The sequence below is a fragment of the Ruegeria sp. CDSB022 genome (genome assembly GCF_059611145.1).
Window position 1 is genome coordinate 727,812 of record NZ_JBXWOZ010000001.1, and the last position, 113,022, is coordinate 840,833.

Below are 113,022 nucleotides of genomic sequence, written 5' to 3' on the forward strand. Positions count from 1 at the left end.
CTTCGTTCACATCGAAGATGTCAGGAGTTCAAATCTCTTATCACCCACCATTTCTCTACTCTGCGATCCGATATGCAAAGCCAGTAATTGGCTGACTATTTGGTCTGACCAAAGAAAAAGGGCGAGGTGCTAACCCCGCCCCTAATTGCCATATTCTGACCTTTAGTGCGCCCTGGCGGACGGGGACGTGTTCTCAGCCGTTTTGGCTGCAGCCGCGGCGGCCTCTTCTGCGGCTTCGTCCCATTCGACAGGTTCAGGATCCCGAACCAGAGCGTGTTTCAGAACTTCCGAAACATGCGTGACCGGGATGATTTTCAGCCCTTCCTTCACGTTGTCAGGAATTTCGGCCAGGTCTTTCTCATTCTCTTCCGGAATCAGAACAGTCTTGATCCCGCCGCGCAGAGCCGCCAGCAGCTTTTCCTTCAAACCACCGATGGGCATCGCATTGCCGCGCAGGGAAACCTCTCCTGTCATGGCAATATCCTTGTGCACCGGGATACCCGTCAGAACCGATACGATTGAGGTCACCATTGCCAAACCGGCCGAAGGACCATCCTTGGGCGTTGCCCCGTCCGGTACGTGGACGTGGATGTCCAGGTTGTCGAATTTGGGCGGCTTCACCCCGATCTTAGGTGAGATTGACCGCACATAAGATGAGGCTGCATCGATGGATTCCTTCATCACATCGCCCAGCTTACCCGTGGTCTTCATCCGCCCCTTACCGGGCAGTTTCAGCGCCTCGATATGCAGCAGATCGCCGCCAACGGAGGTCCAGGCCAGACCGGTTACAACCCCAACCTGATCGTGCTGTTCAGCCAAACCATAGCGGAACTTGGGCACGCCCAAGAATTCATCCAGATTGTCCGGCGTCACCGTGACCGACTCCGCCTCTTTCTTGATGATCTTGGTCAGCGACTTCCGCGCCACCTTGGCGATTTCGCGTTCAAGGTTCCGCACGCCAGCTTCTCGGGTGTAGGTGCGGATAATCGATTGCAGCGCCTCATCGGATAGTTCGAACTCTTTGGCTTTCAGACCGTGGTTCTTGATCTGCTTACCGATCAGGTGCTGCTTGGCGATCTCGCTCTTTTCATCTTCGGTATAGCCCGCCAGAGGTATGATCTCCATCCGGTCGAGCAAAGGCCCGGGCATGTTATAGCTGTTGGAGGTGGTCAGGAACATCACGTTGGATAGGTCATATTCAACCTCAAGGTAGTGATCCATGAACGTGCTGTTCTGTTCCGGGTCCAACACTTCCAGCATGGCCGAGGCCGGATCGCCACGGAAATCCTGACCCATCTTGTCGATCTCGTCGAGCAGGATGAGCGGGTTTGTGGTCTTCGCCTTTTTCAGCGCCTGGATGATCTTACCAGGCATCGAACCGATATAGGTCCGACGGTGGCCACGGATCTCGGACTCGTCACGCACACCGCCCAGCGAGATGCGAATGAATTCGCGCCCCGTCGCACGTGCAACCGACTTACCAAGCGAGGTTTTACCCACACCCGGAGGGCCAACAAGGCACATAATCGGGCCCTTCAGCTTCTTCGACCGCTGCTGAACAGCCAGATATTCGACGATCCGTTCCTTGACCTTCTCAAGCCCATAGTGATCGTCATCCAGAATTTCCTGCGCGCGACCAAGATCTTTTTTAACGCGGGACTTGGTGCCCCAAGGCAGAGCCAAAATCCAGTCGAGGTAATTGCGCACGACTGTGGCCTCAGCCGACATCGGGCTCATATTGCGCAGCTTCTTCAGCTCACCTTCGGCCTTTTCACGCGCCTCTTTCGACAGCTTTGTTTCGGCGATTTTCTCTTCCAGCTCGGCCACTTCGTTCGAGCCGTCATCGCCATCGCCAAGTTCCTTCTGAATGGCTTTCATCTGCTCATTCAGGTAGTACTCGCGCTGTGTCTTCTCCATCTGGGTTTTGACGCGGGTCTTGATCTTTTTCTCGACCTGCAGAACCGACATCTCGCCCTGCATCAGGCCGTAGACCTTTTCAAGCCGTTCGCTGACCGACAGTGTTTCCAGCAGTTCCTGCTTTTGCTCGACCTCGATACCAAGATGCCCCGACACGAGGTCGGCCAGTTTGGCGGGCTCGGCGGTTTCACCAACAGCGGTCAAAGCCTCTTCGGGGATGTTCTTGCGGACTTTGGCATAGCGTTCGAACTCATCCGCGACGGTGCGAAGCAACGCTTGTGTAGTGGTCACATCACCCGGAATCTCGGTCAGATATTCTGCACGAGCCTCAAAAAACTCTTCGTTATCAAGGTATTCTGTAATCTGTACGCGCGCTTGCCCCTCGACCAGAACTTTCACGGTTCCATCTGGAAGCTTCAGCAGCTGCAGCACATTCGCCAGCACGCCCGAGCGATAGATACCGTCGATTTCCGGATCGTCATCACCTGGATCAATCTGGCTAGACAGCAGAATTTGCTTATCGTCCTGCATCACTTCCTCAAGTGCGCGGACAGACCTTTCCCGACCCACGAACAAAGGCACGATCATATGAGGAAAAACCACAATGTCGCGTAGCGGAAGTACTGGGTATGAGGAATTCAGGGGCTCTTGCATGCTCAATCCTTATCTTTGGCAAGACGGCACTGGTCCCTCATCTAGGCAACCCCCGGCCGTCTCCTGTCTGGAAGGTAAAGGTGGTGCGCCAAGCGTCCTATTTCAACCTTACCTGTAGTGGACCTAACAATGACCGGAAGGTTGCGCCTCCGCAAGACGATAACATGATCGGTCTTGTCAAATTCTCAATTTGACCCCGCTTGGTTTCTTCGGCGATTGCCTGCCTGGAAATTCAGAAACCAACAGCAAAAGTACAACACTATCTAACAGGCAGCTGCCCAAAGCCTGCCATCATCGCAAACAATATGATTGCATACCCCAACTTCTGATCGATTACTGTGAGTCGTAGAGATGACAAATCCAAAAAATATCAATGCTGCGGAATCCGACCATCAACGGTACCTATCTGCCCGCGACTCCGATCATGCGACGCTTTTAGCGCATGCCGCCAAAAGCTCTGGGCGCTCTGTTTTACAAGTCCAACGGAGCTTCAATCAAATGGCAAAGCCTCCCAGCCGTTTGAATATGGTTGAGTATGTGCGCAATGGCCTTCATCACGAAGACCGCTTTACCGACGCCGAACGCGCGGCATACATCTCCAATGATCTCCATTGGCCCATCGCCCACAAGTGTAACCATCATGGTTGGAACAGTGCCGCAGAAGACAAGATACTGGCTTCTACTTTGCTTGAAACAGCAGGTGTACCTGTCCCGGAAACCGTTGGCGTCATCGACCGTTCGAACCGACACTACCCCGGGGTTACGAAAATCAACACTCCTGAGGCGTTGCGCGATCTCGTTTGCAACCATCTGGAAGGTGGGCTTTTTGGAAAGATCGTCGAGGGGATGGTAAGCTTTGGGGCCTTTTTGATCGAGGACGCGGATCAATCCACTATCACTTGTGCAGGCCAACCGCCGATCACCTATGAGGCATTCCTAGACGAGTTCGTTGGGCAGAATTCATATGTCGTGCAACCTTTGCTCAAAAATCACTCTGCAATCCAAGACTACGCTTCAGCCCTTGCAACGGTGCGAATGGTTACGCTGGTAAGAGAAAACGACGTCTTTTGCCCAGTTGCCGTTATTAAACTTCCGCAGGGCCCCAATATTGCGGACGCCTTCTGGAGACCGGGGAACCTTGCTTGTTCGATCAATATCAAAACCGGCGTTATCGAAACCGTCGCGCGCCGCGCCAAGATGGAAACAGAATTCCTGGATGACCATCCTGACAACCCCGGTTTAATGGGCTTGAAACTGCCTTTTTGGGACGAATTGATCGAAATAAATGACCGTGCTGCAAGAACCTTTCAGCCAATTCGATATCAGTCGACCGACATTGCTATAACCGAGTCTGGTCCGGTCGTTGTCGAGCTGAACTATGGCGGTGGCTTCGACCTGCCTCAATATGCAAGTGGTCGTGGGATGTTGACCCCAGAAGTTCGTAGCTTTTTCGAAGGGTTTGGCTACGACCTCGATGCAAAACCACAAAAGAAGCGCTGGCTGTTCGGTAAACGCAGATAAAGCGCCCTCAATCTGGTGTCTTGTTAGGTCGACTGAAAAGGCGCTGAACCTAAATCTGTTCAATATCCCCTTGCGCGCGCTGCGCATGGAAGGTCGCCTGCCAGACATCGAATGTGCCAGCAGCAATGGCATCGCGCATACCCTGCATGATTTCCTGAAAATAGTGCAGATTATGCCAGGTCAGCAGCATGCCCGAGATCATCTCGTTCGAGCGGAACACATGGTGTAGATAGGCGCGAGAATAGTTCGAACACGCCGGGCATGAGCAGGCCTCATCCAGCGGGCGCGGGTCATCGGCGTGGCGGGCATTCTTTATGTTGACCACGCCGTAACGAGTGAACACCTGTCCTGTGCGACCGGACCGTGAGGGTAAGACACAATCCATCATGTCGATCCCGCGGGCGACAGCTCCGACAATGTCGTCAGGCTTTCCAACGCCCATCAAATAGCGCGGTCTGTCGGCTGGCAGAAAGTCAGGAGCGTAGTCGAGGCAACCAAACATGGCCTCCTGACCTTCGCCCACGGCCAGACCGCCAACCGCGTAACCTTCGAATCCGATCGCTTTCAGCGCCTCGGCACTTTCTTCGCGTAGATCCTGTTCCAGCCCGCCTTGCATGATCCCAAACAACGCATGTCCAGGACGGTCGCCGAAAGCCTGTCGCGATCGATCGGCCCATCGCATCGACAAGCGCATTGATTCAGCAATTCGATCTCGATCTGCGGGTAGGGCTGGACATTCGTCAAAACACATCACGATGTCTGAACCCAGCAAGCGCTGTATCTCCATCGAGCGTTCCGGGGTCAGCTCGTGCTTGGACCCATCAACATGAGATTTGAAGGTCACGCCCTTTTCGGTCAGCTTGCGCAGACCAGCCAGGGACATGACCTGAAATCCACCAGAATCGGTCAGGATCGGGCGATCCCAGTTCATGAACTTGTGCAACCCACCCAAACGGTCAATGCGCTCGGCCGTAGGGCGCAGCATCAGGTGATAGGTGTTTCCCAACAGTATATCGGCACCGGTTGCACGAACACTTTCCGGCATCATCGCTTTGACCGTCGCAGCAGTCCCCACTGGCATGAACGCCGGGGTACGCACCTCGCCACGCGGCGTGTGGATCACTCCGGCGCGGGCCTTGCCGTCGGTGGCCTTCAGGTCAAATGAGAAACGGTCTGTCATTGGGCATCCTTGGGTCGCTGAACCGGGCAGGATTTGCCCGATCTGCTCAGCCATTGCAAGTTGTCAGGGTAAAGAGGCAACCTGCCGGGTAAACAGATCAACAACCCCTGCCCCGTCAACATCCCGACATACCAGCACAGCCGGTCGCGTTGAGACCGGACGCGTAGCGCCGGATTCCGTACCACCCACAATTACCTCAACCCCGGTTTCGACCATCTCGAACATCGTGCCATGGGTGCAGGCGATCACAGCAGTCGAGTCATGTAGGCCGCAGCCCTCCAACCCGCCGATATCCTTGTAGAATTTCAGGTAAAATACCGAGATGTCACGCAGGAAAGCCCCCATATCGGGCGAGCGTTGGGCCAGACCGTCAAAATCCGCACTTTTGTACAGCGTTTTCAAGGTGACATCCAAACCAACCACAACGGTCGCCGGGGGTGCTGCAAATACTTCATTTGCGGCAAGGGCATCGTGATAGATGTTTGCTTCGGCATGTTCCGTGATGTTTCCTGGGCAGAAAACCGCCCCACCCATGATCACCAACTGTTTGATGTTCTGCGAAAACTCAGGGTCCAAACGCATCGCCGCAGCAATATTAGTCAAGGGGCCGATTGCACAAACCGTCAGCTCTCCCTTGTGGCGGCGCGCCATTTCCACCAGGAATTCCGTGGCATTCAAATCATGGTTCGCCCCGATTTCCGGGATATCGGTAATATCCCCAAAACCTTCGGGACCGTGAACGTGTTCGGACGGTGCGTGGTGTCCTGTTCCCTGTGGGTAGGCCGCGCCTTGGGCGACGGGAATGTCCAACCCAAGTTTATCCACCAAAAACCGTGCATTGCGGCTGGATTGATGAACGTGGGTGTTGCCAAAAACGGTCGTCAGGCCGATCAAGTCAATCTCGGGGGCTGCAGCGGCATATGCAATGGCCATCGCATCGTCGATGCCGGGGTCTGTATCAATAATCAGTTTCATCCCAGCCCGATAGCGCAAACGCGAGGGGATGCAAAGCGGTCACAATAGCAAAAACTAACCAAAATCCATGGATCAGCGTTTTGAATCCAAGCACAATCCCTCCATACCAGAGTTGAAAAAGGGCGATTCAAACCCCAAATGTATACTATCGTACACAATAAAAGAGGACAGATATGACCGAAGACCAAATCATCGGATTGCTTTCTTCGAACATAATTTACCTGCTCGCGGCGGCATTGATCGTCATCATCACGCTAAAAGGCATTAAAATCGTACCGCAATCAGAAAAGTATGTGGTCGAACGGTTCGGGCGCTTGCATTCGGTGCTTGGCCCTGGGATCAACTTTATCGTTCCTTTACTGGATGTTGCGCGGCACAAGATATCCATTCTGGAACGCCAGCTTCCCAATGCAACGCAGGACGCAATCACAAAAGATAACGTTCTGGTCCAAATCGACACTTCGGTCTTTTACCGCATCCTAGAGCCGGAAAAGACAGTCTACCGCATCCGCGATGTAGATGGTGCTATCGCGACGACCGTTGCCGGTATCGTCCGGGCGGAAATCGGCAAGATGGACTTGGACGAAGTTCAGTCGAACCGTGCTCAACTGATCACTCAGATTCAAGGAAGCGTCGAAACCGCCGTGGATGACTGGGGGATCGAAGTGACGCGCGCCGAGATTTTGGACGTTAACCTCGATCAGGCGACCCGTGACGCGATGCTGCAACAGTTGAATGCTGAACGCGCGCGCCGCGCGCAGGTAACCGAGGCCGAGGGCAAGAAACGCTCTGTTGAGCTTCAGGCCGACGCCGAACTCTATGCGGCAGAACAAACGGCCAAAGCGCGCCGCATTCAAGCCGAAGCCGAAGCCTATGCAACCAGTGTTGTTGCCCAGGCGATTAAGGAAAACGGTATCGAAGCGGCTCAGTACCAGGTTGCATTGAAACAGGTTGAGGCATTGAACACGCTGGGCACCGGCAATGGCTCGCAGACTATCGTTGTACCTGCCAATGCGCTTGAAGCTTTCGGAAACGCCTTCAACATGTTGAAAGGACGTACATAATGGCTGATCCCTTTTGGTTAACATGGTGGCTATGGCTGGCTGGCGCGTTGGCTTTGGGCATCCTCGAAATAGTCCTACCTGGGTTCATCTTTCTGGGTTTCGCCATCGGGGCCGGGCTGACGGGTATTCTGCTGGCAATCCCTGGAATAGCACCGTCGCTGCCGATCCTGCTTATGATCTTTGCGACTTTGTCGCTGATTGCCTGGCTGATCCTGCGCCGCGTCTTTGCTCTGCCCCATGGCCAGGTGAAGAAGTTCAGGCATGACATAAACGACTAAACTCTTATGGCACCCCTTAAGGGGGTGTCATTGTGCCTCTGGACGCTGCCCGAGGCTTTCCCTATATAATTCGTCAGGTAACAAACCCGAGGCACGAATGACTCATCCGAGCGAACAGTTTGAAGGCACACCTCTTATTGCCCCTTCAACGATTGAACACCCTCTTTATGAGCCGGTGGTCGACGCCTGCCGAACGGTTTATGACCCCGAAATCCCTGTAAATATCTATGATCTGGGTCTGATCTATACGATCGACATCACCCAGGAAAACGCGGTCAAGGTCATCATGACACTGACCGCGCCTGGCTGCCCGGTTGCCGGCGAAATGCCTGGGTGGATCGTCGAGGCAATCGAACCCGTGGCCGGCGTTAAAGAAGTTGACGTGGAACTGACCTGGGAGCCCCCCTGGGGCATGGAAATGATGTCAGACGAAGCGCGCCTGGAACTTGGATTTATGTAAGTCCAAGTGCGAAGGTCTGCTGTTATTGAATTCCGCAGGTCGATTTGATTTCGTCTGACCTCTGGTTAAGCTTCTCTATGTAATCTCCTGATAACATAGTTAGTCTTTTCTTTTCGGTTCCAGTCACAAGGCCTAGAAGCGCCCCAGCAGGTGTAATGGCAATTACACTTTTGGCCTGCTCTTCCTCTGCATGTTTTCGTTCGGTTGCAATCGCGCGCAAATCACCTTCTGCCGTTGCACAGTTTACCGGATGTTGCTTTTCTTCTGCGATCGCCGTCTGAGCCAAAAACACAGACAGCATCAGAGAAGGAATTGTAAGAGTATCTTTTTTTCTAAACCAAAGTCTTTTCATGCTATTCAGCCTCAATTACTTTCCAAAAGTGGATCATGGGTCAGGCTATGACGAGTGTAATTTGCAAAGCAAGCCTTGCTTACCGACTCAGGCGGGAAATCTAATCCGACAGTAAAAGTTAGGTAAGAAAACCTGCTATGTCTTGAGCCTGATGCCTCGCGGCACTACATTAGCAACAACGAACAACGACGGAGATCATGATGTTCGGCATCCCCGGCAAACAGGCCGTAACAATGACACCAAAGGCTGCAGAGCAGATTGCCCGCCTGATGACTTCGGGCGGCCATGCTGGTTTGCGTATTGGCGTCAAGAAAGGCGGCTGTGCCGGGATGGAATACACCATGGACTATGTCGACCAGCCTGACACCAATGATGAAGTGGTCGAGCAGCACGGCGCGCGGATCATGATCGCCCCGATGGCACAGATGTTCCTGTTTGGAACAGAGATCGACTATGAGGTCTCGCTGCTTGAATCCGGTTTCAAGTTCCGCAACCCGAATGTTGTAGATGCCTGCGGTTGCGGAGAATCCATCAAGTTCGACGAAAGCATTGCAACTCAGCCTTAAGACGCTGCCTGCAAGTGCACATAGGTCTCGTTGAAACGACGCGTCAAGTGCTCTCCTGCCTGGATGACATTCTCTGAATGTGGCGGGGCAACATTGGTGTCATAAGACGGGTTGAAGAACAAAGGAACCGACAGCCTTTCAGCAGATCCACCGATCACACGGTGCAGAGTTGCCTTGACCGCCCCTGCCGTCCAGAACTCCAGCATCTCCCCAAAATTGATAATGAATGTTCCGGGCTGCGCTTGGACCTGAGCCCAACTCTGGTCCGGCATCTGTACCTCTAACCCGGCTCGACCATCGGTGGCCAGCAGGGTCAGACAGCCATAATCAGTGTGCGCTCCGATACCGAAATCCTTTTCGCCTGCCCAGACTGGACGTTGCGGGTAATAATTGCCGCGCAAAAGGGCCATGGGCGTGTCGAAGGCAGTGACAAAGCTGTTGGCATCCTTGCCCAATGCCACCGAAATGGCGCGCAACACCCGCATGGCAACCGAACAGGCGTCACCATAATAGGCCTCGATGATTGATCGAAACTCGGGCACAGCTTCCGGCCATTGGTTCGGGGCATAAACCGAGAGGTTCTTGCCAAAGTACCTATTGGTCTCAGCTAGCTCGTATCCGCAATCGAACACCTCTTTGAAGTCAGGATTTGCAGCGGGATCTACCTGTTCCGAGCGCGAGGCGCCCCACCCGCGGTTGGACCCGGTCACAGCCATATCAACGCGCCGTTTCTCGGCCTCTGGCAGCCGGAAGAATGCGTGATATGCCGAGATGACCCGTTCCACCCGACAGGCGGAGATACCAGTATTGGACACGGTCAGAAACCCAACTTCACCGACGGCGCGGGTCAATTTGGCCAATTCCGCCGTGTCGCACCGATCCAGTTTTTCAAGATCAAGATGTTCGATCATATTGCTCATTCCTCATCGCGGCGGAAACTGCCGTTTTGCAACGGGCTCTGCAACCGGAATTGTCAGACCTGACTGGCAATGATATCCGGTCACCAGAAAACCGATTTATTTCAAGGGGACGCGATATGCGGCGCAAACTGGCGGCTGGAAACTGGAAGATGAATGGTAATGCTGCCGACTTGAGAGAGCTTCAGGCCCTTTCTCACATGCTTGCTGCCCCGGCAGTTGATATTCTGATCTGCCCACCTGCCACCTTGATCCATCGGGCCAAAGAGAAGGTCCCGGGCGGAAACATCCAGATAGGCGGTCAGGATTGCCACGCGGCAAACTCGGGCGCGCATACAGGTGACATTAGCGCCCAGATGCTGGCCGACGCCGGAGCGTCAGCCGTCATTCTTGGCCATTCTGAACGCCGCGAAGATCATGGTGAACAGAATGAAGATGTTCGTGCTAAGTCTATTGCCGCTATGAATGGTGGGCTAAAGGCGATCATCTGCGTCGGTGAAAGCCTGGAACAACGCGAGGCCGCCAATACCCTGGATATAATCGGCGGCCAGATGTCTGGCTCGATCCCGGATCAGGCAACGGGCGAAAACCTAATAGTCGCCTACGAACCGATCTGGGCCATTGGCACGGGCAAAGTGCCCACTCTGGATGAAATCGGTCAGGTGCATGACTTTATCCGCGCGCGGCTGGAACGGCGCTTTGGCGAAGGCGTTGGGCGTTCGGTCCGGCTGCTTTATGGCGGCTCGGTAAAGCCATCAAACGCCGCCGAGATTTTCGCCGTATCGAACGTGGATGGCGCATTGGTGGGCGGGGCGAGCCTGAAGGCTGACGATTTCTCGGGCATCATTCAGGCTCTGGAACAGGCCTGATCAGGCCATTTTCATCGTCACCATCCCGGCTATGATCAAGACTGCCGCGCAGATGCGCGTGGCGGTCAGGGCTTCGCCCAGAAAAAGAATACCAAAGGTAAACGCGCCAACCGCTCCTATTCCCGTCCAGATGACATAGGCTGTTCCCAAAGGCAGCGTCCGCATGGCCAGTGCCAGCAATGTGAACGAACCAAGCATCGAAACCGCCATCAGGGCGGTCGGCCAGAACCGGGTGAACCCGGCAGATTGTTTCATCGCCACGGCCCAGACAATTTCAAGCAGGCCGGCAAACAACAGGATAATCCAGGGCATAGAAGAGACCTCTGATCAGTCCGGGTCGTCCCGGATGCTGTCCCGTGATGGAGAGGTCGTCCTCTGCCCTTTTAGATAATCCCCTTGGCGCCCCGTTCAAGACGCAAAAACCGGGCAGAGATCCCCTGCCCGGTCTTATTCTCAGCGGCTGGACCCGCTAGTTTGTTATGATCTCCGGCCCCATGAAAGTGTTGGGCAGAAAGGTGGATATCCACGGGATATAGGTCACCATGATCAGGAAGACGAACAGGACCGCCAGGAATGGCAGGGCCGCCCGGACAACGCCCATCATCGGCATGCCCGCCACGCCCGAGGTCACGAACAGGTTCAAGCCGACCGGCGGGGTAATCATCCCGATCTCCATGTTCACAACCATGATGATGCCCAGGTGAATCGGGTCGATGCCCAGCTCGATTGCAATCGGGAACACCAGTGGTGCTACGATCACCAGCAGGCCCGAAGGCTCCATGAACTGGCCGCCGATCAGCAAGATCACATTAACCACGATCAGGAAAGCCACCGGCCCCAGACCTGCCGACAGCATGGCAGTTGCTATGTGCTGCGGTACCTGCTCATCGGTCAGAACATGTTTAAGGATCAAGGCGTTGGCGATAACGAACAGCAGGGTTACGGTCAGTTTTCCGGCCTCGAACAACGTCTGCTTGGTGTCCGGGTGAAAAATCGCCGTGATCAGCGCATAGGGTTTTTTGAACAAAGAGATGTTCTTTTCTTCGCCCTCGGTGCTCAGCGGCCCCATGTCCTTGTAGACAAAGCTGGCAATCAGAAACGCATAGACGGCGGCCACGGCAGCGGCCTCGGTCGGGGTAAAGATACCGCCGTAGATGCCGCCCAGAATGATCACGATCAGGAACAGACCCCACCCGGCCTCGCGTGCCGAGACAAGGATTTCGCCCCAGCCTTTCCATTCCCCCTTGGGAAGGTTCTTGACCTTGGCCATCACATAGATGGTGATCATCAGCATCAGCCCAGCCATCAGGCCGGGGATCACACCGGCGAGGAACATGCGGCCAACCGAAACTTCGACAGCAGCCGCATAGACCACCATCACGATCGACGGCGGGATCAAAATGCCCAGCGTCCCGGCGTTACAGATCACACCGGCGGCAAACTCCTTGGAATAACCAACCTGCCGCATCCCGGCGATCACAATCGACCCGATGGCCACCACCGTAGCCGGAGACGACCCCGACAGGGCCGCAAACAGCATACAGGCGAACACCCCCGCAATCGCCAGACCTCCGGGCAAGTGCCCCACGCAGGCAATCGAGAAACGGATGATGCGCCGGGCCACGCCGCCCGTGGTCATGAAGGATGAGGCCAGAATGAAGAACGGGATCGCCAGCAGGGTAAAATGCCCCTCGAACGCCTCAAACAGAGTGCCTGCGACCGAGGCCAGCGAACTGTCTGAATAGATCAGCAGAAACAGCGTCGAGCTGAGCCCCAACGCCACCGCAATCGGTACACCGATCAGCAGCAGGCCGATCACCATCGAGAACAGAAGAATGACATCCATCAGTTGTGCTCTCCTTGCTGAGCGCGGACTTCTTCAATCTCGTCCTCGACTTCGTGGCTAGCGACCATCCGGTCGGCTTCGCCGCGCCAAATCTGTACCGCAACCTGCGCAAAGCGGATCACCAAAAGCAGCATCGACACGGGCAGAACCAGATACGGCACCACCTTGGGCAGTTTTTCATAGCCCTCGCCATAGTTGATCAGATCCTCAAGAAACCGCAGCGGGGCGACCATCGGAATGTCGTCGACCTCATAAAAGCTCTGACTGCGCGCATCGAAGTTGAACCCGGTAGGGAACCATCGCCCCGATGTGGGCGGCAGATCCGCGAACACGGCCCAATAGTCATATGCGCCTTTTAGCATCAGCAGAGAAAACACCAGACAGCAGGCTACTGCGATCAGAGCCAAAATCCGTCGAGGCGCCGGGCTGAGCATGTTCAGGATGGCGTCCACTCCCAGATGGGCGTGTTTCTTGACGGCATAAGACGCCCCAAGCAGCACCAACCAGCCGAAGGCGAATACCGTCAGCTCCAGTGCCCATAGGATATTGGAATTAAAGAAATACCTTGCGATCACATTGGCAAATGTCACAGCCGTCATCAGGCCCAGCAACGATGCGATCAAGGTTTCTTCGATATGGTCGACCAGCCCGCCTTGGCCGGATTGCGCACCAGACATCTATCTGTCCCCACATTTTTTTGAGATAAGTGCTGTTTGGGCGGGCCAAATCGGCCCACCCTGCCTGCGCGTCGAATACTCCCCAGTCCCCGGACGCGCGGCGTATACCAGGATCAGAACCCGGCGTTGATAGCCTGTGCGGCGTCGATCTTTTCTTGACCCACGTCACCGGCGAACTGTTCCCAGACAGGTTTCATGGCGTCGATCCAGGCCTGACGCTGTTCAGGGTTAAGTTCACGGATGATACCGCCCGCATTTGTGATCGAGACCTTGGCTTCCTCGTTCACCGAGAAGGATTCTTTGTTCCGCTGTTCTGTCACTTCGCCCAAAATGGTCAGGAACTGTTCGCGCACCGCAGGATCCAGGCTGTCCAGCCAGTCAACCGATGTCACGACCAAATAGTCGATGACACCGTGGTTGGTTTCAGTGATACCGTCCTGAACCTCAAAGAACTTCTTGCCGTAGATGTTGGACCAAGTGTTTTCCTGTCCGTCGACGACACCTTGCTGCAACGCGCCATAAACCTCTGAGAAAGCCATTTTCTGCGGGCTTCCGCCAATCGCCTCCATCTGCGCGACCAGCACGTCAGAGGATTGGACGCGGAATTTCAGGCCATTGGCATCCGACGGATCGACCAGCGGTTTGTTGGCCGACATCTGTTTCATGCCATTGTGCCAGAATGCCAGCCCCTGCAGGCCACGGCGCTGCATGCTGTCTTTCATCGCCTGACCGTCAGCCGAAGCCTGAAATGCGTCTACCGCGTCAATGTTCTTGAACATGAACGGCAGGTCGAACAGGCGGAATTGCTTGGTGAACTTCTCGAACTTGGACAATGACGGGGCCGCCAGTTGCACATCGCCCTGCAACATCGCCTCAAGGACTTTATCGTCGTTATAGAGCGTGGAGTTCGGGTAGACCTCCATGCACATCACGCCATTCATCTCATCATTAACGCGCTGTTCCAGCAACGAGGCTGCAATACCCTTGGGATGTTTATCGGTATTGGTCACATGCGCGAATTTCACGACGATTTCGCCGTCTTCACAAGCGGCCATGCCTGCGGTTGCTGTTACGGTTAGAGCGACGGCGGTCGCTGCCGTTGTCAGAAATTTCATCAGTCGAGTTCTCCCAGATACTTCACTACGTCTCCGGACGCGCAGAAGCCGTCCCATGGCGGCGAGTGAACCGAATCGGGGTCAAGCCCTCAACTTATTGTGGGCTTGACTATCGGGTAGTATTTTTTCATTTATTTACTGAGTGTTACGCACTTCCTGTCTGGTATCCATTTGAGCCATTCGGGAACCCGTGCGAGAATCCGCACATATAAATGCCCCATTGTGTGGATTTCCGCACAAATAGCGATTCGCCGAACGCGAATCGTTTACCGGGATTTGGCTCTTCCCACGGTCCGCGTCAGCGGACTGCTACACCCAACAGCTTAACCGCATGACAATGCGGGAAAAGCTGGCAGGAGCTTTCACCTACGGTAGTCTTCCGGACGAATGTGATATCGCGCCAGTTTGTCGTAAAAGGTCTTGCGAGGCAGCTTTAGCGCCTTTGCGGCTTCTGATGCTTTGCCGTTATGCCGGCCAAGGGCAGCAATCAGCAGAGATCTTTCGACCCGTGCCATCTGCTCGCTCAACCCCAGTTCTGCGGCCTGCGAGACATCTTCGGGCATTCCCAGCACAAACCTCATTGCGGCTGACATCAGCGACCGTGCATTGCCCGGCCAGTCTCTGGTCATCAGCGATGCCAGATGGTCCGACGTGATTTCCGGTTCCTTTATCCCGGCCTGTTCGGCTGCCTGTGCTACATAGTGGCGGAAGATTACAGGTATATCCTCGGGGCGCTCGGCAAGCGACGGTATGCGAACGCGCATCACATCCAAACGATAGAACAAATCCGCAAGGAACCGTCCATCCGAAGACAATTCGGCCAGGTCAGTGGTCGTGCCCGCCAGAATTCGGGCGCCTACACCCTGTTCAACCATCTCCAGTGCTGCATATTGCGTGGCCTCGGGCATGGCCGAGATTTCGTCCAGAAAAAGGGAACCACCGGCTGCATCTTCGCAGACATGAACCAGATCGCTGGTCGACAAACCGGCGGATGGACGTTTGACAAATGGGCCCTGACTTTGCGGCGACATTAGGTGAACGACCTCGGCAACTTTGGACACTCCGCTGCCAGCCGGTCCGGTGACCAAAACTTCGGCCCCTGTCTGGGCTACTGTACGAACCCTTTCCCTCAGTTCTTCGGCCTTTGATGAGAGACCGAACAGCAGGCGTGCCGCTGGATCGCCGCGCTCAAGCTCGCTTTTCATCGCCCGTTGTTGCAGGACATGCTCTCGCGCCTCAGAGGCCTTGCCCAATACCTTTAGCAGATCTGCCGCGGCGCAGGGCTTTTCCAAAAAGTCGAATGCACCCTGCCCCATGGCCTGCACTGCCATTGGTATGTCGCCTTCTCCAGTCAACAGGATGACAGGCAGATCAGCATCCATATCGCGGGTGTAGGTCAACAGGTGAAACCCGTCCCGACCAGGCATCCGGATATCCGACACGATCACTCCTGCGAAATCCGCCCGGATATGATCCTTCGCCGCCACAAAGGACCCGGCTGTTACGGGTTCATAATCGGCAAGCTCCAGCGTTTGGGCCAGCGCTTCGCGCACTGCCGAGTCGTCATCGACCAAAAGCACTTTGCGGGTCATGCTGCCCCTACTTCCCTGAAATGTTCCAGTTCCACAGTGAATACCGCACCTGTCGGAGCGTTGGTGCCCCGAATATTACCACCAAAGCTTTGAACCAGACCATAAGAGATCGACAGCCCCAGCCCCATACCCTCGGACGAACCGACGGCTTTGGTGGTGTAAAACGGCTCGAACAGCTTTTCCGAGTTTTCGATCCCCGGACCGGTGTCACTGACCGTGACCGTCAGGGTTTGGCCGCTGTTTATCGCGATCTTGATCATGCGTTGGTTTTGCTCACTCATGGCATCGGCGGCATTGTTAATCAGATTTACGAACACCTGTACCAATCTCACTTCGCCACCCCAAGCATAGATAGGGACATCTGGAGCCTGCCATTCCATACGAACGTTTTCCGAATTCAGCCGGGCCTCGGTCAGTTCCAACGCCGTTTCTATTACCTGAACCAGATCAACTCTGCCCATGGGCTCGTTTTCATTGCGGGCAAAAGCCCTGAGGTTCTTGATAATTCGCGCCATTCGCGCGGCCAAATCGGAAATTCTGGTGAGGTTCTCGGCGGCTTTTGACTCGTCACCTCTGGTCAGAAAAGCCGTTCCGTTCTCGGCGAATTGGCGAATGGCCATCAGCGGCTGGTTCAACTCATGGCTGATGCCCGCCGACATCTGCCCGAGCGCACTCAACTTCCCGGCCTGTATAAGCTCTTCCTGCGCATGTTTCAGCGCGACCTCGGCCTCTTCCCGTTCATGAACCTCGCGCCGCAGGGCCGTGTTCGCGGCGGTAAGCGCATGGGTTCTGCGCGTCACGCGGCTTTCCAGCACCGCATTGGCCTCAGCAAGCGCGCGCCGGCGTTCGGTTGCCATGTACAAAAGCGCCCCGAAGGCCAGACAGATCGCAGCGACCGCCGCTGCTTGCAAATTCGCCAGACGGCGCGCCGGGGCCACATCCACCAGCACCTCTGCTGTCATGTCTATCACCGGTAGATCGAGCGTAAGGTGTAACGCATGCCGTGGCAGATACCGGCCCCAATTCAAGGTCCAAAGCTCGTGTCGTCCGATCAGATTCGACGAGAAATCAACCGCCTGCCCCTCGGGCGGCACCAACCCCGGTTGACCTTCGGTCCGACGCCAGAACAACAGGTCGGATCGGTTCGAGATGAACACCACACCTTCCCCATCAATAAAGAAAATGGCCTCGGTACTGCCCCGCCAAGTCTGTTCGACATCCTGCACATCGGCTATAACCATCAATGCGCCTTCGACTATACCGGTGGGACCAAAGGCAGGAGCTGCATAGGAATAGGTTCGATCGCCGCTTGTGGACTCGACCCCGTGGGCACTGCCCATAGCTCCCTGCATGGCGCGCCTGAATGCGGGATGGTCTGCCATCGTCAATTCAGGCACCGGGTGGGCGGCTGCAAGTACCCTGCCCAGACGGTCCAGATAGACAATGTTAACGGCGGCAGTTTTGTCTGCCACGTCCAGCAACACAGCCTGCGCGATGGCGCGATCGCTCGGCGTGACAAGCGTTCGAACAGCCGGGTGGCTGGCCATCAAGACAGCCAGTTCCTGATAGACCTGCATTTGTGTGCTAAGGCGGTCGGCGGCCAATTCCAGATCGGCCTCAGCCTTATCGCTCAGCGGCGACAATGCCTGACGAAAGCCGTATGACCACACCCCAACAGAGAGCAGCCCAACAGCAATCAGAAATGTCGAAATCAACCATACCCTTTGCATGACATTGGGTCTTGCATTCAACGCGCCTCATGGCAAGTGTGCCCGCCATGAAGACTTTGCATCAATCCCCTGTTGACCCGAATTTTGTCCAGAACCCTTATCCGTTTTATGATGCGGCCCGCGCGCATGGCGACCTTGTGTATTGGGCCGACTACCGGATGCACGCTGCTGTATCCCACCGGGCGGTTCAGGCCTTGCTGAAGGACCGTCGTTTCGGTCGCGAAGTGCCGCCGGAAATGCAGCGTCCAGGTCCTGCGCATCTAGCCCCCTGGCTGATGGTCGAATCTCATTCGTTGTTAGAAGCAGAGCCGCCGCGCCACACCCGGCTTCGACGCCTGGTCATGCGCGCCTTTACGTCACGTGCCATTGCGGCACTGGAACCAACGATCCATGACCTCAGCCACAAGCTGATCGACGCCTTTACGGATGCGCCGTTCGATCTGCTGGACACCTATTGCACGCAAGTTCCGGTCGTTACGATCTGCCGCCTTCTAGGCGTTCCCGAAGAGATGTCGCCCGAGCTTTTGCGCTGGTCCCATGACATGGTGGCGATGTATCAGGCCAGCCGCACACGCCAGACCGAGGATGCGGCGGCGGCCTCGGCAAAAGAGTTCACCGAATTCCTCTCATCTTACGTCGAAAAGCGCCGGTCTGACCCTCGGGATGACCTGATTACCCGGTTGATTGCCGCTGAAGAAGATGGTGAAAAACTGTCGCGTGACGAGTTGGTTGCAACTTGTATTCTGCTCTTAAACGCCGGTCATGAAGCCACGGTTCATTCGCTAGGAAATGGGCTCAGGACCGTATTGCAACAAGGTGTAAAAGCCGATGCCTTTCAGCCTGAAACCATTGACGCCACCGTCGAAGAAATCCTGCGCTTTGACCCGCCGCTGCATATGTTCACGCGCTATGCCTATGAAAAGATCGACCTGTTCGGGCACAGTTTTAAACGCGGTGACGAAGTCGCTTTGTTGCTTGGAGCCGCGAACCGTGATCCCCAAGTCTGGGCCGAACCTCATAAGTTCGATCCAACCCGCCCCATCCTGACCAACAGCAGCTTTGGCGCGGGTCTGCATTTCTGCGTCGGAGCACCGTTGGCCCGACTCGAAATGCGAATAGCGCTGGCGGCACTGTTCGAACGCTGTCCCAACCTAGCGCTCAGCGAGGAACCGGAATATTCCAACAGCTACCATTTCCACGGGCTAAAGCGGTTGATGGTTCAGGTCTGATCGCTATTTCTCGATCAGGGCATTCAGCGGCAGCATGGTCGTCGACTTGATCTCTTCCATCGACAGCAACGCAGTCACATTGTGGACGCGCACCTCGGAAATCAGTGTCTGGTAGAACACGTCATAGGCGCGCGCGTTCTTGACCCGCACCTTGAGGATATAGTCGATATCGCCTGCCAGCCGGTGCGCCTCTTGCACTTCGGGGCGGTCCCGCAGGGCTTTGAGGAACGTTCGCTGCCAATCCGCCTCGTGTTCAGAGGTGCGGATCAGCACGAAGAACGTCGCCTCAAAACCAAGCGCCTCGGCATCCAATAATACCGTCTGCTGACCGATCACCCCGGCCCCTTTCAGCTTGCGGATACGATTCCAGACAGGCGTCTTGGAACTGCCGACGCGGGCTGCTATTTCGTCCAGCGATTGGCTGGCGTCGCGCTGCAGCTCAACCAGAATTTTCCGATCCGTGTCATCAATCCGCACTGACATTCCAATTTCTTCCTCGTTTCGAAACTTTCGTATCGCTTAACCAATACAGCGAAACGTTTGTTCTTATTTATGCGCACATATGGCGTAATACCGGGAATATTTCCTATATTGAGGGTCAAGTCAAACCAACCCGGACCGAAACATGCAAGTGACGCAAACATATCAGGACGCAGGCCATGTCGACTTTGTCGGCGCAGGCCCCGGTGATCCCGAATTGCTGACGCTCAAGGCCCTGCGCGCATTCGAGCGCGCGGAAGTTGTCCTGCATGACCGGTTGATCAGCGCCGAGGTGCTGGCCCTAGCCGGGCAAACGGCCGTTCTGGTCGATGTTGGCAAAGCCGGGTTCGGCCCCTCGTGGAAACAGGAAGACATCGACGCGCTGCTGGTAGAGTACGCCCTGAAGGGTCTACGCGTTGTACGCCTGAAATCCGGTGACCCCACCGTATTTGGTCGTTTGGACGAAGAAATCGACGCCGTCGAAGCAGCTGGCATCTCGTGGCAGATTATCCCCGGCATCACCGCAGCCTCGGCCGCAGTTGCGGGCATCGGGCAAAGCCAGACGCGCCGCGGGCGCAATTCTTCGATCCGTTTCCTGACTGGGCACGACATGAAGGGGTTCGCCGATCACGATTGGAGCGCCCTGGCGCAGCCCGGTTCGGTGGCGGCGATCTATATGGGCAAAAAGTCTGCCCGGTTTATTCAGGGCCGCCTGATCATGCACGGCGCCGACCGGGCCACACCTGTGACGCTGATCGAAAACGCGTCGCGTCCCGATCAGCGCATATTGACCACGACGCTGGATCACATGTCCGCCGATCTGAACGCCTCGGACATGGACGGCCCCACCCTTACTTTTTACGGCCTTGCCCCCCGCCAGGCAGCCAAGGCCCTGACTGAATTCAAAAAGGAGCACGCCTGATGGCCCGCGCTTTTACCCCCAAAGTGGTAACCGCCAACGATCTGTTGGAAGGTGACGTCATCTATCTGACCGAGGACGACCGCTGGTCGCGTGAATTATCCGAGGCAGAGCTGATCACAGACGAAGCCCACGCACAGATCCGCCTTCTGGATGCTGAACGTCAGGCAGGCAAGATTGTCGGTGCCTATCTGGCGGATGCCATAGCTGGCGACGAAGGCCCAGAACCAACTCATTTTCGGGAAGACTTCCGCCGGACTGGTCCGTCCAACTATGCCCACGGCAAACAGGAAACTTCCCCGCAGCCCCGGGCCTGATCCCTGGCCCTCTCTCTCCCCTACATTGGCCCCAGGATCGGGGCTGCACTTAAGGACAGCTAATCATGTATCGCTACTCCGAGTTCGACACAGCATTTTTGGCAGAACGCAACAGACAGTTCCGCGCCCAGGTCGAGCGCCGCATTCACGGTTCGCTGACCGAGGATGAGTTCAAGCCGCTCCGCCTCATGAACGGCCTGTATCTGCAGCTGCACGCCTATATGCTGCGGGTCGCCATTCCTTACGGCACGCTGAACAGCGCGCAGATGCGCCAACTGGCCCTGCTGGCTGAAAAGTGGGACAAGGGCTATGGCCATTTTACCACCCGTCAGAACATCCAGTACAACTGGCCCAAGTTGCAGGACGTCCCGGATATGCTGGACGCGCTGGCCGAGGTTGGCATGCACGCCATCCAGACCAGCGGCAACACCATCCGCAACGTAACCGCCGACCATTTCGCCGGTGCCGCCGCGGATGAGGTCGCCGATCCGCGCCCCTATGCGGAACTCCTGCGCCAGTGGTCGACCGACCACCCGGAATTTCAGTTCATGCCGCGTAAGTTCAAGATCGCCATCACCGGGTCCGAAAATGACCGCGCCGTTATCAAGGCGCATGATATCGGCCTGCAACTGGTCGAACGTAACGGCGTTCTGGGTGCCCGTGTTATCGTAGGCGGCGGTCTGGGCCGTACGCCCATGATCGGCAAAGAACTGTCTGACTTCGTCGCGTTTGACGACCTGCTGGCCTACCTAGAAGCCACTGTTTCGGTCTGGAATCAAATCGGCCGCCGCGACAACAAGTACAAGGCGCGCATCAAGATCACCGTGCATGAACACGGCATCGACGCCATCCGCGCCAAGGTGAACGAGCGTTTCCTGCAGGTCCGCCCGCAGTTCAAAGGCGCGGATATGAACCTGCTGGAACAGATCAAGAGCCACTTCGCTGCACCCACCTTCCGCGAAGCGTCGGTTGCGTCGTTTGAAGGTGCATACACCAACGACCCGGTCTTCCGCTCGTGGGTCGATACTAACATCGCGCCGCACAAGAATGCGGACCACGCGATTGTCACCATCTCAATCAAGAAGCACGGCGCGACGCCGGGTGATGCAACTGCCGAGCAGATGCGCGTGATGGCCGATCTGGCCGAAGAATTCGCCTATGACGAGCTGCGCATCAGTCATGAGCAGAACGTGATCCTGCCGCATGTCCATAAATCGGACCTGCCCGCGATCCATGCCAAACTGAAAGAATCCGAGCTGGCGACCGCCAATATCGGCCTGATCAGCGACATCATCGCCTGCCCTGGCATGGACTATTGCGCGCTCGCAACGGCGCGTTCGATCCCGGTTGCACAGGAAATCGCCACCCGGTTCGAAGACCTCAAACTGGAGCATGATATCGGCCACCTGAAGATCAAGATCTCGGGCTGCATCAACGCCTGTGGTCACCACCATGTCGGCCATATCGGCATTCTTGGTCTGGATCGTGCAGGCGTCGAAAACTACCAGATCACTCTGGGTGGTGACGGCACGGAAAACGCCGCAATCGGTGATCGTACGGGTCCGGGCTTTGCCTATGATGAGATCGTTCCGGCCGTTGAGCGCATCGTCGAAACCTATCTGGAGCAGCGTGAGGGTGCCGAAGAAACCTTCCTCGAGACCTATCGCCGTGTCGGAATGACTCCGTTCAAGGCGGCCCTCTACCCCGAGGCGCGAGCGAATGCCGCTTGATCTGATCCAGACTGAACTGGGCCGGGATAGACGTGAACTGACCGAACGGGTCAGTGAGTTGAACGCCCGGTTCCGCCACCACAGTGCGCATGACGTGATGCACGGAGCAATGGAAGAGATCGATGATCTCGCTCTGGTCTCAAGTTTCGGTGCGGAATCGGTGGTGTTGCTGCATATGGCGGCCGTGGTCGACAAGATGACCCCGGTGCTGTTCATCGACACGCAGATGCTGTTCACCGAAACGCTGGAGTATCAGCAGGAGGTGAGCGAGCGGTTGGGGTTGCGAAACGTCAAGATCATCCGCGCGGATGACGAGGATGTTCAACGCGACGACCCCTATGGCGCGCTGCGTCTGCGGGACATGGATGCGTGCTGTAACCTGCGCAAGACCTTCCCGCTGCAACAGGCATTGTTGGGATATGATGGCTGGATCACCGGGCGCAAACGGTTTCAGGCAGGGTCCCGCGCCACGCTTGATTTCTTTGAGGTCGAGGACGGCACAGGCCGGATCAAGGTCAACCCGCTGGCCCATTGGGCGCCCGAAGATGTGCGCGCCTATATGGAAGAGAACAACTTGCCCAGGCACCCGCTGGTGGCCAAAGGATACCCTTCGATCGGCTGTGCGCCCTGTACTTCGCCGGTCAAACAGGGCGAAGACCCCCGCGCCGGACGCTGGCGCGATCAGAACAAGGAAGAATGCGGCATTCATTTTGTAGATGGCAAGATGATGCGCGCCGGAGAGAACACATGAACGTTATCGTAACCGATGAGGGGTTCGCCCCCGATGATTGGACTGATGGCTATGTCACGCTGGAAGACGCGGCCAATGATGTGGTCGCGCTGGATGTCAGCTCGGACACGGATCCCGATGAGCTTGCCGAACGGCTGGGCTGCGCCAAGATGGTGCGCATCGATTTCCCGTCCTTTGCGGATGGGCGCGGCTTTACCATCGCGCGGACCCTGCGCCTGAAAGGCTATACCGGTCGCTTGCGCGCCAAAGGCCATGTCTTGGCCGACCAGTATGCCATGGCGCGGCGCAGCGGCTTTGATGAGGTCGAGATTGAAGACATTCTGGCCGATCGCCAGCCCGAAGATCAGTGGGTGGCTCGCGCCAACTGGCAGGACAACAACTATCAGGCCCGCCTGCGCGGCTAAAACCGCCTTTCGCAGCCTCAAATAGGAACGTAGGGGCAAGAGCCCCCTTTTCCTGACTTGGATCAAAGATTAAACGGAGATGTCGGTTTACTCCACCGGCAGTGAAACGATGACAGAGATGAAACCCGTGACCGAAGCAACCGCCGTGAAGGCCCCCGTTCTGCCGGACGCCCAGACTGTGACAGACGTCAAGCATTGGACTGACAGCCTGTTCTCATTCAAAGTGTCGCGCCCCGCGTCCTTGCGGTTCCGCTCGGGCGAGTTTGTGATGATCGGCCTGCTGGGCGACAACGGCAAACCCTTGCTGCGCGCCTATTCCATCGCCTCGCCGTCCTGGGATGAAGAGCTTGAGTTCTATTCGATCAAGGTACAGGACGGCCCGCTGACTTCGAAACTTCAGCACATCAAACCAGGCGATCAGATCATCCTGCGGCCCAAGCCGGTTGGCACGCTGGTCCATGACGCCCTGCTGCCTGGTAAGCGCCTGTGGTTCTTTGCCACCGGCACCGGCTTTGCACCCTTCGCCTCTCTGCTGCGCGAACCACAGACCTATGAGGATTATGATGAGGTCATAATCACCCATACCTGCCGCGAAATGGCCGAGCTGGAATATGGTCGCCAACTGATTGAAGACATCCGTAAGGACGAAATGCTGGCTGAGCTGATGGGCGAAGGTTTTGCGGACAAGATTCGTTACTACCCGACCACCACACGCGAACAGAGCCCCAAAATGGGCCGCATTACCGAGCTGTTGAAAGACGGCACAGTATTTGCCGATCTGGGGATTGAGGGCGGCATCCAGCCGGATACGGACCGCGCGATGGTTTGCGGATCATTGGCTTTCAACCTGGATATCAAAAAAATCCTCGAGGATTTCGGACTGCGCGAAGGCGCAAATTCCGACCCCAAGGAATTCGTCATTGAAAAGGCCTTTGTTGGCTAATCCGGTTTGCCGGTCTGATATGCGACATCAGATCGGCAAAAACGCGGGAATATCATGGGAAATTCACGCTGGTGGTCACTTATGCCGCTTGAAACGTCCCGCAGCCCAGTCTAAATTCCGGGCTTGAAATTCTGCAATCATCAAAGGAATGAACCCATAGCTCGCAGACCTCACAACGCGCCGCCTCAGAGAGACACCGGCCCGCGCGTCAATGATAAGATCCGTGCCCCCGAAATTCGCCTTATCGGCGCCGAAGGTGAAAATGTCGGGGTGGTTCATCCCGCCAAAGCCATGCAACTCGCGGACGAAGCCGGCCTGGATCTGGTCGAGATTTCGCCGAATGCAAACCCTCCGGTTTGCAAAATCATGGACTTTGGTAAATTCAAGTACGAAACGCAGAAACGCGAGGCCGAAGCGCGCAAAAAGCAAAAAGTCATTGAGGTGAAAGAGGTCAAGTTCCGGCCCAACACCGATACTCATGACTATGAAGTCAAAATGCGCAACGTGTTCAAATTCCTTGAAAACGGCGACAAGGTAAAGGTGACTCTACGCTTCCGTGGTCGTGAGATGGCACACCAGAATCTGGGCCGTGAGCTGCTGGAACGTGTTGCCGTGGACACCAAGGAAATCGGCAAGGTTGAGAACATGCCCAAGATGGAAGGCCGTCAGATGATCATGATGATCGGCCCGCTGCCGCAGAAGTAAGCCTTGCGACAACTGAGTTATTCGAAACCCCCTCGGATTGAGGGGGTTTTATTTTGCGCTTCGGCTTTTGAGCCAGACCCTTGCGTCATTCACATCAAATGCCAACGAAATCAGGTCAATAACCAGTAGAAACACCAGAAATTTCGCATATCCAATCGCCAGTTCGGCTTCGCTTGCAAATACTGCAATCACGACGAAAACCATTGGCACCCAACATATTAGATGCGGAAATGCCATCGCTTTGCTCATCCCTCGGGTAGCCAGCATGATCGGAAGATTCAATGCCATCCCACCGATTGAGAGTGCTGCGATTAGAATACCATTTGGCTGATCCAGATACGCCAGAGGTGCCAGATTGGTCGGGATGAGCAGCACCACCAACCAGATCTGTACCCAAGCGGGCAAGTCCCGAAAACTCTTCCAGATGTCGACAATCATCATCGCTCCTTCAGGAATTGACCTTTTGTCGATACCCTATTGAGTAAAAAGAGAAAGTCAGATCAAAAGAGCGTCAGATCGCGGCTTTGAGTGCGGCCTCCAGCTTTTCAACCAATTCCTCAATCTGTGCGTCTTCGATAATGAAAGGCGGCGCCAACAGAATATGGTCGCCACTTCGACCATCGCGCGTGCCAGACATGGGGTAACAGATCAGACCAGCGTTTAACGCCGCCTTCTTGATCTTGCCCGCGAGACCAAGTGAGGGATCAAACGGTGTTTTTCCGGCCCGATCCGAGACCAGCTCGATACCGCGGAACAGCCCGCGGCCCCGAATATCGCCGACATTAGGGTGCTCGCTGAACGCAGTTTCCAGCGCAGATTGCAGTCTCTGTCCCATAAACTCGGCGCGCTGGGGCAGTTGTTGGCTCGTCAATTCCTTCAGCACCGCCAATGCCGCTGCAGTTGCCACCGGATGGCCGACATAGGTATGCCCGTGCTGGAAAAACCCTGACCCATTTTGGATCGCCTTATATATCCGGCTCGTACACAACATTGCGCCGATGGGTTGATAACCCGCCCCCAAACCCTTGGCGATGCACAGAATATCCGGGGCAATTCCATCGTGATCGCAGGCAAACAAATGCCCGGTGCGCCCCATTCCGCACATGACCTCATCCAGGATCAGCAAAACGCCATATTGATCACAGATTTCACGTATGCGCCTAAAATACCCTTCGACCGCCGGGACCGCCCCCAGCGTTGCCCCCACGACTGGCTCGGCCATAAACGCCATGACGGTTTCAGGGCCAAGACGCAAAATTTCGGCCTCCAACTCATCGGCCACCCGTTGACCATAGGCGTGGCTGCTCTCACCATCTTTCTTTTCGGCATATTCGTAGCAGGGCGCGATATGGGTCATTTCGATCAGCATCGGTGCGAATTGCGCACGGCGCCAGGCATTTCCCCCCGCTGACAAGGCCCCCAGAGTATTTCCATGATAGCTTTGGCGGCGCGCGATGACATGGCGGCGCTCGGGCTGACCGATCTCAAGAAAATACTGCCGTGCCAGTTTGATGGCGGCCTCTGTTGCTTCGGACCCTCCGGATACGAAATAAACGCGATCCAAATCCCCGGGCGCATGATCAATCAGAAGGTCCGCAAGGGCTTCGGCAGGTTCGGACGTCATAAACCCGGTATGCGCAAAGGCGATCTTTTCAACCTGGCTTTGAACCGCCTCGATCACCGCCCGGTTTGAGTGGCCAAGACAGGACACAGCAGCATCACCGCAATCCAGATACCGCTTACCGTCAGCATCGATCAGATAGCAGCCTTCGCCGCCAACCGCGACCGGCAGCTGAGATTTCGTATGGCGTGGGAAAACGTGGCTCATGATCTATCCTCTTTCAATCTGGCGACAAGGGCCGCGACTGAGGCGGCGTTATTGCCCCAAGTGTCTCCGTTCCGGTCTGCGATGCTGTTTTCAAATCCGACCCGGACATCACCGCCCAAGGACGCCGCATGTATTAAACAGTCATGCTCTCGTTTTCCAAAGGCACAGATCATCCAAGGCGAATCCCCGTCCGGAAACGCATCCAGATCCGAGGGCTTTGATTCCTGATCAGTCCGATAGCGCCCCAGAACAAGCAAACGGTCGGATTGTTGTTTGCGGACAACCCCACGATATTGCCACCGTGTTAATAGGGCCGCATCTTCAGCGTCGTAAAGAATATGCTGAACCCGCGTCCCCTGATCCGCGCAAAGACCATAGATCCGGTCAGCCAGATCGTTATCGCGCGCGATTTCGCGAACCGAGATCGACGCCCAAGCCGGTCTAACCTTCTTCAGACATTCGAACTGGCTGCTTACATCAAAAATCCCTGCCGCCTCGGTTGTGATCTGGATGTCCAGAGCCGGAACCCGCCGCCGAAGTTCGGCAAGTGTTTCCAGATACTGTCCCGCGTCCAAAGAGTGACGGCCTTCTGTGTCCCGAATGTGCAGATGAAGACCGGCCGCACCGGCCTCATGGCATGCTCTGGCCGCTTCAAGAATTTGCGAGGTTGTGACAGGCAGGGCTGGGTGATCTGCCGCACCTCGGCGCGCACCATTGGGCGCCGCCAGAATGTAGGGTTCAGATTTCGACCGATGCTGTGACATTCCCTGCCCCCGATTACCTGTTGCCGCATCTATGCAAGCGGCCTATGTTTTACACCTTCTTCTTTCATAACATATGTTTTTTCATGACAGAGACCCAACGCCAGCTGACAGATAACTTGAGGAAAAACATCGACCAGATGCCGCCCAGACTTCAGGCGGCAGCCAAATACATCGTAGATCACCCCGCGGATTTCGGCCTCGACCCGATACGGGTAACTGCCGAGAAGATCGGTGTCAGTGCAAATGTCCTTGTCAGGCTTGCCCAGTATATGGGCTATGGTGGGTTTCAGGCCTTTCGCTCTCCGTTCCGTCAAAATCTGGCGACGGATAACGAAGAATTCCTTGGCCCTGCCTGGCAAACCCACATGCACGCTGAAGGAGCCCATGGTAAACTTCAAGCCAAGCTTGCCCGCAACGAACAGAATGTCGTTGTCAGGTCGCTGCGATTGATGAGGCCCGACACAGCGCATCTGGCCATTGAACATATACTCGGGTCCCGCCGATGCTTCGTAACAGCCACTCGTGCTAGTTACGCGCTGGCCTATTATTTCTCCTATAACGGGCGCATGGCGCACCCGGGCATTCAGTTGATCCCCCGCCACATTGGCTCGGCCACTGATGATCTGCTGGACGCGGATGACAAGGATTGCCTGCTGGCAATCACCGTAAGCCCCTATTCGGCCGAAACGATAAAATCCGTGAGGTACGCCCGGGAAAAAGGACTTCGGGTCATCCTGATCTCGGATAGCGAAGTAATTGCGCCGGGCGTTGAACCGGATGTCGCCTTTACCGTCAGCACAAGGTCACAACATCACACCTCGAGCTTTACCGGTGTCATGGCTGTGTTGGAATGTCTCATCGGCCATTTATTTGACGCCGGTGGCAAAACAGCAGCGCACCGCGTTGAGGCCTATCAAAAGGCGCGCGAAGATACTGGGGCCTATTGGCAGCCAAACAAGCTTCCGAAAATTCGCCAAAAATAGAAAAAGCCCCGGGGGGGCACACCCCGGGGCTTTGCGACTAAAAGCCGATTTAATTACATGCAGGCCAGCACAGCCCGCTTGGTCATCACACTGACCAGATGCGCGCGATACGCTTTGCTGCCATGAAGATCGCCGATCATGTTGGCCGGGTTGATGTTCAGCCCCATCAACGCGTCCGGTCGGAATTCAGTATTCAGCGCCTGTTCTGCTTCGGACCAGCGGAACACACCATCCTCGCTGGCGCCCGTGACCGCCACACGCACACCGTCGGCGAACCGGGCCAGATAGACACCCACCAACGCAAAGCGCGAGGCTGGCTGCAAGAACTTCTGATAGCTCGCGGCCTGTGGCACCGGAAAGCGGATGGATGTGATGATCTCACCCTCATCCAGTGCGGTCGAGAACATGCCATCAAAAAACGCATCCGCCGCAATCTGACGGGCGTTGGTCACGATTGTGGCCCCCGATCCCAGAACGCCCGCAGGGTAACACGCCGCCGGATCGTTATTCGCGACCGAACCGCCAATCGTGCCGCGGTTGCGCACCGCCGGATCACCGATCTGACCGGCCAAAGCGGCCAGCGCCGGGTATGATCCCGCTGCCTCTTGCGCAACAACTGCATGCGGCGTTGCGCCACCGATAGAAACCGACCCGTCATCCCCAACACAGACGCCCTGCATTTCGGGAATTCCGCTGAGCGAGACGAGTGCCGATGGCGCCGCCAATCGTTGTTTCAGCGTCGGGATCAGGGTTTGCCCACCACCCAACGCCTGCGCATCCTCAGCCCCTAAAGCGGCAACCGCGTCGGCTATGGTCGAGGGTTTCTCAAATTCGAAATTGTACATTTCGTCTTCCTTTCCGAAAGGCGCTGATCCGCCCTTCATCTGGCTATGAATATCTCGGGGAGCGCGAGGGGTTGACCCCTCGCACCCCAACCTCTCACCCGTGCATCGCGGTCCAGACACGCGATGGACTCACCGGCATATCGATATGATCGATGGCTTTGCCGCCTGAATTCAACGCATCCAGCACCGCGTTGACCACCGCAGGTGGTGAACCGATTGCCCCGGCCTCACCACAGCCCTTCACACCCAACGGGTTATGCGTACAGGGCGTCTGGCTGGAATGGTCCACCGCATAGAACGGCACATCATCGGCACGCGGCATGGCATAGTCCATGAAGGATGCGCTCAGCAGCTGACCGTTTTCGTCATAGGCACAGTTTTCAAGCAATGCCTGACCGATGCCCTGACCGATGCCGCCATGCACCTGACCATCCACGATCATCGGGTTGACGATATTGCCAAAGTCATCAGCGGCAGTGAAGGCTTCGATGGTGACCCGGCCGGTTTCGGGGTCAACCTCGACCTCACAGGCATAGGCGCCAGCCGGGAAGGTAAAGTTGGCCGGGTCATAAAAGGCGGTCTCCTCCAGCCCGGGCTCGACCTCCAGCGGAAAGTTATGCGGCACATAGGCCGTCAGGGTGACATCACCCCAGGCCACCGACTTGTCGGTCCCTGCCACGCTGAACTGACCGTCCTTCAGCTCGATATCAGCCTCGGACGCCTCCAACAGATGCGCCGCGATCTTCTTGGCCTTGTCGATCACTTTCTCGGTTGCCTTGACCATCGCCGATCCACAGACCGCCAAAGACCGCGAGCCATAGGTGCCCATGCCAAACGGAATCTTCGACGTGTCGCCATGCACGATCTCGATCATCGACTCGTCGATACCGATCATGTCCGCCACAACCTGCGGGAAGGCCGTTTCATGCCCCTGCCCGTGGCTATGGGCACCTACCATGACGCTGATCGAGCCGGTGGCATTCACCCGCACAGTCGCCGCATCATACAGACCCGCACGGGCCCCCAGCATGCCAACGATGTTCGACGGCGCGATACCGCAAGCCTCGATATAACAGTTGACGCCCAGACCCCGCAGCTTGCCCTTGGCCTCGCTTTCAGCGCGACGCGCGGCAAAGCCTGCCAGATCAGCAGCGGACTCAAGCTTGTCCATCGTCCCATTATAATCGCCTGTGTCATAGGTCAGCGCCACCGGTGTGTCATAGGGGAACTGGGTGATGAAGTTCTGCCGGCGCAGGGCGATCGGATCGACACCCAGTTCACGCGCTGCCTTGTCCACGACCCGCTCCAACTGGAACGTCGCCTCAGGACGGCCCGCGCCGCGATAGGCATCCACCGGGACCGTATTGGTGAACATCGCCTTGACGTTGACCTGAATGACTGGCGTCTTGTAGTTGCCCGCCATCAGCGTCCCGTGCAGCCATGTCGGTACCGAGCTGGAGAAGGTCGACAGATACGCACCCATATTTGCATAGGTGTTGGTGCGCAGACCGATAAAGTTATTGTCCGCATCCAGCGCCAGTTCGATCTGTCCGACATGGTCGCGCCCATGCGCGTCTGACATGAACGCCTCGGACCGGCTCGAGGTCCATTTGACCGGGCGGTTACAAGCCTTGGCGGCGAAGGTGCAGAACGCCTCTTCGGCATAGTGGAAGATCTTGGTGCCAAAGCCGCCACCCACATCCGGCGCGACCACGCGCACCTTGTGTTCGGGCAGACCCAGAACAAAGGCACACATCAACAGGCGGATCACATGCGGGTTCTGCGACGTGGTATAAAGCGTGTATTCTTCGGTGCCGCGGCTGTACTCGCCCACCGCCACACGCGGCTCCATCGGATTGGCAACCAGACGGTTGTTCACCAGATCCAGCGTGGTGACATGGGCCGCATTGGCAAAGACCTCATTGACCTTGGCATCATCGGTTTCGCCCAACTGCCAATCATAGCAGATGTTGTTCTTCAGATCGTCATGGACCAGCGTTGCGCCTTCTTGCGCGGCGGCCTTCATGTCGATCACGGCGGGCAGCTCCTCGATATCAAGCTCGATCGCCTCAGCCGCGTCGCGGGCCTGTTCCAGGCTATCGGCGACCACAGCAGCAATCGGATCGCCCACATGGCGCACTTTACCCTGTGCCAAAATGGGATGCGGAGGTTCCTGCATCGGTGCGCCGTGCTTGTCGGTCACTTCCCAGCCACAGGGCATGCCGCCCACGCCTTCGAAATCCTTGCCGGTAAACACTTTGACCACGCCCGGCATGGCCTCGGCAGACGAGGTGTCGATACTGTTGATCCGGCCATGCGCGATGTCGGACCGCAGAAAATGCACATAGGCCTGGCCATGCACGTTGATATCGTCGGTGTAATTGCCTGCTCCGGTTAAAAAGCGCACGTCCTCGCGCCGTTTGGAACTGGCTCCGATGCCACTGTCTTTGGGCATTGCTTGTTCTCCTCCCTGAAAAAGAATTTTCGTCGAAAATTCTTTACGTCGGTATTACTCGGCAGCGATGCCGCTTACGTCCTGGCCCGATGCGGCCATGATCGCTTTGACAATGTTGTGATAGCCTGTGCAGCGGCACAGGTTGCCTTCCAGATACTTTCGAATCTCGGCTTCGCTCGGGCGCGGGTTCTCTTTCAGCAAGGCGGCGGCGCTCATCACCATGCCCGGCGTACAAAACCCGCATTGCAACCCGTGATGATCTTGAAACGCCTGCTGAATCACGTTCAAAGACCCATCCTCAGCGGCCTGGCCCTCAATCGTGGCGACCTCAGACCCGTCTGCTTCCAGCGCAAGCATGTTGCACGACTTCACCGCCGCGCCATTCACATGAACAACACACGCCCCACATTGCGCCGTGTCACATCCAACATGCGTTCCGGTCAGCGACAGATGATCACGTAAAAATCCAGACAACAACGTCCGACCCTCAACCTCACCGCTAACAGACCTCCCGTTCACGGTCATGGTGACCTGTGTCATAAGTTCCTCCCATGTCATATTTTTCTTTGTCGAGTTAAACACGGGACTTATTGTTTGAGAACAAAAATTTCGCAGGGCGCCGTTTATGACAGATCACAATGCCGAACAAAGCGGTCTGATCTGGGCCTTAAATTGATGTCAAACGCCTTACCGCTTGATAGATGCGCGTGGCTGTGGCCGGGTCGGGATTTCCTTGAGCAATCCACCGACCCCCATGCCTGCAATATGCGCCGCTGTCGTTTCAATCCCGCAAGCCACGCGCGACAAAACCCAATCCGCGCCGTTCAGTGCAGGAGAGCGCGCACACCCCGGCAAACCGATTACGGGTCTGGCGTCCAGCAGACCGGTGAACAACAGGTTGCCCGGATCTACTGGCATTCCAAACCGATCCACCTGACCGCCTGCAACACGAACAGCCTGCGGCGCAACATCATGCGCATCCGAAGTTGCTGAGCCCGTCAAGATCAGGACAATATCCCCTTTAACACCCGTCAATGCAGCAGACAGCGCCTGAATCTCATGTGGCACCACCCGAATGTCATCCAAACCCATACCCAGGGCTTCGACACGCCCTCGGATTGCAGCTATTCCCTTGTCGTTCGAAACACCTCCGGGGATGTCTGTGACGATCAGGCCGGCACTGCGAAACACCGGGCCAGACAGGCGCACCGCCCCTTGTGCCAGCGCCGAGGCACGCACCACATCTTCGCCGGGGACGGCATAAGAAATGACTTTGATCGTCGCCACCATCCCGCCTGATCCCATCTGTTGATATTGGGGTACTGTGGCCACGGTAATCATCGGGTTAACCAAGTTGAACGCATCCAGCGCCTGTACGTCCAGAACAGCGACTCCGGGGCCTCTCGCCAAGAGGTTAACGCGCCCTGTGAACGGCTCGGTGACGCGCAATCCCACGGTTGCCGGGTCCGGGGCCAAAGCCTCTGCCAAACTCCGGGCAGCGTCGTTTTCGTGACAATCACCGGGTTCCAGCTGCGCAACAGTGACCGAGGTCAACCCGGCGGCGGCCATTTCATCCAGATGAGTTTGCGTGAGCAAAAGGCCCTTACGCAGCTTTGTGTCTTGGGCTTTCACTGAATGCGCCAGAATTGCACCAGCGGCCTCGCGCAAAGGAACCGAGCCAAACTTCATGCTTTGCCCCGCAACACCGCAGTCATTTCGGCCAATATGGAAACCGCAATTTCCGCAGGATCGGCGGCACCGATATCCAAGCCTACGGGACCGTGAATCTGTGAAATCTGCCCTTCAGAAAATCCGGCTTCTTTCATCCGGGTGACGCGTTTCGCATGCGTTCGATTAGACCCCAGCGCCCCAATATAGAACACCCCGGCTCTCAGGGCGGCCTCTAACGCGGGATCATCCAGTTTTGGATCATGGGTCAGCAAGACAACAGCCGTTCGCGCATCCATTCCAAGCTTTGCAACGGCCTCATCTGGCCAATCCGTCAGCACGGTTTCCTCAGGGAATCTTGCGGCGGTTGCAAACGCATCTCGCGGATCCACAATCGCAGGGTCGTACCCCGCAATTCGCGCCATCGGGACCAGGGCCTGAGCAATATGAACGGCCCCGACCACTATCAACCGCAAGGGCGGATTGTGGACCGAAACAAATGTCTTCGCATCCTCTTCGAAACCGGACCGGTCCATGCGCATGCGTTCGGGATAACGATCGCGCTGCAACGCACGATGGCCGGATTCGATATTCACTTCATAAGCCACAGGCTCGCGCTGCGCGCGTGCAGCGACCAGATCGCTCAATATGCTTTCAGGAAGGACCGATCCAATAGGTTCGACCAGTACCCGAATTGTTCCGCCACAGGCCAGCCCGACCGCAAAAGCATCTTCGTCACTGACCCCGAATTCAAGTAGGCGCGCTTCACCCTCTTCGATCGCTTCCAACGCCTCGACGACAACCGCACCTTCGACACAGCCACCCGATACCGACCCCTCAAAGCGGCCATCACCTGCTATCACAAGCTGAGCGCCAACACGTCTGGGGGCACTGCCCCAGGTCTGAACAACCGTAGCCAGCGCAACTGGCTTTCCCGTTTCATACCAATCCAGAGCAGTCTCGGGGCTGTTGTCGAATCTGTCCATATCGCCCTCCTGGCGTTTCCCGCACCAACATAGGCAGGTTTGGCAGGATGAAAAGTAAACCATCATGCTAACTCATGGGCCTTGAAAGAAATTCCAAATGCTATGCAAAGCCCCGCGGGTTTCAGCCGAACATCCCAAGCATTGATTGCCAGCCCTCCCGATTCTGACCTAAACGCGGATCATGCGCAGCTGTGACGCAGATAATTTTCAAAAGGAGACAGAGACTTGAAACACATTATTACACTCGGATCGGTATTGGGAATGCTAGCGGCGACAGTGGCCAGCGCAGATACCTTCCTGCGCTATGGCGAAGTGGACGGATGGAAAATCTTCATCGACGAAGACAAGAAATCCTGCCTGATCGAAGCTGTTGATGACGCGGAAAACGTGGTTCAAATGGGTCTGACCGAAGACCGCGGCGTGGGATATGTTGGCGTATTCACCAAAGCTGAAACCAACATCAAGCGTGGCGAAACCGAGGCTGTGGCGATCCTGCTGGGCGAAAACCTGTATCTTGGAGAAGCCACCGGCATGAAGGGCAACATCACCAAAGGCTATTCGGGTGGCTATGTGCTGTCGGATGACCCCAAGTTTGCCGAAGACCTTGCCAAACAGAAAGTTATGGTTGTGTTCCCCGAAAAGGAATTCGCCTTCACCGTTGATCTGACCGGTACGTACAAAGCGATGGAAATGGCGCGTAAGTGCAACGAAGAACAGCTTGGTTGAGACCTACTTCGAAAGCGCGGCCATCAACCGCGCTTTCTCACCCATGTCATCCGGTTTTGAGATGACTTTGGCCAGATCTTCCAGCGACGCAATGGAATGACCGGCCCGAAAGCTGTCAACATGGGGAAGCATCGCCGCCACCCCCTGCGCTTTTGGCGCAAAGCCATCCCATCGCAACAAAGGGTTCAGCCAGATCAAACGGCGGGCTGACAGATGCAGGCGCTGGATTTCTTTTCCAAGCACCTCGGGTTCGCCCCGATCCAGACCATCCGTAATCAACAACACCACCGCACCCTGCCCCAGAACCCGACGCGACCAGTCACGGTTAAAAGCGTGCAGGCATTCCCCGATCCGCGTGCCACCCTCCCAATCTTGCGCCTCGGCCCCCGCCGCCGACAAGGCAGCATCCACATCGCGTTGGCGCAGGTGCCGAGTGATATTCGTCAACCTCGTGCCGAAGGTAAACGCATGAACCTTGGCCCACCCCGCGCCCTTGACGTTTGAAACCGCATGCAGGAAATGCAGGATGATACGAGAGTACTGGCTCATGGATCCTGAGATATCGCAGAGAACGACAAGGTTCGGCCACCGTTGTTTCGGCTTCAAATACGCGATGTCCCGCAGTTCACCACCCTGCCGCATGGATGCGCGCAGCGTGCGGGCGCGGTCGATCCGATGCCCAAGGTGGCTGGCTTGGCCTCGGCGCGACTCGATTGGTTTTACCGGCAATTTCAGCTGTGCCAGAATGCGCTTGGCCAAGGCAATTTCTTCGGTGCTCATTTGCTCAAAGTCTAGATTGCGCAACCGTTCTTCCGAGGACGCGGTCCGCGACGCATCTATCTCCAGCTCAGTTTCTTCCTCGATGTCAGAGCTGTCAGGCAAGTCCCGTTCGACGCCGTCCAGCAGAGCCTCGGCCGCGCGTTTCTCTGCAGCTTCGGCCTTGCGCTCTTCCTGAACGCCGCGGATCGCGGGCAGCATCATGGACATCATGTGTTCCATGTAACGAGGGTCGCGCCAATACATGCGGAAAATCTGCGCAAATACTGCCCGATGCTCGGGTCGGGTCACGAAACAAGCGTGCAACGTCCAGTAAAAGTCGCGCTTCTCCGAGAAGCCCGCAACCTGAACCGCCCGGATCGCATCCACGACCCGACCGGTGCCGATGGGCAACCCGGCCTTGCGCAAAGCCCGCGCGAAATGAGTGATATTCTGCGCCAGTTTTGGGTTGTCGGGGATGTCGAGAGGGAGCTGTTCAGCCATCAGGCAGGTTCCAGCGACGCCTTGGCTTCATCCAGAATGCGTTTCGCCTCGGACCCTTGCAGTTGCTGGATATCGTCCTGATATTTCAGGATTGCTCCCAGCGTGTCGCCGATCACTTCGGGGCTAAGGTTGATGACGTCCAGCGCCAGCAGGCATTTGGCCCAGTCGATCGTCTCGGCCACGCCTGGTTTCTTGAACAGATCCTCTGTGCGCAGGTGTTGGACAAAGGCGACGACCTCTCGGCTTAGCGCCTCGGCGACCTCGGGGGCGCGGGCGTTCAGAATTTCAATTTCACGGTCAAAATCCGGGTAATCGACCCAATGGTACAGGCACCGGCGTTTCAGAGCGTCATGCACCTCTCGCGTTCGGTTCGATGTAACGATGACAATCGGTGGCTCCGGCGCTTTGACAGTTCCCAATTCGGGGATAGTGACCTGAAAATCGCTGAGCGCTTCCAGCAGGAAGGCCTCGAACGGTTCATCCGTGCGGTCAAGTTCATCAATCAACAGGACAGGAGCCCCGTTTTCATCCGGGCGCATGGCCTGCAGCAACGGACGCTCGATCAGGTAGTCGTCAGAAAACAATTCGGTCTGCAGCGCCCCACGGTCAGCCCCGCCCGAGGCTTCGGCGGTTCGGATTGCCACCATTTGCGCCGGGAAATTCCATTCGTAAACCGCCGAGGACGCGTCCAGCCCCTCATAACATTGCAGGCGGATCAGGCGGCGGTTCAGGCCAGCGGCCAACGCTTTGGCAATTTCGGTTTTTCCAACGCCCGCCTCACCTTCGAGGAACAGTGGACGGCCCAGTTTCAATGACAGAAACACCACCGTCGCCAAGGCCCGGCCGCAAACGTACCCTTGCGAGCCCAGCATCTGCTGCACGGCATCAATGGAATCTTGCTGCGTCATGGAACCCTCATACTTTCGTCGCTTAACAGGTCATGCAAGCGCGGGGGCGTCAAGGCCCCGGCCCCGTCAGCCTGACGCCATCGCAGCAAAGGGGCGAAGTTTTTGCACCAGATCCTCACGGTTTGGTTGGTCTTTGGCCGAGGCTGTGCTAGCGGGTGCGCATGACTGATACGCTGACCATTCGCCGCCCCGATGACTGGCATCTGCATTTGCGCGATGGCGCCATGTTGCAGGCCGTTCTGCCCGAAACCGCACGCCATTTTGCCCGTGCGATCATAATGCCGAACCTCGTTCCGCCAGTTGTGCGCGGCGATCAGGCCGCCGCATATCGCGACCGCATTCTGGCCGCCCTGCCCGAAGGCATGCCGTTCGAGCCGCTGATGACCTTGTACCTGACCGAAGACACCGACGCCGAGGATGTCGCCGCAGCCCATGCAAGTGGGCTGATCAAGGCCGTAAAGCTGTATCCCGCAGGCGCAACCACCAATTCCGCCTCGGGCGTGCGTGATTTCGACAAGGTCCGCCCGGTGCTTGAGAGAATGGCTGAGATCGGTCTGCCGATGTGTGTCCATGGTGAAGTCACCGATGCCGAGGTCGACATTTTCGACCGCGAAGAGGTTTTCATCGATACGATACTTGATCCACTGCGCCAGGCGACTCCTGGTTTGCGGGTCGTGATGGAACACATCACGACGGCTCAGGGTGCGATTTATGCGCAATCCGGTGGAGATGATCTTGCTGCAACAATCACGGCCCATCACCTGATCATCAACCGCAATCACATCCTGGTGGGCGGGATCAAACCGCATTACTACTGCCTGCCCGTGGCCAAGCGCGAGACCCATCGCCAGGCTTTGATGAGCGCCGCAACTTCTGGGATGTCTTGCTACTTCCTTGGCACCGACAGCGCGCCGCACACAGACGCGAACAAGGAAATGGCCTGTGGTTGCGCGGGATGTTTCACCGCTACAAACACAATGTCCCTTGTGGCCGAGATGTTTGACAAAGCCAGTGCGCTGGACAAGCTGGAAGGGTTCACATCATTGAACGGACCTGCGTTTTATGGCCTGCCGGTGAATAAAGAAACCATCACCCTTACCAAGGGCGACCCCGTTGAATACCCCGACAAGATCGAAACTGACGACGGCCCGGTAACAGTATTCGAACCCGGGTTCCCCTTGCACTGGCGCGTCGTCTAACGCGCCAGCATTTTCGCCAGATCACGGGTGCGGCCACCGGTACGCAGCATCGACCAGATCGCGTCTGCGTCCTCGGCACCGATCAGCTTGGCCGCCTTGCTTCTGACCCGGTCTTCCCGGTCGGCCAATGTCATTGGGCCAAGCAAATCGTGGCTGGCCTGTTTTCGTGCCCCATCGCGGCGCAGCAAAGACAGATCCGCCTGAGTTTCAGACAGCGTCTCATCGGCTTCGACTGAAATCCGGTCCCGCAGCGATTGCAGGCGCCTATCCGCACATACCTTATCCGAAAAACTGTCTGGCAAGGCTGTGTCATATCCCAGCGCTTGCATAGCAATAACCGTCCGGTAGGAAAACTTGGCCCCCAACCCGGTGGTCGGAGAGGTTTGATTACACACTGTCATCCAGCGCGGGTGGGTCCTGATCCTGATCTCGGCTACTTCGGGTTCAGCAATATCCAGGTCACGTGCGGCCTCTAATGCGGCGTGCAACCCATGACAGCAGGCATGAAACTTATGGCTTACATCTTTGAACAGCCACGTTTCTCCTATTCCATCCAGAGCAGTGGCCTGTTCGGACTGCCCCATATGGGTTGCGCCAAAACCATAGGGCCCCTCAAGCGCATCCGAGTTGGGATCAAACCCTTTGGACACCAAAAGCGCGGCCTCAACCCCTGCAGCGGCAGCTAGCCCGGCATTATAGGGCTTTCCCATCGTGCCGAAATGAGCTTTCAACCCTGCGGCGCGGGTGGCAGCCAGACCAAGAACCCGGCGCATCTTTTCCGTATCGAACCGCAGCACCCGGCCAGCGGCGACCGCCGCACCAAAGGCACCTGACGTCGCGGTCTGATGGAACCCGCCCTGGTAATGCGCACGCCCCAGCCAAAGCCCTACGCGGATCGAAACCTCCATCCCGACAAGAGCGGCCTCAAGGACATCGACAAGAATTCGGTCGTCCCAATCACAAAGGGCAAAGGCCGCAGGCATAACCGCGACCGAAGGGTGCCCGATATGCGCAAAATGCGTGTCATCATAATCCAAAGCGTGGGAAATGGTTCCGTTAACCAAACCTGCTGCCCTGACGGGAGCCAGCCCCCCGCCAAACAGATGGGCCTGCGGGTTGCCTCCTTCATCCAGAGCCAGTGCGCGCACGGTCTGAGATACGGGTTCGCTAACACCGACGCGGCCAACAACCACCCAATCCAGCGCAGACAGAGAGGTTACGAGACGGGCCTCTGACGAGGTCGCAACAGGCCCCGAGGCAAAATCGGCCAATGCTGTGGTAAAATCAGTCATGTGGCGCAGTCTAGCAAGCGCCGCTTTCGGGTAAAGACTTAGCTGTACAATTCCTCTGCCCGGCCCTCGAACGCCCTCACGATCCTGTGCATCGCCTCATTGAAGACCACTCCGATGATACCCTGAAGAATGGCATTCTTGAATTCGAAATCAACATGGAACGAAACGTTGCACCCGCCTTCTGCTGCGTCCTCGAAATGCCAGTCCGACTTCATGTATTTGAAGGGCCCATCCAGATATTCCGTGTCGATCCGGCGTTGTTCGGCAAACAGGGTAACCCGGCTGCCAAAGCGTTCGCGGAACACTTTGAACGAAATGATCAGGTCCGCTTCCATCACCTGTGCCTCTCCTGCTGCATATGAGCGTCGGATACGTGCAGCCGCACACCAGGGCAAAAACTCGGGATACTTTGCTACATCGGCAACCAGATCGTACATCTGTTGCGCAGTGTAAGGCAGGTGTCGCGTTTCCGAATGTATAGGCATGGCGTCCGGTTTTTGCAGGTGACAATGGCGCGTCATGTCGTATGTTGCGCGCCAAAGATCAAGGGGGCAGCGATGAGCCAGCGCGGATATGTGATTGATGAGATGATCTCGGCAAAGGCCATTGCCGCCAGGATCGAAGAACTTTGCCGCGAAATCACTGCCGAATTCGACGGGACCGACAAGCTGGTCGTTGTCGGCCTGCTGCGTGGCAGCTTTGTCTTTATCGCCGATCTGGTGCGCGAATTGGACTTGCCCATCGAAGTGGATTTCCTTGAGGCGTCATCCTACGGGGATGCGATGGAAAGCAGCCGGGAAGTCCGCATTCTAAAAGACCTGCGCGGCGCTATTGAGGGTCGCGACGTTCTTGTGGTCGAGGATATCGTCGACACCGGGCACACGCTGAACCACGTTACTCATCTGCTGCAAAGCCGCGATCCTGGAAAACTTCGCTCGATCGCACTACTGGACAAGCCCAGCCGGCGCGAAGTCGATTTCCGTTCGGACTGGATCGGGTTTGAAATTCCTGATGAGTTTGTTGTGGGTTACGGGATCGACTACGCACAGCGCAATCGCAACTTGCCGTTTATTGGTAAGGTTCGTTTTATCGAAGACTGAGAAGGATAAAAAAAACCAGATTCCAATAGTCAAAGTTGCTGCGCACATTTGCATTCACTTAATTGAATACCATTGGACAACGCCCTCAACAACAGATTACCCTCCGATCATCTTGGGAGGATTCTGCTTATGAAAGTAATGTCTATTGGGCTTCTGGCGACTTGCGCAGTCGCCGCAACGGTTGGTCTTGCGGACGCAAAAGACAACAAGGGCAAAGGGAAAGGCCCAGACAAGTCGAAAATCGAAAAGTCGATAAAGACCAATAATGGCGTTGGTGTACCGCCCGGACAGATCAAGCGTTATACGCGAGGTCAGAAACTCCCTAACGATCTGAATTTTGATTATCTTGATGAACTGGACGGCTGGAAGTTGAAGCCCCTACCCGCCGGTCAGCGATATATCCGCGTGGATGACGAAATCCTGTCGATATCAGATGACACTAAGACAGTCATTGATGCCGTTGGAATAGTCAGCGATCTCGTAAACTGAAGTTTCAGCCATTAAGTGATCGAATTGCGGCAACAAATACGTCTACTCCTACCGGGATAAGTGCGTCTGGAAAATCATAGTCAGGGTTATGCAATTGCGGATGATCCTGCCCCGACCCCAGCCAGAACATGGCCGTTTTCGCGCCTTTCCCAAATTGCCCGAAATCTTCTGAGAATTTTTGCGGCGTCTCTGTTGAATGGAACGGTACCCCACGCTCGGCGCAGGCCATTGCGATGATGCTCACCGCGTCGCTGTGATTGACGCAGGCCTCGAAGACATCGTCATAGGTGATCTCAACCTCCAGACTGTCGGCGGATGCGGCGCGGCGCGCCAGTGCCTCGGCCTCGGTCATCAGCGTCCGCATCCGGGCATCTGAAACGGTGCGCAAGGTCACCCAGATCTCGGCCTTACCCGGAGCCACGCCGAAAGTCGGCTCTCCCAAACGGGCATGCGTCACAGTTGTCAGCGCAAAATCGGCATCCAACGCGCCGCCTGCGCCCAAACCCGCCAGTTGCAACATCAATTCAGACATTGCCCGAGCCGGAGAAACCCCATCCTGAGGCGCAGCCGCATGGGACGTCTTGCCGGTCAGGATGATTTTCATCCCGCGCGAGGCGCAGTTAGCCGAACTCTGACACAACTCAACAGCGCCAAGTTCCAACCCCGGCAGGTTGTGCAGAGAGAACACGTAGTCCGGCGCGATCTTCGCGAATTGAGGGTCCGCGCGAAAGGCGATGGCGCCCTGCCCGGTTTCTTCAGCCGGTTGAAAGATCAAAACCACCCGACCCTTTTGGGGTCGGTGACGCGCCAGGTCTTCCGCAACGCCAAGCACCATCGCCATGTGCCCATCATGGCCACACAGATGCCCTTTGCCCGGAACCTTCGACACATATAGGTGCGTACCAAGTTCTTGAATCGGCAGCCCATCCAATTCGCACCGGATACCAACGGTTGGCCCAGCCTGCCCACTGTCAAAAACCGCGGCAACGCCATGCCCTCCCAGTCCGGTAAGCACATGGTCCGCACCGAACCCCCGCAAAAGATCTGTTATGCGGGCAGCGGTCTCACGCTCGTGCCCGGATAGTTCGGGATATTGATGCAGGTCGTGGCGCAGGCGTGTCAGCCGCGCATGCGCTTCGGGTGTCACCCCTGTTCTAGCTTTTTCCGGCGTGCCTCACGCAGCCGGGCAAAATCGTCTCCGGCGTGATAAGACGACCGGGTCAAAGGTGTGGCCGATACCATCAGGAACCCTTTGCCATAAGCTGCCTTTTCATAGGATGCGAATTCTTCCGGCGTTACGAACCGATCGACTCCGTGGTGTTTGGGCGTGGGCTGCAGATACTGACCGATGGTCAGGAAATCAATTTCAGCGGCGCGCATATCATCCATGACCTGCCGGACCTGCTGACCATCCTCACCCAAACCGACCATGATCCCGGATTTGGTAAAGACCGACGGGTCCAGCTCTTTCACGCGCTGCAATAGACGCAAAGAGTGGAAATACCGCGCGCCCGGTCGCACTTCGGGATAGAGGCCAGGCACCGTTTCAAGATTATGGTTAAAGACGTCTGGCTTTGCCTCAACGACAACTTCTAGAACGGACGGATCGCATTTCAGAAAGTCGGGCGTCAGAATTTCGATCGTCGTACCCGGAGACCGGTGACGCACGGCGCGAATGGTCTGCGCAAAATGCTCTGCCCCGCCATCTGCAAGGTCATCGCGGTCGACAGATGTGATGACCACATGGTTCAACCCCAGCTTTTCAACCGCATGGGCAACGCGACCCGGCTCAAACGCATCCAGCGAATCCGGGCGACCGGTGGCGATGTTGCAAAAGGTACAGCCGCGGGTACAAATCTCGCCCATGATCATCATGGTCGCGTGGCCCTGGCTCCAACATTCACCGACATTGGGGCATCCGGCTTCTTCACAGACCGTAACCAGATTGTTGTCACGCATGATCTTGCGCGTGTCGGCATAACCCTGACCACCGGGCGCTTTGACGCGTATCCAACTGGGCTTTTTCGGCTGCGAATTGTCGGGCCGATGAGCCTTTTCTGGGTGTCTTTGTTCGGGAATGTTCAGATCGCGCACGGCCTGTCTTTCTGACTTTGGGTCAATTCGGTTTACCCATAACATAAACTGACCTCTGCTATTACACCACCCATGCATAGCCGCTATGCATCAGGGTGAAAAACTTTGACGTCTCAGGGCCAAAATTCTAAATAATTTCCTATCATTAACTGCAACTTACGCGTTGTCAGGTAAATTCTGACGCACCTGGAACATCCGCCATTGAAGCGGATTTGGAATCCTTTTAAGTCCACGAAAACCGTACGTGATTCACAGGAGTTCGATCATGAAGTCTGGCACCAAACTGCCCGAAGTGACCTTTCACACCCGCGTCCGAGACGCTTCTGTCGAAGGACCAAACCCCTTCCGTTGGGAAGACAAGACCACGGCGGACTATTTCGCAGGAAAGCGCGTGATTCTGTTCTCACTGCCTGGCGCATTCACCCCGACATGTTCGACCTATCAGTTGCCCGGTTTTGAAAACGGCCACGCAGATTTCAAAGCCGCAGGTGTGGACGAGATCTATTGCATGTCCGTGAATGACAGCTTTGTCATGAACAAATGGGCACAGGATCAAGGCCTGAAAAACGTCAAGGTCATCCCTGATGGCTCAGGCGAATTCACACGTAAAATGGGCATGTTGGTCGACAAAGATAATCTAGGCTTTGGCATGCGGTCCTGGCGCTATGCGGCCATCATCAATGACGGCATCGTAGAAGCCTGGTTTGAAGAGCCCGGACTGATGGATAACTGCCCCGAGGACCCCTATGGCGTTTCTTCACCGGAAAACCTGATGAAACATCTAAACGAAGTCAAAGAGCCGGAACTGGCCTGAGTTCGTCCTCAACAGAAAAGCCCGCTTCAGGCGGGCTTTTTTGTGACTAGCGCGTTTGCGTGACAATGCTCTCGCCGACGGTGCGAATGGTATCCGCCAGGCTTTCGAACCAATCTTCCTGCGAGGTAGAAGATCGACGAACTAGCCCCACTGTCCTTGCCGGCTGCGGCGAGGCAAATCGCATCAGCTCAAGACCCGGTACCGCGTCGGATTCGGAACGGGCGGCAAGCTCTGGCATGAGCGTCAATCCAAACCCTTCGGCAACCAAACGGGATAATGTCGCCAAAGACGAGGCACCCATGTTAATCAGACCGCTGCTGCGGTCCTGACCACAAACCTCCAGGGCCTGATCCGTCAGGCAGTGCCCATCATCCAGTAGCATAAGCTGTGCATTTTGAAGGTCCAAAGGGCGCAAACGCTCTGTATCGCAGGAAAAATTGCGCAACCGTGCCGAACTTCCGGCCAATAAGAACCGATCCTCGAACAAGGGAAGTTCGAACAATTCGCTTCCCTCGGAGGGCAGCGCGATCACACCTGCGTCGATCTCACCAGCGCGCAGCATCGTCAACAGGCGCTCTGTCCGCGCTTCGCGTATCTGCACTCTCAAAGAAACATCGGCCGCCCTTAACCCCGCCAGAACACCTGGCAGAACATAGGGCGCAATCGTCGGGATTATTCCGATCGACAAAGACCGATGCCCGCTTGAGTGATCCTTGGCAAATTGGTCGAGCCTGTCCGAGGCACCAAGTATCTGACGCGCATATTCGAGCACATCCCGCCCCAAAGGGGTAAGCAATATGTCACGGGCCTTACGCTCGAACAGGGCACCACCGAGGGTTTCTTCTAACGCCTTGATCTGAACCGATAATGCCGGTTGCGAAACGTTACACATCTGTGCCGCCCGCCCAAAGTTGCGCTGTTGCGCAACAGCGTTAAAGTATAGGAGCTGTCGAAGGGTAAAGTTCATAACCCCTAGCTATCACTCCACCCTGAAACCGCAACCAAAACCGATCAAAGCGTTATCCGATCATACGGCTGCGCTCTTCCTGATCCTGGTAATGACGTTTCAGGCGCTGTAATGCGATACGCAAAACGATTTTGCCGGACCGCGCTGACCACCCCATTCGCTTTTCCGCCAATTCCAACCCTTCCAGATAGCAACAGCAGCGCAAAGCCACGTCGCTCAGCCCCGGTCCAAGGTCAGACAATGCACGCTCTACGCGGTCGCGCGCTTCTGAAGAACCCCGGTTGCCAGTGTCGCCGCTTCCAAAACTTCCGCGCCCACCGGCAGTCAGGAAATGGTCCCAGTTCTGTGCAACCTGAGGTCCGATCTGAGCCAGTTCAAAATCCTCGCGCAGGCGCTCTCCTGCCCCGACAAGTGCTTCATCTAAAAACGGCTTTCCATCCCGATCCCGACGCCTTGCCAGGGCGATCAGCGGGCTTTCTGCGGCACTATAGCGCATTCTTCTGGGACGTTCTGGATGGGCGCGGTTTGTCGTCGCGTGAGAGGGCGCCCCATGAAACGAAGAAGGTGCTTCTGCCATTCCATGTTCGTTGCGAGACCTTGCCTGGTTCTCGAAATCGGCCATTAACTGGCTCAGTGCCGTGCGGCCCGCGCTGGTAATCCGGTAGCGCGATATCCGGCCTGGGTTGTCGCAGGAAATCCAATCCTTCAACGCCAATGCCTGTGCGATCCTGCAATCAACCACTGCAGTTCTGGTCGCAGCGGCTTCGCCGGTATCGCGCACCACCACTGCTTTGTTCATTTCTTCAGCGACAGCCAGGACCGAACCGGTCTCACACAGTCTGCGCAGTACCCTTAGGGCCTCGTGGTTGAATTCTTCTTTTTCGACGTGTGAATTATGACTGAACGCTGAAACCGCGCGATCAGAAGCATCATTGACCGAAAAATGTTCTTCGGCCAACGACTGCAAAGCCGCATCCACCAATGGATCGTCACGACGCATCTCAATTCGGCGGATTTGTCTAAGAATGGTCGAAGCATGGCACCCCGCAGATCGCGCAATATCGCGGATCGACTGGCCGGTTTCTGTGTGGGCCAGGTATCGCTGTGCCCCCTCAGGTACCCAAGCCGGAATGGTGAAAGCCATGTTGTTTTCCATAGTTCTGTGCCCTCATCGACGAAACAATCTGTTCTCTATCGCCCCCGGTGACTTTGTTAACCAATTCTAACTAGAGTCGCTTTCGTTACTCGTTCGTTAACTGCCGGAGGTGATGACCAGATTTCATTCAAATTCATAAACACTCATGAAGCGAGAGTTCGGGGAGAACCCGATTAAGGCAACACCCGCTTAGGTTGTGTAACAAATTGGGCAACATTAATCCGACAAGTGGAGCCCAATGATGCAGGACCTGATGACCATGATTTCCGCCCTCCGCCGCCCCCGCCTATTGGCGCGGGCAGCCAAACACGGCGCACAGGACTATGATCGGGACCGCCACCTGCAACGCATACTTGGGTACGGATCGCTACCTGGGTCGGGTGCGGCGCTGATGCGTTTGATGGATATTGAACGAGAGGTTAACGCGCAGAGACTGGCAGAAGATGCAGGCTATTCGCTGGTCCGTCATTTGGACCTTCTGATCGCGCTATTGGGTGAGGCGCAGCTGTACAAAGCCAGCCGCGCCTCACAGTTTTCAGTTATCAGCTGAAAGCGTCGGGCATGGAGGTCTTTTTCTTTTCAACATATTCGGTCAAAGCGCTGTGAATTCCCGGGTCGAGTTCCGGTTGCTTGTAGTTGGCAATCAAATGCTCGACCCGAGACGAGGCCAACTGTCGCGTATCGCGCGCGCCCTCGTCTTCCCAGGTTTCGTAAGGTTTGTAGTCCAGCAGGTCGGACTTCCAGAACGCCTCTTTGAAGTTTGCCTGCGTATGAGCACAACCCAGATAGTGGCCACCCGGGCCGACCTCGCGGATTGCGTCCATGGCCTGGGCGTTTTCGTCATAGGCCACACCCTTGGCCAGACCGTGCAGAACGCCAAGTTGATCTGCGTCCATGACGAACTTTTCAAAGTCCGCAACCAGGCCGCCTTCAAGCCAGCCGCAGGAATGCAGCATGAAGTTCACACCCGCCATCAGCCCCATGTTCAGCGAGTTCGCGGTCTCATAAGCGGCCTGCGCATCGGGCAGTTTCGAGCCACAGAACGACCCGGCTGAGCGGAACGGCAGACCCAGACGCCGCGCCAGCTGTCCCGCGCCATAGGTAACCATTGACGCCTCGGGTGTGCCAAAGGTTGGCGCGCCTGAGTTCATGTCGATCGACGAAACGAATGCACCAAAGATAGCAGGCGCTCCCGGGCGGATGATCTGACTGTACGCGACACCGGCCAAAACTTCGGCCAGAACCTGTGTCAATGTCCCCGCTATCGAAACCGGCGCCATCGCACCACCGACGATGAACGGCGAGATGATGCAGGCCTGATTATTCCTGGCGTAGACTTCCAGCGACCCCATCATCACATCGTCGAAGGTCATCGGCGAGTTGATGTTGGTCAGCGAAGTCATGACCGTGTTTTCCTGAACAAACTCTTTGCCGAACAGGATCTCACACATTTCCACCGAATCCTGAGCGCGGCTGGGATCGGTGACCGAGCCCATGAATGGCTTGTCCGATAAGGTCATATGCGCCATCAGCATGTCCAGGTGACGCTTGTTCACCGGAACGTCTGTGGGTTCGCACACAGTACCGCCCGAGTGGTGTAGCCACTTTGACATGTAAGCCAGTTTCACGAACTTGTTGAAATCGTCCATGGTCGCATAGCGACGGCCACCTTGCGCATCACGCACGAACGGAGGGCCATAGACCGGCGCCAGAACCAGATTGCGACCGCCGATGACCACGGACTTTTCCGGGTTTCTTGCGTGCTGCGTGAACTCGCTTGGCGCAGTTTTGATCAACTCGCGCGCAAGGCCGCGTGGGATGCGCACCCGTTCGCCATCCACATCGGCGCCCGCGTCTTTCCAACGTTCCAGCGCCGCAGGATTGTCGACAAAATTGACGCCGACTTCGGCCAGAAGCGTTTCCGCATTTGTTTCGATGATCTGCAACGCTTCTTCGTTGAGAACCTCGAAATTCGGAATATTGCGTTCGATGTACTTTGCGGTCTCGATACGAACCGCTGTACGTTCGGCCCGGCGGGCAGCGCCACCGCCACCTCTCGCCCTGCGCCGGGTGTTTGCCTCTGTCATGAGAAAATCCCGTATCAGTTGTTGAATTTACATGTGTGTCAGTTGTTGAATTTACATGTGTGTTACAGGAACCCGCCGCAATGGCAGTCGTGGATAACGGCGCTATAGGGGAAAAAGCGACAAAATGTCGGGGACAACCGCCACAAAATGACCCAGCACATGTTTTTAAACTCGCGCGGGTCTTCGTCATTCGCTTCGGGGCCGTCCACCAGACAAGCAGGCCCCTACCGCGACCAACTGGCGTGTCTATACCACTTGAAATCCCTTGCGCTTATCATCTTCGCAACCTAGTAGCAGACCCATGACCCAAGACACCCATGACCGCCTTCTGATCATCGACTTCGGCAGCCAGGTAACGCAACTGATTGCGCGCCGCCTGCGTGAGCTGAATGTTTATTGTGAAATCCATCCTTATCAGAATGTTACGACGGACTTTGTTCGGAAAATGGCCCCAAAGGCCGTTATTTTCTCGGGCGGTCCCGATAGCGTGACACGAGAAGGGTCTCCGCGGGTCCCGCAGGAAATCTTTGACATTGGCGTTCCCATCCTTGGTATCTGCTATGGGCAGCAAGTGATGATGCACCAGTTGGGCGGCAAGGTCGAAAGCGGCCATGGCACCGCAGAGTTCGGCCGCGCCTTTGTGACCCCCAAAGGCCAACTGGATATTCTCGATGGTTGGTTCACCGACGGCGATGAACAGGTCTGGATGAGTCACGGCGACCATGTCAGTGAAATCGCGCCGGGGTTTCAGGTTTATGGCACCTCGCCCAACGCACCGTTTGCGATCACCGCAGACACGTCCCGCCATTTTTATGCTGTTCAATTCCATCCCGAGGTGCACCACACACCAAAAGGCGCCAAGCTTTATGAGAATTTTGTAAAGCTCGCCGGGTTCAGCGGCGATTGGACCATGGGTGCCTATCGCGAGCAGATGATCGCGACAATCCGCGAACAAGTGGGCGATAAACAAGTGATCTGCGGTCTGTCCGGAGGTGTCGATAGTTCGGTCGCGGCGATCCTGATCCACGAGGCGATTGGCGACCAGCTGACCTGTGTGTTCGTTGATCACGGCCTGTTGCGCAAGAACGAGGCTGACGAAGTCGTCGGCATGTTCCGCGACAACTATAATATTCGGCTTATCCACGCGGATGAAAGCGATCTGTTCCTAGGTGAGCTTGAGGGGCAAAGCGACCCGGAAACCAAGCGCAAGATAATTGGCAAGCTGTTCATCGACGTGTTCCAGAAACATGCCGACACGATCGACGGGGCGGAATTCCTGGCCCAAGGTACCCTCTACCCTGATGTGATCGAATCCGTTTCGTTCTCGGGCGGGCCTTCGGTCACGATCAAAAGCCACCACAATGTTGGTGGTCTGCCAGAGAAAATGGGCCTGAAACTGGTTGAACCGCTGCGCGAACTGTTCAAGGACGAGGTCCGCGCATTGGGACGCGAGCTGGGCCTGCCCCAAAGCTTTATCGGCCGCCACCCCTTCCCCGGCCCTGGTCTGGCAATCCGTTGCCCCGGTGAAATCACCCGCGAAAAACTAGATATCCTGCGAGAAGCCGATGCGATCTATATCGACCAGATTCGCAAACATGGGCTTTATGATGATATCTGGCAGGCCTTCGTGGCGATCCTGCCGGTTCGAACCGTCGGCGTCATGGGCGATGGCCGCACGTACGACTATGCCTGCGCCCTGCGGGCAGTTACCTCAGTCGACGGAATGACCGCCGACTATTACCCGTTCAGTCATGAATTCTTGGGCGAAACCGCCACCCGGATCATCAATGAGGTCAAAGGCATCAACCGATGCACCTATGACATCACGTCGAAGCCTCCGGGCACAATCGAGTGGGAATAAAAACAAGCCGGGCCAGCGCCCGGCTTTTTTGTTTCTGCGACACAAATATTTAGTTACCAATCAACATCGTAGAACTCCTAGTGCGCGGGCAACTCAATGGAAAGCAGCAAACCCCAAATCGGCAAAGCCGCGCTGTGGATGATCGGGGCGATCGCATCCTTTACGTCTATGGCCGTGGCCGGACGTGAGCTGAGCGTCACCCATGACACCTTTGAGATCATGTTTTATCGCAGCCTAGTCGGCATGTGCGTGGTCAGCCTTGTCCTGACGGTTACGGGAAAGTGGCATCAGGTATCGACCGAACGGATTGACCTCCACGGGGTAAGAAATACCCTGCATTTCACCGGTCAGAATCTCTGGTTCTACGCTGTTTCCGTGGCACCACTGGCACAGGTCTTTGCACTTGAGTTTACGCAACCGATCTGGGTGATCCTGCTGTCCCCGATGCTGCTGGCCGAGCGGTTGACAGTCGTGCGGGTCCTTTCAGCACTTATCGGTTTTGCTGGTATCCTTATAGTCGCACGACCGGGGGCTGTTCCGTTAAGCGCAGGAATTGTCGCCGCCGCGACGTCGGCGGTGTTCTTCGCTTTGACTACAATTTCCACCAAAAAACTCACGCGTTCTGCAAGCATCGGGTGCATCATGTTCTGGCTGACCGTTATACAGGCTGGTCTTGGGCTGGCAGCCTCTGCGATCGACGGAGAACTTGCGTTACCAACGATGGCAACCGCGCCTTGGCTTTTGCTTGTAGGGCTTGCAGGCCTATTGGCGCATTTCTGCATTACGAATGCACTCTCAATCGCACCGGCTACGGTTGTGATCCCATTCGATTTTGCGCGCCTTCCTACAATCGCGATTGTCGGTATGCTTTTCTATCATGAGGCTCTCGATCAGTGGACGCTCGTGGGGGCTGCTGTCATTTTTGTGGGTATCTTCCTTAACGTTCAGTCGGAAAACCGTAACAGTTTAGCAACAGATTCTCGCAACACTCACTAAGGGTAACGTTCAGTCACCCGTTGACCAGCTATTGTTGAGAGAGTGAAATCCACCTGTAAGAATAACTCGGTTGTGCGCAGACACCACAAATTCGCGCAACTTAGCGATATAATTGGGAGGAATGGATGAAGAAGACGCTTCTACAGGCGTGTGCTTTGTGCGTGGGCGCAACAAGCATTCAAGCCGGTGGTCTGGACCGTAGTGGACAGGGAATCAATATCATTTTCGAAGAGGGATCCGTGGTCCAACTTCGTCTTGGATATGCGTCACCCGACGTAAGCGGTGAACAAAATGGCGTAGAATCAGGTGATGTGTCGAATGCTTTCTTCTCACCGGGCCTGGCTTACAAACGTTCATTTACTGACAAACTGGACTTTGCGCTGATCTATGATGAACCATTCGGTGCGGATATTGGGTATTCCGCCGACTATCCCCTGTCGCAGAATCCAACTGCAGCGTTTGGAGGACGCAGCGGGATTCTGAGGGCCAGCGCTGATGTCGACTCCCTCACCGCATTGTTGCGCTACAAGCTTGACGGTGGCTTCAGCGCCATTGGCGGTATTCGCGCGCAACGTGCTAGCGCAAAAGTCGTTGTACCGGCAGCAGCCGGATACGAATTTGATGCGGATGCCGATACTGACTTTGGTTATCTCGTCGGGGTTGCCTGGGAAAAACCTGAAATCGCAGCTCGGGTTTCGCTGGTCTACAACTCCAAGATCACTCACGATCTGTCGTCGACCGAGTCGTTCAACGTAGTGCCGCCCGTCCCCGCCGGGTTGCAAACAATCGATGACACGACCAGGGTCGAGACACCGCAATCCATCAACCTGGATTTCCAGACCGGGGTTGCCCCAAAAACGCTGGTGTTTGGATCGATCCGCTGGGTTGACTGGCCTCAGACAGTAGTGGCACCTGCCGCCTATGTCGGGATCGTTGGGGACAACCTCGTCGACTTTGACGACGACACATTCACCTATACTCTTGGAATGGGATATCAGTTCTCAGAGGCTTTTTCTGGTGCGATATCTACATCTTACGAAAAGTCGAATGGTACCGAAGTATCAAACTTGGGGCCGACTGACGGTTTCTGGAGCATTGGCGTAGGCGGTACTTACACCGTGGAAAATGCTCAGATCTCGGGCGGTGTCCGTTATACGGACATTGGCGATGCGACAACCACCACGGGTGGTGAATTCAGCGGCAACTCTGCCTGGAGCGTCGGCCTTCAGTTGACCTACTCTCTGAACTGATCAGCGGCAAAACTGTTCACAAGGCTCCGCCCTCCGGCGGAGCCTTTTTTGCATAGATCCGCATGATCACGAATTGAGATGATGCGGTCCTGCGTGGCAAGGAACAGATATCTACTCCCATTCTGGCATAACGAAACCTGTGCCCAAGACTGTTGGTTCTAAACAACCGCGCACGCGCGATTGACGCCGCCTCCCACCCGTTTTAGCAAGGTCGGAAAAGGGATAGTGGACAATGATCTACAACTCGGCAAAAGACTGGCGGGAAGCCGCGCGCAAAAAGGTGCTGTTTTTTGGCATGTCAGGCCTGGGAAAGACCTATGTGTCCAACGTTCTGCGCGATTCCGGGGACTGGTTCCACTATTCGGTCGATTACCGGATCGGCACGCGATACATGGGCGAGTATATCATCGACAACGCCAAAGCCGAGGCCATGAAGGTCCCTTTCCTGCGTGACCTGCTGTTGTCTGATTCCATTTACATCGGATCAAATATCTCGTTCGAGAACTTGACCCCTGTCGCCGCCTATCTGGGAAAACCGGGCAACCCGGCACAGGGCGGCATGGAGCTGACCGAATATAAACGCCGTCAGGAACAATTCCGTTTGGCAGAAATTCACGCTCTGCTGGATACCGAGTATTTCGTGGATCGGGCGCAGAGATTGTACCAATACCCGCATTTCATTTGCGATACTGGCGGTTCGATCTGCGAATGGGTTGATCCCGACGATCCGCGCGATCAGGTCCTGACTGAGCTGTCGCGCCACACGCTGATGATTTGGATCAAAGGTGATGACGACCACACGTCCGAGCTGATCAGGCGCTTTGACCGTGCGCCCAAGCCCATGTCTTATCAGCCCGAATTCCTGACACGTGTCTGGGACGAATATCTGACCCAACAAGGCTGTTCCGCCGAACAGGTCGATCCCAACGCATTCATTCGCTGGACCTATGCCAAAGCTCTTGCGCACCGGCAACCGAGATACAGGGCAATGGCCGACAACTGGGGTCTGACGATCGCTGCCAGCGACATGCACAGTATTCGCGACGACGGTGATTTCGATGAGTTGATCGAACGTGCACTTGAGACCCGGCCAATGCGCGATTAACTACGGCACTTACACTCTTAAACCAAAGGCTTGCATCCGATGCCGATCAAGATTCCCTCTGACCTGCCCGCATATGACGTTCTCACCAATGAGGGCGTCATGGTCATGTCCGAGGATCAGGCAATGCGTCAGGATATTCGCCCCCTTCGGATCGGGTTGCTGAATCTGATGCCCAAGAAGATTCAGACCGAAAACCAGTTCGCTCGCCTCATCGGTGCAACCCCACTGCAGATCGACCTATCGCTGATCCGTATGACCGAACATCGGACCAAAAACACCGCAGCCGAGCATATGGCCGAGTTCTACCGCCCGTTTCAGGAGGTAAGGGACCAAAAATTTGACGGCCTGATCATCACCGGCGCCCCGATCGAACATCTTGAATTCGAGGATGTCACCTATTGGGAAGAGATCAGCGAAGTATTTGACTGGACCCAGACAAATGTCCATTCGACCTTTGGCGTGTGCTGGGGCGGAATGGCGATGATCAACCATTTCCATGGGGTGCGTAAGCATATTTTGGACGCCAAGGCTTTCGGATGTTTCCGGCACCGCAATCTGGCCCCCTCCTCACCGTTTCTGCGCGGGTTTTCCGATGATTGCGTCATCCCGGTCAGCCGGTGGACCGAGATGAAGCAGGCCGAAATCGACAACGCTACGGGCCTGACCACCTTGCTGGGTAGTGATGAGGCAGGCCCCTGCTTAGTCGAAGATAAGGACCATCGTGCGATTTATATCTTCAACCACTTCGAATATGACAGTGATACGCTCAAGCAGGAATATGATCGCGATATCGACAACGGCACACCGATAAACGTGCCGATGAACTACTATCCAGACGACGACCCCTCGCGCCGGCCTCAGAACAGATGGCGCAGCCATGCGCACCTGCTCTATGGCAACTGGATTAACGAAATCTATCAGACAACACCGTTCGATATGGAACAAATTGGTTCTTAAAACCATCATAGCTCTTGCCCTGCTGATTGCTGGCCTGGCCACCGTAACAACTTGGCGCGTGTCACGGAACGAAGCTGTTGCCGAGGCCAGTTTTCCACCCGAGGGTCAGCTGATCGACGTCGATGGAGTCAGCGTTCATGCCGTAGTCATGGGGCACGGGCCCGATGTCGTGCTGATCCACGGGTCCAGTGGTAACACTCGGGACATGACTTTTGCCCTCGCCCCAATTCTGGCAGAAGATTTCCGTGTCATTGTATTTGACCGGCCCGGATTGGGGTATTCCGACAGCTTCAATCCGGACGGCGAAACCCTTGAAGAACAAGCCGAAATCCTACGCCGTGCAGCTGTCAAGCTGGGCGCGGACAAACCCATTGTTGCAGGGCAAAGCTATGGCGGGTCGGTGTCGCTGGCCTGGGCGGTTACACAGCCCGAAAATATCTCGGCCCTGGTTTTGATTGCTCCGGCAGCAATCCCATGGGAGACGCCGCTGGACGGTTTCAACCGAATGGCCGCGACCAAGCCCGGAAACGCGCTTGTGCTGCCGTTGATCAACGCCTTTGTCCCCGATTGGTATGTCGAGCAGGCCCTAGACGGTGTGTTTTCCCCCCAAACTGCACCGGAAGGCTATGCCGAACATTTTGGCCCCGGGCTGACCATGCGCCCGGCTTCGATGCATGCCAACGCAATGCAACGCGCCAATCTGTTGGACGAAGTTCGTGCGCTGCAGCCGCGCTATAAGGATATTTCGGTCCCGACCGAGGTTGTGCATGGCACCGCCGACACAACGGTCGGGTTGGAATGGCATGCGGAACCCCTGATCGACCAAATCCCCGGCGCTGAACTGATCGAATTGCCGGGAATTGGCCATATGCCACAGATCGTTGCCGCACCCGAAGTAGCGGCCGCAATCATCCGGGCTGCTCAGCGGGCGGGTTTGCGTTAATTCCGAGGCTAATCCATAGTAAGATATGGATTTTATCGCGAGGTGACTCATGACACGAACTGGCAAAGGCACCATCGAGGAATATTACAAAAAACGTGCACCAGAAGAAGTCCGGAACGAGATCAAAGAGGCCGATAAGGATGACATTCTGAACCCTACATACCCCTATGACGAACGCATGAAGCGTAAGGCGTATGAGAAACAAATGCAGTCCCTGCAGATCGAGCTTGTGAAAATGCAGCTTTGGGTGAAGGAAACCGGCCAGCGTGTCGCTGTTATCTTCGAAGGCCGTGATGCCGCTGGAAAAGGCGGGACAATCAAGCGGTTCCGTGAGAACCTGAACCCGCGTGGGGCCCGGAACGTTGCGCTCAGCAAGCCATCGGATCAAGAGCGCAGCCAATGGTATTTTCAGCGCTATATCCCACATCTGCCCGCAGCCGGAGAAATCGTGTTCTTTGACCGCAGCTGGTATAACCGCGGCGTGGTGGAAAATGTGTTTGGGTTCTGCAACACAGAACAGCGTGAACGCTTCTTCCGACAGGTTCTGCCGTTAGAGACCGGCCTGTGTGACGATGGTATCCGCTTGTTCAAGTTCTGGTTGAACGTCGGACGGGCCGAGCAGTTGAACCGGTTTCTTGCGCGCGAAACGGACCCATTGAAACACTGGAAACTAAGCCCAATCGATATCGCTGGTTTGGACAAATGGGATGAATACTCTGCTTCGATTTCCGAAACCCTTACACGCAGTCACAGCGAAGCCTGCCCCTGGACCATAGTTCGTTCCGACGACAAGAAACGGGCAAGGCTGGCAGCAATCCAAACCGTGCTTCATGCGCTGGACTATGATGAAAAGGACAAAAATGCGATTGGCGATATCGACACCAAGATATGTGGCGGGCCAGATATCTGGGATGCCTGATCTTTCTTGCCGGCCAATATCATCACAAAGATTGGACGAATACGTGCTACCGGTTTATGTCTTAGTTCCTCAAGAATTGTACAAAAAAGGCGTCTGAATCAGGGATGACAAAACGCGGGTATCACCACGGCAACCTGAAACAGGCTCTGATCGACGCAGCTCTGTCCCTGATCGAGGAAAAGGGTCCGACCGGGTTCACCCTGTCAGAAGCTGCAAAAGCGGCAGGCGTCACGCCTGCAGCTGTTTATCGCCACTATCACGGGCGCGAGGACCTGATCGCCGAGGCGGCGCGTCAGGGGTTCGAGATGTTCGCCGATCTAATTCAATTCGCTTATGACAAAGGCCAGCCTTCGGCGCTGGCTGCATTCGAAGCAACCGGGCGCGCCTATCTGGCCTTTGCTCGCAAGAATCCTGGCCACTATATCGCGATGTTCGAAAGTGGGATTTCCGTCAACCGCACCCCAGAACTTGCCCTGGCTGCAAACCGGGCCAGAGATGTTCTAGAAAAAGCTGCAGCCGATCTGTCGCAACATATTCCGCCGGAAAAACGTCCGCCGGCTTCAATGTTCAGCGCACATATCTGGGCGCTGAGTCACGGTGTAGTCGAATTGTTTGCCCGTAACACCGGCGCCACCGCACCCTTCCCGCCCGAAGATCTTTTGGAAACGGGGATCGGTATTTATTTGCGGGGACTAGGGCTGGTGCCTCCGGACGAATAAGGCCGTCAGAACACCGGTTTCCGTTGCGGTATGCTGAGACCGGATGTGACATTAATCAGATCCATCTCACCCATACCCTTGATGTCCACACGCCCGATATCAGAGACCTGAAACTCGTCAATCAGGGCGTATTTCATTTCTTCAGGCGCAACAATATTCATTGGGTTTGCAAAGACTTGTAGCCGGGAAGCGATGTTCACGGCGGGCCCGAAAACATCATAGACATATTTCTGAATACCAACCACAGATCCTACCGCTGGCCCCATACCCAGCCCCACACGTGCCTGCCACTTGTGCGGATGGCTTTCATTTCTCCGCTCAAGATAGCGAAGGAACCTGACCGCACAATGGGCAGCAGCAGTCGCATGATCTGGCGTAGCATCCGGCATGCCTGACACCGCAAGATAAGCATCGCCAATAGTCTTGATCCGCTCACATCCGAACTGTTCGACAATCCGGTCAAAGGCCGTAAAGATGTCATTCAACTCGCTTAGGGTAACCGTCGGGTCCGTCTTGGCGGCAAAATCCGTGAACCCCACAAAGTCCAGCATCACAACTGACACCTGATCGTAAAGCTGCGGCGTGACCACACCGAATGTCTTGAATTCTTCATAAACAGCGCGCGGCATCAGGTTCAGCAACAGCCTTTCAACCCGCTCTTTCTCACGCTCCAACTCGCGCGTGTTGCGTTCGACCATGGTCGAGTAGCTGTCAATCATGCTTTCAAGTTCGCGGATTTTGGTGATGTTCTGAAACTCGATGACCAGAACCTGTTCCGAAAGACCGTTTGCCAGAGAAACTGCCGTTGCGAAAACCAATGTCCTGCGTTTCGGCTTGATCTGCAATTCGACCGAGTATCTGAGCCCCGATTGCTTTACGTCTTCAAGTTCACGCGCATCAAGGTCAGGAAAAATATCCAACAATGTCTGTCCATTAGCCGGTGGGCCAAACCATTCCTGAAAAGGGCCATTGCAGAATACGAATGTAAGATCTGACGCCCGAACCACTGCGACACCAACACCGATCGCGCGCAGCAGTTGTTCATTGATCGCAAGAATACTCATGCCGCATCGCGCGTAACAATAATTGCGCGTTTGGATTCGATCGCTCCCAAGGCAATCTTTACGTGCCGATCTTCCATTCCATGTAACGCCAGCGCTTCACCAAACAGATCTGCCATTTCGTCAAAATCTGCGTGCGAGATGTTCAGATTTCTGTGAACCGCTTCAATTCGATCATCGCTAAATGATGTCGGACCACCGATCAGAGACGATACGAACTTGGTCTGGTGATCAATCAGCCTTGGCATGTCGATATCTTCGAAATGGTCACCGATCTGATCAGACTCCAGTGCCATTTCGTAAAAAGTCATTACGATCCGACTGATCGTTTTGAAACCGCCATAATGCTCATAGATTGTCTGACCCACACCAACCCCAAACCGGAAAAACACCAACAACACTGGAAGTTTATATCAAATTGACAGTTTTGTTAACGCTTATCGAGAATTACTATTTTTGCTTGGTTGAAAAGACGTGATCAGCTCATGATCTAAACTAAACCCTCAGGTCTTCGGCACAGGGGATAAATCCGACATACCCCCCGCTTTCAAGCAATCGGGCTTCGCCTCTCTGGCGCCAATACAACTTGCGTTTCGCGGCCTGCAATTCGCGACGAATGCGAAACCACAGGGGTCCCTTATCCAGACCGCTATTGGTCTTTCTGTTTTGTGAACGTTCACTGACTTTCACGGAATCTTCAGCCTGATCTTGCTGTTTCGACCAGATCATTTGAACGCCGACTGCTGGAAAACACTGATACATTTGCCAATCCGGGCGGGGGATAGATACGAAATCATCCAGGTGATCCGAGTATTTCTCGGACCACATCAGCAATTTACGGCAGGCCGCCTGCGACAGGATATATGCGGCCGCGCTGGGTGCCATTTCCAGCATCGGGCGAACCGGTACGCCGGAAATCTGTAGTTCTGGCCCAAACCGCAGCACCCGGGGGGAATAGTCCAGCTTTAGGAAGTCGAACCCTGACCCTGCTTCGAGCAATCTGGCAATCACACCGCCAGCTTGGGTCGACATTTCGACATCGTCTTCAAAGATCGCAACAGCCTTCAGGTCTTGCTGAACGGCACGCTTCCAAACGGCGCGATGGCTTTCGAAACAAGCGACTTCACTTTGTTTCAGACCCCAGCGGCTGCCGGAACCGGCAACATAGCCGTGACCATCCAGTGCGCCTTCTTGTTGCGCGTCGGTCGCACTGAAACGCGCGGCCCCGATCAGCCCGGTATGGGCGAACTGTGCCTCCATAAAGTTGCGCCGCTCGGGTACCCGATCCAGATTGATATAGTAGACACCCGTTCCCGGTGGCAGTTCATGATGGCCCACGGCTGTTCCTTTATAATGCCTGCACCAGATACACTTCGCACAATCGGATAATCAAGCCCACAGCCCCCACCTATCGCAGCTATGAATTCCTGTCTAAGCTGCCGTTGAACAGCAAGAAACGGGAAACTCGCCATGTCATCACATGGGTATAGCGGTGGGCGGCTTAATCTGCCTTTCGTCGGCATTTCGACCTTCGGCAAAGCGCCGTATGTCGAGGATTGGGACAATATCGACGCGGATGTCGCAGTCATGGGGGCGCCTTTCGACTTTGGCACTCAATGGAGGTCCGGCGCGCGCTTTGGCCCCCGTGCTGTACGCGAGGCCTCAACCCTGTTCAGCTTTGGCCATGCCGGGGCCTATGACCATGAGGATGACGCCACTTATCTGGATGGATCGGTGCGGATGGTCGATATTGGGGATGCCGATATTATCCACACCAAGACAGATGAGAGCCACGCCAATATTCAATACGGCGTCGAACGTATTCTGTCCGCAGGCGCCCTGCCCGTCACCATCGGCGGCGATCATTCGGTGAATATCCCCTGCATCAACGCCTTTGCCTCAGATTGCGCGCAGAACGGTCCGATCCATGTGGTCCAGATCGACGCGCATCTGGATTTCGTTGACGAGCGTCATGGCGTCACTGCTGGCCACGGCAATCCGATGCGGCGGGCGATTGAAAAGCCGTACGTCTCGGGCATGACCCAGCTGGGCATTCGAAACGTGTCATCAACCGCCAAGGAAGGGTATGAGGATGCCCGCGCTCGCGGCTCGGACATCTTGTCCGTACGACAGGTGCGCAAACTGGGCACCGAGGGCGTGGTTGAACGCATCCCCGAGGGCGCGCGGTATTACGTTACGATTGATATCGACGCGTTTTGCCCCTCAATCGCACCTGGTACGGGTACGCCCAGCCATGGCGGGTTTTTGTATTACGATGTGCTGGAAATTCTTCAGGGGCTGGCGAAACGCGGTGACGTGGTCGGGATCGACCTTGTTGAAGTCGCCCCAAGTTACGACCCAACCGAAAGCACGCAGATTCTGGCGGCACAGGTGCTGCTGAACTTTATCGGCTTCATCTTTCACGAACGGGGCAAGAAGGGCTGATCGCCCTTCCTGCCCATGTGATCAGGCGCTGATCGTGTTGTGTTCTGGCCCATAGGGGAAGCCGGTGATGTTCTCGGCACCGGCCTCTTCGACCACTAGAATGTCATGCTCACGATAGCCACCGGCACCGGGCTGTCCTTCAGGAATCCACAGCATCGGCTCGATGGACACGACCATGCCGGGTTCCAAAACCGTGTCGATATCCTCGCGCAGTTCAAGACCCGCTTCACGACCGTAGTAATGGCTGAGTATGCCGAAGGAATGGCCATAGCCAAAGGACCGGTATTGCAGCAGGCCTTCGTCGGCGAAGAAACGGTTGATCTCAGCCGTGATCCCCGAGCAGGTCGCGCCCGGTTTGATCAGGCTCAACCCCAACTCATGTGCGGCGACGTTTGCCTTCCAGATGCGCAGGCTATCGGCGTCGGGTTCGCCCAGAAACAAGGTGCGTTCCAGCGCAGTGTAATAGCCCGAGATCATCGGGAATGTGTTCAGCGACAGGATATCGCCCTTTTCCAGCGCCCGCTTGGTGACCGGGTTATGTGCGCCATCAGTGTTCAGGCCGGATTGAAACCAGACCCAGGTGTCGCGGTACTCGGCCTCTGGATAGGCACGAGCAATCTCGGCCTCCATCGCGTCACGGCCTGCCATGGCGATATCGATCTCGGTCGCGCCTTCGCGGATCGCCGCGTGAATGGCTGCGCCGCCCACATCTGCAGTGTGTGCGCCGCCTTTGATCAGCGCGATCTCTTCAGCTGACTTGACCATACGTGCGGCCATCGTGTCAGGTGCAATATCCACCAATTCCGGCCCGCCCAGCATATCCAGCGCGGTGTCGCGCATTGCCAGGGTCATGTGATCGCCTTCGATCCCGACCCGACCGGCTGATCCAATCAGATCAGCCACCGCGCGCCAGTAATTGTTCCGCTTCCAGTCGGTATAGATCACGTTGTCTTCAACCGAGCGACGCCAAGGCTGGCCGGCGTCGATATTGGCCGACACGGTGGTGCATTTGTCCTGAGTGACAACGCAACCGTAGGGACGCCCGAACGAGCAATACAAGAAGCCTGAGTAATAGGCGATGTTTTGCATGGAAGTCAGCAGAACTGCTGGAATATCGCGGGCGGCCATCGTGGCGCGCAAGCTGGCCAGACGGCGTGCATATTCTGCCTTACTAAAGGGCAAAGGCGCCTTGTCACCGTTGTGGCAGGTAAAGAATTCGGGGCGATTGTTTAGATCATTCATCTTGGTCTCTCCTCGATGCCGGACAGGCAAAGCCCGGCCACAAGTCCCGGCGTTCAGGACAAGCGGCCTCGGGAACCGAGAGCCATGCACCCGCCTAGATGTCACGACGCCATCGTGACCGGGGTGCATGGTGAAATCGCTAAATCACCTTGTGAGTCGCGTCAAGCGGGACTGAGTCCCCGCATGCGTTCAGACCGCCTCCGCAGCAGTTCTACCGTGGTCAACAGCGCAATCGAGATCACCACAAGGATGGTCGCTACTGCCAGAATGGTCGGGCTGATCTGTTCGCGCAGGCCGGTGAACATCTGCCATGGAAGTGTCTTCTGGCTGGCAGAGCCAACGAACAGCACAACAACCACCTCATCGAACGAGGTAATAAAGGCGAAGAGGCCGCCCGAGATCACGCCCGGCAGGATCAGGGGCATCTGAATCTTGAAAAACGTCCGCACCGGGCCCGCGCCCATATTCGCCGCCGCCCGCGTCAGAGAGCGATCAAAGCCCACCAGCGTCGCAGTCACGGTGATGATGACGAAGGGGATGCCCAGAACGGCGTGGGCAAGGACAACTTTCACATAGCCCACGAAGTTCTTGTTCATGCCCAGCGTGCCTTCCATGAAGCGACCGATATCGCTGTAGAAGAAGAACATGCCGGTGGCCGAGATGATCAACGGCACGATCATCGGCGAGATCAGGACGCCCATGATGACGCGGCGGCCGGGTACGTGGCTCTGGCTGAGGCCGATGGCCGCCAACGTGCCCAGCGAGACCGAGATGATCGTCGCAATCGGCGCGATGATCAGCGAGTTCTTGAAGCTGCGCTGCCATTCATTGTTGGTGAAGAAATCGCGGTAATGCTTCAGCGAATACCCTTCGGGGTCCAGACTCAGCATCTCAGGGGTGAAGGTAAAGAAGTCCTGCGCGTTGAACGACAGCGGCAGAACCACAAGGATCGGGGTGATCAGGAACACGAAGATCGCACCGCAGATAACCCGGAACAGATAGTGATAGAATACCTGTTTTGGCGTCAGATAGCTGAGCAGTTTACGGCGATACCGGCCTTCATAGAGCCAATAGATAAAGAAGATAAAAAACCAACCGCCCAACAGGCCCAGAATGCCACCCATCGGACCTGACAACAGGAAACCGATGATGCCGAAACCCAGGATATTGATCCAGCGCGCCAGTTTTTCGTTCTTCAGAACGTTGATGTAGACCCAGGCCAGCGCGGCGATCAGAGCTGCGCCACCCAGAATGCCCAAAAGGATCGAGCCGTTGCCCGCGCCGACAAAGACGCCGGCGAAGGCACCCGCCAAGGCGACACTGGGCAGAACCATGGAGAGCGGTTTGCGGGATATCGGTGTAAGTGCAGCCATGTCGATTATCCCAACTTCACATTATCAATGCCCACGATCTTGTCGTAGACCCAGTAGAGCAGCATGACGACACCCAGCAGGATTGTACCCAAGGCCGCAGCCAGCCCCCAGTTCAGCGAGGACGAGATGTGATAGGCAATCCGGTTCGAGATGAAGACACCTTTTGTGCCGCCAACGATTTCAGGCGTGATGTAGTAACCGATCGACAGAATGAACACGAGGATCGAGCCCGCTCCGATACCCGGAATGGATTGTGGGAAGTAGATGCGCCAGAAGGTCGTCCAGTTGGTCGCGCCCATGGATTTCGCCGCCCGCGTGTAAGTCACCGGGATCGTCTGCATCACTGAATACATCGGCAGGATCATGAACGGCAGCAGGATATGCGTCATCGCAATGATCGTGCCGATCTGGTTATTGATAATCACCAGTCGTGCATCATCGGCCACAAGTCCAAGCCAGACCAATGTTTCATTAATCACGCCCTGCTGTTGCAACATCACTTTCCACGCCGAGGTCCGCACCAGAAGTGAGGTCCAGAAAGGCAAGAGAACGAGGATCATCAGCAGGTTCGACACCCGCATCGGCAGGGTCGCCAGCAGGTAGCTAACCGGATAGGCCAACAAGATGCAGGACACCGTAATCACCAGCGACATGAACAATGTGCGGCCAAACAGCTTGATCAGAATCTGCTTGTCTTCAGGCTGCGACTGCGCGCCTTCGGGCGTGCGGCGCATATCGACCGCGTTCAGGAAATAACCATTGGTAACCGTTGGCGAATGGGTCTTGATCACTGCCCATGTCTTAGGATCGCCCCAGCCCTCGTGAATCTCTATGATCTGTTCCTTGAACGGTCCATCGGTTTCAGGGTCAAGCTTGCCCATTTTCCGGCCAGAGCGGCGGAACAAAGAAGACATGCCAGTCTCTTCGTAGTTCAGACGCGAGCCAAGGCGGGTGTGGGTTTTGCTATCAACGGCAACGACCATATCGCGAACAAATGCGTCGTATACTGCTTCGTCCGGAAGCTCACCGCTTTGGGCATCCCAGCTTTGCAGGGCTTCCACAGTAAGCGGGAGGGTCTCTGAAACCATGCTGTTTTCAACCGAGCGGAACAGCATTGAAGCAATCGGCACGATAAAGGAAAACATGACAAATAGCAGAAGCGGAGCGACGAGCATCAATGCTCGTAACTTTTGCCGCCGCAGTGAACGTGCCAGAGATTGCTTGAGCGGCGTTCCGTCCGCTGCCAGCATCGGCCCCGCATTTTGGCTTGCGTCAGTCATCTGTGCCCCTTGACTCTGCTTGGGTCTGGGGGCGGCGCACCGCCCCCGACTGTTTCATGAAATCAAACGATTATTTCGCAAGCCAAGCCTGGAATTTCGCTTCGATGTCATCGCGGTAATCCGCCCAGAACTCGTAGTTATACAGGAACGTGTTCTTGGCGTTTTCCGGGTCGGTCGGCATGTGCGGCGCCATGTCGATGCCAAGCTCGGCATGCTGACCAACCAGCGGAGCCGAAGAGGCACGGGCCGGACCGTACGAGATGTACTTGGCCTGATCCGCCAGACGCTGCGTGTCCGTTGCGAACATGATGTAGTCCAGCGCACGCTGCTGACGCTCTTCGCTCAGACCGGCGGGGATGATCCAGCCGTCCAGGTCAAAGATCTGCGCGTCCCACAGCATGGCGACGGGCTGCTTCTGCTCTTCGATCACGCTGAACAGACGGCCGTTATAGGTCGAGCCCATGATGATCTCGCCATCGGCCAGAAGCTGCGGCGTGTCGGCACCCGCGGACCACCAGACGACGTTGTCCTTGATGGTTCCCAGTTTCGCCAACGCCTGATCCTGACCTTCAGGGGTCGCCAGAACGTCATAAACGTCATCTTTGGCGACGCCGTCACAGATCAGCGCCCATTCCATGTTGTTGATGGCGCGCTTTTCCAGTGAACGCTTGCCCGGATAGGCCTCCAGATCAAATACGGCGCAGACATCGGTCGGAGGTGTGTCACCTACCAGGTCTGTACGATAGCCGAATGTAGTCGAATACACGATCTGCGGGATAAAGCACTCGCTGACCAGCAGGTCACCGAAATCATCGGCAGCCGAGGTGCCGTCGGGCGCCGGGGCCAGCATGGTGTCGGGGTCGATCTCCATCGCCAGACCTTCGTCACACAGACGAATTGCGTCCGCAGCAACAACATCCACTACGTCCCAGGTGATGTTGCCCGCTTCGTTCATTGCCCGCAGCTTGGCAACCGCTTCGGCCGAGCTGTCATCGTTAAGGATAGTGATGCCGCTCTTTTCAGAATAGGGCTCGTGATACGCCTTCAGCTGTGACTTGGAATAGGCGCCGCCCCACGAGACAATCGTCATCTCCTCGGCCATGGCGCCTCCGGCCACGGCAACAATGGCGCTTGCCATCAAAGTGGTTTTAACTTTCATTGTTAACTCCCTGTTATACCCGTAAATTTCTGAACAGACCGGATCACGGGGCAACCCGGCCGCCATTTACCCCCCAGCGATCCACCAGGGGACGTTCTTCATCAGGCGTCAAGTGCCCGGCAATCATGGGCCAACCAACCGATTTCAACTTCCTGGCCGGGCGACAACCGAACCGCATCGGGAGCGTTTCGGGTCTTGATGATAAAGTCTTCATTGCCCGCCACAGATAGGCGGAACCGGAAGACATCACCCATATAGATGAATTCTTTGACAGTCGCCTTTAGCGTATGCGCATCGGCATGCAGGCGATCTTTGTTGAACTCCACCCGTTCGGGGCGGATTGAAACTTTGGTCCGTTCACCAGCAGCGCTGACATTGACCGGTTTGGCGTCAATTTCTGATCCATCATCCAGTGCAACCACGCACGAGTCGCCGTCGATTGACTTAACAGCGCCTTCCAAGGTGTTGTTTTCACCAATGAACTGGGCAACAAAGCTATTTTCGGGCTCTTCATAGAGCAGATCCGGCGGCGCAAGCTGCTGGATGCGTCCGTCGTCGAACACGGCCACGCGATCCGACATCGTCAGCGCCTCTGTCTGGTCGTGGGTCACGTAAACTGTCGTAATCCCCAGCTCATGCGCCAGACGGGTAATCTCGAACTGCATATGTTCGCGCAATTGCTTGTCCAGCGCGCCCAGCGGTTCGTCCATCAAAACTAGCTCAGGCTCGAACACCAAAGCACGGGCCAAGGCGATCCGCTGCTGCTGACCGCCGGACAGTTGCGCCGGACGACGGCTGCCAAAGGCGCCCATCTGGACCATATCCAGCGCACGCTTCACTTTTTCTTCCCGATCGCTTTTGCCGATGTTGCGCACTTCAAGCGGGAACGAAAGGTTTTCAGCCACAGTCATATGCGGGAACAATGCATAGTTTTGGAACACCATGCCAATCCCGCGCTTATGTGGTGGAATGTTGTTGATCGGGCGTCCGTCCAACATGATTTCGCCATGAGTAGCGGTTTCAAATCCGGCCAACATCATTAGGCAAGTTGTCTTGCCTGACCCCGAGGGGCCGAGCATAGTTAGAAACTCACCTTTTGGCATCGAGAGATTAAGGTCTTTTACGACGAGTATCTCGCCGTCATAAGATTTTTGAACACGCTGAAATTCGACGAACGCTGCGTCATTTGACATTACCAACTTGGCTCCCCTGTGCGGTCTTTGCTTGCCCGGTTCATCCGGATCTCAAAGACCAGTCCACCCTATTTAAGGACATGGGGGACCAACCACGCAACCATAAATGTGACAGCTAGGCGACAAAGAATCCTGTAATTCACTTCAGCTCAACTGATATTTCGATATCTCGTCCGCAACGCAAGGCCTTGAATGGCGTAATTAACTTGCTTCATTCGCTTCTATTTAACTTCCCAATCAACAACATAAATCTAATTATTTAAATGAGTTATAATTGCTATTTAAACCGCCGCATCTCCCAGCCCAGACCTCGACATCGATACTGAGTTGCTGAGAGATTCGCATGTCGAAATTCCTTGACCGATTGGAAAACGCCAAAATTATCTGGTGCAATCCAATCTAGAAACCGCGCTTTGGGGGGCTATTAATCTCATTTTGATAGGGCAGAGGTACGGATTTGCGAACCCCGCGTTTTCAGGCGCAATCGGATTCTGCCTTTGGGGGCAGTTGCACCCTCTTAACTTGCCGCTTCCTGCGCTTATTCCAGGGCAGGATTCAGATGCTTCTTGGCCTTCTTCAATCCGGTACTTCGGATAAAATGCACAGAACTTGGGCATCGCTTCCAATGTTCAGGGCCTCGCAGACATCTGCATTCATCGCTGCTGCGACGCCCGCCCCGCCCGAAGCAGTTGTCGCCAACCCAGCCTCTGCCATGGCCGGTAAATACCGCACCACGTCGTCATCCGAGAGCGTCAGAAAACAGTCTGCATCCCGCGCCAGACCATTCAGCGCGATCAGCGATGGTTCTTTACAGTCCAGCCGCCCCATGATGCTGTCAGGCCCATCCGCAAAGACGCAGGTACCTGCTTCGATACTGGCTTGCAACGCAGGGGCCGCTTCGGGTTCCACGACAATGATTTTGGGTCCATCACCCCAGGCATGGCGCGCATAAGCTGCAACCGACCCTGCTAGCCCACCTACCCCGGCCTGCAAAATGATATGCGTGGGCGCATTTGGGCATTGGCGCACCGCTTCTGCAGCCATCTGCAGATATCCCTCCATCAGGGTGTGCGGCAGCTCGTAATACCCGTCCCACGAACTGTCAGATAGCAATGTCCAACCGTTATCCTGCGCCGCTTTGCCAGCAGCCTCCATACTGGCGGCATAATCCGTACCTTGACGAACGACCCTGGCTTTTTGCGCACGAAGGCGTTCCGCGAAACTTTCAGGTACGGTTTCGGCGATATAGACCACTGCATCAGCCCCAAATATCCGTGCACCTGCTGCTACACTCATCCCGTGGTTACCCGCGCTAGCGGTGACATAGGTTTTCCCGCGTAAAGTAGACTCATCCGGTGTCTGCGCCAGATCAGCAGCGTGACGGGCGATGACATAGGCAGCCCCCAAAGCCTTGAATGACCCGAGGTTCATACGCCCACGCTCATCTTTGACCCATAGATCGGCGACATTGGCCAAATCCTTGGCTTCTACCAGATTGGTTTCCGCTGCTGCAGGGCATACTGTTAACAAATCAGCTACGCGAGCCGCGTTTATCGAAGGAAATGGAGCATCAGGAATCAATTTTTCCTTGCCGCGGTGTGGGTTTGAACTGAGTTTCAACAGTATTTCCTTCCTGAGTTGTCCATTGACGTGATCGGATTCGTAAAGTTCTGTCAACACGTCTCTAATCACGACACGAGGATCCGATGAGCCAAGTGAATCCGGCATTCACTCGGGGGGAATATGACCGTCGTCTGTCCAATCACGAAAAGCCGTGGCCAAGGCCGGGCTGGACGCGCTGTTCTTCGAAGATCCTTCGAACATGACGTGGCTAACCGGAAACGAGGGGTGGTCGTTCTACGTCCATCAGGGCGTTTCGGTCTTTCATGACGCAGACCCGATCTAGTGGGGACGCAATCAGGATACAAATGGGAACGACGTACAGTGTGGATGCCTGATTGTCAGATACGTCCACATTGAAAGCCGCGCGTGCTGTGGCTATCCAGTAGGTCTGAGCTATCTCCCGGACTGGGGTGAGCGCACGATATCTCTGTGTCCCGAGGATGAGACAATCCAGGAACCTGGCAAGACGTTTCACTTTATGCCTGGCCTCTGGTTGAATGACTGGGGGTTAGAGATCACCGAGTCGATCCTGATCACCGATACCGGTCCTGCCGAATGTTTCTGTAACCGCCCAAGAAAGCTGTTTGTAAAGCCATGACCCTGCAAAGAACCCAAGATATCCTCGCCGATCTGATCGCGTTTGAAACGGTATCTGCAGACAGCAATCTTAAGATCATCAGCTATCTAAGGGACAGGTTGCAGGCCTTGGGTGCACGCTGCATCGAAACCCGGGATGATACTGGCACCAAGGCCAATGTATTTGCTTCCATGGGCCCAGACATTCCCGGCGGCATCTTGTTATCCGGCCACACGGATGTGGTTCCCGTCGCGGATCAGAACTGGACATCAGACCCGTTTTTGATGACCGAGAAAGATGGCAGACTTTACGGACGTGGCACCTGTGACATGAAGGGCTTCATCGCCGCCGCACTTGCACTTGCCGAAACGCTGGATGCCAGAAAACTGACCCAACCGCTGCACTTTGCCTTCACCTATGATGAAGAAACCGGATGTTTGGGCGCGCAGAACATGGTGAACGATCTTTCCGAACGAGGAATAGTGCCGGATATCGCAATAATCGGAGAGCCCACCGAAATGTGCCTGATCGAAGGGCATAAGGGGTGCTATGAATACACGACACGATTTGTCGGGCTCGAAGGACACAGCTCGGCCCCGGATGATGGGGTTAATGCGGCGGAATACGCGGCACGCTATGTAGGAAAACTTCTGGAACTGCGTCAGATATTGAAATCCCGCGCGCCAACAAACAGCCCCTTCGAGCCACCCTGGACCACTATAAACGTGGGGTTCTTCAATAGCGGCGTCGCCCATAACGTCATTGCCAGCAAAGCCGATGTCGGCTGGGAAATGCGCCCGGTTCAGGCCAGCGATGCGGATTTCGTCAAGCAAACCCTGTCTGACTATGTGACCCAAGGCCTGCTACCCGAAATGCAGGCCGTCCATAGTGAAGCCAGCATCACGCAGGATATCACGGCCGAGGTTGCAGGTCTTGAGCCGATGGAAGAAAACGCCGCCCGCAAACTGGTTGCCGAGCTGACTGGGGCGAACGGAACAGGTGTTGTGTCATTCGCCACTGAAGCTGGCCTGTTTCAGCAGCTTGGCACCCATGCGATTGTCTGCGGTCCCGGCTCGATCACACAGGCCCATAAAGCAGATGAGTACGTCGAGATCGAACAGCTCGACCTATGCTGTCAGATGCTGGACCGGCTTGGGCAACGCCTGACCTCTTAACCTGCCCCATGGGTGCGATCATAAGCAGATCGCTTGGGCTGAATATGCGCGTTTCGGATGTCTTCACCGGGGTCATAGACTTCCATAACCAATGGATAACAAGCGGCTGCGTCCGAGGAATGCTCGGACGAGCAATCGCCCCCGGGACAAGCTGAAAGGCCGACGATCAGGTCAATCTCGGCGTAGAATTCCAGATAATCACCCGGACGCACCGGGCTTGCCTTCATGAAGTATTGGCCTGTGTCCTGCGTAAATCCGGTGCACATGAAGACGTTCAACACGTCGTGGACGTGCATTTCGGCCTCATGCAGCGGCAGGCCACAATGGCTGGCCAAAGCGCGTGTCAAGTTGGAATGGCAGCAATAATGGTAGTCATCGCCAGACAGCAATCGCCCGGTATAGGGGTCACAGCGGGTCCCGATCACGTCATGCACGGATCCGCCGTATGAATCGAACCCATACCAATCCAGAGTATCCGTGACGATGGTCGCCATGGGTCGCATATTTGGAAAACTTGACCACATCCGATCCCCGGTCGACAGATGCGTGCCATGCAGCGCGCGGGTTTTGCCGGAATAGAACCGTTCGGTCAGGTCGTGCTTGTTCCACATGTTCAGATCACCGACCTGCGCGCCATCGACCGACACCACCCGAATAAAGGCCCCCGCGGGCACTTCAATACAGGCTGCATCACGCGGGGCTGCTATGACTTCGGCGGTTTTCACCGCATGCTGCCTCAGGTCGGTCAACGCAACCAGATCAGGTTGCGGCATCGTTTCGGGCGGATAGCAAATGACCGGAGGGAACTCCTTCCGGTCATTTGCGTCTGCCGGAGGTTTAAAATTCGGATGTTTCAACTTCATGACCGCGCTCCGATATCTGTCTGACAACAGACCTAGCGCATCACAAACGGGTTCGCCATCGGCTCTTGCGAGGTGCTGATCCAGATGGTCTTGGTCCGGGTGTAATCGAGGATGGCTTCAACCCCGGCTTCACGACCATACCCTGATTGATTGAACCCGCCAAACGGCGCGATAGGAGAGATCGCGCGATAGGTATTAACCCAACAAATCCCGGACTTGATCCGCTTGGACACCCGATGCGCCCGCGCCAGGTTCTGCGTAAACACACCTGAACCCAGCCCAAAGACTGTGCTGTTGGCTAACGCGATGGCCTCTTCTTCGGTATCGAATGGCAGCAGAGACATGACCGGGCCAAACATCTCAACTTTCAACGTCTCGGTCTCGGGCGATATGCACTCGACCAGGGTTGGGTTCATGTAATTGCCGGGCCGATCCGCAGGTTGCCCTCCGAAATGGACCACGGCCCCCTGCTCCGCTGACTTGGCCAGGGTCTCTTCGATCTTGTTCACTTGCGCCATGGTACATAGCGGTCCGACATGGGTACCGGCCTCCAGCGGGTCACCCAGAACGATTGCACCCGCCTTTTCTTTGATGCGGCCGATCAGATCTTGCAGAACGGATCGCTGCACCAGCCCGCGCGTGCCCGCAACGCAACTTTGCCCCGACGCGCCAAAGTTTCCAGCGATCAGGCCATTTGCGGCCCCATCCAGATCCGCGTCTTCAAAAACAAGTATCGGCGATTTGCCACCAAGCTCCAGCGAGGTGACGGCGAAGTTTTCGGCGGAATTCCTGACCACATGGCGCGCTGTCTCGGGGCCACCGGTAAAGGCGATGCGATCCAGATCGGGATGGCGGGTTAGTGGAATTGCACAGTTTTCCGCATCCCCGGTGATGACCGAGACAACGCCCGCGGGGAATCCTGCCTGTTCAATCAAACGCGCGAATTCCAGCATCGGGGCGGGTGCGATTTCGGACGCCTTCAGCACGACGGTACACCCAGCCGCAAGCGCCGGGCCCAACTTGGTCGCTGTCAGGAACATTTGTGCATTCCAGGGCACAATAGCCGCGACAACACCAATGGGTTCGCGCGTGGTAAACACATGCATATCCGGCTTGTCGATGGGCAGAACCGTCCCTTCAACCTTATCCGCAAGCCCTGCGAAATAGCGGTAATAATCCGCGACATACCCAGTTTGCGCCGAGGTTTCTGCCAGCAGTTTGCCGCTGTCTGTTGTCTCAAATTCTCCAAGCCGTGCAGCGTTTTCGGCAACCAGGTCGGCCAGGCGATAAAGAAGCTTGCCGCGCGCTGTGGCCGTCATGTCGCGCCATTGCGGATCATCAAGCGCACGTTTGGCGGCGGCGACTGCCCTGTCGACATCCTCAGGTGCCGCACAGGAAAACGTAGCCCACCCCTGCCCAGTTGCGGGATTTGCAGATGTCATAACCTGAGACGTCGCCCCCTCAGACCAGGCGCCATCAATGAAAAGCTGAAAATGCGGTAGATTTCCCATAGTGTTCCTCACTGAAAGGCTGGCATGACATCGTCGATGAACCGCGCCAAAGAGGCACGTTTTCGCTCGTTCGTCATCCCGCTGTCGACCCAGAACGAAAACTCATCATAGCCCAAATCTTCATAACGTTTGATCCGGTCGATAACCTGCTGCGCTGTACCAACCGTCAGGTCGCGCGTCAGCTTATCATTTGTGTACATCTGATTGGCATCCATCTCGTCCTGGGTGATCCGTTGGATCAACCCTTGCTCGACCGGGCGTTTATTCATGAACCAGGCACCGAAATAGTTGTAATACCGGCGCAATTCCTGAACGCCTTGTGCAACATCGTCTGCGTCTTTGCCGACATATGTGTGATGCAACAGCATGATTTTGGGGCGCGGTCCGGTATGGCTGTCGCAGGCTGCATTGAAGCGGTCCATCAGCGTTTCAATCTCTTCCATGCCCTGCCACAGGGGGGTGACCTGGATGTTAAACCCGTTGTGGACACCGAATTCATGACTATTGGGGTCCCGCGCTGCGATCCAGATCGGCGGACCGTTTTTCTGAAACGGTTTCGGCGCAGATGTGGTTGCCGGAAAGGAATAAAACTCACCCTCATGCGCACAATCGCCCTGCCAGATTCGCGGAAGCAAAGGGGTTGTTTCCCGCATCCGTTGGCCCGCTTCCCAAGCATCCATCCCCGGCATCAGGCGCTCATACTCATAAGAATATGCGCCGCGTGCGATCCCCAGCTCGATCCGGCCTTTGGTAATCTGATCTGCCGCGGCGGCCTCTCCGGCCAATTTGATCGGATGCCAGAACGGGGCGACTACCGTACCCGTCCCCAGCCGTACATTCCGGGTGTGATGAGCCAGATCGACTAGCGAGATAAAGGGATTGGGCGCGATGGTGAACTCCATCCCGTGATGCTCGCCAGTCCAGACGGCGCGCATCCCGCCCTCGTCCGCCATTTTCACAAGGCTGACGAATTCGTCATACAGAACGTCATGCGGCTGATCTGGCGACAAACGTTCCATATGGGCAAACAGGGAAAATTCCATTGACCTGCTCCTTTATCGTAAGCTGTGAATGTCGCCCTGAGAGGCGTCACCTAGGTAGAGAGAGAAATCCCCCTCTTTGGCTTCCATCGCATAGCGGGTCATCATGTGGCGGACACCACCGGACACGTATTTTAGGTTCGGAAGGTCATCCGTTCTGATCCATTCGGCGCCCTCAAGCGGCGTTGGTCGGGAACAGCTGGCCAGAAAATAGGTGTAATGCTGCTTTGTTTCCGCATCGTCGAATGAGGAATAGACCTGTTCGACCTCGACCTTCAGTCCACGTTCGGACAGGCCCTGGGTCAACCGGTTTCGCTGCCCGCCGCGTTCAACCCCGGCGATTTGAATGGGACGATAGGCACCGTTGCTCTGCTCCAGCAAAACACTGTCATCTTTGCGGATGATCGCGCCGCAGATCGTCGGTACCATGGCGTCGATTTCACGTTCGAGCCCCAGGCTGAAATACGACCCTCCGACATATCCAAGACCCTGCCCGACCGAGTGCGAGAACTCTGCCACCTCACCGATCAATAAGGTATGATCACCGGCGGGAAGGACCTGATGGGTCTTGCAGCAAAACTGCGCCAGCGCCCCGTCGATTAGGGGTAGATCAAAAAGGCCATTGCTGTGCGCGACCTTTGCAAACCGGTCCCCTTTATACCCAGCGAAAGTGTTCGATATCTCTTGCTGTCCATCTGCAAGCACATTCACCGCAAACCGGGTGCAATTGGCGAAAATTTCGTGGCTGGACAGAAACTTCCCCGGACACACCAGCAGCAATGGCGGGTCAAGTGACACAGACGAAAACGAGTTTGCGGTGAACCCGACCGGCGCACCGTGCTCGTCCCGTGCCGTCACCACTGTCACCCCGGTCATAAAGCTGCCAAAGGCGTCACGCAAAGCTCGGGGGTCCATACTTGTCATGGCTGGCACCCCCCCACAAATTCCAACAGCTGTGCGTTTACTTCGGCGGGATGAGTCATCGGCAACATATGTGCGGCACCTGCGATGATTGACGCTTGTCCCGAGGGAACCAAACGCGCCATGTCCCGAGACATTTCAGGCGTCGAATTCGGCTCATCCGCGCCGGTCATGAACAAGGCGGGACAAGCGATACGGGCCAGTTCATCATCGGAAGGACCGTCCGTTTCGGCAAAAGCGGTATACGCGGATTTGTAGGCCGCCGGATCAACCTCAGTTAGCCAGCGCCTGCAGGCCTGTCGCTCGGCGGACGAGGCTTCGCCAAACCAACGTTGCAACGTGACCGTGGGATCATTTGGCCCCGATACCTCCAAGGCCGAGGCACGTGCGACGACGGCCTTGTGCGCGGCAACCGGACGCCGATGGATCGCATTCAATGCCGCAACGCCAAGAACGCTATCTGGCACATCCGCCGCCAGTCGGAGCGCTATCAGGGCGCCCATTGAATGGCCGATCAAGACAGCGGGCTCTGTCAGCACGGACGCCGTGCGGTGCACGTAGGCCTCCAAGCCAGTCGGATGATCAAAGCTCGACTGACCATGTCCTGGCATATCCGGGCACAACACACGATACCCCGCGGCGACCAGGGCGTCGATCTGCGCGCCCCACGCCTCGGCCCGCAGGCCAACCCCGTGCAGCAGAATAACCAGCGGCCCTTGGCCCTGATCAATCACCGCCAGGGTGCTGAGTTCAGACCGAGGCCGGGTTGTCCACGTCATGGCCCAAATCCTTGAGGTCCTGATAACGGTCGCCGATCCGATGATGGGGACGGCCCGAGGTTGCGCCACCCAGCACGACCACAATTTCATCCGCGCGCGGTGCGTCGGGGATTGCAAACTGCAGCGTCAGATAATGCGATCTACGCCCGGCATCATTCTTGTCCATCATGGGCACCATGATCGGAGTGTTCGCCGGACCGCGGGTATTGGTGAAGGACAGATAGGACTTGGCCCCAACCGCTTGACGATAGTAATTCCCGAAATGCAGCGTGTGGATCAGGCCCGAGGCATGTTCGACCTCGCCATCCAGCCCAACAACCGCCGCTTTGCCATAGGCTTCGATCACCTCGCCGCCGCCTGCAAGCGTGACCATCCGGTCAGTCAACATTTGCCCCAGCACAGGTCCATAGGCCAGAATTTCCGGCCTCAGATCCTCGACATACCGGCCAGCCCAGGGGTTCGACACAACCGCCGCTACGGCAAACATGCGCCACGGGCGTTCCGCTGCCCGAAATCCTTCAACCAGAACCTCTTCGTCGAAAGTCACTATTTTTCTGATATTTGGCTGCACTGCCGTCTCCCCAAATCTGCTTGAGGAAATATCACCGTTAGAAACATCTTTTGACAAACGAAAGAACTTGAGCCTTAGGTATTAATAGCACTAATAGGTCGGTTACCGATGGCAAAAACACTCCCTCCTCTAACGTGGTTTCGGTCGTTCGAAGCGGCCGCGCGGCGGCTCAGTTCGACCGCGGCGGCAGATGAGATCGGGTTGACGCAATCCGCAGTCAGCCAACAAATCAAAGCCTTGGAAACCCGTCTGGGCGTCGTTCTGTTCCACCGCCACGCGCGCGGTCTTTCTTTGACGGATGAAGGGCGGAAGCTGCTGCCACAAGTCGAGGCAGCCTTGGATATGTTGCACTCCGCAGCCTCACCCTATTTGGCCGAAGAAAAAGCTCGCCATATCACGGTGGCAGCCTCTATCAGCATCATCGAATGGGTCATCTCGCCGGCATTACCCGAATTTCAGGCCCAGCACCCGGAAACCTCACTCCGATTTGTCAGCACGATCTGGCCTGACGAATACGCAGCATCGCGCGCCGATATTGAGGTACGCTTTGGTTCAGAAAAACAAGTCGGGAAAAATGCGAAACCGTTGAATCCCAATCGCCTTGTCCCGGTGGTGTCGCCGAATCTAAGCGGCAATTGGCTTGAACTGCCCCTAATCGAATCCGTTGGCACATCGGACAGTTGGGCGTCATGGGGTGAAATCACCGGCCAGAAACTGCGCAAGCCATCATATTTTGTGGATTCCTATGGCCTCGCCCTGCAACTTGCCGTTTCAGGCAGCGGTGTTGCGCTGGTGAATTCTATCATCGCAGAGCAAGCCCTGAAATCGGGCAAAGTCCGCCTTGCCAGCAGAGATTCCGCACCCGCCTGTGAGGGCTATTTTTTATCCGTCCTTCGCAACTCAGCCGAGGTATCGGATTTCACCGATTGGTTTTCCGGCCTTATTTCTTGTGCCTGAGGGTCTGATTCAGACACACCTATGTCGCATATGGGGATATCGCCGCGCCAGAAAATAATGAAGTTTGGAAGAAAAGGTCCGATTCATGAGATATTCCGGCTTTCGAGTTATCAAAGAGGCGCTAACCGGCCACAAAGGGTGGAAGCCGGTCTGGCGTGAACCTGAACCTAAGGCCCATTACGACATCATCGTAATCGGCGGCGGCGGGCATGGTCTGGCAACCGCGCATTACCTTTCCAAAATCTACGGCCAACGAAATGTTGCCGTAATCGAGAAAGGCTGGATCGGTGGCGGAAATGTGGGCCGAAACACCACGATCATTCGCTCGAACTACCTGCTGGATGGGAATGAGCCGTTCTATGAGTTCTCGCTGAAGCTGTGGGAAGCGCTCGAGCAGGACCTAAACTATAACGCAATGGTCAGTCAGCGCGGTATCGTCAATCTGTTCCATACAGACGGTCAGCGTGACGCCTATACGCGACGTGGCAATGCGATGATCCTGAACGGGGCCGATGCCGAATTGCTGGACGCAGATCAGGTGCGGCGCGAACACCCTTATCTGAATTTCGACGACGTTCGCTTTCCGATCAAGGGCGGCCTTGTTCAACGGCGCGGCGGTACCGTGCGCCATGATGCAGTGGCCTGGGGCTATGCCCGGTCAGCCGACCTGCATGGCGTCGATATTATCCAGAACTGTGAAGTTACCGGGCTGCGGATCGAAGATGGCAAATGTCTTGGGGTCGAAACAACCAAAGGCTTTATCGGCGCGACCAAGGTTGGGTGCGCAGTTGCGGGCAGTTCGGGGCGCGTTATGGGGATGGCCGGACTGCGCCTGCCTATCGAAAGCCACGTTCTGCAAGCCTTTGTATCTGAGGGGCTAAAGCCTGTCCTGCCCAGTGTCATCACCTATGGCGCGGGGCATTTTTATGTCAGTCAGTCCGACAAGGGCGGGCTGGTGTTCGGTGGCGATCTTGACGGCTATAACACCTATGCCCAACGCGGCAACTTGCCCGTGGTCGAGGATGTTTGCGAAGGTGGCATGGCATTGATGCCGATGATCGGACGCGCCAGGTTGCTGCGGATGTGGGGCGGCGTGATGGATATGTCGATGGATGGCTCACCGATCATTGACCAAACGCCGGTCGAGGGCCTCTATTTCAACGGGGGCTGGTGCTATGGCGGGTTCAAGGCCACTCCGGCTTCGGGCTATTGCTTTGCGCATCTGCTTGCAAAAGACGAACCGCACCCTGTCGCAACGGCCTATCGGTTGGACCGGTTCCGCACCGGCCGGATGATCGACGAAAAAGGCGCGGGCAATCAGCCCAACCTGCATTAAAGGGGACACCAGACATGATAATCAACCACCCCCTTCTTGGGCCTCGTGATGCATCAGAATTCACCTATCTGGGTGACGCCGCGCTGATTGATCGCCCCGATTGGCAGGCGGAAAATGCCGTCGAGGCCTTTCACGACTATGCCTATCTGCGCGACAACCCGGCAGGCGAACACCGAGAGCTTTGGTACCACGAAACAGGTGACCGATCCTGGCTGGTCGTCACGCGCAACACGCTCACCCACGAGATTTCAAATGTGGAACTGGCCCGCGATGTGGCCCGCGAACGGGGGCGCTCCAAATGACGCAGGTGAACCGGCTGAACGGCGGACAGATTGACCGCAACACCACGCTGAACTTCCGCTTTGACGGGCGCAGCTATACTGCGCATCCCGGCGACACGCTGGCCTCGGCCCTGTTGGCCAATGATGTGCGTCTGATCGGGCGGTCTTTCAAATACCACCGCCCGCGCGGGCTTCTGACCGCCGGATCCGAAGAGCCCAACGGCCTGGTCGAGCTGCGCAGCGGCGCCCACAAAGAGCCCAACACGCGCGCCACGGTGACCGAGATGTTCGAGGGGCTTGAGGCGCGATCACAGAACCGCTGGCCCAGCTTGAAATTCGACGCGCTGGCCGTGAATGACATGTTTTCCAACTTCCTGTCTGCGGGTTTTTACTACAAGACTTTCATGTGGCCTGCAGCCTTCTGGGAAAAGCTGTACGAGCCTACAATCCGTCGCGCAGCCGGGCTTGGATCGCTTTCGATGCAAGAGGACCCGGACGAATACGACAAGGGCTTTCGCCATTGCGATCTGCTGATCATTGGTGCCGGACCAGCCGGTCTTATGGCGGCTTTGACCGCGGGTCGTGCGGGCTCGGATGTCATTCTGGCGGATGAGGATTTCGCCCTGGGCGGTCGCCTGAACAGCGAAACACTCACCATAGACGATGCTGCGGCGTCTGACTGGGCGGCGCAGGCTGTGGCCGAGCTGTCCGCGCTTCCCAATGTGCGCCTGATGCCGCGCACCACGGTGATCGGCGCGTTTGACCACGGAATTTATGGCGCGGTCGAGCGTACGGGCGATCATCTGCCCAGCCTGCCCTCAGGCAAACCCCGGCAAATCCTCTGGCGTATCTATACCCAAAAGGCGCTGCTGTGCGCAGGCGCGACCGAGCGGCCAATCGCATTCGAGAACAATGATCGCCCCGGCATCATGACAGCCACCGCCCTGCGGACCTATGCCAACCGTTTCGGAGTGGCGGCCTCGCAGCGCGTCGCGGTCTTTACCAACAATGATGACGGCCACCGCACCGCAGCTGATCTGCACGCCAAAGGTGTCAAAATCACTGCGGTGATCGATGTGCGCAAAGACGCCCCCATCAGCCATGACTACGAAGTTCTGCAGGGTGCTCAGGTCACAAATACCAAAGGCCGACTGGGGCTGAGCTTTGTCGAAGTCGCCCTGCCCGATGGCTCAACCCGGACATTGGAATGCGGTGCCTTGGGCGTCTCGGGCGGTTGGAACCCCAACGTCCACATGACCTGCCACCAGCGCGGCCGCCCCGCATGGGATGAGACGCTGGCCGCCTTTGTTCCCGGCGCGGACCTGCCGGTAGGCATGTCCGTTGCCGGCGCGGCAAACGGCGATATGTCTACCTACGGTGCGTTGCGCTCTGGCGCCGAGGCCGCAATCGCCGCTTTGGACCTGACCAACGCCAAACCCGATCTGCCCGAAGCCGAGGACGCACCCATCGCGCAGACCCCATTCTGGTACGTTCAGGGCTGCAAACGCGCATGGCTGGACCAGCAGAACGATGTGACGGTCAAGGATGTCCGTCTCAGCTATCAGGAGGGCTTCCGTTCGGTCGAGCATCTGAAACGCTATACCACGCTGGGCATGGCCACGGACCAAGGCAAGACCTCGAATATCGGCGGGCTGGCGATTATGGCCGAGCTGGCCGGTAAGTCGATCCCCGAGACCGGTACCACCATCTTCCGCCCGCCCTATACCCCCGTCCCGATTGCTACTTTCGCAGGCCGGATGAAGGGCAAAGAGTTCCACCCTACCCGCTTGACGCCCTCACATCACTGGGCCGAAGAACGCGGCGCGGTGTTTGTCGAGGTTGGCAACTGGCTGCGCGCGCAGTGGTTCCCCCTGCCCGGCGAGACCCATTGGCGCGAGAGCGTGGACCGTGAAGTGCGTCAGACGCGTGCCTCGGTCGGGGTGTGCGACTGCACGACATTGGGCAAAATCGACGTGCAGGGTACCGATGCGGCAGCGTTCCTGAACCGGGTCTATGCCAATGGTTTCGCCAAGCTTGCGGTCGGCAAAACCCGCTATGGCCTGATGCTGCGCGAAGATGGCATGGCGATGGATGATGGCACAGCGGCAAGGCTGGCCGAGGATCATTTCGTCGTCACTACCACGACCGCAAATGCCGTAGTCGTCTATCGCCACATGGAATTCGTGCGCCAGTGCCTGTGCCCGGACATGGATGTGCAGCTGATATCCACCACAGAAGGATGGGCGCAATATGCAGTTGCCGGGCCCAATTCCCGTAAGCTGCTGCGAAAAATCATCGACCCGGAATTCGACATCTCGAATGAGGCCTTTCCCTTTATGGCCTGTGGAACCATCACCGTGTGCGGCGGCCTTCGGGCGCGGCTGTTCCGGATTTCCTTTTCAGGCGAGCTGGCATTCGAAATCGCGGTTCCCTCTCGCTATGGCGACGCATTGATGCGCAGGCTGATGGCCGAGGGCGAAGAGTTCGACGTTGTCCCATATGGCACCGAAGCACTGGGCGTCATGCGGGTCGAAAAAGGCCATGCTGCAGGCAGCGAGTTGAACGGCACCACAACCGCCCTGAACCTGGGAATGGGCCGCATGGTGTCCAAAAAGAAGGACAGCATCGGATCAACCCTGTCGGAACGCGAGGCACTGAACCAACCGGATGCACTGATGCTGGTGGGGATCAAACCGTTGGAGCCTGAAAACAAGGTAACCGCCGGTGGCCACCTGATGAAGAACGATGGCCCGGTCGATGCGGCCCATGATCAGGGCTATGTCACCTCAGCCGTCTACTCACCCATTCTGAACAGTAGCATTGGGCTGGGACTGTTGAAAAACGGCGGCGACAGGCTGGGCGAAAAAATGCGCCTTGTCTCTCCGCTGACGGACCTGACGGTCGAGGTGGAAATTGTCTCGGCCCATTTCGTTGACCCGGAAGGAGAACGTCTGCGTGGATAATCTGGTTGCGATAACCGCCCTCGGCGCGCCTGACCCTCGGGTAGACACGGTTGGGCCTGTCACCTGTTCCGAGATACCGGGCGTGGCGTTGGCATCAGTCGCGGCGCGGCTCGGTCAGGAAACAGCGGCCAAAGCCGCATTGAAGAAACTAATTGGCGCTGAGGCACCAAAGGTCCAGAGGTTTGAAGGAACCGCAATCACCGCCTTTTGGGCGGGGCCAGAGCAATGGATGGTTGAAGCACCGCATGACACGCACGAGGACCTTGCTACGCAAGTAAAATCTGCCATTGGGTCTGCGGCCTCTGTCACTGAACAGACCGATGCCTGGGTGCGTTTCGACCTGGCTGGTGCGAACATTCAAGCAGTGCTGGAGCTTTTGTGCCAGTTGGATCTGCGCATATTGACTATGGGAACGGCGGCGCGCAGCTCGATCCACCATATTGGCTGTTTCGTGCTGTGTCGTGATTCGGATCACTACAGCCTGTACGGTCCGCGCTCGTCCGCCAAATCTCTGCACCATGCGATCCTGACGGCGATGCGATCGGCGCTTTAGTCAGCGCCTAGACCGAGGGCAAAGGGGCGTTATCCTCAACCCGGAAACGGTTGATGCGGCGCCTGTCCTCGCTGGGGCTCAGGCCAAAAGCCGACCGGTAATGTGTCACCAAGGGCGCAACAGATCCATAGCCGACAGCGGCCGCGATCTGGGAAATGGGGTCTTTGGTATAAACCACCATCTGCCGCGCCGCTTTCATCCGCATGGCACGGTAATAATGGCTGGGGCTGTGTCCGGTTGCCTGTTTGAATGCCCGCTCGATCTGACGAGGTGTGACGCCCATTTGTTTCGCAACTTCAGCAATCGAGATCGCTTGACCTAAATTGGCGGCAAACATTTCAACGCTGCGTGAAACAAGCGGTGGAAGGCGGTCTCCCGTTTTCGGCGCTGTCGCATTGGGCACCTGCTGACGCACTGCCGCACCGCGCATCATCGGATGTTGAAACCAGCACGCAACCTCATGCGCAATGTCACCGCCCAAGCGATCGTGAACCAAATGCAGTGCCAGGTCGAACCCTGCCGCTGCACCGGCGGCGGTATAGCGCGTCACGGTGCGCACGATCACTTCGCTCCGGGCGTCCATATCGGGAAACTCGGCCTCAAATGCCGCCTCATAGCACCAGTGGACCGAGACCGGCTGACCTGCCATTGCACCGGATCGCACAAGAGGGAATACGCCACCGCTGATCCCGCCCAGAACTGTTCCGTGCCTCCCAAGACCACGCAGCAAGGCATTGCCGCTAACAGCGTTGTCAAAGACCGAAGACGGGCTGCTGAGCAGGAATAGAATGTCGATATTCCTGCAGTCCGCCAACGCGCGATCTGCTTCGAACCCAACCCCTGCGCTTGACTGAACCTTTTGACCACGTTCAGAAACCAGCGACCATCTAAACGCTTGATGACCTGCGATTTCATTGGCCGCCCGCAGGGGTTCGATCACCGATGTCAAACAAGCCATCGGAAAGCCATCAAACAGCAGAAAGCCGATATCGATTCTGTCCTGATCCGTCATAGATCCGTCCTAACAAGTTCCTGGCGGCAACCCTACACCAAGTTTATGCCCAACGGATCAGTCCAATAATGGCAGAGGTCGCATAGAACGCCTGCAACAGCAAAAACGTCCAGCGCCGATCAATCAATGCCCATGCGGCAAACAGCGCCGATGACACCAACAGTAGGGAGAATCCAAGAATCTCAGCGCCAATATTCGAAGCAATCAGCAAGGCATAAGCCATAGCCAGAACCGATCCGGTGATCTCAAACAGTGTTGTCAGGCGGCGGTTAGCTGTTCTGTCTTCCGTCATCAGTTACACTTTCCTTTGCCGAAAGAAGAAGACAGCGTCAGCGGACCAGATTTGCATGCCGACTGATGTTCGAAGTCTGTGATATCCTCCGGGTACAGATTGTTCATTTCGAAGCTCCGCGAACATTGTGTTCGCGATACCTAATCTGACATTTGCCTTTGCCGCAAATGAATGATTATCATTCAATGATCAAAATCTGTCATGGGCATTCATGAACGAACGTTTGGAAATAGACGCTTTGCGCGCGCTGCTAGCAATCGCGACCTATGGTGGTGTGACCAGTGCGGCCCGACACCTTGCGCTTTCGCAATCGGCAGTCAGCCATAAGATCGGCCGTTTAGAGCGCGCACTGAATTGCAAACTGCTGACTCGCCGCAAAGGTGCCCCCCTGTTCACCGAAGACGGGCTGCGTCTTTGTGAATACGCCCGTCGAATTACCACTCTGCATGACGAAGCGGTGGCCTCACTTGGTAACAGGCCGCTCACCGGCCACTTGCGGCTTGGCATGACCGAGGATGCGACAACCAGCGGGATCGCCCAAATTCTTGGACGTTTCACGCGGCTGTACCCCGATGTTCGCGTACGAACCCGCACTGGTCAAAGCCTGAATGTTCAGGATTGGTTGAAGGCCGGTGAATTAGACTTGGCGGTGATTCAGATATTTCGCAACGACGTGCAGCCCGAAGATCTGATCCTGTTTCAGGATTCCCTTCATTGGGTCAAATCACCCGACTATCGTCTGAATCTGTCAGAACCGGTTCCGTTTCTGTCCTTTGACACACAGTGTTTCTACCGGAGATGGGGAATGGAAGACAGTCAGCAGCAGGACCACCGCTTTGACAATATCCTGGAATGTCCAAGTGCAGCAGGAATCCAGTCGGCTGTTCGATCAGGGCTGGGCATAGCGCTATTGAACGGGATGCACATTACACCAGACATGGAAGTCATCAACGATGTCTTTCCAAACCCTCCAGAGCTTGCCTATGTCGCACGGGTTCAGATGAACAACCGCAACGCCGTGACAAAAGCCCTGATTGCGGAGATAGCAAAAGAAGTCGAACGCGCCTTTCCCCTGCGCGTAGCAGTTTAGTGGTCAGGTCTTCATTAAACCAAAGCCACTCGACATCCTCTGTCGCCGGCGGTCGATTGACTTGCGAAACGCTGTTTCGCTGACCAGTGACAGCGGAAAAAGAACCCTCTCGCCAACGCCGTCAATCACGGTCAGCTTGCCGCCTCTTTCCTGCGCACGAACGATGTTTTCGAACCCCATGTCACCCACAATGATCCGGCCGCTTTCGAGATCGTCAAACAGTTCCATCAATTCAGCATGAAGACGTTCACGTCCGGCGTGATCTTTGGCCAGCGCGACGCGTTCCGAATGCAGGGTTGGCGCAAGATCTCCGTCCGGGCCGGTCAGTTTTTCCACCACTATCGCCGGGCCCGCTGATGTTGGCGCATATCCCATGAATTGCGCCAACCTTTCGATCTCAGGGCATCCACGGTTGAGCGCCGCCAGATATTCGTTTGCTTCGCGGTTCCATTGGCGCAGATTGCCATAGCGCCATTCGGCATAACGCGGCAGAAAATGGCTACGCACAGGTTCGTCCACCCGCACTTTCAGCAGCGCCCCTTCGACCTCGGGGTGCTGATAAATCAGGTAGTTGCGACTTTTTCGCAGGGGATTGTGGTCGCTCAGGTCAATCATGTCCGGGTGTTCCAACAGGGGTTGGGGTCTGTGTCCTTGAATGCCGGACAGCCCAAGTGGGCGCATTCATAGAATTTTCTCAAACCTGTTACAACTCACCTTTTGATCAGGGCCCCAGATTGGGACGCGGCAAAAGGATAAAGGCCTGGTCACCAGATGATGCGACAACAGGCGTCGAGACCCAGTCGCCTGGATCGAACGGAGGTGTAATCCCATCGCATCTATCGGGCTGCTTCCAGCACATGATGATCTCGGCCCCGGTCAGATAGTTTAACCGCAACCGCAGCCCCCGTTCGAATTGAACTCTGGCGTCTGCCGCGCCATTCACGCCAAGAAAATGCCCATAGATATATACGGTTTCGACCTGTTCAGGCAGGCTTTGCGCCAATGCGCGCGTTGCTTTTTGCCAAGGCGGGATGAACATAAACGATGTTTTGCCAATGAGCATCAAATTGATCATCAACACGCACATCAACAAGATACGCGAAACACTTAACCATCTTTTTGAAGACTGCAGAAACTGAACCCCACACGTGGTGAGCACGACTCCAAACAAGATCCAAAGCCAGTTCAATGCCCGAACAGGGACCTGCACCCCCGACATAATCGCCTTGAGGATAAGCGGTGCCAGACCAGCAAGTGCAGCCATCAGGATCGCGACGGCAAACATCCGTCTTCGGGTAAACAGGAACCCCCAGGCACCTGCAAATAGGGCCAAGAGCATCAAGCCATAACCGATTGTCCCTCCGCCCATTGTATAGATGATGGATCGAAGGAATACTTTGACCTTGGTAAGGTTCAGCAGCAGGTCATCGACCGAATTTACTTCGTTCGGCCCACGCCATTCAGCAACCGGTATACCAAATATCCCATGATAAAAGTAGTTCAGGGTGTAAACACTCAGCAACGCCAGAACCAGGCTGACAAAGAAAATGATCAGCGTAACAGCGACGCTGGTATAGGTTTTTGGCGCCTTGTTTGACAGCAGGATCAGTGTCAGCAACAGGAACGGATAGGTCGTGTAGGCCATGAAGGATAAGGGCACTGCCACAACCAAAAGGGCCAGCGACACACGATGCGGCAGAAACAGAACTGCCAGGCTGTACAAGGTGATAACCCAGATCCCCGGCAGCAACGTGTTGAACCAGTATGAAATCAGGAATGCTGGAACCGAAAACGCAATGAATAGCGCAAGATAACCTTTGTACCAGATCGGGTCCGAACGCTCCATGATCGCGGCTGCTGCCGCAGCCGAGAACAAGCCCCAGGCTATGTTATAGAGATACATGCTTATTTGTGAGGGCCATAGAAATGGCCGGAACTGCCACCAGTAGTTCAACCAACGACCTTCATCCAAGGCCTTGTGGTAGGCAATCTCGGTCCAGCCCAGCAGCGCCGGGAAATCATCATGACGTACGAAAGGGTCGAAAAGCTGTGGCCAATTGATCAAGAACAACGCAGCGATGCAAAGCAGGGACAGAAAAAGAAACTCCTGCCGAGATGTTTTTTCCGTCATGATTTGTCGCCATATGACCTTGCAATAACAGAGGCCCGGACCTGAGCGATAGCGGTGACAGCCGACCGGGGCAAGGCACGCACAACCAGCTTGCGTAGGGTCCAGCCTAAACTGCCGACCTCTTTCAACGCGCCGGGCGCGACTTTGGTATCCAGCACGTCCTGAGACAGCCGGACTGCCCCTGATTGGTTCGCATAGAGGACAGAATTATACCGATACCAGGGTTCGATCGATTGATCCCCGAACATTTCAGGCCGCAAACAATCATAGGCAGTGTATCCCCGTTCAGCGAACAAACCCTGCCAAAAGGACAGGCGCTGTTCATTTATATGAAACTCGCCGCCCTGCCCCGGAACGGCGGCTGAGAACAGGACCAGATCGCTATGTGTGGTCAGGCTCTGAACCAGGCTGGCCGACGCGTCGTGCGGCAAGTGTTCACCGACCTCAAGCGACTGAGCCAAATCAAACTGGCGTCCAAGCTCGACCGGTTTGGACAGATCTGCACTGATAAACGCCTCAGCCGGTATCGCAAGCTTGTCACGATCCACATAGTCGCCATCGACACCGGCAATATCCTTGCAACCCGCGGCCTGCCACTCCGACAGCCACACACCCCGCCCGCAGCCAAAGTCCACGACACTGTCCGCAGAGATTTTTCCTAGAAGGCAAGCAATTAGCCTGTTTGCGGACCGCCTGGCGCCCTGGTCAATATAGTCAAAGAACTCGTTTGAATAGATATGCGACATTGCCAATCTCTAGGTTGAATTCTGCGGTTTATAGACCCATAGCCGTAGGAACGCGAAGTTGATCACAGGCAGAACAACTACAACGACAGCGGCCGAGGCAGCTTCGCTCAGGCCAAAACGAGGACCGGCCAGTCCGGTAATCGCAGCTGAAACCAGCAGCCCAATTCCGACCATGCAAAGAAACCGCCCAAACTGTGCAGGAACCACCAGCGCCTGCCCGAAGGTCCAGACTGTTTGCCCAATATATTGGATCAGGATTGCGGACCCAAAAGCCAATGCATTGGCGATCCAAGGCGAATGAAACACGCGCAACAGGCCCAGATAGGCCAGCATGTAGTAACCAGCCACGCCTAAGCCCACGATGGCAAACCGGATTATGCGGCGCCGTTCGCTCATTTCTGCGCGGTCTTCTCTTCTACTATGGTGTCCGAAATCTCTGAGGTCTCTTGATCTACAAAATAGAGTGGTCGGTTTTTGGCCTCGATATACAGACGTCCGAGATATTCCCCCATGATTCCAAGCGTCAATAGCTGGATACCCGAGAAGAAACTGATCACCAGAACCGTCGACGCCCAACCCGCAACCGCGTTGTAAAGGATCAAGGACCAAAAGACGTAGACCGCCATCAGCGCGGCGATAATCAGTGTCAGAAAGGCCATTCGTGTGGCGATCTGCAGCGGTTTGATCGAAAAACTCGCCAGTGCATCAAGCGCAAAGCGGATCATCTTGGACATCGGGTATTTGGTCTCGCCCGCGATCCGTGGGTCGCGGATGTATTCGATCCCGATTTGACGAAAACCAACCCAAGCGAACATGCCCCGAACGAACCGCGCGCGTTCCGGCATACTCAGAACCGCATCCAGCGCCCGACGGCTAACAAGCCGGAAATCGCCCGTGTCATTTGGAATGGGTACGTCCGAAAGCCGGTTCAATATGCGGTAGAAACCATGAGCTGTTACTTTCTTAATCCAACTTTCGCCTTTTCGCTCACTCCGACGCCCATAAACCACATCATAACCCTGATCCATCATCGCCATCATGTCCGACAAAAGCTCCGGCGGGTCTTGCAGATCGGCATCCAACATGAAAATCCGCTGCCCTTGGGCTGCATTCAGCCCCGCTGTCAGAGCAATCTGGTGACCGCGGTTACCCGATAGCTTCAAACCGCGAATACGCGGATGAAACTCGCTTTGGGCACAGATTGCGCGCCATGTTTCGTCATTAGACCCATCATCCACCAGAATAATCTCGGATTCGGCGTTCCACTGTTCAGTCGCAGCGATCAGGCGCTCCACCAGTAAGGGGATCGACTCCTCTTCGTTCATGCATGGAATGACGACAGACAGTAACATCTAACCTCCGGGCGCAATTTTGCGGCGCACCTATCGCAAAACGAACCAGCCAAGGAATAACGTTCACTTGGCGTTGTAGATGTATTGATATCTCAACAGACGCATCAGCGAACAAGCCGAGCGCCGAGTTTTCACCTGTAGTTACCCAACCGACACAGGAATAGGCCCTACCCAACAGTTTGACTGCCTCGCATCCTGAAATTCCCTTGCCTGCAAGAAACAGTAATTCTGGGCCATCTAAATTGGATGAATTCGCTCAACATGGGTTATGTGAATCGCTTACCGAGCCTTTTTTGCTGGGGGGCTCCAAAACAATGTCTGAGATGTGAAACACCTAAGCGTCCAAGACAAGAGCTGGTGTTGTGGCGGAGAGACAGGGATTCGAACCCTGGAGACGGTCTCCCGCCTACACACTTTCCAGGCGTGCGCCTTCGACCACTCGGCCACCTCTCCGTGCGGGCGTTATTTGGACTATCGACTGGGGATTTGCAAGGCCCGATTAGTGTAAAATTCTCTGGCTCGTTTCAGGCCCGAACTTGCCTCAGGGTTCGTCACCATCACCGTCGGAAAGATCAGCCTCGGTCAATTCGGCGGGCGAAGAGGCCGGGGGCGCTTTTGCCTCTGAAACAGGCTCAGATGGGGGCATTTGCGCGTTATCTGACGATTGAAGAGCCTCGGGGTTTCGCAGCCAGACATCACGCTGAGCAAACGGTATCTCGATCCCCTCTTCCACAAAGCGGCGATTGATCTCATGGTTCATGTCGGACTTCACCGAAAGAACCCAATTCACATCCCGCAAAATGGCGCGGATTTCAAAGTCCAGAGAATCCGCACCGAACCCCTGAAACACAACGTTGGGTGCCGGATTCGCCAATACCATCGGATGTGCGTTGGCGATTTCGCCCAGGATTGTCTCGACTACGCGGGTATCGGTACCATAGGCCACCCCGACCGGGACAATGACGCGTCCGATCGTATTTCCACGGGTATAGTTGGTGACAACACCGCTGATCAGGTCCGAGTTTGGGACAATGACATCTGTTCGATCGAAGGTCTCAATCCGGGTCGAGCGTACCGAGATGTCGCGCACATAACCCATCATCCCGTTTACGTCGATCCAGTCGCCTTTTGAGATCGGGCGTTCGACCAAAAGAATAATGCCGGACACAAAGTTCGAGACAATAGTTTGCAGACCAAATCCGATCCCGACAGAGAGCGCCCCGGCCACGATGGCCAGAGACGACAGATCGAAACCCGCAACCATGATGGCGACCAAGGCTGCCAGGAAGATACCGACATACCCCGTCCCTGAAACAATCGCGTTTTGACCACCGGGATCAATGCTCGTCTTTGGTAGCAAAGAGGTCCGCAACCCACCCTGCAGGGCGCGTGTCAGTCCGTATCCGATCAGGAAAACCACCAGAAAAGTAAAGAAATTACTGGGCGAGACTGTCACGCCCCCAATGTCGAACCCCAAAAGGAGCCGCGACCATGCCTCTAACAAATCGGTCTCGCGTGCGCCCCAGATCAGCGCCAGAACCGGCAGGGCCAAAATGGCCATGGCAAAGCCAATCAGAACCGAAAACAATGTGTCTCGGGCTGCCTCACCCTTGCGGGTTATCAATCCATAAACCGAAGTCAGGAATCGTTGAAGGATGATCAGTGCGGCAATCAGGATCAACGATTTTACCGCTGGAAAAACAATGGCCTCAGCAGCGTTGTTATAACCGATGGCGGCCAGAACTGGGCTGACAACTCCCAACAGGAACAATGCCCGGCGCAAGAATTCGACCAGCTGGATAACCCCGGTTCCACGGGCATTGCCATCAGGTTCTGCCTGCACCTCGGCAAGCCGTATCTGCCGCGCACGCAACAGAACCAGAGCAGTTGCAAGAATAACTGGGAAGCCCACAACTGCGCGCGTCGCATCCGAAGTATTCTCGATCTGTTCGAAAAGGTTCCCAAGATCGTGCAAAATGAGAAAAACGGCAAGCAGATCCAGGTAGATTCGAAGCTCGGTGATCCGCTTTGGCGAGAGCTTTCTGAAACCCTGCGCCTGCTGCATTACATAGACCTGACGACCAATCCAGTCGTAGTACAGAACAATGGCCGCCCAGAACGGTACGTTTTGTATCAGAAGGGTTCCCCGCAATCCCAATATCCCCGTCAAGATGACGGCTTTTACCAGCAACAAAACACCCAGCCATGGCAGAATTATCCGAAACAGCGATGTCAGGAATGTCCATACGCCAGTTCCCTGCCCCCCTATGGTACGCAGATAGTTCCCGGCAGCCTCGGACCAACGTTTTCCATAGCCCAGCAAAACAATGGCCACGAAGACCAGCAATAGAATTCCAAGCCCCTGTTTGCGAAGCTGCTCATGCACCACGTCTGTTTGGTAGTTCTGCACAGCCTCGTTGAAAAGGCTTCGGCCCGCTTCAGTCAGGTCAACCCAGGCTGGTCGCCAATAGCTGGGGTTCAGTGGCGATGGGCCGCGCTCCAACAGTTCTTTTTTCTGCCTATTTCGCAGGATCTGATCAATTTCTGCGATCAGTCCGTTGGCGCGACTGAAGGCCTCGTCGGAAATGATATGCGGCACCCGCAGCGCGTTCAGTTGGTTTTCAAGATGTGAACGCAGCGTAGCAATGTCTTCCGGTTCGGTTGCATCACCTTCCGGTCCGGGACCCAAAGCCTTGATCTGGCTTTCCAGGGTCTGGATACGTTCGGTATTTGCACCACGCGCGCTGTTGAAAACATCTCGATAGGTATGAATTTCCGATCGCAGATTTTCCAGCGAAGCGTTCGAGGCCCGATTGGCCTCGATCACATCTTCGGCCCGATCCGCCGTTTTTACCCAACCCTGATAGTAGTCACTTTGCCGATCCGAAAGCTGGGCCGTTGCAGGACCAGACAGAACTGCAAACAAAAGTGAAACAAGGGCCAGAAACAGGCGGACCAGCCGCAACATCATACGTCCTCGAAAACGCCCGGAATGCTACGCGGCGCCTCGGTCATCCAATCAGGAACAGGCAATTCTTTTTCGCGCAGGAATTCCGGGTTGAACAGCTTGGATTGATAGCGCGTGCCATAATCACACAGGATGGTAACGATGGTATGGCCCGGACCCAGATCCTCGGCCAGGCGCACGGCGCCAGCCATGTTGATGGCGGTCGATCCGCCCATGACCAGACCTTCGTCGCGCAGAAGGTCAAAGATATAGGGCAACGCTTCGTTATCCGTCATCTGATAGGCGAAATCCGGTTTGAACCCCTCAAGGTTCTTGGTGATCCGCACCTGCCCGATACCTTCCGCGATCGAGCTTCCCTCCATCGCGATCTCACCGGTTTTGTAATAGGAATACAACCCGGCCCCCATCGGATCGACCAATGCGATCTTGACGCCTTTGGGCTGCAGGGCCTCGGCCACACCGGCCAACGTGCCACCTGAACCAACCGCACTGACAAAGCCGTCGACCTTACCGCCGGTTTGCTCCCAGATCTCGGGGCCGGTGGTCTCGACATGGCTCTGACGGTTGGCGACGTTGTCGAACTGATTGGCCCAGATTGCGCCATTGGGTTCCGTCTGCGCCAGTTCTTCAGCTAGACGGCGAGAGTAATGTACAAAGTTGTTCGGGTTGCGATACGGCGCTGCCGGGACCTGAACCAACTGAGCGCCCGCAAGACGCAGCATATCCTTCTTTTCTTCGGACTGGGTCTCCGGGATCACGATCACGGTCTTGAAGCCCATCGACGCCCCGACAAGCGCCAGACCGATACCGGTGTTTCCGGCGGTGCCTTCAACGATGGTGCCCCCAGGTTTCAGGTCGCCCCGTGCTATGGCATCGCGAATGATATAAAGGGCGGCACGGTCCTTGACCGATTGACCAGGATTCATGAACTCGGCCTTGCCAAGAATTTCACACCCGGTTTCCTCACTGATACGGCGCAGCCGGATCAACGGAGTTTTCCCTACTGCGTCGGCAAGGTCTTTCGCAATGCGCATGGCGCCCTCATTTCTTTACGTATCAACGAAGATTTACAGATGCTACGCAACAACCACAAGCCGCGATCACGCCCCACGCAGCCTGTCTCTGTTCCGAGCCAGCCAATGCGCCAGTGACAATAGCGGCAAATCCTTGAACCCATGCCCGTCGACTTGATCCATGAACTGAGCATAGGGAATGATTTTGGTGCGGATATCCTCACCTTCCGAGGCCAACCCGCCATCGTCTATCGTTTTCTCAAGATCGGCCAACCCTACGTAAAGATAGACGTATTCGGTGGACGATCCGCTGGACGAATAGGCCTCTCCGGCAAATTCAAGCGACTTGAGGTTGATCTGGGCTTCTTCCATCGCCTCACGCCGCGCAGCCTGTTGCGGCGTTTCACCGGGGTCAATCATGCCTGCAACGGGTTCCCACATCCACGGCTCGGGGTCTTCGATCAGGAAAACCGGCGTCCTAAATTGTTCAACCAAAAGCACCGCATCACGCCCCGGATCATATGGCAGAACCACCACAGCACTGCCCTGCATCAATCCATTGCGGTTCAGAACCGACCCCATCGTGCCGTCATTCCTTCGGTGTTGAAGCTGAACCTCCTGCATGCCGAAATAGTCAATATAGGCATGGGTATGCTCGTGTACGATCACATCCTTCTTCGGATCACGCGCGTCACCGGTTCCGCGTTTGCGTGCACCCAGCTTGGCCCAGGCGCGGGTTCGGATCGACGGAAAACTGCGCGCGATCTTGACGGCATCGGCCTTGCCGTAATAGCCCATGACCTCTTGCGCGGCGGTTAGGGTCAGATCCCCCCACGCGTCTGCCCAGTCCTGCAAGGACCATAGCTCATCGGGCGACCACAGGTCAGGCTCGGGAAAGAACACGCTGACTTCGACAACAGAGCCATCGGGCAATTCAACGGGCTGCCGCTGCAGATCATAATCAAACCCCCCTTCATAGAAAATCAGTCGCCTGAAATCCTCGGGTTCGAGGCCCTGAACCAGAAGGCCATCCGCAACGGCCCCACGTTCTGGCTTGATCATCGGAAATGCCTCGTCGCGCACGCCGTAAACCGCGTGATCCTTCAGCTTGGCCTCTGACAAAGTCTGGCATGACAGCGGACGGCCAAGCACCAGTTGCAGCAGTGGCAGATGCCGAAGCGTGCCATAGAAAAACAGATCGTTCACAAGGGTATCTCGCGTTGGTGTTTGGGTACTAGCGCCAGCGGCGGCTTGCTTCTTCCGTCGCCAAACCGGCGATAAGAGCGCCAATAGCCAAAGTCCACAGAATTTCCGGAGCTAACAACTGTTCGCCATAGCCAACGCCAATCTTGAATATCGCCATAAGGGCCTCGAACGGGCCGTCATAGCGGTGGCGCATGGCCAAGCGGAACATCTCATAGGTGCCCTGAACGAAAAGACCCCAAAACACCAGCGAGGCAATGCCTGTCAGTCCGTTATTGACGGCAGCGGTCCACCCCTTGCCGGTCCGTTTACCCATGATTTTCCAACCACACGCGACCCCAAGGGCCATGTTGACGACAGTGAAGTAGCCATAGCTTTTGCCTTCTTCACCATTTGCTATGATCATGCTGGAAACCAGAAATGCCACCACCGCCAGACAAAGGGCTGCGACAAGACGTGAGGCGCTGGGCATTCTAAAGGTCCGTTTACTAAGTAGGTTTCGCTATGGTGATCTGTGTCACATCACAGTTGCCGGTGTCAAAGGCCGCGCCGCAAGCGGTCAAATAATAATTCCACATGCGGCGAAAACGCTCATCAAACCCCATTCCCGAAATCTCGTCCCATTTGTCATTGAACGTCTCGTACCAGCGGCGCAGTGTCAGATCATAGCTTTTGCCGAATTCTTTTGACTTCACCACGGTCAGACCCGCATTCTCCACCTGCTCCTGCAGAATTGTCGGAGCCGGAAGCATCCCCCCCGGAAAGATATATTTCTGAATGAAATCAACACCATTCTTATACACATCCCAGCGATGATCGCCGACGGTAATGATCTGCAAGGTTGCCTGTGCGCCAGGTTTTAAGCGATCACGGATAGTGTCGAAATAGACCGGCCAATATTTCTGACCAACTGCCTCGAACATCTCAATAGAGGCGATCCCGTCATATTGGCCCCGTTCGTCACGATAATCCTGCAGCTTCAGATCAACTAAATCTGTAAGTCCTTCTTTTTCAATGCGTTGACGGGCAAAGCTCAACTGTTCCTTGCTGATCGTCAAGCCTGTGACCCGCAGGCCACGCTCTTTTGCTGCATATTCGGCGAAACCACCCCATCCGCAGCCAATTTCCAGAATATGGTCACCGGGTTTGGCACCCATTTCATCAACCAGACTGGCGTATTTAGCGGTTTGTGCCTTTTCCAAGCTTTCCTGTCCGGTTTCGAACAAGGCACTGGAATAGGTCATGGTATCATCTAGCCATAACCCATAGAATTCATTACCTAAATCGTAATGATAAGAGATATTCTTTTTAGCCTGTCGACGGTTGTTTCGATGCAACCAAAAGCGCAGGCGTTCATAGGCCTGTACCAGAAATTTCCCGGTGAAATCGTCGTACACGGTCTCGGTACCCAGATGCACTAGATCCATGAAGGCACGCAGATCTGGTGTGCTCCAATCGCCTTCCAGATATCCGTCTGAAAACCCCAGCTCACCCTCCCGGATAAGTCGTGCAAATACGTCCGGATTGTGAATATCGACCCGTGCGACAGGCCCAGGGCGTTTGCCTTCGGTTCGAAATACACGACCGTCTGGCAAGGCAATATCAAGCTGCCCCTGCTCCATCTGGTTCAGCATATTCAGAACATGTGCAAAATATCTTGGCAGGTCTGTCTGCCCTTCGATTGTAGTTAGAACCATCCGCTCTCCCCTGTGCGGTTGTTGTAGAAGGCTAAAACGAGTTTGTGTTTCTGGCAAGTTTTCAGTTCTTTACCGGCTTTTTCGGCCCTCGTAGGCCGACAAGGCGCGCGCGCGCCCTTCGGCCAAACCCACAACAGGGTTTGGGTATGGCGCAGACGGATCAAGACCCCACTTGCAGGGAATGGCTTCAAAATAATCAAGTGCGCTTGAGGGCGGGTTTGACTGTCCTTCGGCCACCCATTTCCGCACATAGTCGCAATAGGGATCATATTTTTTTTGCTGCGCCTCGGGGTTAAAAATACGGAAAAACGGGGACGCATCTGGGCCGGACCCAGCAACCCATTGCCAACCCATCGCATTTGAGGCCGGATCCCAATCGGTCAGGCAATCGGAAAACCAGCCCATACCGATTTTCCAGTGCGCCATCAGATGTTTGGTCAAATAACTGGCGACAATCATCCGTGCGCGATTGTGCATGCGACCCGTGACGTACATTTGTCGCAACCCAGCATCGACCACGGGAATGCCTGTCCTTGCCTGCTTCCAAGCAATGATCTCGGGGCTAGAGGCGTTTTGGCCCCAAGGGAACTGATCCCATTCCGGTTTCCAGTTGTTGCTTAACAAATGAGGCGTATGGAACATCAAATGATAGGCAAATTCACGCCAAACCAACTGCCGCAAATAGGCTTCGGTACCGGACATGCCGAACATCTCTGCGCCCTGAAGGGCGTGCCAGACGCTACGCGGTCCAATCTCACCCAGCGATAGATATTCGGAAATGCCCGACGTTCCTTCCTCGGCCAGCTGATCCCGGGCTTCGGGATACCCCGAAAGCCGTTCCAAGAACCGATGGAGCGTTTTGAACGCTGCGTCTTCCCCTGGCTGTACATAGCGGGCGCAAACTGATGCCCCGCGGTGCATTCCCGCGGCCATTTCCCACGACTCCAGAGTATCTGTATGCGGCCATTCCTTCGGCGCGGTCAGCGCGGCGGGTCGCGCATGTGGGAATGGAACCTCGCGTTTCTGTACCGATCGCCACATTGGTGTAAACACGCGAAAAGGCGTTCCGGTCTTGGTCTGGACGGTCCAGGGCTCAAAAAGCAGGTGCCCGGAAAACGATTTGGGCTGTACGCCCAATTTGGTCAGAGCCGTCTTGATCCTTGTATCTCGGGCAATCGTGTCCGGATCGTAAGCCCGAGACCAATAGACCTCGGTGGATCCGGTTTCCTTGATCAGGTTTTGCAGAACCTCCAATGCATCCCCGCGCCGCAAGATCAGACGGCTTCCCAACTGCGCCAACGCACGGTCAAACACCTCAAGGCCATTGCCGAGGCGCCATTTAGGAGCCGCACCCAAGGCCTGCCCGAGATCGTCGAAAATATAGACCGGAATAACTGGCCTCCCCGTTGCCGAAGCAGCGCTGAGTGCAGGATGGTCCGACAGTCGCAAATCCTGTCGGAACCACATAATTATCGGCGGGCTCTTGGGTCCCATGACTGCTCCGTATTGTTTACCTTTCTACGCAGCAGTGTCAGAACTGGATCACAAAACTGCGTCCAACGCATTCAAAAGCTGATCAATTTCCCGTTTCGATGTGTAATGCGTAAAGCTGACTCGCAAAACACCTTCACCCAGATCCACACCCATGGCCTGCAAAGGACGCACGGCATAGAAATCGCCGCCACCGGCCATAACCCCATGCGAGGCAAGATTGGCAGCAACAGATTCAGCATTTCGGTTCAGCGCCAGCGCGACCGTTGGCGCACGCCGCGAGGCATCAGAGGTTCCGATCAGACGGACTGCATTGCGATCTTTAACCGCATCCAGAACCGGTTGTAGCAGGGCGATCTCGTGCCCGCGCATCAGGTCGTGGACAAACGCCCCCCGCGCTGCAGCACCAGTTCCGGGTCCGTCATGATGTTCGCATAATAGATCGACGTAATCCGCCATTCCCGCGCTGGCGGCGATCTGTGCGTGATCCGGCCCTGCAGGGGTAAAGCGTTGATAAAGAACATCGCCGTTGAAATAGTGCCCCTGATTGGGCAACAGCTCACCCAATGCCCGGCGGATCACCATGCACCCCTGATGAGGACCATAGGTTTTATACGCCGAAAACAGATAGATATCCGGTCCCAGATCACCGACATTCGGAAATCCATGCGGCGCGTAAGAGACACCGTCGACGCAGACAAACGCGCCTGCCGCATGTGCAATCGCAGTTATCTCGGTAACCGGATTGATTTCCCCGACCACGTTCGAACAATGCGGAAAACAGACCAGACGCACCTTTTCATCCAGAATGTCCTCAAGATCCTGCGGGTTCAGAGACCCGGATTCGGGGTCTATCTGCCATTCGCGAACCTCTATGCCCTCATCAGCAAGACGGCGCCAAGGCCCCGAATTGGCCTCATGATCTTGATTTGTCACGACAATCGCATCACCCGGCTGCATCCACTGTCGGAATGCCTGCGCCAGAACATAGGTGTTCTGCGTGGTCGACGGGCCAAAGCTCAGTTCATCTGCATCCACACCCATGATCGCAGCCATTCGGGCGCGGGCCTCGTCCATTTCCTCTCCGGCCAGACGGCTGGCTTCATAGGGGGCATAGGGCTGTACCTTGCGCTGGGTGTAATAGCGCGTCAAACGATCAAGCACCGGCTTGCAAGTATATGATCCACCAGCATTTTCGAAAAATGCCTGCCCCTGCAGGCTGGGTTCGGAAAAAGCCGGGAACTGCGACCGAACAAAATTGATATCCAGAGTGCTCATGGCACGTGCCTCCTTGATCATGCTTGCCTATCCAAGAGGTGCCCGAGCATGATTTCGGAACCCTCAGAAATCATGGCAGGTCTTCCAGCCCAGCCGACACTTTCAGGTGCCCGCAGAACCTGCGCCTTTGCCGCGCAAGTACGCCGACAAATTGCCCACAGCTTTTGCCATCGTCAAGAACACTGTGCCCTGAACCAAAGAAAAAGCCGGGCAATTATGCCCGGCCTTGAAAATGAGTATCGTTCGGGTGTCAGCCCTGAACTTTTGTGTAGGTTCCCTCACCGGCCAGGATACCGCGGAAACCGCCCGGCTCATCCAATCCGAATACGATCAGAGGCAGGTTATTGTCGCGCGCTAGCGCAATGGCCGATGCATCCATGACTTTCAGCCGCTTTGCCAACACGTCATCGTAGCTGACCGAGTCATAACGCACCGCATCCGCATGTTCTTTGGGGTCTTTGTCATAGACACCGTCCACGCCGTTCTTACCCATAAAGATCGCCTCGCAAGCCATCTCATTGGCGCGCAGTGTCGCTGCGGTATCTGTGGTGAAATAGGGATTCCCTGTTCCAGCGGCAAAGATGCAGACCCGTTTCTTTTCCAGATGCCGCACAGCGCGGCGGCGGATGTAAGGCTCGCAAACCTCATCCATACGAATGGCCGAGATCACACGAGTAAACACGCCAACCTCCTCAAGCGCCGATTGCATGCCAAGCGCATTCATTACCGTAGCCAGCATACCCATGTAATCCGCCGTCGTCCGTTCCATCCCCTGAGCTGAACCGCTGAGGCCGCGGAAGATGTTGCCACCGCCGATGACCATGCAGATCTCGACCCCAAGGTCATGCACCGACTTTACCTCTTGCGCGATGCGCTGAACGGTGGGGGGATGCAGGCCAAAACCCTGATCTCCCATCAGCGCCTCGCCCGAAATCTTCAGCATCACTCGGCTGTATTTCGCCTTGGTCGTATCGACAGTGTCGGTTGTGGGGGAAATGGTCATATTGCGCTCCGGGCTGGCACGGGTTTAATTCCGGCGCAAAATGAAGCAAAAGCTCCGCGGGTTCAATGCGGATCATAAGGAATGAGGCAACCTGAATGGCCAATGCCAAGATGACGCAGATTTGGGACCGCCTTCCCCCTATTCCTGACGACAAACCCGTCTTGATCGCCGGGCCCACCGCATCGGGGAAATCAGCATTGGCGCTGAAGATCGCCGAAACGTTCGGCGGCGTGATCGTCAATGCAGATGCAAGCCAGGTTTATGATTGCTGGCGCGTGATCTCGGCGCGTCCCTCCGCCGAGGAAGAAGCCCGCGCGCCGCATCTGCTTTATGGTCATGTGCCTTATGATCAGGACTATTCGACTGGCCACTGGTTGCGCGAGGTCAAGCCATTGCTGTCCGGCGGTAAGCGCCCCATCATTGTGGGCGGTACAGGTTTGTATTTTTCTGCCCTGACCGAAGGTATGGCCGATATCCCGGCGACTCCGACCAAAGTTCGGGCTGCCGCGGATCAACTGGACCTAGCTACACTGATTGATGGGGTCGATGCTAAAACCCTGGCCGGGATTGACACCCGGAATCGCGCCCGCGTTCAACGTGCGTGGGAAGTTCAGCAAGCCACCGGGCGCAGCTTGCGGGACTGGCAAGCCGACACCCCTCCTCCGGTCCTGAACCCGCAAGACGCCGTGCCCATTGTGTTTGATGTCGACAAAGAATGGCTATTGGATCGGATCAGGCGCCGGTTTGACCTGATGCTGGAAAGTGGTGCTTTGGAAGAAGTTGAGGCGATGCGAAACCGGTATGACGCCTCGCTGCCGTCTTTCAAGGCCATCGGCGTTCCCGAGTTGGTAGCCTATCTTGAAGGCCGTATCACACTGGATGACGCGCGCGAGCGTGCCACAATCTCGACCCGTCAATTTGCCAAACGTCAGCGCACGTGGTTTCGCGCACGCATGAGAAACTGGATTCGCGCTGATTTATCAAAGTGATACTTAAGGTCGTTACAAACACATTTTCAAGACAACAGCCGCAGGTTCGAAGTGATCGAATCTGATTGGCGGTCACTTATTTGAATTACCCGGAGCACAGATTAAGCATCCGCGATGACGGAAACTTCGGCCTCAAAATGTCGCTTTTGTGCAGTTGATGACGATTTCCGACATTGACCTCATGGGAAATCTGGTGCCGAATGACGCCATGGGGATGCTGCATATCCAAAAAAAAACACACGAACCTGCTGCCTGACACCAACCGGTCTGAGCGGTTCAGAGCTACTTCATCAAAATCGATGTCACAGGGAGAGACATTAATGAAACACCAAACCATTACCGGAGCGCCGATCCATCGTGCCGCGGAAATGCACGCGCAAGAGTACCGCGACGGGCAACTAAGCCGCCGCGAGTTTTTGGCGCGCGTGACGGCATTGGGGGTTACCGTCCCCGCCGCCTATGGAATGATCGGCCTGGCGTCTCCGGCACAAGCACAAGAGCCACCGCGCGGTGGAACTATCCGCTATCAGATGGAAGTGCGCGCCCTGAAAGATCCACGTACTTATGACTGGACGCAAATTGCGACCTTCACGGCTGGATGGCTGGAATATCTGGTCGAATACAACAATGACGGTTCGTTCAAGCCGATGTTGCTGGAAAGCTGGGAATCCAACGATGACGCGACTGAGCACACGCTGAACGTTCGCAAAGGCGTCAAGTGGAACAACGGTGATGACTTCACCGCAGCGGATGTCGCCCGCAACATCGAAATGTGGTGTGACGCGGCAGTCGAGGGGAACTCGATGGCATCGCGCATGTCATCCCTGGTTGACGAGGCAACCCAGAAAGCGGGTGAAGGTGCAATCACTGTGGTCGATGATCACACGGTCAAGCTGACTTGCAACACGCCCGATATCACGATCATTCCTGGTATGGCCGACTACCCCGCAGCCATCGTGCACAGCAGCCACGATCCCAACAATATGCTGGCCAACCCGATTGGCACTGGCTTCATGATCCCTGAAAGCCACGAAGTGGGCGTAAAGGGTGTACTGGTCCGCAATGAAGAGCACGACTGGTGGGGATATGCTGCGGGCAAAGGTGGCTATATCGATCGGATCGAATTCATCGACTACGGCACCGACCCTGCGGCCTTCCTGGCTGCTTATGAGGCCGAAGAGATCGACATGAACTGGGAGTCGGTCGGCGAATTCGTAGACATCTTTGACAGCATCGGCCTGACACGGTCCGAGATTCCATCGGGCTTTACAATCGTCATCCGCCCGAACCAGCTGGCCGAAGATGCCGACGGCAACAAGATCTACGCCGACAAACGTGTGCGGCAGGCCCTGGCCATGGCCGTCGACAACGCCGTCTGCCTGGAGCTGGGCATGTCGGGATACGGCATTCCTGCCGACAACTGCCATGTTGGCCCGATGCACCCGGAACATGATTCCGCTGTAACCCGCCTGCCCTTTGATCCCGCAGCGGCCAAAGCGCTGATGGACGAGGCCGGAATGGGTGACTTCGAGCATGAGGTTCAGTCCATCGACGACGACTGGCGCCGCAACACGACCGCGGCCGTGGTCGCTCAGTTGAACGATGCTGGCATCAAGGCACGTCATACGGTTCTTCCGGGTTCGACCTTCTGGAACGACTGGACGAAATACGCCTTCTCGTCGACCAACTGGAACCACCGCCCGCTGGGCACGCAGGTTCTGGCGCTGGCCTACAAATCGGGCGTAGCCTGGAACGAGGCTGGTTTCGCCAATGACGAGTTCGACGCGCTTCTGGCCGAGGCAAACTCGATCGCGGATGTCGACAAGCGTCGCGAAGTCATGGCCAAGCTGCAGGCGATCATGATCGAAGAAGGCGTGACCATCCAACCCTATTGGCGGACGGCGATGCGTCACCACCGCGATAATATGGTTGGGGTTGAAAAGCACATCGCCGACCTGCCACAAATCTATAAGTTCGGCGTTCTTTCCTAAGCCGACAGATACAAGCCGCGCCGATTGGGCGCGGCTTTTTCGTCCGTATCGTGGCGACCAAAAAACAGCGAAGTGTGGGGCTTTTGACACCTGCACTGGCCACCAACAGGGGCTAATATGGGACTATTCATTCTAAAGCGTGTCGGCATCATGCTCATCACAGCTTTGTGCCTGACATTCTTGGTCTTCTTCCTCACCAACCTGTATCCAAACCTCGAAAAGCTTGCCAAAACACAAGGCAATTTTCGGATGTCCGACGAACAGGTTGAAAGCTATCTTCTGAAAAACGGGTATCTGCAGCCGACGCCGATCAAATACGGCGAATGGTTGGGCGTGCTGCCATCCTATCGGCACACCAACGACGACGGCAGTGTGCAAGGAAGATGTATCCTGCCCGGTGAAACCGCAGAAAGCTCGCCAAGCTTCTGTGGCATCCTGCAGGGATACTGGGGGTACTCCTCTGTTTTCAAAGAGGAAGTTTCGAAAGTTGTTGGCACCCGGTTGGCCCTGACCGGTCGGTTGATGCTTTGGGTTATGTTGCTGATGGTCCCTTCGGCGCTGATCCTTGGGGTTCTGGCGGGTATGAAAGAAGGATCGGCCACCGACCGGACCCTTTCAACATTCGCCATCACGACGACAGCGACCCCGGAATATGTGTCGGGCGTGATCTTTATCGCAATCTTCACTTCGTCCGCCGTTGGCCTGAAATGGTTCAAAGGCACCGCGACACAGGCGATGGAGAACCCGACCTTTGAAAACTTCTTCCTACCGGTACTGACTATTGCTCTCTACGGGATGGGCTATATCGCTCGTATGACCCGCGCCTCGATGACCGAGGTGATGACGGCGCAATATATCCGTACCGCGCGGCTCAAAGGTGTTTCCTTCCCGAATATTGTCATGAAGCACGCGCTGCGAAACGCGCTGATCGCACCGTTCACAGTCATCATGCTGCAGTTTCCCTGGCTGCTGAACGGCGTGGTGATCGTCGAGACCCTGTTTAACTATAAAGGGTTCGGCTGGGCGCTGGTTCAGGCAGCAGGCAATAACGACATCCAGCTGCTGCTGGCGATTTCGGTCGTGTCGGTCTTTGTGGTGCTGGTAACGCAGCTGATCTCGGATATCGGCTATGTCTACCTCAACCCACGCATCCGAATTTCGTAAGGAGGGACAGAACATGGAACCACTTACCTGGACCGGCTCTATCGCCATTCTGAACCCCTTGCTGATGATCGCACTGGTTGCACTAGGGGTATCAATCATCGTCTGGATCTTGGGCAGCATCGTGTTGCCCGAAACGCCGGTCGTCGTGAATATCGACGGCACAATCAATGCAGATACCGGCCTGCGCGGCCTGACGCAGATCGCGCTGAGATACAGCTTTTTCGCCTGCGTCGCGCTGTGTCTGGCATATGTGGTGCTTGGCATTTTGATGGGGACAAGCGCCGGGATTATCGGAGCGATCTCTCGGCAGTTTTTACCTGTCTGGATGTCGCTGATCATCCTGTTTGCAATGTCGATCGCCTTCAAGCGCAAGCTGGGCCTTTACGGCAAACTGTTTGACAGCCCCATCGGCATGATCGGTTTTGGCCTTGTGATGTTCTGGGTCTTTACCGGCATTTTTGGTGCGCTGGACCTGATCGTCACGCATGATCCGCTGGCGCAGGTTTCAGGTATGAAGAACAAGTTGCCCGGAACTCCAATGCCCAGCACCGAGGACGGAACATATTCCTGGTATCTACTGGGTGGGGACAATCTGGCCCGCGATGTGTTCAGCCGGATGGTCAAAGGGGCATGGATCGTGGTGCAGATCGCACCGATGGCAACCATATTTGCCTTCATGGTCGGGATTACTTTGGGCCTGCCTGCGGGGTTTTATAGCGGACGTCTGGACACGTTCCTGTCCTTCCTGGCAAACCTGATACTGGCCTTCCCGGTAATCCTGCTGTTCTATCTGCTGGTCACGCCCGAGATCGTGGCAACCGGTGTGCCGAACTATATGGCAGCCGTGTTGTTCGTCTTTCCGATCCTGTTTCTTTGCGTCCTACTAAATTCGCGGTTCTATACGCGGCCCAATTTCCGCACACCTCTGCTGATCGGAGTGTTGGGCATCGCGATGTGGCTCTATCTATCTCTGATTTCAACAGACGGCTACATCATCGAAACCAACAGCTACAACATCTGGGGACTGCCCACCTATCTGGACCTGTTCAATATCCCCGGCGGCATTCTGGTCGTGTTCGTTTCGGTGGTTTTCGTAAACTCACCCACGGTATTCCGTATCGTGCGTGGCCTGGCGTTGGACATCAAAACCCGCGATTATGTTGCCGCAGCGCAAACCCGTGGTGAAGGTCCATGGTACATCATGCTTTGGGAAATCCTGCCCAATGCGCGCGGGCCGCTGATCGTCGATTTCTGTCTGCGCATTGGCTATACGACCATCCTTTTGGGAACCCTGGGATTCTTTGGCCTCGGGCTACCACCCGAAAGTCCCGATTGGGGGTCGACGATCAATGAAGGGCGCAAGCTCTTGTCGATCTATCTGCACCCTGCCCTGCCACCTGCGCTGGCGCTGTTGACACTGGTTCTTGGGTTGAACCTGTTGGCTGACGGCCTGCGCGAAGAAAGTCTGAAGGACTGAAGTATGAGCGGCCGGGGGCCCTGCCCCCGGACCCCCGAGGTATTTTTGGCCAGATGAAGGGGATCCCCGGGATCTGGTGAGGAGCAACACAGATGACCAAACTTGCGTCCTATGAGGGCCCGATATTGGAGATCGACAAGCTGTCGATTTCGTTTTTCACGCGGTTGCGCGAGATCCCTGCAGTGATGGATTTTTCGGTCAGCGTGCAGCCTGGTGAAGCTGTGGGGCTGGTTGGGGAATCGGGGTGCGGGAAATCCACCGTTGCGTTGGGCGTGATGCAGGATCTGGGCAAGAACGGGCGTGTTGTTGGCGGATCCATCAAGTTCAAGGGTCGTGACCTATCCGAGATGACGGCCGAAGAACTGCGCGATATTCGCGGCAATGAAATAGCCATGATCTATCAGGAACCTATGGCCAGCCTGAACCCCGCGATGAAGATCGGTCGGCAGCTGATGGAAGTACCGATGATCCACGAGGGCGTCAGCAAGGACGAGGCCTATGCCCGTGCGCTGGAAGTGGTCACCGATGTACGCCTGCCCGACCCTGAACGGATGCTGAATTCTTTCCCCCACCAGCTGTCGGGAGGCCAGCAACAGCGCATCGTGATCGCGATGGCGCTGATGTCCAAGCCATCGTTGCTGATCCTGGACGAGCCCACCACCGCGCTTGACGTGACCGTCGAGGCCGCGGTGGTCGAGCTGGTCAAGGATCTGGGCAAGAAATACGGCACCTCTATGCTGTTCATCAGCCACAATCTGGGGCTGGTGCTGGAAACCTGCGACCGGCTGTGCGTGATGTATTCCGGCGAAGCGGTCGAGCGCGGCTCGATCAAGGATGTGTTCGACGAAATGCAGCACCCCTATACGCAGGCGCTCTTCCGGTCGATTCCACTGCCGGGTGCGGACAAGAACGCGCGCCCGCTGGTGGCCATTCCGGGCAATTTCCCCCTGCCACATGAGCGCCCGCCGGGCTGCAACTTTGGCCCACGCTGCGACTATTTCGAGGAAGGTCGCTGTGACGCGCAGAACATTCTGATGGAGGCCGTGCCAGGCAATGACCGGCATCATACCCGCTGTCTGAAATTTCAGGAGATCGACTGGAACGCGCCCATCACCCTGGCCGAGCAAAAGGAAAAAGGTGAGATTGGCCGCGTTGTTCTTAAGATGGAAAATCTCAAGAAATACTATGAGGTTGCGGCAAATGCACTGTTTGGCGGCGGCGAAGCGAAGGTAGTCAAAGCAAACGAAACTCTGAGCTTTGAGGCGCATGAATCCGAGACACTCGCCATTGTGGGCGAATCCGGCTGCGGCAAATCCACCTTTGCCAAAGTTCTTATGGGGTTGGAGACGGCAACGGACGGGCAGATCCTGCTGGACAACCGCAATATCGAGGACGTGCCCATCGAAGAGCGCGACGCCAAGACGGTGGGTGAGGTTCAGATGGTGTTCCAGAATCCGTTCGACACGTTGAATCCTTCGATGACCGTGGGCCGTCAAATCATCCGCGCTCTGGAAATCTTTGGCGTCGGCAAGTCCGAGGCCGAGCGCAAGAAGCGGATGCTCGAACTGTTGGACTTGGTGAAACTGCCCCGCGCCTTTGCCGAGCGGATGCCGCGACAGCTATCGGGCGGGCAGAAACAACGTGTCGGCATCGCCCGCGCCTTTGCCGGGGATGCGCGGATCGTGGTGGCGGATGAGCCGGTCTCGGCGCTGGATGTATCGGTGCAGGCGGCGGTAACCGACCTGCTGATGGAGATCCAACGCGAGCACAAAACCACACTGCTGTTCATCAGCCACGACCTGTCGATCGTACGCTATCTCAGCGACCGGGTGATGGTGATGTATCTGGGCCATGTGGTCGAACTAGGCACCACTGATCAGGTGTTTGCACCGCCCTATCATCCCTATACAGAAGCCCTGCTGAGCGCGGTCCCCATCGCCGATACATCGGTCGAGAAGCAGCACATCGTCTTGGAAGGCGACATCCCATCAGCGATGAACCCGCCTCCTGGCTGTCCGTTTCAGACCCGCTGTCGCTGGAAATCCGAAGTCCCCAACGGTCTTTGCGAAAGAGATGTCCCACCCGTGAAAACTCTGGCAGACGGTCATCAGGTCAAATGCCATCTGGCAGACGACATCCTGGCACGTATGGAACCCGTCATTAAAATCGCCGCTGAGTAATGGGATTGGGTACGCAACAAGGGCGTCGGTAAGGTGGTTCCGGCGCCCTAATTAAGCGACACGACCTCGAGCAGCCTGTCACTGAACGCGCTGATTTGGCTAAGCCGCATCACCTGTTGATCCGGCAATTCATCGGGCGGCCTAACCGCCCCAAATCACCTTCACGTAATTCTGGGTTTCCTTGTAGGGTGGTACGCCACCGTGTTTTTCAACAGCCTGAGGTCCGGCATTATAGGCGGCCAGCGCAAGCCGCCAGGATTTGAACTTGCGGTATTGCCAGGACAAATACCGGGCTCCACCTTCAAGATTCTGTTTCGGGTCGCGCGGGTTCACGCCCAATAATTGTGCGGTCCCGGGCATCAACTGGGCCAGACCCAAGGCGCCTTTATGTGACACGGCATGGGGATTCCATCCACTTTCCTGCTGAACAAGGCGTAGGAACAGCTCTTCGGGAACATCGTGTTTACGAGCCGCTTGCCGCGCCATCGTCAGGTACTCACCCCGATAGTTGCCGGAATATCGCTTACTGAATTGTGGTTGAGGCGTCTTAGGCTTCAACCGATCTGAATCGCGGTACTGGGTGGCCGCACGGCCGTCCAAATATTTGGATTGCTTCAGAAAGATGTCCTTACGGCTTTTGGTAGACAGCGTATCCGCCGCAGCGAGTCCACAGGTCAACGCAAAGCATAGAACCGATAAAAAACAAAATCTGAAACGCATTAATGCCTGTCCCGCACTGCCACGAACCCGAGTGAGTATATGTATTTCAGCCAATAATGAAAGCATGGTAAATTTTCTATGTGCAAACTCCCGACCAGTTCATTTCTCATGATCCATGTTCCAACCATGGTTCAGGGCGTATAGGGTCTCAGAAATACACAGCGCCAGATTCGGGCGCACTCAAGTCAGTTAAGAACGGGGAAATACATGGCGGGTTCTGTCAACAAGGTCATTCTGGTAGGAAATCTGGGGCGTGATCCCGAGGTACGGTCGTTCCAGAACGGTGGCAAGGTCTGCAATCTGCGCATCGCCACTTCCGAGACCTGGAAAGACCGCAACACCGGCGAACGCCGCGAGCGGACAGAATGGCACTCGGTCGCGATTTTTTCAGAACCATTGGCCCGCATTGCCGAGCAATATCTGCGCAAGGGCAGCAAAGTTTATATCGAAGGTCAGCTGGAAACCCGCAAGTGGCAGGATCAGTCCGGTCAGGACCGCTATAGCACTGAGGTGGTTTTGCGCCCCTATCGCGGCGAGCTGACTTTGCTGGATGCGCGTGGAGAAGGCGGCGGCGGTGGCGGTGGTCAATCCGGCGGTTACGGTGGCGGCCAGGCAGGTGGTGGCTATGGTGACCCCTATGGCGGACAATCCAGCGCCCCGGCACCCGCATCTGGTGGAATAGACGACGACGAGATTCCGTTCTAGGCACACCGGAGACACATCATGACATGGTCCTTCTCGCTCGGCCGACTATTGGGGTCGGAACTGAAGGTCCATGTCACCTTTTTCCTCTTGTTGGCATGGGTTGGATTCGCTGCCTATTCTACCGGAGGGATGCAGGCCGCGATCGGGAACCTGATTTTCGTGCTTGCCCTTTTTGCATGTGTGGTCGCGCATGAGTTTGGTCATGCGCTGATGGCGCGGCGCTATGGCATAAAAACTCCGGACATTACTTTATTGCCGATCGGCGGTCTTGCCCGATTGGAACGGATGCCAGAGAACCCCATGCAAGAGGTATCGGTGGCTTTGGCCGGTCCTGCGGTAAACGTCGTCATCTGGATCATCCTCGTCTTTTTGGGCGCAGGAATGCCATTTGAAACACTCGCCAATATTGATTCACCCGAGACCGGGCTATTGAACCGCCTCGCCTATGTGAACCTTCTTCTGGCTGCCTTTAATCTCATCCCCGCATTCCCGATGGATGGTGGACGCGTTTTTCGCGCACTGCTCTGCCTGAGGATGGATCGGGTCAAGGCCACGCGCATTGCCGCATTTGCCGGTCAGATAGTGGCGGTAGGATTGGGGTTTCTGGGGCTAAGCACAGGCAATCCGTTGTTGGTTCTGATCGCGGTTTTTGTATTCGTTGCCGCCAATGCAGAAAGCCAGGACGTCGCAATGCGATCAGTGGCGCGTCAGGTTCTGGCCCGCGACGCCATGATCACCGAGTTTCACGCCCTATCGCCAAGCGACACGCTTGCGACCGCCGCTCAAGCGGTCATTCACACCACTCAGCATGAATTTCCATTGTTGGATGCAACAGGGAAACTGCAGGGCTTTGTTACGCGCGACCGGCTGTTTGCTGCTCTCGCCAAAGATATTCCCCGGTCAGAATTGGCCAGTTCAATCATGGTTGAGGATATCCCGACAGTGACCCTGAGCAGCGGATTGGAAGCGGTTCTGAAACAGTTCCACGGGGGTGCCCCCGCAGTTGCCGTCTGCACGCGGTCAGATCAAATGGTCGGCTATATTACCCGTGAAAATATTGGCGAGTTAATGATCATTCGCGGACGTTGATCAACCCAGCGCGTCCTTGAGGACACTCAAAACCGCATCCCGCGGAACATCCGACGTGACAAATGCCTGCCCGATGCCTCGGGCTAGAATGAAACGCAGTTGGCCATCGATAACCTTCTTGTCCTGCGCCATCAGCTCGACCAGCGCTTCGGCGTCGGGCAAATCCCCGTGGATATCGGAAATGTCGGTTTTCATGCCCATCGCACGCAGATGTGCCCGAACCCGGCTTGGGTCCTCTTGCGAACATAATCCAAGTCGCGCCGACAGTTCGAATGCCAGTGCGCATCCAATCGCAACGCCTTCTCCATGCAGCAAACGATCAGAATACCCGGTAGCAGCCTCAAGCGCATGACAGAACGTATGCCCGAGATTCAGCAGGGCGCGATCCCCTTGCTCGGTCTCATCACGAGCGACGATGTCGGCTTTCATCTGAACGGATCGGGTGACGGCCCGAACCCGCGCGGCCATATCCCCGCCCGAGACATCGGGGCCATGGCCCTCGAGCCATTCAAAGAATGCCGCATCCCCCAACAGCCCGTATTTTACGACCTCACCATAACCGGACAGGAAATCCCTGTCGGTCATTGTGCCCAGAACCGAAGTATCCGCCAGCACCAGTGAGGGTTGATGAAATGCGCCAATCAGGTTCTTGCCCTGCGGTGCGTTGATCCCGGTTTTGCCGCCGACCGAACTGTCGACCTGCGCTAGCAGCGAAGTTGGTATCTGAACAAACCGTACGCCCCGGCGCAAAACGGCCGCGGCAAATCCTGCGAGATCACCTATAACCCCACCTCCGAACGCAACCACCACGTCACGCCGCTCGATTTTCTCGGCTAACAACCATTCGACCGCACGCTCAAAATGCGGCCAGCTTTTGGTGGCTTCGCCCGCGGGCAGCGCCAATGCGGACATTTCGATCCCTGCGCTGGCCAACCCATCCCGCAACGCGTCAAGATGCAGGCTCGCCACGTTTTCATCGGTCAGAACCGCTACTTTGGGTCGCGGCAGCAAAGGCGCTATGCGCTGACCGGCCTGCATCAGCAGATCGGGGCCGATCTCAACATCATAGGACCGATCCCCAAGCTCAACATGTACGGTTTGGTGCATCTATTTCCGTTCCAAAACATCAGGTCGCGTCATCAGAGCTTTGACGACACGCTCTACCATATCTTCAATCGAGACATCCCCGTCGGACGAAACCGCCAGATCGGCGCGTTCATAGATCGGAACACGCTGATCGTACAATGCACGAAGGGTCGCGAACGGGTTTTCGGTGCGCAAAAGCGGGCGCGTATCCTTGTGGCGAACGCGGTTCCACAACACACCCAAATCGGCGCGCAACCAAACGGACACCCCGCGTTGAGTGATCATGTCGCGGTTTTGTTCGGTCATAAAGGCACCGCCGCCGGTAGAAAGGATACCTTTTTCCTCGACCAAAAGCCGCCCGATGACCTGGCTTTCCTTGCTGCGAAAAAAGGCTTCGCCATCACGCTCGAATATCTCGGGGATGGTCATGTTGGCCGCTGATTCGATTTCGGCATCGCTATCGAGGAAAGGAACCCCCAACCGAGCGGCCAAAGCGCGGCCTACGGCGGTCTTTCCGGCCCCCATCATACCTACAAGCACCACTGTTTTGTGCAGTGTATAGTCCGAAACGGCAGATGCCGCATGGGTGTTATGCTTAATTTCGCTCATTTCATCGTGAATGACGTGATCTTAGGAAAAATGCCAGTTATAACTTGGTCAAAAGAGAAAATTGAGGCAGCGTTTGACCATGGGCCGTCTGATCAAGTTCCTGATATATCTGATTTGCCTGTGTTTCATCGGGCTGGTGGGATATGTCTACCTGGGTGAGTTTTTTGGTGCAGATTTCTCTGCGCCGCAAAGCGAGGTCAGGGAGCCGGTAATACTGAATGTCGAATAAAGTGGCGGTGGTTGCGCTGTTTCTTGCAGGAACAGCGCAGGCGCAGCAGGAACCCCTTTCTGTTATTGAATGGCTGGCCAATCCTCCGGAAAACCTTCCGGGGACGGTTTTGCTTGAGCCACCCGTGGCGCAGCCCGGCGGTCAGCCCGATGTTCTTGTGACCCCACTTCAGGCATTGTCACAACCCCTGGGCCTGGTTGCTTCGACTGTCACAGGATTGCCTGTCGACATGTGGCAGAACAGCGATCCCCAACGCCTGTCCGAACTGATCGAAAGCGTCCCGGTCAAGTATAACCCAGCAATGCAGCGTTTGCTGTTCACGTTGCTTTTAACCGAAGCTCGGGCACCGACATCCAGTAAAGGGGAAGAGATTTTGCTTTTGGCGCGGCTCGACCGTCTCATGCATCTTGGCGCTGCGGACCCCACGCAATCATTGGTACAGCTGGCCGGCCCGACGAACAGTCTTGACCGATTTCAACGCTGGTTCGACGCCACCCTTCTGACCGGGGATGAAGATCGCAGTTGCACGGCGCTGATTGCTCAGCCGCATTTGTCACGGGACTATGCCGCTCAGATTTTCTGCAAGGCCCGGCGTGGGGATTGGGACTCGGCCGCTCTCACGCTTGAGGCAGCCCATGCCCTACAGGTTCTGGCACCGCAAGAGCTGGAGGTTCTGGACAGGTTTCTAAGCCCTGAACTGTACGAAGACGCCGAGTATCTGCCGCAACCGGACGACCCCTCGCCCCTGATGTTCCGCTTGTTCGAAGCTATTGGCGAACGTTTGCCCTCGGCTGCTTTGCCCCGCGTCTTCGCAAATGCGGATCTGCGGGATGTTGCGGGCTGGAAGGCTCAGGTCGAAGCCGCGGAACGGTTGACACGCGTTGGGGCGCTAACGCCAAATCAACTGCTGGGGCTCTATACAGAACGGTCTCCGGCTGCGTCTGGAGCCGTATGGGACCGGGTATCGTCGATACAGCGGTTCGAAAATGCACTTGATTCTGGCAATTCGGCAAAGATCGCCAAAGCTCTGCCGGTGGTTTGG

The 113,022-nt window shown here is 56.1% G+C and carries 109 protein-coding genes, 2 tRNA genes and 1 pseudogene (2 of these 112 running past the window's edge); 49 read left to right on the plus strand and 63 right to left on the minus strand.

Annotated features, from left to right (window positions below; all coding sequences use genetic code 11):
- A tRNA-Val gene (locus AC2FIZ_RS03675) sits at positions 1–50 on the plus strand; it begins 25 nt to the left of the window's first position.
- Between the two features lie 112 nt (positions 51–162).
- On the opposite strand, the gene lon is transcribed toward AC2FIZ_RS03675, so the two are convergent.
- Positions 163–2,571: an endopeptidase La gene (lon, locus tag AC2FIZ_RS03680; protein WP_142634051.1), complete on the minus strand. Its 2,409-nt coding sequence runs from the start codon at positions 2,569–2,571 to the stop codon at positions 163–165.
- Between the two features lie 351 nt (positions 2,572–2,922).
- Here lon and AC2FIZ_RS03685 point away from each other — a divergent pair, with 351 nt between their 5' ends.
- A complete protein-coding gene (locus tag AC2FIZ_RS03685) occupies positions 2,923–4,092 on the plus strand; it encodes a sugar-transfer associated ATP-grasp domain-containing protein (protein ID WP_282027428.1) in 1,170 nt (389 codons plus the stop codon).
- Positions 4,093–4,141: 49 nt separating this feature from the next.
- Here AC2FIZ_RS03685 and tgt read toward each other — a convergent pair whose 3' ends face one another.
- Entirely contained in the window at positions 4,142–5,272 is a 1,131-nt protein-coding gene (tgt, locus tag AC2FIZ_RS03690; RefSeq protein ID WP_281994679.1) for a tRNA guanosine(34) transglycosylase Tgt, read from the minus strand.
- 63 nt (positions 5,273–5,335) lie between these two features.
- On the minus strand, positions 5,336–6,247 hold the full coding sequence (locus tag AC2FIZ_RS03695) for a nucleoside hydrolase (RefSeq protein WP_142634057.1): 912 nt from the start codon (positions 6,245–6,247) through the stop codon (positions 5,336–5,338).
- A 173-nt stretch (positions 6,248–6,420) separates the two neighbouring features.
- Here AC2FIZ_RS03695 and AC2FIZ_RS03700 point away from each other — a divergent pair, with 173 nt between their 5' ends.
- From AC2FIZ_RS03700 to AC2FIZ_RS03710, 3 genes are all read left to right on the plus strand, one after another.
- Positions 6,421–7,311, plus strand: a complete 891-nt coding sequence (locus AC2FIZ_RS03700) for an SPFH domain-containing protein (protein ID WP_142634059.1) — start codon at positions 6,421–6,423, stop codon at positions 7,309–7,311.
- Positions 7,311–7,589, plus strand: a complete 279-nt coding sequence (locus tag AC2FIZ_RS03705; RefSeq protein ID WP_281972169.1) for an NfeD family protein — start codon at positions 7,311–7,313, stop codon at positions 7,587–7,589. Before AC2FIZ_RS03700 ends, AC2FIZ_RS03705 begins: the two co-directional genes overlap by 1 nt.
- Before the next feature lie 97 nt (positions 7,590–7,686).
- Positions 7,687–8,049, plus strand: a complete 363-nt coding sequence (locus AC2FIZ_RS03710) for an SUF system Fe-S cluster assembly protein (protein ID WP_142634063.1) — start codon at positions 7,687–7,689, stop codon at positions 8,047–8,049.
- A gap of 22 nt (positions 8,050–8,071) precedes the next feature.
- Here AC2FIZ_RS03710 and AC2FIZ_RS03715 read toward each other — a convergent pair whose 3' ends face one another.
- Positions 8,072–8,401 (minus strand): hypothetical protein, encoded by a 330-nt coding sequence (locus AC2FIZ_RS03715; RefSeq protein ID WP_281994680.1) that lies wholly within the window; start codon positions 8,399–8,401, stop codon positions 8,072–8,074.
- 200 nt (positions 8,402–8,601) lie between these two features.
- On the opposite strand from AC2FIZ_RS03715, the gene AC2FIZ_RS03720 reads away from it, so the two are divergent.
- A complete protein-coding gene (locus AC2FIZ_RS03720) occupies positions 8,602–8,967 on the plus strand; it encodes a HesB/IscA family protein (RefSeq protein WP_271946875.1) in 366 nt (121 codons plus the stop codon).
- Here the strand turns inward: AC2FIZ_RS03720 and AC2FIZ_RS03725 are convergent.
- Positions 8,964–9,887, minus strand: coding sequence for an isopenicillin N synthase family dioxygenase (locus tag AC2FIZ_RS03725; protein WP_496790608.1), 924 nt, complete (start codon positions 9,885–9,887; stop codon positions 8,964–8,966). The two genes, AC2FIZ_RS03720 and AC2FIZ_RS03725, sit on opposite strands and share 4 nt — an antisense overlap.
- Positions 9,888–10,003: 116 nt before the next feature.
- On the opposite strand from AC2FIZ_RS03725, the gene tpiA reads away from it, so the two are divergent.
- On the plus strand, positions 10,004–10,753 hold the full coding sequence (tpiA, locus tag AC2FIZ_RS03730) for a triose-phosphate isomerase (protein ID WP_281972171.1): 750 nt from the start codon (positions 10,004–10,006) through the stop codon (positions 10,751–10,753).
- Here tpiA and AC2FIZ_RS03735 read toward each other — a convergent pair whose 3' ends face one another.
- The 6 genes from AC2FIZ_RS03735 to AC2FIZ_RS03760 form a co-directional block, all read right to left on the minus strand.
- A complete protein-coding gene (locus AC2FIZ_RS03735; RefSeq protein ID WP_142634071.1) occupies positions 10,754–11,065 on the minus strand; it encodes a DMT family transporter in 312 nt (103 codons plus the stop codon). It abuts the gene before it with no gap.
- Between the two features lie 157 nt (positions 11,066–11,222).
- The gene (locus tag AC2FIZ_RS03740; RefSeq protein WP_281994683.1) at positions 11,223–12,599 is read right to left on the minus strand and encodes a TRAP transporter large permease; all 1,377 of its coding nucleotides are present in this window, start codon (positions 12,597–12,599) and stop codon (positions 11,223–11,225) included.
- Positions 12,599–13,276 carry a TRAP transporter small permease gene (locus AC2FIZ_RS03745; protein ID WP_142634075.1) on the minus strand — a complete coding sequence of 226 codons (678 nt, stop codon included), beginning with the start codon at positions 13,274–13,276 and terminating at the stop codon, positions 12,599–12,601. The genes AC2FIZ_RS03740 and AC2FIZ_RS03745 overlap by 1 nt, the downstream gene beginning before the upstream one ends.
- A gap of 113 nt (positions 13,277–13,389) precedes the next feature.
- A complete protein-coding gene (locus AC2FIZ_RS03750) occupies positions 13,390–14,391 on the minus strand; it encodes a DctP family TRAP transporter solute-binding subunit (protein ID WP_142634078.1) in 1,002 nt (333 codons plus the stop codon).
- A 362-nt stretch (positions 14,392–14,753) separates the two neighbouring features.
- The gene (locus AC2FIZ_RS03755) at positions 14,754–15,983 is read right to left on the minus strand and encodes a sigma-54-dependent transcriptional regulator (protein ID WP_271946867.1); all 1,230 of its coding nucleotides are present in this window, start codon (positions 15,981–15,983) and stop codon (positions 14,754–14,756) included.
- Positions 15,980–17,713 carry a sensor histidine kinase gene (locus AC2FIZ_RS03760; RefSeq protein ID WP_281994684.1) on the minus strand — a complete coding sequence of 578 codons (1,734 nt, stop codon included), beginning with the start codon at positions 17,711–17,713 and terminating at the stop codon, positions 15,980–15,982. The genes AC2FIZ_RS03755 and AC2FIZ_RS03760 overlap by 4 nt, the downstream gene beginning before the upstream one ends.
- A gap of 47 nt (positions 17,714–17,760) precedes the next feature.
- Between AC2FIZ_RS03760 and AC2FIZ_RS03765 the strand changes: the two genes are divergently transcribed.
- The gene (locus tag AC2FIZ_RS03765) at positions 17,761–18,942 is read left to right on the plus strand and encodes a cytochrome P450 (protein WP_496790609.1); all 1,182 of its coding nucleotides are present in this window, start codon (positions 17,761–17,763) and stop codon (positions 18,940–18,942) included.
- A gap of 3 nt (positions 18,943–18,945) precedes the next feature.
- On the opposite strand, the gene AC2FIZ_RS03770 is transcribed toward AC2FIZ_RS03765, so the two are convergent.
- Complete coding sequence (locus AC2FIZ_RS03770) at positions 18,946–19,425, minus strand: Lrp/AsnC family transcriptional regulator (protein ID WP_496687886.1); 480 nt, start codon at positions 19,423–19,425, stop codon at positions 18,946–18,948.
- A 142-nt stretch (positions 19,426–19,567) separates the two neighbouring features.
- Here AC2FIZ_RS03770 and cobA point away from each other — a divergent pair, with 142 nt between their 5' ends.
- The 7 genes from cobA to infC all read left to right on the plus strand — a co-directional run bounded on the left by cobA (position 19,568) and on the right by infC (position 25,191).
- Positions 19,568–20,344: a uroporphyrinogen-III C-methyltransferase gene (cobA, locus tag AC2FIZ_RS03775; protein WP_142634087.1), complete on the plus strand. Its 777-nt coding sequence runs from the start codon at positions 19,568–19,570 to the stop codon at positions 20,342–20,344.
- Positions 20,344–20,658 (plus strand): DUF2849 domain-containing protein, encoded by a 315-nt coding sequence (locus tag AC2FIZ_RS03780; protein WP_142634089.1) that lies wholly within the window; start codon positions 20,344–20,346, stop codon positions 20,656–20,658. The genes cobA and AC2FIZ_RS03780 overlap by 1 nt, the downstream gene beginning before the upstream one ends.
- A 65-nt stretch (positions 20,659–20,723) precedes the next feature.
- A complete protein-coding gene (locus AC2FIZ_RS03785; protein ID WP_496790611.1) occupies positions 20,724–22,388 on the plus strand; it encodes a nitrite/sulfite reductase in 1,665 nt (554 codons plus the stop codon).
- A complete protein-coding gene (locus AC2FIZ_RS03790) occupies positions 22,378–23,139 on the plus strand; it encodes a phosphoadenylyl-sulfate reductase (protein WP_271946855.1) in 762 nt (253 codons plus the stop codon). Before AC2FIZ_RS03785 ends, AC2FIZ_RS03790 begins: the two co-directional genes overlap by 11 nt.
- Positions 23,136–23,543: a DUF934 domain-containing protein gene (locus AC2FIZ_RS03795; RefSeq protein WP_281972175.1), complete on the plus strand. Its 408-nt coding sequence runs from the start codon at positions 23,136–23,138 to the stop codon at positions 23,541–23,543. Before AC2FIZ_RS03790 ends, AC2FIZ_RS03795 begins: the two co-directional genes overlap by 4 nt.
- A gap of 109 nt (positions 23,544–23,652) precedes the next feature.
- The gene (locus tag AC2FIZ_RS03800; RefSeq protein ID WP_496712641.1) at positions 23,653–24,486 is read left to right on the plus strand and encodes a ferredoxin--NADP reductase; all 834 of its coding nucleotides are present in this window, start codon (positions 23,653–23,655) and stop codon (positions 24,484–24,486) included.
- Between the two features lie 123 nt (positions 24,487–24,609).
- Positions 24,610–25,191 (plus strand): translation initiation factor IF-3, encoded by a 582-nt coding sequence (gene infC / locus AC2FIZ_RS03805; protein WP_246097134.1) that lies wholly within the window; start codon positions 24,610–24,612, stop codon positions 25,189–25,191.
- Positions 25,192–25,239: 48 nt separating this feature from the next.
- Here infC and AC2FIZ_RS03810 read toward each other — a convergent pair whose 3' ends face one another.
- The 3 genes from AC2FIZ_RS03810 to AC2FIZ_RS03820 form a co-directional block, all read right to left on the minus strand.
- Entirely contained in the window at positions 25,240–25,629 is a 390-nt protein-coding gene (locus AC2FIZ_RS03810) for a hypothetical protein (RefSeq protein ID WP_281994688.1), read from the minus strand.
- Positions 25,630–25,702: 73 nt separating this feature from the next.
- Positions 25,703–27,019: an aspartate aminotransferase family protein gene (locus AC2FIZ_RS03815; RefSeq protein WP_496790612.1), complete on the minus strand. Its 1,317-nt coding sequence runs from the start codon at positions 27,017–27,019 to the stop codon at positions 25,703–25,705.
- Entirely contained in the window at positions 27,016–27,783 is a 768-nt protein-coding gene (locus AC2FIZ_RS03820; protein WP_496790614.1) for a beta-keto acid cleavage family enzyme, read from the minus strand. Before AC2FIZ_RS03820 ends, AC2FIZ_RS03815 begins: the two co-directional genes overlap by 4 nt.
- 83 nt (positions 27,784–27,866) lie before the next feature.
- On the opposite strand from AC2FIZ_RS03820, the gene AC2FIZ_RS03825 reads away from it, so the two are divergent.
- Entirely contained in the window at positions 27,867–28,766 is a 900-nt protein-coding gene (locus AC2FIZ_RS03825; protein ID WP_281994690.1) for a MurR/RpiR family transcriptional regulator, read from the plus strand.
- A 53-nt stretch (positions 28,767–28,819) separates the two neighbouring features.
- Here AC2FIZ_RS03825 and AC2FIZ_RS03830 read toward each other — a convergent pair whose 3' ends face one another.
- The 5 genes from AC2FIZ_RS03830 to AC2FIZ_RS03850 form a co-directional block, all read right to left on the minus strand.
- Positions 28,820–29,611 carry an FAD binding domain-containing protein gene (locus tag AC2FIZ_RS03830; protein WP_142634105.1) on the minus strand — a complete coding sequence of 264 codons (792 nt, stop codon included), beginning with the start codon at positions 29,609–29,611 and terminating at the stop codon, positions 28,820–28,822.
- A gap of 94 nt (positions 29,612–29,705) precedes the next feature.
- The gene (locus AC2FIZ_RS03835) at positions 29,706–32,066 is read right to left on the minus strand and encodes a xanthine dehydrogenase family protein molybdopterin-binding subunit (protein ID WP_142634107.1); all 2,361 of its coding nucleotides are present in this window, start codon (positions 32,064–32,066) and stop codon (positions 29,706–29,708) included.
- Between the two features lie 54 nt (positions 32,067–32,120).
- Positions 32,121–32,606, minus strand: a complete 486-nt coding sequence (locus AC2FIZ_RS03840) for a (2Fe-2S)-binding protein (protein ID WP_142634109.1) — start codon at positions 32,604–32,606, stop codon at positions 32,121–32,123.
- Positions 32,607–32,753: 147 nt separating this feature from the next.
- Entirely contained in the window at positions 32,754–33,755 is a 1,002-nt protein-coding gene (locus AC2FIZ_RS03845) for a molybdopterin-binding protein (RefSeq protein ID WP_496790615.1), read from the minus strand.
- The gene (locus AC2FIZ_RS03850; protein WP_282027435.1) at positions 33,752–34,720 is read right to left on the minus strand and encodes an XdhC family protein; all 969 of its coding nucleotides are present in this window, start codon (positions 34,718–34,720) and stop codon (positions 33,752–33,754) included. Before AC2FIZ_RS03850 ends, AC2FIZ_RS03845 begins: the two co-directional genes overlap by 4 nt.
- Positions 34,721–34,945: 225 nt before the next feature.
- Here AC2FIZ_RS03850 and AC2FIZ_RS03855 point away from each other — a divergent pair, with 225 nt between their 5' ends.
- The gene (locus AC2FIZ_RS03855; RefSeq protein ID WP_246097135.1) at positions 34,946–35,446 is read left to right on the plus strand and encodes a hypothetical protein; all 501 of its coding nucleotides are present in this window, start codon (positions 34,946–34,948) and stop codon (positions 35,444–35,446) included.
- Between the two features lie 3 nt (positions 35,447–35,449).
- Here AC2FIZ_RS03855 and AC2FIZ_RS03860 read toward each other — a convergent pair whose 3' ends face one another.
- Together AC2FIZ_RS03860 and AC2FIZ_RS03865 are read right to left on the minus strand one after the other, a co-directional pair.
- A complete protein-coding gene (locus AC2FIZ_RS03860; RefSeq protein WP_142634115.1) occupies positions 35,450–36,706 on the minus strand; it encodes a vWA domain-containing protein in 1,257 nt (418 codons plus the stop codon).
- The gene (locus AC2FIZ_RS03865) at positions 36,706–37,614 is read right to left on the minus strand and encodes an AAA family ATPase (protein WP_142634117.1); all 909 of its coding nucleotides are present in this window, start codon (positions 37,612–37,614) and stop codon (positions 36,706–36,708) included. The genes AC2FIZ_RS03860 and AC2FIZ_RS03865 overlap by 1 nt, the downstream gene beginning before the upstream one ends.
- 161 nt (positions 37,615–37,775) lie before the next feature.
- Between AC2FIZ_RS03865 and pyrC the strand changes: the two genes are divergently transcribed.
- Positions 37,776–38,813: a dihydroorotase gene (gene pyrC, locus AC2FIZ_RS03870; protein WP_142634119.1), complete on the plus strand. Its 1,038-nt coding sequence runs from the start codon at positions 37,776–37,778 to the stop codon at positions 38,811–38,813.
- Here the strand turns inward: pyrC and AC2FIZ_RS03875 are convergent.
- Together AC2FIZ_RS03875 and AC2FIZ_RS03880 are read right to left on the minus strand one after the other, a co-directional pair.
- Positions 38,810–40,105 carry an MmgE/PrpD family protein gene (locus AC2FIZ_RS03875; protein WP_281972182.1) on the minus strand — a complete coding sequence of 432 codons (1,296 nt, stop codon included), beginning with the start codon at positions 40,103–40,105 and terminating at the stop codon, positions 38,810–38,812. The two genes, pyrC and AC2FIZ_RS03875, sit on opposite strands and share 4 nt — an antisense overlap.
- A gap of 38 nt (positions 40,106–40,143) precedes the next feature.
- Positions 40,144–40,590 (minus strand): type II toxin-antitoxin system RatA family toxin, encoded by a 447-nt coding sequence (locus AC2FIZ_RS03880; RefSeq protein ID WP_142634123.1) that lies wholly within the window; start codon positions 40,588–40,590, stop codon positions 40,144–40,146.
- A gap of 72 nt (positions 40,591–40,662) precedes the next feature.
- Here AC2FIZ_RS03880 and hpt point away from each other — a divergent pair, with 72 nt between their 5' ends.
- Together hpt and AC2FIZ_RS03890 are read left to right on the plus strand one after the other, a co-directional pair.
- Positions 40,663–41,205 (plus strand): hypoxanthine phosphoribosyltransferase, encoded by a 543-nt coding sequence (gene hpt / locus AC2FIZ_RS03885; RefSeq protein ID WP_142634125.1) that lies wholly within the window; start codon positions 40,663–40,665, stop codon positions 41,203–41,205.
- A 129-nt stretch (positions 41,206–41,334) separates the two neighbouring features.
- Entirely contained in the window at positions 41,335–41,694 is a 360-nt protein-coding gene (locus AC2FIZ_RS03890; protein ID WP_281994695.1) for a hypothetical protein, read from the plus strand.
- Between the two features lie 4 nt (positions 41,695–41,698).
- Here AC2FIZ_RS03890 and AC2FIZ_RS03895 read toward each other — a convergent pair whose 3' ends face one another.
- Entirely contained in the window at positions 41,699–42,841 is a 1,143-nt protein-coding gene (locus AC2FIZ_RS03895; RefSeq protein WP_281994696.1) for an amidohydrolase, read from the minus strand.
- Positions 42,838–43,788, minus strand: coding sequence for a lipoyl synthase (lipA, locus tag AC2FIZ_RS03900; RefSeq protein WP_142634131.1), 951 nt, complete (start codon positions 43,786–43,788; stop codon positions 42,838–42,840). The genes AC2FIZ_RS03895 and lipA overlap by 4 nt, the downstream gene beginning before the upstream one ends.
- 265 nt (positions 43,789–44,053) lie before the next feature.
- On the opposite strand from lipA, the gene AC2FIZ_RS03905 reads away from it, so the two are divergent.
- Positions 44,054–44,602 (plus strand): peroxiredoxin, encoded by a 549-nt coding sequence (locus tag AC2FIZ_RS03905; RefSeq protein ID WP_496687851.1) that lies wholly within the window; start codon positions 44,054–44,056, stop codon positions 44,600–44,602.
- 46 nt (positions 44,603–44,648) lie between these two features.
- Here AC2FIZ_RS03905 and AC2FIZ_RS03910 read toward each other — a convergent pair whose 3' ends face one another.
- Positions 44,649–45,569 (minus strand): hydrogen peroxide-inducible genes activator, encoded by a 921-nt coding sequence (locus AC2FIZ_RS03910; protein WP_496790617.1) that lies wholly within the window; start codon positions 45,567–45,569, stop codon positions 44,649–44,651.
- A 52-nt stretch (positions 45,570–45,621) separates the two neighbouring features.
- Positions 45,622–46,725: a DUF6456 domain-containing protein gene (locus AC2FIZ_RS03915; RefSeq protein ID WP_496790619.1), complete on the minus strand. Its 1,104-nt coding sequence runs from the start codon at positions 46,723–46,725 to the stop codon at positions 45,622–45,624.
- 241 nt (positions 46,726–46,966) lie between these two features.
- Here AC2FIZ_RS03915 and AC2FIZ_RS03920 point away from each other — a divergent pair, with 241 nt between their 5' ends.
- Positions 46,967–47,275 (plus strand): DUF6477 family protein, encoded by a 309-nt coding sequence (locus tag AC2FIZ_RS03920; protein ID WP_142634139.1) that lies wholly within the window; start codon positions 46,967–46,969, stop codon positions 47,273–47,275.
- On the opposite strand, the gene AC2FIZ_RS03925 is transcribed toward AC2FIZ_RS03920, so the two are convergent.
- The gene (locus AC2FIZ_RS03925) at positions 47,268–48,812 is read right to left on the minus strand and encodes a trimethylamine methyltransferase family protein (protein ID WP_281972186.1); all 1,545 of its coding nucleotides are present in this window, start codon (positions 48,810–48,812) and stop codon (positions 47,268–47,270) included. The two genes, AC2FIZ_RS03920 and AC2FIZ_RS03925, sit on opposite strands and share 8 nt — an antisense overlap.
- A gap of 301 nt (positions 48,813–49,113) precedes the next feature.
- Here AC2FIZ_RS03925 and guaA point away from each other — a divergent pair, with 301 nt between their 5' ends.
- The 8 genes from guaA (at position 49,114) to AC2FIZ_RS03965 (ending at position 57,562) form a co-directional block, all read left to right on the plus strand.
- Positions 49,114–50,673 carry a glutamine-hydrolyzing GMP synthase gene (gene guaA, locus AC2FIZ_RS03930; RefSeq protein ID WP_142634143.1) on the plus strand — a complete coding sequence of 520 codons (1,560 nt, stop codon included), beginning with the start codon at positions 49,114–49,116 and terminating at the stop codon, positions 50,671–50,673.
- A 96-nt stretch (positions 50,674–50,769) separates the two neighbouring features.
- A complete protein-coding gene (locus AC2FIZ_RS03935; protein WP_496790620.1) occupies positions 50,770–51,669 on the plus strand; it encodes a DMT family transporter in 900 nt (299 codons plus the stop codon).
- A 125-nt stretch (positions 51,670–51,794) separates the two neighbouring features.
- Positions 51,795–52,919, plus strand: coding sequence for an OmpP1/FadL family transporter (locus AC2FIZ_RS03940; RefSeq protein WP_142634147.1), 1,125 nt, complete (start codon positions 51,795–51,797; stop codon positions 52,917–52,919).
- Positions 52,920–53,151: 232 nt separating this feature from the next.
- Positions 53,152–54,024, plus strand: a complete 873-nt coding sequence (locus AC2FIZ_RS03945) for an ATPase (RefSeq protein ID WP_281994699.1) — start codon at positions 53,152–53,154, stop codon at positions 54,022–54,024.
- 39 nt (positions 54,025–54,063) lie between these two features.
- Positions 54,064–54,981 (plus strand): homoserine O-acetyltransferase MetA, encoded by a 918-nt coding sequence (gene metA, locus AC2FIZ_RS03950; protein ID WP_281994700.1) that lies wholly within the window; start codon positions 54,064–54,066, stop codon positions 54,979–54,981.
- Entirely contained in the window at positions 54,971–55,924 is a 954-nt protein-coding gene (locus AC2FIZ_RS03955; protein ID WP_496790621.1) for an alpha/beta fold hydrolase, read from the plus strand. Before metA ends, AC2FIZ_RS03955 begins: the two co-directional genes overlap by 11 nt.
- Before the next feature lie 49 nt (positions 55,925–55,973).
- The gene (gene ppk2, locus AC2FIZ_RS03960) at positions 55,974–56,843 is read left to right on the plus strand and encodes a polyphosphate kinase 2 (protein ID WP_496749036.1); all 870 of its coding nucleotides are present in this window, start codon (positions 55,974–55,976) and stop codon (positions 56,841–56,843) included.
- 104 nt (positions 56,844–56,947) lie between these two features.
- Positions 56,948–57,562: a TetR/AcrR family transcriptional regulator gene (locus tag AC2FIZ_RS03965; RefSeq protein WP_142634158.1), complete on the plus strand. Its 615-nt coding sequence runs from the start codon at positions 56,948–56,950 to the stop codon at positions 57,560–57,562.
- A gap of 5 nt (positions 57,563–57,567) precedes the next feature.
- On the opposite strand, the gene AC2FIZ_RS03970 is transcribed toward AC2FIZ_RS03965, so the two are convergent.
- From AC2FIZ_RS03970 to AC2FIZ_RS03980, 3 genes are all read right to left on the minus strand, one after another.
- A complete protein-coding gene (locus AC2FIZ_RS03970; RefSeq protein ID WP_271946800.1) occupies positions 57,568–58,626 on the minus strand; it encodes an adenylate/guanylate cyclase domain-containing protein in 1,059 nt (352 codons plus the stop codon).
- Positions 58,623–59,024: a group I truncated hemoglobin gene (locus AC2FIZ_RS03975; RefSeq protein ID WP_345741800.1), complete on the minus strand. Its 402-nt coding sequence runs from the start codon at positions 59,022–59,024 to the stop codon at positions 58,623–58,625. Before AC2FIZ_RS03975 ends, AC2FIZ_RS03970 begins: the two co-directional genes overlap by 4 nt.
- 94 nt (positions 59,025–59,118) lie before the next feature.
- Positions 59,119–59,961, minus strand: a complete 843-nt coding sequence (locus AC2FIZ_RS03980; protein WP_281972190.1) for a glycosyltransferase family 25 protein — start codon at positions 59,959–59,961, stop codon at positions 59,119–59,121.
- A gap of 132 nt (positions 59,962–60,093) precedes the next feature.
- On the opposite strand from AC2FIZ_RS03980, the gene speB reads away from it, so the two are divergent.
- Positions 60,094–61,068, plus strand: coding sequence for an agmatinase (speB, locus tag AC2FIZ_RS03985; protein WP_281994703.1), 975 nt, complete (start codon positions 60,094–60,096; stop codon positions 61,066–61,068).
- A gap of 21 nt (positions 61,069–61,089) precedes the next feature.
- Here the strand turns inward: speB and AC2FIZ_RS03990 are convergent, their stop codons facing one another.
- The 6 genes from AC2FIZ_RS03990 to AC2FIZ_RS04015 form a co-directional block, all read right to left on the minus strand.
- Positions 61,090–62,310 carry an aminopeptidase P family protein gene (locus AC2FIZ_RS03990; RefSeq protein WP_496790623.1) on the minus strand — a complete coding sequence of 407 codons (1,221 nt, stop codon included), beginning with the start codon at positions 62,308–62,310 and terminating at the stop codon, positions 61,090–61,092.
- A 161-nt stretch (positions 62,311–62,471) separates the two neighbouring features.
- Positions 62,472–63,683 carry an ABC transporter permease gene (locus tag AC2FIZ_RS03995; RefSeq protein WP_281994705.1) on the minus strand — a complete coding sequence of 404 codons (1,212 nt, stop codon included), beginning with the start codon at positions 63,681–63,683 and terminating at the stop codon, positions 62,472–62,474.
- Between the two features lie 5 nt (positions 63,684–63,688).
- Positions 63,689–64,963 (minus strand): ABC transporter permease, encoded by a 1,275-nt coding sequence (locus AC2FIZ_RS04000; protein WP_271946783.1) that lies wholly within the window; start codon positions 64,961–64,963, stop codon positions 63,689–63,691.
- A 70-nt stretch (positions 64,964–65,033) separates the two neighbouring features.
- Positions 65,034–66,122 carry an extracellular solute-binding protein gene (locus AC2FIZ_RS04005; RefSeq protein WP_142634172.1) on the minus strand — a complete coding sequence of 363 codons (1,089 nt, stop codon included), beginning with the start codon at positions 66,120–66,122 and terminating at the stop codon, positions 65,034–65,036.
- 101 nt (positions 66,123–66,223) lie between these two features.
- Complete coding sequence (locus tag AC2FIZ_RS04010) at positions 66,224–67,315, minus strand: ABC transporter ATP-binding protein (RefSeq protein WP_142634174.1); 1,092 nt, start codon at positions 67,313–67,315, stop codon at positions 66,224–66,226.
- Positions 67,316–67,891: 576 nt separating this feature from the next.
- Positions 67,892–68,935, minus strand: a complete 1,044-nt coding sequence (locus tag AC2FIZ_RS04015) for a pyridoxal-phosphate dependent enzyme (protein WP_281994707.1) — start codon at positions 68,933–68,935, stop codon at positions 67,892–67,894.
- A gap of 154 nt (positions 68,936–69,089) precedes the next feature.
- On the opposite strand from AC2FIZ_RS04015, the gene AC2FIZ_RS04020 reads away from it, so the two are divergent.
- The 3 genes and pseudogenes from AC2FIZ_RS04020 (at position 69,090) to argE (ending at position 70,690) form a co-directional block, all read left to right on the plus strand.
- Positions 69,090–69,221 (plus strand): hypothetical protein, encoded by a 132-nt coding sequence (locus AC2FIZ_RS04020; protein ID WP_425595910.1) that lies wholly within the window; start codon positions 69,090–69,092, stop codon positions 69,219–69,221.
- Between the two features lie 69 nt (positions 69,222–69,290).
- Positions 69,291–69,536: pseudogene (locus AC2FIZ_RS04025) on the plus strand (ectoine hydrolase DoeA); the annotation flags it as partial.
- Positions 69,533–70,690 (plus strand): acetylornithine deacetylase, encoded by a 1,158-nt coding sequence (gene argE / locus AC2FIZ_RS04030; protein ID WP_496790624.1) that lies wholly within the window; start codon positions 69,533–69,535, stop codon positions 70,688–70,690. The pseudogene AC2FIZ_RS04025 and the gene argE, both read left to right, overlap by 4 nt.
- On the opposite strand, the gene AC2FIZ_RS04035 is transcribed toward argE, so the two are convergent.
- The 6 genes from AC2FIZ_RS04035 to AC2FIZ_RS04060 are packed head-to-tail and all read right to left on the minus strand — an operon-like array spanning position 70,687 to position 76,375.
- Positions 70,687–71,553 carry an urea carboxylase-associated family protein gene (locus tag AC2FIZ_RS04035; RefSeq protein ID WP_281972195.1) on the minus strand — a complete coding sequence of 289 codons (867 nt, stop codon included), beginning with the start codon at positions 71,551–71,553 and terminating at the stop codon, positions 70,687–70,689. The genes argE and AC2FIZ_RS04035 overlap by 4 nt on opposite strands.
- 32 nt (positions 71,554–71,585) lie before the next feature.
- Positions 71,586–73,064 (minus strand): aldehyde dehydrogenase, encoded by a 1,479-nt coding sequence (locus tag AC2FIZ_RS04040; protein ID WP_281972196.1) that lies wholly within the window; start codon positions 73,062–73,064, stop codon positions 71,586–71,588.
- 8 nt (positions 73,065–73,072) lie between these two features.
- On the minus strand, positions 73,073–74,107 hold the full coding sequence (locus tag AC2FIZ_RS04045; RefSeq protein WP_271946767.1) for an LLM class flavin-dependent oxidoreductase: 1,035 nt from the start codon (positions 74,105–74,107) through the stop codon (positions 73,073–73,075).
- 12 nt (positions 74,108–74,119) lie between these two features.
- On the minus strand, positions 74,120–75,028 hold the full coding sequence (locus AC2FIZ_RS04050; protein ID WP_271946765.1) for a flavin reductase family protein: 909 nt from the start codon (positions 75,026–75,028) through the stop codon (positions 74,120–74,122).
- The gene (locus AC2FIZ_RS04055) at positions 75,025–75,804 is read right to left on the minus strand and encodes an alpha/beta fold hydrolase (RefSeq protein WP_271946763.1); all 780 of its coding nucleotides are present in this window, start codon (positions 75,802–75,804) and stop codon (positions 75,025–75,027) included. The genes AC2FIZ_RS04050 and AC2FIZ_RS04055 overlap by 4 nt, the downstream gene beginning before the upstream one ends.
- Complete coding sequence (locus tag AC2FIZ_RS04060) at positions 75,776–76,375, minus strand: amino acid synthesis family protein (protein WP_142634190.1); 600 nt, start codon at positions 76,373–76,375, stop codon at positions 75,776–75,778. The genes AC2FIZ_RS04055 and AC2FIZ_RS04060 overlap by 29 nt, the downstream gene beginning before the upstream one ends.
- A 108-nt stretch (positions 76,376–76,483) precedes the next feature.
- Here AC2FIZ_RS04060 and AC2FIZ_RS04065 point away from each other — a divergent pair, with 108 nt between their 5' ends.
- The 5 genes from AC2FIZ_RS04065 to AC2FIZ_RS04085 all read left to right on the plus strand — a co-directional run bounded on the left by AC2FIZ_RS04065 (position 76,484) and on the right by AC2FIZ_RS04085 (position 82,465).
- Positions 76,484–77,332 (plus strand): LysR family transcriptional regulator, encoded by an 849-nt coding sequence (locus AC2FIZ_RS04065; protein ID WP_496790626.1) that lies wholly within the window; start codon positions 76,484–76,486, stop codon positions 77,330–77,332.
- A gap of 85 nt (positions 77,333–77,417) precedes the next feature.
- The gene (locus AC2FIZ_RS04070) at positions 77,418–78,668 is read left to right on the plus strand and encodes a sarcosine oxidase subunit beta family protein (RefSeq protein WP_496790627.1); all 1,251 of its coding nucleotides are present in this window, start codon (positions 77,418–77,420) and stop codon (positions 78,666–78,668) included.
- Positions 78,669–78,682: 14 nt separating this feature from the next.
- Positions 78,683–78,970: a sarcosine oxidase subunit delta gene (locus tag AC2FIZ_RS04075; protein WP_496790628.1), complete on the plus strand. Its 288-nt coding sequence runs from the start codon at positions 78,683–78,685 to the stop codon at positions 78,968–78,970.
- Positions 78,967–81,912, plus strand: a complete 2,946-nt coding sequence (locus AC2FIZ_RS04080; protein WP_496790629.1) for a sarcosine oxidase subunit alpha family protein — start codon at positions 78,967–78,969, stop codon at positions 81,910–81,912. Before AC2FIZ_RS04075 ends, AC2FIZ_RS04080 begins: the two co-directional genes overlap by 4 nt.
- Positions 81,905–82,465, plus strand: coding sequence for a sarcosine oxidase subunit gamma (locus tag AC2FIZ_RS04085; protein ID WP_496790631.1), 561 nt, complete (start codon positions 81,905–81,907; stop codon positions 82,463–82,465). Before AC2FIZ_RS04080 ends, AC2FIZ_RS04085 begins: the two co-directional genes overlap by 8 nt.
- A gap of 7 nt (positions 82,466–82,472) precedes the next feature.
- Here the strand turns inward: AC2FIZ_RS04085 and AC2FIZ_RS04090 are convergent, their stop codons facing one another.
- Positions 82,473–83,477, minus strand: coding sequence for a GlxA family transcriptional regulator (locus AC2FIZ_RS04090; protein WP_496693249.1), 1,005 nt, complete (start codon positions 83,475–83,477; stop codon positions 82,473–82,475).
- Positions 83,478–83,520: 43 nt separating this feature from the next.
- Complete coding sequence (locus AC2FIZ_RS04095) at positions 83,521–83,769, minus strand: hypothetical protein (RefSeq protein WP_142634203.1); 249 nt, start codon at positions 83,767–83,769, stop codon at positions 83,521–83,523.
- 211 nt (positions 83,770–83,980) lie between these two features.
- On the opposite strand from AC2FIZ_RS04095, the gene AC2FIZ_RS04100 reads away from it, so the two are divergent.
- On the plus strand, positions 83,981–84,859 hold the full coding sequence (locus tag AC2FIZ_RS04100; RefSeq protein ID WP_271946738.1) for a LysR family transcriptional regulator: 879 nt from the start codon (positions 83,981–83,983) through the stop codon (positions 84,857–84,859).
- Between the two features lie 3 nt (positions 84,860–84,862).
- On the opposite strand, the gene AC2FIZ_RS04105 is transcribed toward AC2FIZ_RS04100, so the two are convergent.
- From AC2FIZ_RS04105 to pyrH, 14 genes are all read right to left on the minus strand, one after another.
- Positions 84,863–85,540, minus strand: coding sequence for a YrbL family protein (locus AC2FIZ_RS04105; protein WP_281994715.1), 678 nt, complete (start codon positions 85,538–85,540; stop codon positions 84,863–84,865).
- A gap of 40 nt (positions 85,541–85,580) precedes the next feature.
- Positions 85,581–86,990, minus strand: coding sequence for a hypothetical protein (locus AC2FIZ_RS04110; protein ID WP_281994716.1), 1,410 nt, complete (start codon positions 86,988–86,990; stop codon positions 85,581–85,583).
- The gene (locus AC2FIZ_RS04115; protein WP_281994717.1) at positions 86,987–87,736 is read right to left on the minus strand and encodes a methyltransferase domain-containing protein; all 750 of its coding nucleotides are present in this window, start codon (positions 87,734–87,736) and stop codon (positions 86,987–86,989) included. Before AC2FIZ_RS04115 ends, AC2FIZ_RS04110 begins: the two co-directional genes overlap by 4 nt.
- A gap of 9 nt (positions 87,737–87,745) precedes the next feature.
- Entirely contained in the window at positions 87,746–88,132 is a 387-nt protein-coding gene (locus AC2FIZ_RS04120; RefSeq protein ID WP_271946729.1) for a GtrA family protein, read from the minus strand.
- Entirely contained in the window at positions 88,129–89,088 is a 960-nt protein-coding gene (locus AC2FIZ_RS04125; RefSeq protein ID WP_271946727.1) for a glycosyltransferase family 2 protein, read from the minus strand. Before AC2FIZ_RS04125 ends, AC2FIZ_RS04120 begins: the two co-directional genes overlap by 4 nt.
- Before the next feature lie 363 nt (positions 89,089–89,451).
- Positions 89,452–89,541 (minus strand) — tRNA-Ser (locus tag AC2FIZ_RS04130).
- An 88-nt stretch (positions 89,542–89,629) separates the two neighbouring features.
- Entirely contained in the window at positions 89,630–92,056 is a 2,427-nt protein-coding gene (locus AC2FIZ_RS04135) for a DUF3772 domain-containing protein (protein WP_496790632.1), read from the minus strand.
- Positions 92,056–93,090 carry a cysteine synthase A gene (locus AC2FIZ_RS04140; protein WP_496790633.1) on the minus strand — a complete coding sequence of 345 codons (1,035 nt, stop codon included), beginning with the start codon at positions 93,088–93,090 and terminating at the stop codon, positions 92,056–92,058. Before AC2FIZ_RS04140 ends, AC2FIZ_RS04135 begins: the two co-directional genes overlap by 1 nt.
- Positions 93,091–93,156: 66 nt before the next feature.
- Entirely contained in the window at positions 93,157–94,275 is a 1,119-nt protein-coding gene (locus AC2FIZ_RS04145) for an NUDIX domain-containing protein (RefSeq protein WP_496790634.1), read from the minus strand.
- A 28-nt stretch (positions 94,276–94,303) separates the two neighbouring features.
- Entirely contained in the window at positions 94,304–94,744 is a 441-nt protein-coding gene (locus AC2FIZ_RS04150; RefSeq protein ID WP_142634225.1) for a TrgA family protein, read from the minus strand.
- A gap of 16 nt (positions 94,745–94,760) precedes the next feature.
- On the minus strand, positions 94,761–95,969 hold the full coding sequence (locus AC2FIZ_RS04155; protein WP_496687748.1) for a class I SAM-dependent methyltransferase: 1,209 nt from the start codon (positions 95,967–95,969) through the stop codon (positions 94,761–94,763).
- A 69-nt stretch (positions 95,970–96,038) separates the two neighbouring features.
- Positions 96,039–97,463, minus strand: coding sequence for a cryptochrome/photolyase family protein (locus AC2FIZ_RS04160; protein WP_496687745.1), 1,425 nt, complete (start codon positions 97,461–97,463; stop codon positions 96,039–96,041).
- A gap of 48 nt (positions 97,464–97,511) precedes the next feature.
- Positions 97,512–98,738, minus strand: coding sequence for an aminotransferase class V-fold PLP-dependent enzyme (locus AC2FIZ_RS04165; protein WP_496790636.1), 1,227 nt, complete (start codon positions 98,736–98,738; stop codon positions 97,512–97,514).
- Positions 98,739–98,988: 250 nt separating this feature from the next.
- On the minus strand, positions 98,989–99,741 hold the full coding sequence (pyrH, locus tag AC2FIZ_RS04170; protein ID WP_281994720.1) for a UMP kinase: 753 nt from the start codon (positions 99,739–99,741) through the stop codon (positions 98,989–98,991).
- A gap of 110 nt (positions 99,742–99,851) precedes the next feature.
- On the opposite strand from pyrH, the gene miaA reads away from it, so the two are divergent.
- From miaA to AC2FIZ_RS04195, 5 genes are all read left to right on the plus strand, one after another.
- On the plus strand, positions 99,852–100,730 hold the full coding sequence (miaA, locus tag AC2FIZ_RS04175) for a tRNA (adenosine(37)-N6)-dimethylallyltransferase MiaA (protein WP_281972211.1): 879 nt from the start codon (positions 99,852–99,854) through the stop codon (positions 100,728–100,730).
- A 320-nt stretch (positions 100,731–101,050) separates the two neighbouring features.
- Positions 101,051–102,721 (plus strand): ABC transporter substrate-binding protein, encoded by a 1,671-nt coding sequence (locus tag AC2FIZ_RS04180; RefSeq protein WP_142634235.1) that lies wholly within the window; start codon positions 101,051–101,053, stop codon positions 102,719–102,721.
- Between the two features lie 117 nt (positions 102,722–102,838).
- Entirely contained in the window at positions 102,839–103,885 is a 1,047-nt protein-coding gene (locus AC2FIZ_RS04185; protein ID WP_281972213.1) for an ABC transporter permease, read from the plus strand.
- A 13-nt stretch (positions 103,886–103,898) separates the two neighbouring features.
- Entirely contained in the window at positions 103,899–105,362 is a 1,464-nt protein-coding gene (locus AC2FIZ_RS04190) for an ABC transporter permease (RefSeq protein WP_281972214.1), read from the plus strand.
- 92 nt (positions 105,363–105,454) lie between these two features.
- Positions 105,455–107,542 carry a dipeptide ABC transporter ATP-binding protein gene (locus AC2FIZ_RS04195; protein WP_142634241.1) on the plus strand — a complete coding sequence of 696 codons (2,088 nt, stop codon included), beginning with the start codon at positions 105,455–105,457 and terminating at the stop codon, positions 107,540–107,542.
- Between the two features lie 141 nt (positions 107,543–107,683).
- On the opposite strand, the gene AC2FIZ_RS04200 is transcribed toward AC2FIZ_RS04195, so the two are convergent.
- A complete protein-coding gene (locus tag AC2FIZ_RS04200; RefSeq protein WP_142634243.1) occupies positions 107,684–108,262 on the minus strand; it encodes a lytic transglycosylase domain-containing protein in 579 nt (192 codons plus the stop codon).
- Positions 108,263–108,469: 207 nt separating this feature from the next.
- Here AC2FIZ_RS04200 and ssb point away from each other — a divergent pair, with 207 nt between their 5' ends.
- On the plus strand, positions 108,470–108,967 hold the full coding sequence (gene ssb, locus AC2FIZ_RS04205) for a single-stranded DNA-binding protein (RefSeq protein ID WP_142634245.1): 498 nt from the start codon (positions 108,470–108,472) through the stop codon (positions 108,965–108,967).
- Positions 108,968–108,985: 18 nt separating this feature from the next.
- Positions 108,986–110,056: a site-2 protease family protein gene (locus AC2FIZ_RS04210; RefSeq protein WP_271946697.1), complete on the plus strand. Its 1,071-nt coding sequence runs from the start codon at positions 108,986–108,988 to the stop codon at positions 110,054–110,056.
- Here AC2FIZ_RS04210 and aroB read toward each other — a convergent pair whose 3' ends face one another.
- Together aroB and AC2FIZ_RS04220 are read right to left on the minus strand one after the other, a co-directional pair.
- Complete coding sequence (gene aroB / locus AC2FIZ_RS04215) at positions 110,057–111,163, minus strand: 3-dehydroquinate synthase (RefSeq protein WP_281994723.1); 1,107 nt, start codon at positions 111,161–111,163, stop codon at positions 110,057–110,059.
- On the minus strand, positions 111,164–111,751 hold the full coding sequence (locus AC2FIZ_RS04220) for a shikimate kinase (RefSeq protein ID WP_281994724.1): 588 nt from the start codon (positions 111,749–111,751) through the stop codon (positions 111,164–111,166). It abuts the gene before it with no gap.
- 79 nt (positions 111,752–111,830) lie between these two features.
- Here AC2FIZ_RS04220 and AC2FIZ_RS04225 point away from each other — a divergent pair, with 79 nt between their 5' ends.
- Both AC2FIZ_RS04225 and AC2FIZ_RS04230 read left to right on the plus strand, forming a co-directional pair.
- Positions 111,831–111,980: a hypothetical protein gene (locus tag AC2FIZ_RS04225; RefSeq protein ID WP_185956616.1), complete on the plus strand. Its 150-nt coding sequence runs from the start codon at positions 111,831–111,833 to the stop codon at positions 111,978–111,980.
- Positions 111,970–113,022, plus strand: partial view of a hypothetical protein gene (locus AC2FIZ_RS04230; RefSeq protein WP_271946686.1) — the 5' portion only. 471 nt of this gene lie beyond the right edge of the window; the window shows 1,053 of its 1,524 coding nt (coding positions 1–1,053); the start codon lies at positions 111,970–111,972; its stop codon lies beyond the right edge, outside the window. The genes AC2FIZ_RS04225 and AC2FIZ_RS04230 overlap by 11 nt, the downstream gene beginning before the upstream one ends.

What these genes read in the sequence shown, in the direction of transcription:
- AC2FIZ_RS03800 (WP_496712641.1), top strand. Translation starts at nt 23,653, where the DNA reads ATGACAGAGATGAAACCCGTGACCGAAGCAACCGCCGTGAAGGCCCCC.
- AC2FIZ_RS04190 (WP_281972214.1), top strand. Translation starts at nt 103,899, where the DNA reads ATGGAACCACTTACCTGGACCGGCTCTATCGCCATTCTGAACCCCTTG.
- AC2FIZ_RS04200 (WP_142634243.1), bottom strand. Translation starts at nt 108,262, where the DNA reads ATGCGTTTCAGATTTTGTTTTTTATCGGTTCTATGCTTTGCGTTGACC.
- AC2FIZ_RS03765 (WP_496790609.1), top strand. Translation starts at nt 17,761, where the DNA reads ATGAAGACTTTGCATCAATCCCCTGTTGACCCGAATTTTGTCCAGAAC.
- tpiA (WP_281972171.1), top strand. Translation starts at nt 10,004, where the DNA reads ATGCGGCGCAAACTGGCGGCTGGAAACTGGAAGATGAATGGTAATGCT.
- AC2FIZ_RS03790 (WP_271946855.1), top strand. Translation starts at nt 22,378, where the DNA reads ATGCCGCTTGATCTGATCCAGACTGAACTGGGCCGGGATAGACGTGAA.
- AC2FIZ_RS03770 (WP_496687886.1), bottom strand. Translation starts at nt 19,425, where the DNA reads ATGTCAGTGCGGATTGATGACACGGATCGGAAAATTCTGGTTGAGCTG.
- AC2FIZ_RS03820 (WP_496790614.1), bottom strand. Translation starts at nt 27,783, where the DNA reads ATGTCACAGCATCGGTCGAAATCTGAACCCTACATTCTGGCGGCGCCC.
- AC2FIZ_RS04050 (WP_271946765.1), bottom strand. Translation starts at nt 75,028, where the DNA reads ATGACAAGTATGGACCCCCGAGCTTTGCGTGACGCCTTTGGCAGCTTT.
- AC2FIZ_RS04210 (WP_271946697.1), top strand. Translation starts at nt 108,986, where the DNA reads ATGACATGGTCCTTCTCGCTCGGCCGACTATTGGGGTCGGAACTGAAG.
- speB (WP_281994703.1), top strand. Translation starts at nt 60,094, where the DNA reads ATGTCATCACATGGGTATAGCGGTGGGCGGCTTAATCTGCCTTTCGTC.
- AC2FIZ_RS03795 (WP_281972175.1), top strand. Translation starts at nt 23,136, where the DNA reads ATGAACGTTATCGTAACCGATGAGGGGTTCGCCCCCGATGATTGGACT.
- AC2FIZ_RS04090 (WP_496693249.1), bottom strand. Translation starts at nt 83,477, where the DNA reads ATGACGGATCAGGACAGAATCGATATCGGCTTTCTGCTGTTTGATGGC.
- AC2FIZ_RS03880 (WP_142634123.1), bottom strand. Translation starts at nt 40,590, where the DNA reads ATGCCTATACATTCGGAAACGCGACACCTGCCTTACACTGCGCAACAG.
- AC2FIZ_RS04065 (WP_496790626.1), top strand. Translation starts at nt 76,484, where the DNA reads ATGGCAAAAACACTCCCTCCTCTAACGTGGTTTCGGTCGTTCGAAGCG.
- guaA (WP_142634143.1), top strand. Translation starts at nt 49,114, where the DNA reads ATGACCCAAGACACCCATGACCGCCTTCTGATCATCGACTTCGGCAGC.
- AC2FIZ_RS03970 (WP_271946800.1), bottom strand. Translation starts at nt 58,626, where the DNA reads ATGAGTATTCTTGCGATCAATGAACAACTGCTGCGCGCGATCGGTGTT.
- AC2FIZ_RS04225 (WP_185956616.1), top strand. Translation starts at nt 111,831, where the DNA reads ATGGGCCGTCTGATCAAGTTCCTGATATATCTGATTTGCCTGTGTTTC.
- AC2FIZ_RS03865 (WP_142634117.1), bottom strand. Translation starts at nt 37,614, where the DNA reads ATGACGCAGCAAGATTCCATTGATGCCGTGCAGCAGATGCTGGGCTCG.
- lon (WP_142634051.1), bottom strand. Translation starts at nt 2,571, where the DNA reads ATGCAAGAGCCCCTGAATTCCTCATACCCAGTACTTCCGCTACGCGAC.
- AC2FIZ_RS03910 (WP_496790617.1), bottom strand. Translation starts at nt 45,569, where the DNA reads ATGAACTTTACCCTTCGACAGCTCCTATACTTTAACGCTGTTGCGCAA.
- AC2FIZ_RS03875 (WP_281972182.1), bottom strand. Translation starts at nt 40,105, where the DNA reads ATGACTGATTTTACCACAGCATTGGCCGATTTTGCCTCGGGGCCTGTT.
- AC2FIZ_RS03905 (WP_496687851.1), top strand. Translation starts at nt 44,054, where the DNA reads ATGAAGTCTGGCACCAAACTGCCCGAAGTGACCTTTCACACCCGCGTC.
- AC2FIZ_RS04160 (WP_496687745.1), bottom strand. Translation starts at nt 97,463, where the DNA reads ATGGGACCCAAGAGCCCGCCGATAATTATGTGGTTCCGACAGGATTTG.
- metA (WP_281994700.1), top strand. Translation starts at nt 54,064, where the DNA reads ATGCCGATCAAGATTCCCTCTGACCTGCCCGCATATGACGTTCTCACC.
- AC2FIZ_RS04095 (WP_142634203.1), bottom strand. Translation starts at nt 83,769, where the DNA reads ATGACGGAAGACAGAACAGCTAACCGCCGCCTGACAACACTGTTTGAG.
- AC2FIZ_RS04140 (WP_496790633.1), bottom strand. Translation starts at nt 93,090, where the DNA reads ATGCGCATTGCGAAAGACCTTGCCGACGCAGTAGGGAAAACTCCGTTG.
- AC2FIZ_RS03850 (WP_282027435.1), bottom strand. Translation starts at nt 34,720, where the DNA reads ATGGACAGATTCGACAACAGCCCCGAGACTGCTCTGGATTGGTATGAA.
- AC2FIZ_RS03685 (WP_282027428.1), top strand. Translation starts at nt 2,923, where the DNA reads ATGACAAATCCAAAAAATATCAATGCTGCGGAATCCGACCATCAACGG.
- AC2FIZ_RS03705 (WP_281972169.1), top strand. Translation starts at nt 7,311, where the DNA reads ATGGCTGATCCCTTTTGGTTAACATGGTGGCTATGGCTGGCTGGCGCG.
- AC2FIZ_RS03810 (WP_281994688.1), bottom strand. Translation starts at nt 25,629, where the DNA reads ATGATTGTCGACATCTGGAAGAGTTTTCGGGACTTGCCCGCTTGGGTA.
- AC2FIZ_RS03710 (WP_142634063.1), top strand. Translation starts at nt 7,687, where the DNA reads ATGACTCATCCGAGCGAACAGTTTGAAGGCACACCTCTTATTGCCCCT.
- AC2FIZ_RS04070 (WP_496790627.1), top strand. Translation starts at nt 77,418, where the DNA reads ATGAGATATTCCGGCTTTCGAGTTATCAAAGAGGCGCTAACCGGCCAC.
- AC2FIZ_RS04080 (WP_496790629.1), top strand. Translation starts at nt 78,967, where the DNA reads ATGACGCAGGTGAACCGGCTGAACGGCGGACAGATTGACCGCAACACC.
- AC2FIZ_RS03920 (WP_142634139.1), top strand. Translation starts at nt 46,967, where the DNA reads ATGCAGGACCTGATGACCATGATTTCCGCCCTCCGCCGCCCCCGCCTA.
- aroB (WP_281994723.1), bottom strand. Translation starts at nt 111,163, where the DNA reads ATGCACCAAACCGTACATGTTGAGCTTGGGGATCGGTCCTATGATGTT.
- AC2FIZ_RS04100 (WP_271946738.1), top strand. Translation starts at nt 83,981, where the DNA reads ATGAACGAACGTTTGGAAATAGACGCTTTGCGCGCGCTGCTAGCAATC.
- AC2FIZ_RS03785 (WP_496790611.1), top strand. Translation starts at nt 20,724, where the DNA reads ATGTATCGCTACTCCGAGTTCGACACAGCATTTTTGGCAGAACGCAAC.
- AC2FIZ_RS04000 (WP_271946783.1), bottom strand. Translation starts at nt 64,963, where the DNA reads ATGACTGACGCAAGCCAAAATGCGGGGCCGATGCTGGCAGCGGACGGA.
- AC2FIZ_RS03890 (WP_281994695.1), top strand. Translation starts at nt 41,335, where the DNA reads ATGAAAGTAATGTCTATTGGGCTTCTGGCGACTTGCGCAGTCGCCGCA.
- pyrC (WP_142634119.1), top strand. Translation starts at nt 37,776, where the DNA reads ATGACTGATACGCTGACCATTCGCCGCCCCGATGACTGGCATCTGCAT.
- AC2FIZ_RS04010 (WP_142634174.1), bottom strand. Translation starts at nt 67,315, where the DNA reads ATGTCAAATGACGCAGCGTTCGTCGAATTTCAGCGTGTTCAAAAATCT.
- tgt (WP_281994679.1), bottom strand. Translation starts at nt 5,272, where the DNA reads ATGACAGACCGTTTCTCATTTGACCTGAAGGCCACCGACGGCAAGGCC.
- AC2FIZ_RS03925 (WP_281972186.1), bottom strand. Translation starts at nt 48,812, where the DNA reads ATGACAGAGGCAAACACCCGGCGCAGGGCGAGAGGTGGCGGTGGCGCT.
- hpt (WP_142634125.1), top strand. Translation starts at nt 40,663, where the DNA reads ATGAGCCAGCGCGGATATGTGATTGATGAGATGATCTCGGCAAAGGCC.
- AC2FIZ_RS03995 (WP_281994705.1), bottom strand. Translation starts at nt 63,683, where the DNA reads ATGGCTGCACTTACACCGATATCCCGCAAACCGCTCTCCATGGTTCTG.
- ssb (WP_142634245.1), top strand. Translation starts at nt 108,470, where the DNA reads ATGGCGGGTTCTGTCAACAAGGTCATTCTGGTAGGAAATCTGGGGCGT.
- AC2FIZ_RS04055 (WP_271946763.1), bottom strand. Translation starts at nt 75,804, where the DNA reads ATGACGTGGACAACCCGGCCTCGGTCTGAACTCAGCACCCTGGCGGTG.
- AC2FIZ_RS03825 (WP_281994690.1), top strand. Translation starts at nt 27,867, where the DNA reads ATGACAGAGACCCAACGCCAGCTGACAGATAACTTGAGGAAAAACATC.
- AC2FIZ_RS04105 (WP_281994715.1), bottom strand. Translation starts at nt 85,540, where the DNA reads ATGCGCCCACTTGGGCTGTCCGGCATTCAAGGACACAGACCCCAACCC.
- AC2FIZ_RS03745 (WP_142634075.1), bottom strand. Translation starts at nt 13,276, where the DNA reads ATGTCTGGTGCGCAATCCGGCCAAGGCGGGCTGGTCGACCATATCGAA.
- AC2FIZ_RS03835 (WP_142634107.1), bottom strand. Translation starts at nt 32,066, where the DNA reads ATGCCCAAAGACAGTGGCATCGGAGCCAGTTCCAAACGGCGCGAGGAC.
- AC2FIZ_RS04135 (WP_496790632.1), bottom strand. Translation starts at nt 92,056, where the DNA reads ATGTTGCGGCTGGTCCGCCTGTTTCTGGCCCTTGTTTCACTTTTGTTT.
- AC2FIZ_RS04035 (WP_281972195.1), bottom strand. Translation starts at nt 71,553, where the DNA reads ATGAAGTTGAAACATCCGAATTTTAAACCTCCGGCAGACGCAAATGAC.
- AC2FIZ_RS03990 (WP_496790623.1), bottom strand. Translation starts at nt 62,310, where the DNA reads ATGAATGATCTAAACAATCGCCCCGAATTCTTTACCTGCCACAACGGT.
- AC2FIZ_RS03755 (WP_271946867.1), bottom strand. Translation starts at nt 15,983, where the DNA reads ATGACCCGCAAAGTGCTTTTGGTCGATGACGACTCGGCAGTGCGCGAA.
- pyrH (WP_281994720.1), bottom strand. Translation starts at nt 99,741, where the DNA reads ATGACCATTTCCCCCACAACCGACACTGTCGATACGACCAAGGCGAAA.
- AC2FIZ_RS04150 (WP_142634225.1), bottom strand. Translation starts at nt 94,744, where the DNA reads ATGCCCAGCGCCTCACGTCTTGTCGCAGCCCTTTGTCTGGCGGTGGTG.
- AC2FIZ_RS03695 (WP_142634057.1), bottom strand. Translation starts at nt 6,247, where the DNA reads ATGAAACTGATTATTGATACAGACCCCGGCATCGACGATGCGATGGCC.
- AC2FIZ_RS04125 (WP_271946727.1), bottom strand. Translation starts at nt 89,088, where the DNA reads ATGTTACTGTCTGTCGTCATTCCATGCATGAACGAAGAGGAGTCGATC.
- AC2FIZ_RS03965 (WP_142634158.1), top strand. Translation starts at nt 56,948, where the DNA reads ATGACAAAACGCGGGTATCACCACGGCAACCTGAAACAGGCTCTGATC.
- AC2FIZ_RS03915 (WP_496790619.1), bottom strand. Translation starts at nt 46,725, where the DNA reads ATGGAAAACAACATGGCTTTCACCATTCCGGCTTGGGTACCTGAGGGG.
- AC2FIZ_RS04045 (WP_271946767.1), bottom strand. Translation starts at nt 74,107, where the DNA reads ATGGAATTTTCCCTGTTTGCCCATATGGAACGTTTGTCGCCAGATCAG.
- AC2FIZ_RS03735 (WP_142634071.1), bottom strand. Translation starts at nt 11,065, where the DNA reads ATGCCCTGGATTATCCTGTTGTTTGCCGGCCTGCTTGAAATTGTCTGG.
- AC2FIZ_RS04165 (WP_496790636.1), bottom strand. Translation starts at nt 98,738, where the DNA reads ATGAGCACTCTGGATATCAATTTTGTTCGGTCGCAGTTCCCGGCTTTT.
- miaA (WP_281972211.1), top strand. Translation starts at nt 99,852, where the DNA reads ATGACGCAGATTTGGGACCGCCTTCCCCCTATTCCTGACGACAAACCC.
- AC2FIZ_RS04120 (WP_271946729.1), bottom strand. Translation starts at nt 88,132, where the DNA reads ATGAGCGAACGGCGCCGCATAATCCGGTTTGCCATCGTGGGCTTAGGC.
- AC2FIZ_RS04180 (WP_142634235.1), top strand. Translation starts at nt 101,051, where the DNA reads ATGAAACACCAAACCATTACCGGAGCGCCGATCCATCGTGCCGCGGAA.
- AC2FIZ_RS03700 (WP_142634059.1), top strand. Translation starts at nt 6,421, where the DNA reads ATGACCGAAGACCAAATCATCGGATTGCTTTCTTCGAACATAATTTAC.
- AC2FIZ_RS04110 (WP_281994716.1), bottom strand. Translation starts at nt 86,990, where the DNA reads ATGACGGAAAAAACATCTCGGCAGGAGTTTCTTTTTCTGTCCCTGCTT.
- AC2FIZ_RS04040 (WP_281972196.1), bottom strand. Translation starts at nt 73,064, where the DNA reads ATGGGAAATCTACCGCATTTTCAGCTTTTCATTGATGGCGCCTGGTCT.
- AC2FIZ_RS03840 (WP_142634109.1), bottom strand. Translation starts at nt 32,606, where the DNA reads ATGACACAGGTCACCATGACCGTGAACGGGAGGTCTGTTAGCGGTGAG.
- argE (WP_496790624.1), top strand. Translation starts at nt 69,533, where the DNA reads ATGACCCTGCAAAGAACCCAAGATATCCTCGCCGATCTGATCGCGTTT.
- AC2FIZ_RS03830 (WP_142634105.1), bottom strand. Translation starts at nt 29,611, where the DNA reads ATGTACAATTTCGAATTTGAGAAACCCTCGACCATAGCCGACGCGGTT.
- AC2FIZ_RS03860 (WP_142634115.1), bottom strand. Translation starts at nt 36,706, where the DNA reads ATGGCTGAACAGCTCCCTCTCGACATCCCCGACAACCCAAAACTGGCG.
- AC2FIZ_RS03845 (WP_496790615.1), bottom strand. Translation starts at nt 33,755, where the DNA reads ATGAAGTTTGGCTCGGTTCCTTTGCGCGAGGCCGCTGGTGCAATTCTG.
- AC2FIZ_RS04155 (WP_496687748.1), bottom strand. Translation starts at nt 95,969, where the DNA reads ATGGTTCTAACTACAATCGAAGGGCAGACAGACCTGCCAAGATATTTT.
- AC2FIZ_RS03780 (WP_142634089.1), top strand. Translation starts at nt 20,344, where the DNA reads ATGGCCCGCGCTTTTACCCCCAAAGTGGTAACCGCCAACGATCTGTTG.
- AC2FIZ_RS03715 (WP_281994680.1), bottom strand. Translation starts at nt 8,401, where the DNA reads ATGAAAAGACTTTGGTTTAGAAAAAAAGATACTCTTACAATTCCTTCT.
- AC2FIZ_RS03935 (WP_496790620.1), top strand. Translation starts at nt 50,770, where the DNA reads ATGGAAAGCAGCAAACCCCAAATCGGCAAAGCCGCGCTGTGGATGATC.
- AC2FIZ_RS03815 (WP_496790612.1), bottom strand. Translation starts at nt 27,019, where the DNA reads ATGAGCCACGTTTTCCCACGCCATACGAAATCTCAGCTGCCGGTCGCG.
- AC2FIZ_RS03940 (WP_142634147.1), top strand. Translation starts at nt 51,795, where the DNA reads ATGAAGAAGACGCTTCTACAGGCGTGTGCTTTGTGCGTGGGCGCAACA.
- AC2FIZ_RS03720 (WP_271946875.1), top strand. Translation starts at nt 8,602, where the DNA reads ATGTTCGGCATCCCCGGCAAACAGGCCGTAACAATGACACCAAAGGCT.
- cobA (WP_142634087.1), top strand. Translation starts at nt 19,568, where the DNA reads ATGCAAGTGACGCAAACATATCAGGACGCAGGCCATGTCGACTTTGTC.
- AC2FIZ_RS03750 (WP_142634078.1), bottom strand. Translation starts at nt 14,391, where the DNA reads ATGAAATTTCTGACAACGGCAGCGACCGCCGTCGCTCTAACCGTAACA.
- AC2FIZ_RS03740 (WP_281994683.1), bottom strand. Translation starts at nt 12,599, where the DNA reads ATGGATGTCATTCTTCTGTTCTCGATGGTGATCGGCCTGCTGCTGATC.
- AC2FIZ_RS04185 (WP_281972213.1), top strand. Translation starts at nt 102,839, where the DNA reads ATGGGACTATTCATTCTAAAGCGTGTCGGCATCATGCTCATCACAGCT.
- AC2FIZ_RS03945 (WP_281994699.1), top strand. Translation starts at nt 53,152, where the DNA reads ATGATCTACAACTCGGCAAAAGACTGGCGGGAAGCCGCGCGCAAAAAG.
- AC2FIZ_RS03760 (WP_281994684.1), bottom strand. Translation starts at nt 17,713, where the DNA reads ATGCAAAGGGTATGGTTGATTTCGACATTTCTGATTGCTGTTGGGCTG.
- AC2FIZ_RS04220 (WP_281994724.1), bottom strand. Translation starts at nt 111,751, where the DNA reads ATGAGCGAAATTAAGCATAACACCCATGCGGCATCTGCCGTTTCGGAC.
- ppk2 (WP_496749036.1), top strand. Translation starts at nt 55,974, where the DNA reads ATGACACGAACTGGCAAAGGCACCATCGAGGAATATTACAAAAAACGT.
- AC2FIZ_RS04115 (WP_281994717.1), bottom strand. Translation starts at nt 87,736, where the DNA reads ATGTCGCATATCTATTCAAACGAGTTCTTTGACTATATTGACCAGGGC.
- AC2FIZ_RS04005 (WP_142634172.1), bottom strand. Translation starts at nt 66,122, where the DNA reads ATGAAAGTTAAAACCACTTTGATGGCAAGCGCCATTGTTGCCGTGGCC.
- AC2FIZ_RS04075 (WP_496790628.1), top strand. Translation starts at nt 78,683, where the DNA reads ATGATAATCAACCACCCCCTTCTTGGGCCTCGTGATGCATCAGAATTC.
- AC2FIZ_RS03725 (WP_496790608.1), bottom strand. Translation starts at nt 9,887, where the DNA reads ATGAGCAATATGATCGAACATCTTGATCTTGAAAAACTGGATCGGTGC.
- AC2FIZ_RS04195 (WP_142634241.1), top strand. Translation starts at nt 105,455, where the DNA reads ATGACCAAACTTGCGTCCTATGAGGGCCCGATATTGGAGATCGACAAG.